This window comes from Acinetobacter sp. NIPH 542 (genome assembly GCF_000369825.1).
Taxonomy (GTDB): Bacteria; Pseudomonadota; Gammaproteobacteria; order Pseudomonadales; family Moraxellaceae; genus Acinetobacter; species Acinetobacter oleivorans.
The window spans coordinates 971,603-1,086,945 of record NZ_KB850206.1; the positions used below are offsets into that span (position 1 = coordinate 971,603).

Genomic DNA, 115,343 nt, shown 5'->3' on the forward strand with positions numbered 1-115,343 from the left:
TTGAATACCGCCTATTGCAAAAGTAGAGCGGAGGATAGGGCTCCATTTCCGTTGATAGCCAATAACGGCACTATCAAATTCACCTAAATTAATATCCTGAGTCGTTGTGTCATAGGCATAAGCTGAGTTGCTATAAAGTAAATAGCGGCCATCTCCTTTAACATGATAGTAATTAGCAACCAAGCTATCTTGAGGCGTTAAATCATATTTACCACCAACGCCGACACCCCAACCAAATTTTTCTTCAGAAGTACTATCTTTTGGAGCTACGCGGTTTTCATGGGCAAGACCATGTAACTGTAATAGGCCTTTATTATCTGTAGTTTTGAAATCATATCGTGCTGTTAAAGCGGGAAAGCGGCTTCCACCAGCAGCATTCCCAGCTTTTTCAACATCACCGCCTTCCAAGGCAACTAATATTTTCTGTTGTGCATTAATTGGCTGAGTGTACCTAACCTGTACTGTACGTGTAGTACCTGTACCAATAGCGCCATTAAAATCTACTGTTTCTGGTGATGTATCAGTGTTTACAAAAGGTGAGGTGGTTTGACCAGCTAACCATTTTCCTAAAGACATATAGGCATGGCGAACACGGAAAGTACCATTACCATTATCGCCATTTCCACCCATGAAATCGGCTTCAATTTTGCCGGTTAAATCTCCGTACTGAGTAGGTCGAGTAATGTCTAGACCAATTCTTGAAGTTGCAGCAGATACATTTAGTGAGTCTTGTTTCGGATCATCTTTATTTAATGGGTAGTTAGCGCCATTTGAAATGCTGCCATTTGAACCTTTAAAGTCATAGGTTGCATCTGCGCGGACACTACCATAAAGCTTAACTTGGGTTTGCCCATCTGCCATCGCCATCCAACCCGGTTTTGATACAGGAGGTGTAGGTGTAGCTGGTGCTACGGGAATTGTTGCAGGAGCACTAACCGACAAAGCTGTTTTTTGTTGATCAGATAGTTTCTGGACGAGTTGTTTTAACTCCTTTACTTCATCACGTAAGGCGTTAACTTCAGCATCTGTAGCGGCATGCACAGGCATCGTCACGCTAATTGCGCCTAAAGAACTCATTGCTAGCACGAGTGTTTTGATCTTATTCACAGGAACTCCCCGACATGGATAAAAATTTTCCTGCAAATACATAACAATAATAATGCCAACTTTAAGAATTTAGAAAAATGGTAAAATATCTATAATTATCATAGTCCTATGTGTAAATAATGGGGCGAGTAATATCTTATATTGAAAAAAATAAATGAGAGCATGAAATTGACTTTCTAAAATGCGCCATATCCTCCATTATTTGCACGGTTAAAATGCACGTCTGCAATAAAATGTGTAAAAGAATTAAACGTTTTAGCTATTTTTAAACCTTTGTATTTTAAATACAGGTAAGTTGTATAGGGTATACTGTCCTCACTGTAAAATTCTGGCTGGAGATAACAATGGAGTTAGATCGTTTTGATAAACAAATTCTAGAAATTTTGTCTCATGAAGACTTAAATTTGAATGAACTTTCAGAACGGATCAATCTGTCAGTCAGTTCTGTGCATCGCCGGATTAAGCATCTGATTGAAGCCAACGTTATGGGGCAGCTCAAAAGGGAAATTAATTTTAGTAAACTTGGATTTACCTTACACATCTTATTGCAAGTTTCATTGAGTAAGCATGACACCGAAACATTTGATAAGTTTCTTTCTGAAATAGAAGCAATTCCAGAAGTGACCAATGCATTTCTTGTGACAGGGCAAAGTGCCGATTTTATTTTAGAACTTGTAGCACGCAACATGGATGACTACAGTGAAATTTTATTAAGACGTATTGGAAAAATTGACAATGTTGTTGCGCTGCATTCCAGCTTTGTGATTAAAAAATATAATGTTTTTAACTGCTATAACTTACTCAATAAACTATAAAAAAACGCACCAAATGGTGCGTTTTTTTAATTCAAATATTTGAATTAGGCATCAAGCTGAGCCAAAACCTCATCTGTGAACTCAACGTTTGTATAAACGTTTTGTACATCATCAAGATCTTCAAACATATCAATCATTTTAAGAATTTGTTTTGCTTGATCGACATCAGTAATTTCAGCTTTAGTTGATGGACTCATAACAACTTCTGCGTTGTCAGATTTTAAACCAGCAGCAGTTAGAGCATCTTGAACTTCACCAAAAGTTTCTGGTGAAGTGATTACCAAAATTTCATCTTCTGAAACTTCAATATCTTCAGCACCAGCTTCTAAAGCAATTTCCATGATTTTGTCTTCTAAAGAAACATCTTCAAAAGTAATTTCACCACGTTTAGTAAATAGATAAGCGACAGAACCCGCAGTTCCTAGGTTACCATTTGTTTTACTAAAACAGTGACGTACATCTGGTACTGTACGGTTTAAGTTATCTGTCATTGTCTCAACAAGAACAGCAACACCGCCAACACCATAACCTTCGTAAGTTACTTCTTTTAAATCATCATTATCTTCACCACCGGCACCACGTTGGATTGCACGGTTGATGGTGTCACGTGTCATATTAACTGAAAGTGCTTTTTCAACTACTGCACGCAAACGAGGGTTACTAGCAGCATCTCCACCACCAAGTTTGGCAGCAGTCACAATTTCACGAATATATTTAGTAAAAACTTTACCGCGACTTGCATCTTGTTTCGCTTTACGATGCTTAATATTGGCCCATTTAGAATGACCCGCCATGGACGTGAACTCCAAAAAAAGAAAATGCAAAAGTGCTGGAATATTAGCATAGGCTTGGTTTTGTTGAAAACTGTTGCCCTGCGTTTTGTTAGCTAATTGAATAAGAATAATAACCTTAAGGCCTAATGAGTGAGATCAGGCCGAATCAAATCCAATTTGATCTAGTTAATTTTGACATCTATGTCAAATTGCGCATATAGCTCTTTAATCGTTTCCAAATCTTTTTGTAAGTCTGTCGGGTAAATTTTACCTAGAATCCCGCCTTGTTTGCTTCGAGCATTGGCATACATGAGTACAATTGGAACATTAGCGGCTTTCGCAATATGCCAAAAACCTGTACGGATAGGTTTACGTTCTGAGCCATCTTTCGCACGAGTAGCTTCGGGAGCAATCACCAAGTTAAAAGTTTCATGAGTTTGAAATTGTTCAACCATTTGAGAAACAATATCTTTACTCGCTTTGCGGTCAACGGGAATGCCACCAAGTTTTTCTAAAACTGGCTTAAGGGGACCCTTAAAGAGTTCTTTCTTTATTAAAGTATGAATCTTAATGTCTAAAATTTGGAAGAGAGCAATAGAGAGCACTGCATCTAGATTTGAGGTATGTTCAAATCCAATAATAACTTGTTTTTTTTCAAAAATTTCGGGATCTACATTATAGGTCCAACCAGCAGCTTTAAAGATAGAGTTAGCTAGAAATTTTTTCATAGATCAGTGCAAGGTGATAAATTTGCAGGATTCTAATATGAGTTTGTAAAAAAGCCTAGAAAAATTATGAAAGCTAAAGTAGCCAATTAAAAATGAAGATTATCTAAGCTTGAAGATTTAAAAAGTTCTTTTTTATTTTTCTTTAAACATAATAAACTTAGATAATTTTAAAATTAAGAAACCTGTTGAGGTATTTCTTCATTAATTAAAAACTCAATATACTGCCAAATTTTTTCAGCATTAATTAGTTTTTTATCTGTTGTTCCATCAATAATCATCCCATCAATAATAGAAATAATAATATGAGTAAGGGGAGTAGGGTTTTCTATACCTAATTGAGTGAGCTGGTCTTGTAGTAAATGAGTTAACCACTTTGTATACTCATAAAATGGTTCACGAATTGAAGTATATTGTTTAGATACTTCAATAAATGCTTTTTTAAATAAGCAACCATTAAATGTTTCGCTATTGATCCATTCAATATACCAATTAAAAATAATATGAATTTTCTCAAGCGGGTTAGCATCTTGACGTAAATTTAATTGTTCATTAATTGAATTTTGAATATTTAAGTTTCTATGTTGCAAACACTCCATAATTAAATTTTCTTTTGAAGGAAAATATTTATAAAAGGTCATCTTTGCAACATTAGATTCAGCAATAATACGGTCAACACCAGTTGCATTGTAGCCAATCTGATTAAATAAATTTAAAGCAGTATTTATAATATCTTCTTTTTTTGACATTACTATTCCATATAGTTAGAACTAATTATAACTTAATCGAAAAAATTAAAATTTTAATATTAATGATCATAATAAAAAAAGGGATTGGATTCAAGTTGATATTGTGATAATGATAATCATTAACATAAGTTTTTTTTAATTTTCTATTTGATTTCGTACGATTTTAATTCTAATATGGATTGATAAGGGAACATATTTAAATATTAATTTAAGTCATTGTTTTTATAATAAAATATGTAAAAATCGATCAGGCTTCAATAAGTTTAATGAGAGTAGATATGCCTAAGAAATTTGAGAATTTTAATAATCCTAGAAAGAAAGCACTCTCAGGGATGAAGCAAAGCATTTCTACTGAACTATGGGAAAAAAATTCAGACTTTTTGACCCAATTAAGAGAAAAAATTGCTAAACATGCGGTGTCACATCATCCTGCAATTGATATTTTAAATAACGGAGAAATTAATAAAGAAAATTTAAAAAAAATACACTTAGAATACCGCCATGCAATTGTACAAACTTTTACTGATGCATTGCTCATGGCCCAATTTCAAACTAAACAACTAGAGCCAAGATTGCATGCCGGTGCGAAAATGTTTCCGCGCTTTCTTTTGAGCCTAAATATTTTTGATGAGTTTGGATTTCGTCCAGGTTTAGACAAAGATGGTTATTATCAGGGAAATCCTGAATATGCTCACTATCCTTTATTTGAAGACGTATTAAATGATTTTGGTATTACAGAACAAGATCGTCTGACTTATCAGCCGACTGAAATTGCAAATCAAGTTAGAGTGTTTTTAGAAAATGCTTATGATGACTATAAAGCTGTTTCAGCCTTATTAGCAGTCGCAGAAGAAGAGGTGATTCTTTATAGTCCACCGTTACGTAAAGCGACTAAAGCTGTAGGTTTAGAGGTAGAGGGTGGTGGTTATTATCATGTGCATGGTATTTCTGAAGATGAAAGTGCCGAAGCCGCAGATGATGATCATGAAGAAGACTTATGGTATGTCTTAATGCAAGCTTGTACAGAAGAAGATTATAACTATATCGAAAAGTTATGCTTAGAGTATTGTGATTTATGGGAAAAATTTTGGGACGCTCAATTAGAACATACAGAGCTTATGCGGAAGAGAATCTTAGCTTAATAGAAGAAATAGAAGTATTAAGTTTAGAAAAACGTATTTTAAAGCAGTTAAAATTTTAAGATAAAATAAAATTTACATTTTGATAATTAAATTTTGAATATTGTTTATAACGGTAAAACGAATTCTATTTAGATAAGCATTAAAAAACCCCATAAACTTTTTAGTTTATGAGGTTTGAATTTGGTGGGCCCACCGTGACTTGAACACGGGACCAACGGATTATGAGTCCGCTGCTCTAACCAACTGAGCTATAGGCCCTATAAGTCAGAAAAGCTTTAAATCTCAAGGCCTTTCAGTGCGTGCAATACTAATCAATTTTTTAATCAAACACAAGTCATTTTCTAAACTAGGCACATACTAGACCTAAAAAATATTGTGTTATTTTGGTTAAATATTACGAGCGAGAGTGATTCTAGCGTATGAGTAGCTCATGAGTAAAGTGAACTTAGTTATTTATCGATCAATTAGAACTTATGTCAGTCAGAAGTTTATAGTGATTGGGTTTTAGTTAATTATCAGTTCGAATAGTTAATTCTTTTAAAAACATCTTTTGTTTGAAGAGTAATCAAATTTCAGGTTGATTGAATATTGCTTGAAATGTGACCAAAATTGGTTTTTCAAAAAAGTTTACAAACATAATTTATACATTTATGTCTTACACAGAATTTATAAATATTTGTTCAATAACGACTATAGAATATTCTAAATAAACTTAATTTAAGAAATATTTATCTACGCTAAATATTTAGAAAACGTATAACTTTATAAAATCCTATTTATAGAATGATGTACTCTTATCATAGTCAATTCTATATCATTTTAATGAGAGGTTATTCTTTGCAGTCTAATAGTTACTGTAATAAATCTAGTGAAAGTGATTATTTTTTTGAGTAAGGTGAATCCAAAATTCTAATTAATTTTTAAAAAACTAGTAATACAAAGATAATATTTATGAAATTAATTTTGTTTAGCGCATAGGGAAAAATCCATAAGTTTTAACGAGGAAATACAAAAATAAGGGAGTAAAGTGAGCTTCCTTAAAATTAAGACCTTTATCTGATTTTTAAAAAATTAGAACTTTTTAGTGGGAGAATTGGAAATTTTTTAATTGAAATTTCTTTCTTTTTCTCATGTGTTTTCTATACAAAACTTAAAGTGTGACTACTTTCACGCTCGATACAAATGATTGTATTTTATTGAATTTATTCTTGACTAAAATGCTAGGTTTTAATAAAGTACAAATGTATTTTCCCAAAATAAAAAACTATTGCTTAGTCCTGAAATACAGTAAGAAGCCTGCTTTTTAAAGTAGGCTTCTTGCTTTTTGTAATATAGAGAAAATAGGAAAGAGCAATAATCTGAATTTTAAAAGTAAGTATATAATTAGAAATAAAACTATAAAAAGATCATGTGTGCTCAGAGAGCTACAGTATAAGAAATTATAAATTTTCTTGAATAATCTGAATGAGTTCTCGAGCTGCTTTAGATAAGGGGCGGTCTTGAAGCCAAATTAAGTAAATGGATAGAGGTAAATGATTTTTAGTATTTTTAAAATCTAAAAGAACTAAATGACCTTGTGAAATTTTTTCTTGTACTAACGATAACGGGAAGTTTCCCCAACCGAGTCCTGCTTCAACCATATTAATTGCTGTTTGTAAACTATTCGTTTTCCAGTACATAGCACCAATAATTGACCGAGAATCTGTCATTTCATGGTCGCTACTCGCCACTACAATTTGTCTAATATTGATTAACTCTTCAATAGAAAAATGCTTTGTTTTTTCTTGTAGAAGAGTATGACTAGACGAGATAGTAGCAACGACTGTTTCAGTCATTACTAATTGCAGATTCTCACGCATTTTTATATTGAGGTCTGAACCAGCTAAGCAAAGACTAATTTCTTCCCTATAAAGTAAATTAAGAATGTCATCTTGAGGTGCAGTAATAACCTCTATATTTAGTAAGGGGAATTTATCAGCTAACTTCTTTATTGAAAAAAATAATAGTTTTGTATTTACGTCTGAGACCACACCAATACGTAATTTACTCTCTAGTCCTAAAGAAAGTTCATGGGCATGAGTACTAAATAGCCTAAGTTGTTCAGAAATAATTCGTGCTTGAGGTTCCAAAGCTAATGCGGTAGGTGTAGGAATGACCTTGCGTGGAGTACGTTCAAATAAGGTGTAACCCAATTCTGCTTCTAGATTAGCAACTGCCATACTGACTGCTGAAGGTACTCGATTTAGTTTACGGGCGGCCGCAGAGAAAGATCCTGTATCGAGTACAGTAATAAAGAGTTCAATATTTTCGCTGTTAAAATTCATTTTGATATCAGTAGAACTGAAAGCTATTAACTTTATATATGATTTTGACTGAAATTAAAATATAAAGAATTAATTAGAGTTTGCCTATTATGCAAGGTGTAAAGCGTCGAATTGTCTATGTTTCTTCTTATGAAGTCATCGGAATGATTATTTCATCAGTAGGTTTAGCGATTTTGGCAGGTGATAGTGTTGAACATACAGGACCACTCTCTGTCATGATTACGACCATCGCTGTAACTTGGAATTTTATCTACAATATTTTATATGAGAAGTGGGAGGCTAGACAGAGCAGTAATGTTCGTACAGTTAAGCGTAGAGTTGGACATGCTATTGGTTTCCAGCTTACCTTAGTCCTATTTTTGATTCCTCTTATTGCATGGTGGATGGATATTTCTCTGATTGCTGCTTTTTGGTTAGATGTGGCTTTTATTATCATTATTCCTATCTATACTTTTATATTTAATTGGAGCTTTGATAAGTTATTTGGATTGCCTGCTTCGGCACAAGCTAAAGCATTGCAAGAATAGTCACTAAATCAACTTAATAAGCTATCAAGGTGTGTGATTCTGATAGCTTATCTCTAGTTTAATTATTTGATTTGATCAATGACTAACTGCTTTGAAAACTTAAGTTGAGCTTTCTTGGTGAAAATATAATAAATCACTGCTGTAGAAATCAGTCCTACCAGCCATGATAAGTCGATCCCTCCTAACATTGCAGCAATTTGTCCCGTATAAAATTTACTATCAATAAAGGGCAGTTGGATCAAAATACCGAGAAAGTAGCAGGTGATACCAATTCGATTCCAACGGCCATACTTGCCATTTGGATCATAGAGCGCATCTACATCACATTCTTCTTTAGAGATAAAGTAGTAATCAACCAGATTAATAGCACTCCATGGAATAAAGAAGGTAAGTAAAAACAAAATAAATGCTTTAAAAGCACTTAAAAAAGTATGTTCACCTATAATTGCAATAAATGTCGAAATCACAACCATAGCTAAGACAATGAGTAATCTTGTTATTTTTGAAATTTGATTTGTCGATTTGAAACTATTCCAAACTGTAGCAATGCACATAAAGCTACCGTAAGCATTTAAGGTTGTCAGAGTAACTTTGCCAAAAGCGATACTAAAATATAAAAAGGTCACGACGAGGGCAATTGGGTTCATACCCACAACATATTGAACTTCATTTCCGACAAAATTGCCGTTTGCGACTTGAGCAATCAAAACACCTAGGCTCATGGAAATTTGTGAACCCAATAGAGAACCTAAACCAACGGCCCAAAATACACGATATGAAGACGTTTTAGTTGGAAGATAACGGGAGTAGTCTGCAACATAGGGCCCAAAAGAAATTTGCCAAGAAGCAGAAAGTGAAACTGCTAATAAAAATGAAGACCAACTGAAATGACGTACTGCTAAGAGTTCAGATAAATCAGAAAGTGCTAAAATTTGAGTCAAAATAATCACAAAAGCGATCAAACCAATAATACTGGCTACTTTGCCTACCAAATGAATTAAACGATATCCAATTGTTGCAAATATAATGATTAAACATGCGTAAATTAAGATGCCAGTTGTATTGCTGACATGTGCTAGATGTGCAATTGCTTTACCAGCCAATACCTCTCCAGTTGCTGTAAAGCCAATATACATGAGGCAAACAAGTATGATTGGAATACAAGCACCATATACCCCAAATTGCACACGGCTTGAAATCATTTGAGGAAGGCCAAGTTTAGGACCTTGGGCAGCATGTAGTGCCATAACGGCAGCACCAAAACATTGTCCCACGAATAAACCAATAATAGACCAAAAAACATCCCCGCCTAATACAACTGCTAGCGCACCCGTCACAATGGCTGTAATTTGTAAATTAGCACCAAACCAGAGGGTAAATTGAGCAAACACTCCGCCATGTCTTTCATTTTCTGGAATAAAGTCAATACTTCGGTTTTCAATAAAACTACTATTTGGTTTCTCAGCCGATGAGTCCATTTCACTCTCCTTGTCCTTTAAGAGTCCACTCTATTTTTATTAATTCAATATTTGTACAAACAAATATAAACATGTATATACAAGTAATTTGAAAAATAATCAAACAGTTTTTGAGTCTGTAAAAGCTAAAAGTGGCTTAAATAATTCATAGATAAATAGAAAAAGTATTTGACGAATTTTATTTTTTAAAAAGTTAAATAATGGAAAAATAATATATGAAAAAGCCCTCTATAGAGGGCTCAACTTTATGCGTTTGCATCTAAAACGATTTGGAAATAAGTAGGAAGTTCAGAAAATTGCACAAGTTGGGTTTTATCTTCTTGCTTAAAATAATATTGATAATTTGGAGTTTCTAAATGGTTATCTAGATATTGTGTTGCATCAGTAAACTGTGCTTTTGCAATGGGCTTATCTTTCTTGCATTTAATAATAACAGGATTTACCGAATTTAATTTTACAGGAACACCATTTTCAAATTTAGCAGTTTCAATCAACAAAGAAATTTTGAAATCACCAAAATTTACACAAAAGTGGCCTCCATTTTCTGTCTTAACTTCTCGGTCAGAGAAAAGATCTTTAAATAAACTCTTCAGGGATTCTCGGTGTTTATCTAAAGCAAGTTGAAATTCATGATCTCGTTGCTCGATCTTTTCTTGTTCTTCTTGTAGCAATTTGGCTTGCTTTTCAATAGTTGTAAAATCCAGCTTCATTTTAATATCTCCTTTGGTTGTTTTAAAACTATATATGGCAATCTTTTATTAAGTTTTAAAGAAACATACAGTATTTGTTACAACGGAATAATTAAGATGAGCTTTTGTATAAAACTTCAAAAATGTAAAAAATATTTTCGAAAATATAGGAACTTAAAGAGATTGTCGGGAGGTGATTTTGTATTTTATATTTGAAAATGCTGCTACATATTAATAATAGAATTTTAATGTAGCAGCATATTTCTTATTTTGTACAATGTTTTGCCATAAGTGGAGTACTTTTAATTTTTAAAAAACCTCCGCTACTCATTACACCAAGCATCACTAAAGCGGTTCCTACTAACTGCCAGATATTAAGCGTCTGGCCAGCAAGCAGAGCAATGATCATACTGAACACTGGTACAAAGTTAAAAAATACCGAAGCGCGGCCAGCACCTAATTTTTGTATGCCATTAAACCAGAATAAATAAGCAATCATGGTAGAGCAGATAACAACATATCCCATGGCTAAATGTGCATTTACAGGTGCAGATGCAATGGCTGAAAGAGGATTTTCAAATATCATACTCAACAAACCAAGTGTTATTGCTCCGAACATCATAGAAAAAGTCGTTGTTTCTAGCGGAGTAGCATTTTTTACATAACGGCGAGACAGGACATTTGCGAAACAAAATCCAAATGCACCCAATAATATAAATAGATCTCCAATGTCTATTTTTAGGTGAAGTAAAGTTGTTATATGGCCTTGACTAATCACAAGTAATACGCCACTTAAGCCAAATAAAACGCCTAAAAATTTACTAGTGTTAAGTTTTTCACCATCTAACATGATTGTCATTAATAGGGTCATTAACGGTGTAGTTGCCATAATTAAAGCACCGTTCACGGCAGATGTCGTTTTTAAGCCATAAAAACAGCCTATGTTGAAACCTGCAATTCCAATTACCCCAATCACAAGGTAGATAACTAAATTCTGGCTTAAGGCTGCCCATCTTAGTTGGCCAGTTATTGAAAAGATCAGAAGTAAGCCTAGGCTTGCAATTGAAAACCGTTCAGATGCAGCAGATAGCGGAGGCATATGTTGAATGATATAAGACATTGCATTAAATGCTGATCCCCAAAAAAACATTGTTAAGACAACACCAGCATAGGCATAAGCCACCGTTCTGTTCATGGACAGGCTCCCATCAAGAAAGGTTTTATTCTGAGCAATTACATAAAGGTGTACAATTCCATATTAATACACTTCTAATGTGAAAATTTGCACAATGATTGATTGGGAAAATTTACATTACTTTTCAGTTTTTACAGAAGAAAAGTCACTGTCAGCGGCTGCCCGAAAATTGGGAGTAGATCATGCAACTGTATCTAGAAGAATTGCCCAGCTAGAACAAAACTTAAAACTTAAATTAGTTGATCGTAGACCACGTACTTACATCCTAACTCCTGATGGTGAACGTCTTGCGCAGGTGGTTGCTCGTATGATGGAAGAAACTTTTTCTATTGAACGTTTAACTCAGGCTGGTCAGCAAGAAGTGATGGGAAGTGTTTCTATCAGTATGCCTCCTTTAACTGCGGCACATCTCATCATGCCTCATCTGGGCAGATTTTACCGACATTATCCTCAATTAAAATTGCGTGTGCTCGGTGATGTTCATTATGTTTCTTTACAGCATAGTGAGGCTGATATTGCGGTAAGATTTGGTCGTCCTAAAGATGAAAATTTAGTAGCTCGTAAAGTAGGGGAAATACCCTTTGGAATATATGCTGGTCCAAATTATTTGGCCTCAACGGCTCCTGAAAATTATGAATGGATTAGTGTTGAAGTGGGGGGAGTACATGGTCAAAAACAGCAAAAACTAAAAGAAAGATTAAATTATAAAGAACCCATAATGGTGACCAACCATCCCGAGTTACAGTGGAGAGCTGCATGTGGAGAAGTGGGGTTAGCGGTCTTACCGGATTTTTTAGGCGCTCTTAGCAATTTAGTTAGATTACAAGATGATTATCCGATGAGTGCTGAAATTTGGTTAGTTACACATGAAGATTTACGGCATAGTCCAGCAATAAGAGTAGTAATGGATTTTCTTGTATCTTGTTTTGAGCCTTTTAAAGTTTAAGCTGTTAACTCTCGATTTATATAAAAAGCTGCTGGAGTTCGCAGCTTTTTTATTTTGATATATTTACGTCAAACTGACTTCTATTCCGTTGCGTAAATTAGATTGATCCTGAACAGAATTTAAATCAATTTTGGCATAGGATTTGGTGAGTATACGTCTAGCAGTAAAATTAATTGGTTTTTCTAACAACTTTGGTAATTTGATACCTAAAGGATTGGTTTCAGTTTGAGAGACTTCTGTCGTGACTCTAGTTCCCATAATATAGTCAAACCAAGGTTTAGTAACACACCAATTAGCATTTTGATTACTTGTCATGTGATGATCATAGTGCCAAGGAATACGTTTTTTTGCATATTCTGAATCTAAATGTGCTTTTGAATGTACACGCCAATAATTCCATAAACCATAATAGAGCCCAGCTGTAAAAAATGGAGCGACAGGCAAAAAAATTGTAGCAGCTCCAGCTAATCCAATTAATGCTGTCTTTTCATTATAAATTTCAGCATTTTTAAACATTGATTCAGCATAACCGTCATCTTGAAAACCATTTAAGCGAGCGCGCTTATGATGAGCGATGTGAGTGAAAAATGGGCTATTACGATACTGACTTGGATATTCGTGTAACCAGACTTTATGAAAGTACCATTCAAGACCATTAGCAACAAAAACACCTACAGGGAAACCAAGCATATTGGGAACTTCTTAATTACAATTTAAAATGATTGTAAAAGAAGAATGTTTTATCCCTTTGACTTAACAGGCAGTTAAATAAGTGTCATTAGAATCAATTTAACTATTTTGTTTACGCTGGCGATAAGCACTAGGAGTCTCACCAGTCCAACGTTTAAAAGCTCGCGTAAAAGCAGAGGGTTCAGAAAAACCAGTTAGATAAACTATTTGATCAATAGTTTCTTGTGTGTGAGCAAGTAAACGTCTGGCTAGTTTTTCCCGATGCTGATTTAAAATTTTCTCATAATTTATATTAATTGCTTGTAAATCTGCTCGAAGGGTACGAGGGTTACGATTTAATTGTTCAGCAATAAATTTTTGATCAAAATGCCCAGATTCCAGTAATCCATTGCTAAGCAAACGCTCAATAGCATAAACGAGTTGATGCTTTTCTAAAGTCATTAACTGTTGTTCTGCAAGCGTTTCATGAATTCTTAATAATTCTGGTTCAGCAGCTGGTGAAGCTTTATTTAAAAGTACGCTAGGAAAAATAATAGAACCTTCCATTTGCCCTAAAATCACGGAGCAATTCCATATTTCCTCATATATTTCTGCTGATGCACCTTCTTGATGGGGCAAGATAATTTGAGTAGGTCTGAACTCTTTATTTGTAATATATTTAAAAAAATTAAGAAAAATACCTATGGCACATTCAAGATAATGTCTTACGGGATGCTTAAAACCAGACAGTATTGCTTGATCTTCCTTAATTGTTAATTTTAGGTCAAATACATCTGTAAGTATGGCTTGATATCTTAGAGCCCGCTGTAAACCTTCTCCAAAAGTTGAGCTACTCAAAAATAGATATTCAATTACTAATCCCCTAAATGGTGGCATTTGACTACCTACATGCAAGCCAATATCAGGGTCTTCACTTATTTCTTCAGCCGCTGTCCAAAACCTTTGTTGAGTCGAATTATCTCTACGAATATTTTTATCGGGAGGCTGATTGGGTAAATTTACACTTGCAAAAATAGATGCTGCATCTAAGCCCATCTTTTGCATAGTCTGATAAGTCATCCACAAAAAAATTCCAGCATCTGAAGAACTTTTTGACATATTTTGATTACAACCATCCCTATAGACTCTATGGTGCATTCAATCATGATTTTACTATTGATGCTATATTCTAGAAATTCATAGTATTTTAATTATCGGGAAAGAAACCAGCATCTTCACGTGCTTGCTTTAAAGCTAAGATAAAGCAGATTAATAAAAGGAATCCTATGAAAAAAAGAAAAAAATCGATGTTACTAATCGCAAAACCTATACTTGTAGCGCCTAGACTTAGTAATAAGATACATAATATTTTCCAAAAAATGAGCATGTTACGTTCTGATAAAAAGTCTAAAGATATTATTTGCAATTGAAGGGGAATTCTAAATTTTTTTATGTTTTTTTTATTATAAATTATGTAATTCAGTAAAATTTTAATTTTTATGGTTTTGATATAAAATTATGAAAATAAATAGATTTTTGTTTTACTGGGCTTGATGAGTGAATTTTAATTTTTCTTAAAATTAAGTTTTTATTAATTAATAGAATGATAATTCTTTAGAAACACTATAAAATAGTGCTCATGAATTAAATTTATTTTTTTAATTTATTTAAAACAATATGTTATGTTGGCTATTAGAATCTTTGTTAAAAAAAAGACTTGATCTTTAAGCTATTTTTTGAAATTATAGTCATGCAAATTGTGATCTATTTCCCACAATTTGTATTTCAGGTTAAGTGGTTATCACTAATGCTCATTTGCTATTTTTGCTTATGAGCATTTTTTTATGTGATTTTTTAATAGAACTACAAAGTTTAAAAAAAAATAGCCTTTGTGTTCCCTTGGTAGCGTTAAGTTTCTTTGTTTTTAGTAATTTTATAGAGAATAGTTAATCATATTGAATCGTCACCGTCGCTGTGGCTTTAACCTCACCTGCGGTCACATTGGTGGCGGTCTGATAATAACGGGCAGTTAAAGGAATATCATATTCAACAGTTTGATTGGAACTCACGCTACCTATATTGAGTTTGGTTGCTTTTTGAATCGGCTTATTTGCTCCATTCATATTCCATAACAGTTCAACACCAACACCGTTAGCTTTTATTGAATTCGCAGCACTGTTATTAATTACCTGATTATTGGAGGTATCAGAATTATAATCAAAACTTAAGCTGATCGTATTGCTCGTAGCGATACCAGAATTGTTTTCGCCACCATTACATAAGATCGATAGATTAAAATTCTGGTCCCCTTGGGTTGAACCAATCGCTCTAAAGCCTGATTTCATCACGGTTGGAAGTTGAACTGGTGAATCTACACCATTTTGAATTTCACAAGATGAAGACGCAATAAGAATAGGGGCATTACTTAATACAGTAGTGGTTAAAAATGGGCGGTTCTGTTGCCCTGATACGTAATAGGTACTGTAACGGCCTGCAACTAGTGCACCAGAACCAGTTGTCATAGCTGTTTTAATAACTTCCATAACAAAATATCCTGGGGAAAGTGTATATGTTTGATTGGGGGTTAATGTACGTCTATAAGGATAATATCCTGAAAAATCTGAAGCATCGGCAGCTTCGCGATAAAGACGAATACCAATACCTGGAATATTAGTCGCATAAACATTATTGCCTATTGGGCTAATTGGATAATTTAAGGGGAGAGCTGCAATAATTTGATCACTCGCACGATTACAAGTTGCAGTCGAATTATTAGGTGATACTGTAAAAGTATTCTTTTGTAAGATCGTTCCTATTGGATCATTTGGTTTCACTACGATTTTACCTATCGTCATTGGAATATCGACGGTAGTAAATCCTTTACTTAAATTACAATTTGCATTTGTATGGCTATAAGCAAATAGACTTACTGCCAAAAATCCAATTTTTTTTAAAATATTATTCATTTACAGACTGCCTTTGTCATAATAATTGGTTGGTTGTTATGCTTTATTTGATCCGCTATATCGTATTCAATCTCGCATTTTTCAGTACTCGTATTTCCCCATTTCACATATAAACGATCATGGGTTAAGGGGGTTCGTAAATAAATGCGACTGCCTTGTGCGACAATGCCTATTACTTCGTTATTCTGGTTATATACCTGTGCGGCAAAAGGTAGATGTGAACCATCTAATGTTGTTGTATTAATAAAAAGTGCATAACCTTTTTTTGTTGAGAATTGGACTTTAGTGATTGAGCCTGCATAGGGCGCAATCCGTAAACTACTTTCAGCAAGTTCAATTTGGGTAGACATGCCTTGCGGGTCAAGACTAATGTCATTCATACGGTAAGGCGTAACATAGGGAATAACGGCATATCCGTTTTTGTTAATACTTAACCCAGGTGTATTACCGACTTGTGCTCCAGTAGCATCCGGCGCATAGACCAACACCATGGTTTGGGCTTGATCTGGCCCAAACAAAATTCCTTGAGAATGTGCAACAACATTACCACTGAAGCTAAGCATTTCTTGTTGGTATGAATTTGCATGACTGAATGAAGCACCAAGTGTTGTATAGTTGGTTTTATAGGTGCCATTAATATTTAGGTTAGTTTGATCATGGTCCTGATTGGAAATTGATGCGCCGTAGTTTAAGCGATTTCCTGTAAAGCCACTGAAGCTTAAAATCTGACTGTCATCACCAATAACACTATTAAAAGTCAGAGAATTTTTCTTAAAATCTAATGGAAAAGAGAAAGACGCAAGGTACTGGGTATCTTGTCCTGTGCGAGCGCCATCTTCTTCAATCTCGCTGCTCATTGCAGATAAACTATAAGTTAAATCTTTAAATTGATTGCTATAACCTAATTGGAACTGTTTATTGGTCTTGGGTTGATTCCAATAATTTATCCATGAACCGACTAAGTAAAAATTTCCCCATTGCTTTGGAAGCACCTGATTTAAAGTAATCTGAAATTCACTTTTTTGTTTGCCTATGGAAAAGCTATCAATATTTTGTTGTTGTAAATCTTGAATTAAAATTGCATCACGCAATTTGAGGTAGTTTTCAGTTGAATAGCGATAAGTCGCTAATGTTAAATTAGTATTTGTTGGGGAAAATAACTTACTGTAGCTTAAACGATAACTTTGCCCAGTCATTTTAGGTTGATGATCAAACTCAGTTTTTGACTGGGTTGCATCAAAAGAAATCGCTCCAATAGGTGTTGAAAAAGCTGTACCTAGTAATAATGAGAGATATTGTTGCGTTGCTTGAAGTGCGGTGTAAGTTGTGAGGTAATTATTAATTCCCCGTTGATATTTACCTTGTATTAGCCAAGGATTTAGACCTAAATTTGAATCTCGAAACTGTCCTAATGTGAAAGAGTATCGAGTCATTTGCGGGCGTAGCATTTCGACGACAGAAGCATAGGGAATAGCGAATTTCTGAATTACGCCATTAGATTCAATTACCAAAACTTGTAGCTCGCCCCCAAATCCTGTTGGGTAAAGATCATTAATTTCAAAGTTTCCGGGCGGTACTGTTGTTTGATAAATTAAGTTGCCTTGTTGCCTAACCTCGACTTTCGCATTGGTTTTTGCATAACCTCTCACTCTGGGAGCATAACCGAGCATACTGTTTGGAAGCATTCGGTCATCACTTGAAATATTTACGCCGCGATATGGTAAAGAATCGATAAAATCACTATTAGTAAAATAATCGCCTAAAGTCACAACACCATGAATTTTCGGAAATGCTTTTTGTATATATGTATTTGTTGAAGTATAAGAAGAATTATCAGATTGAAAATCAGTATGGTCTTGCCATTTCCATTGTCCATTATGGCGAAATTGCCAACTTGCTAAATTTGCTCCAAGATTAGTCCCCATAAAAGCATATGTACTTTCATGTTGTTCGTTAACTATTCGATAAGCAGTCGCGTTATATGTCAAAAAAGCTGCATTAATACCTCGATCCCAAAGATGTGGATCGATATAGCCCTGTGCATTTTTTTCTAATGTGACTTGGGGGATAGAGATATCAATTCTTAAACGAGAACTATCAAATAAATAAAAAGCATTATCTATCCAATGACCCAGTGCATCACAAGAAAGAGAGGATGTATGAGAATGTTGGCTAAGCACATCAGCTTTTACGCCATATTCTAGTAACATGGCTTCTGTAAAACAGGTTTCGGCATTTACGTTAGGAGAGCTGGCATTAAAGCGCATGCGTCGTTTACCCAACCATTGACCATTAATATAGACATCTAAGCTATATTCGCCAGCTAAAATGGGGTTTCCATATTTAAAACGACCAATATCAATTTTTTGCGCATTACCTACTAAAAAATTGCTATCAAACTCTGCTTTTGAGAAACCTGAAACATCAACATTATTTTGTGCATATGCTGCCAAAGGCATAAATAACGCAATACTTGAGGCCACATAACAAGTAAAAGGGCTTTTTAAACATATATAAGGTATAAACCATTTAGACATAGTTTTAGAGCCTATTCATGATAGGTATTTAGGTTTTTTTGAGTAATATATTAAGGTTAGAACTTTATTGAATGCTCAACTCTTCCACCGTAATCATTGATATATACAAAGCTCATATCTGCTACATTTTTATTTTTAAGTTTTATTTTATCTTCTGAAAAAGGGGCAACCATTAAACCTTGTTGTAACAAGTCTGCTTTATGGTTTTCAGTTCCTTGAAAAATGGAAGTGATAGTGAGGAAAAAGGGGGTTGGATTCTTCACTACTAGATATTGATCATTTATTTTCCATTGAACTTTTTCACTTAGCTGTTCAATATTTTCTTTTAGATCTATAGGACGATAAAAGAATTTAATTCGCGAACGAACAGCGAGCTGTAAAAAATTATTAGAAATTGGGGTACTTTGGTCTTGTTGAGTTTTGCCTTCGGGTTTAGGAGGTATATCTAAAACATTAAGCCAGAAAATTGACTCTTGTTGCTGACTTAATTGAGACGAATTAGGTAGAGCTGTAATTCTTAAAGTTTGGCCCTTAGTTGCTTCTACTCGTGAAATTGGAGGAGTAATAATGAAAGGCACATTTGCTTCATCGGGAGTTGATTTTGCATTTCCATCATCAATCCAAGCTTGAACAAGAGACGGAGCTGTGCCGTTATTGCTTAGTTGTAATGTGATCTCACGTGCATTTGAAGGATAAACGACACGAGTTCCATGCAAAACAATTTCAGTATGACCTGTGGTAGTCAGTGCTACCTGTAGGCAAACTAATCCCCAAAAAAACTTACGACCACGAAAAAGCATGAGCCATATTCTCAATAATGAATAATAAATAGGAGATAGCTTCTATTTAGAAATAGAAGCTTCAGTTTTAATTTTATTGATAAATAATTGTGTATTTTACTTGCGACGTTACCGTACCAGCAGTAGAAGCACCTGTAGCATAATATTCAGCATAATAGTTAAGGTCAGTATCACCACCTGCTGAAACATTTACCCATTGCGAGTTGGTCTGCGTGCTATTCGTGCTTGTAGCAAGTACTGGGATTACAGCATTATTACTGCCTAGCAACTGGATATTCACGTTTGTTGCCGCACCCGAGGTTGCTTGGTTTAATAAACGACCAGTATTAAAGTCAACGGTAGCGCCCGGTTCAAAATAAGTGGCTACTTTACCAGCAGAAGCACAGTTCGTTAAATTAATTTGAAATGGAGTACGACCAGCCACATCACCTGCATTTTTTAAAGTTTGAGATGAAACTGTAGGTAGATTAATTGTTAGGTTTTTATCTCCAGTATCAATAGTACAAGTATTATCTGTAACAAGACCATTAATAGTAATTGTGCCATCTGCTGCTTGTGCATTTGTTATATTTAAGAGAGAAACCGCTGCTATAAAAATAAACTTTTTCATAAAATCCCCGGAATAGCCTTTTAAAATAAAATCCATTACTTTTCAGCAAGTTTATTCTGCTTAAGTAAGGCGAAGGAAATATATCACTTTTCAACCAAAAAACAAGAAGAACATTATATTTATATATATTTTGATCAATTGTTTTTATAAATAAATTTTTTTGAAATATATTTTTTATCAGTTGGTAAAATACTTTATGATTCATTTTTAAAATAAAATTAAAAAACTCGTAATATTTAAGTATTTGTATTTTATTAAATTAATCCAAATTTAAAATATTCCTGAGAGTAAATATTTATTTTATTTATATAACTATATGTTTTTAATAATAAATTTATTTTTTAATTTATCTTGTGAATAAATTTATTTTTTAAGAATTTTTTAAGATTCAATTCCTACTGTTTTAGTTGTAATTCAATAAAAGATAATCTGGAGTTCCGTTCCATGAATAGTATGAAGTATAGCTATAAACCAAATTACTTTTTCTTTGCTCATAAACTAGTTTTGTTTTTAAAGGATTATCTGATTAAGCACCCAACGGAGCAGCAGACAACGTTTAACCTACAGACGATTTATGACATCTTTAGTCATGATCTTGCTTCAAGTACAACTAATCTTGAGGGTATCTTAAATATTGCAGATGAATACGTCTTTGAAACAGAAGATGGTTTACTTCCATTGATTAGTAAGCACTCTGTTAATCTCAAGAATCATGTACTTTCTTTGGAATTCTCACCACAAGCTTTGACAAGCTTATTGTCAGGTCGCTCTTTAGTGAATCCTAAAGCAGCTTAGATTTTCTTTTAAGGTAGAGTGAACTCATATAAAATTCATAAAATTTATTTTTAAGAGTTATTTATGAGTAAAGACTTTAAGGCCTTAACTTATATTGCGGATGATAAGATAGCAGATACAGTGACTTGGCTCTTACACCATCAAGATGTTTTCGATTCTTTTAATTTTGATGTATTGAGCCAGGAATTGTCTGTAACGCATGCAGCAGGAAAAGACATTATTCGAGTAGGGACATTTCTTAATGCCACTTACGGAATTTTAGTTACTTCTGTTTAAATAAAAAAGCCCTGAAAATCAGGGCTTTTTTATTTTACTGCACTAAGTTATGCACTCATTGCATTTACTGATAAGTCAGCAACCGTAGGTTTTGGTTTTTCTGCGGTTAAGCCAAGTTTATTAAACAACGCTTGGTCTTTACCTTCACCAGCATTTGGTGTGGTGAGTAATTTATCACCAGAGAATAGTGAGTTTGCACCCGCCATAAATGCTAATGCTTGATCTGAATCACTTAATGACTCACGACCAGCAGATAAACGAATATAGCTATGCGGCATAATAATGCGTGCAACAGCAATAGTGCGGATCCACTCAATTACATCAAGCTTTTCAACATCTGCTAAAGGTGTTCCTTCAATTGGAACAAGCATGTTAATTGGCACTGATTCAGGATGAATTGGCAAGGTAGCTAGTTCATGCAATAAACCAACACGGTCATCACGGCTTTCACCTAGACCTACAATACCGCCACTACAAACTTTCATACCAGCTTGGCGAACATAATCTAGGGTATTTAAACGATCATCAAAAGTACGTGTGCTAATGATGTGAGAGTAGTACTCACGAGATGTATCTAGGTTGTGATTGTAATAATCTAAACCAGCAACTTGTAGACGCTCTGCTTGAGATTGGTTAAGCATGCCTAAAGTCATGCATGTTTCTAAACCTAACGCTTTTACTTCACGTACCATTTCTAAAACATAAGGCATATCGCGCTCATGTGGGTTACGCCAAGCAGCACCCATACAAAAACGAGACGAACCTGAATCTTTTGCAGCTTTTGCTTCGCTAATCACTTTTTCTACAGCGATACGTTTTTCTGCTTCTAATTTTGATTCGTAATGTGCGGATTGTGAGCAGTATTTGCAATCTTCAGGACATTTACCCGTTTTAATAGATAAAAGGGTACTGACCTGAATCGAATTGGCAGTGAAGTGCTCACGATGTACTTGCTGAGCCTTGAAAACTAAATCCAAAAAAGGTTGTTCATATAAAGCTTGGATTTCTTCACGATTCCAATCATTACGTAGAGTCATTGTCATATCCATGATGATGGCATTAATTCACTACACATAATCATACAGAATTCGTATTAAAGCTATAGGGCAAAAAACATCATTTTTTTAATTTGATAGCTGAAGTTGATTAAGTTGCTGTTCAATTGCCCAATCAATATGCACATTGACGATTTCGTCATGTAAATTTTTGCCTTTGTGTAGCTGATCTACAATTTCTTTTGAATAAGGAGCATTTCCTAATCCGATAGCAATATTACGTTTAAATGATTGATAGCCTGTCCTACGGATAGGGCTACCTTCTGTATTGGCTAAAAAAGTGGCTTCATCCCACTGCCAGATATCTAGTAGACTAATATTGTCTAATCCATTTCTAGGATTGAAATCGCTAATGGACGCAGTTTTGGCAAAACTATTCCATGGACAAATTAATTGGCAGTCGTCACAACCAAAAATTCGATTACCAATCCCTGCACGTAATTCTTCAGCAATAATTCCTTTGTATTCGATAGTTAAGTAAGCAATACATCGTCTTGCATCTAGCATATAAGGCTCGACAATCGCTTGCGTCGGGCAAATATCAATACAAGCGCTACAAGAACCACAATGTGCTGTTGCAGGTTCGTCGAAAGGTAAGTCGAGTGACGTAAAGAGCTCACCTAATACAAAAAAAGAACCCGACTTTTTATGAATGAGCAAAGTATGCTTACCTGTCCAACCCATTCCTGCACTTTCAGCTAATGATTTCTCAAAAATAGGAGCGGAATCTGCAAAAGGGCGAGATTCAAAATCGCCGACTTTCTCACGAATTCGTGTTGCTAAAGTTTTCAATCTGCCACGCATGACTTTATGGTAATCACGGCCACGTGCATAACGGGCGATAATCGCAGAGTTGGGTTCGAAAGGTACATATCGAGGTTTTGGAGATTCCACAAGATAGTTCATACGAACACAAATAATACTTTTTGTGCCCGGAACTAATAATGTAGGGTCGGCTCGTTTTTCTAGATTTTCTTCTAAATAGGTCATGTCTGCATGATAACCACGTTCTAGATATTCTAAAAAACGTGGCATTTGCTCTTGAGCATCTGGTTTTGCAATGACACAATCAGCAAAACCCAAGTCTAAGGCTTGAGCTTTGATCCATGCTTTTAATTCATGAGGATCAAGTTGTTGTACTGCAATGCGTGATGTGTCGGAAGATGTCATAAACCAAAATGCAAGAGGATAATAATATGCAAGCGGTAGTTTATCATAGCGATGATATTCGAGCATGGGAGCAGCGTTGGTTTGCTGCACAAAACTCCTCATTAGGTTTAATGCAGCAAGCAGCTTGGTCAATCGCTCAGGAGTTCATCGAGCTTTTTAAAGATCGTAGCATTAATAATATTGCTGTTTGGTGCGGGCAAGGCAATAACGCAGGTGATGGCTACTTCATAGCAGGTTATCTAAAACAAGCTGGATTTCACGTTGAAATATTTGCAGCTCAATTGGGTGAATCAACTGATTTACATTGTGCAGCGCAATTTGCTATAGAAAAGAAAGTTCAAATTCATTCAGATTTTGATATTAAAAGAACATTCGATTGCCATATTGATGCTCTATTTGGCATAGGCTTAAATCGTGAATTAAATACTAATTGGCAACAAGCTATTCAACAATTTAATGAACAATCTGGTTTAAAAGTTTCGATTGATATACCGAGTGGCTTACATGCAAATACAGGCTGTGCTTTACCTTTTGCAATACGAGCTGATCATACCTTTACTGTTTTAGGTCTTAAAGCTGGATTATTTACAGGTCAAGGTAAAGAATATGTGGGGCAAGTCCATTTAGTTAATTTAATTCCAATAGATGAAGACCTGAAACCATTAGCTTATTTGACATCTACAAATATTAAGTTTCCTAAACGTTTGGCTTTTGGTCATAAAGGAAGCTATGGTCATGTCTTAGTGGTTGGTGGACATGAGCAAATGGGTGGCGCTGTCATTATGGCTGCTGAGGCTGCTTTTCATGCAGGTGCAGGTAAAGTGACCGTGATTTGTCATCAAAAGCATCATCAAGCTATTTTGTCGCGGTCACCTAATATTATGCTCCGTGATATTAATGCTTTAGATGAAGAAAATATTAGAGAGATTTTATCTCAAGTTGATGCAGTATGTTTTGGAATGGGATTAGGGCGAGATGATTGGGCACAGCAAATTTATCAGCAATGGTTTACTTTGTTAAATCAGAGTACACACCTAGAAACTGTTTTAGATGCGGATGCTTTATGGTTTCTTACGAAGCAGCCGGAAAAATTGGGTGCACATGTTTATGCGACGCCTCATCCGGGAGAAGCTGCTACCTTACTTGGTTTCTCTACAGCGCAAATTGAAAATGACCGAATTGCTGCAATTTATGCTTTGCAACATAAATATGCGGGTCAGTGGGTACTTAAAGGAGCAGGTAGCTTAATTTTAGAGGATAACTTGTATATTTGTACCGAAGGTAATGCCGGTATGGGAACTGGTGGGATGGGTGATGTATTAGCTGGAATGATTGCAAGTCTAAAAGCCCAGTTCCATAAGGCAATTGCATTACATGAGATTGTTACCCTTCATGCTCAGGCAGGTGATGAACTTGCAAAACAAGGTATGCGTGGTTTACAGGCTTATCAAATGAATGAAGCAATTACTCAAGTAGTGAACTAAGAAAGTTTTAACGTCTACGACTGCTAGAGCGGCTTCGTCCACGCGCCATACCACCTAAGGCATTAAGGACAGAAAGTTTACTCATACTTCCCGATGCATGAGCATGGCAAATAGCGGCAGCAAGAGCATCAGCTGCATCGGATTGAGGTTTAATCGTCAAGTTAAGTAACCGCATGACCATCATTTGTACTTGTTCTTTGTCTGCTGCACCATAACCAACGACAGACTGTTTAATTTGACGGGCAGTATATTCTGCAACTTGTAAATCTAAATTAACTAATGCGGCTATGGCAGCACCACGAGCTTGTCCCAGTTTTAAAGCAGAGTCTGGGTTTTGAGCCATAAAGACCTGCTCAACCGCAGCTTCAGTTGGACCATGAAATTTCACAATTCGCTCAACGCCAGCAAAAATGCGTTTTAAGCGTTCTGGCATTTCTTGAGTTTCAGTTCGGATTGTACCAGCATCAACAAAACGTAGTTTACTACCATCTTTTTCAATGATTCCATAACCTGTTAAGCGTGAGCCTGGGTCAATACCAATAATCAATGCCATGTGAAGACTTAAATAAATAGTTCAGTGGGTATTGTTACATAGCCAAAACGGTTATGCATGAGTAATTTAAAGAATGCTGTGATGAATGGTTACTTTTCGGTTTTTATTGAACCAAATTATATTTTCTAAAATCATTTGATGTAATTCTATTTTAATGGAATACTTATCTATAATTTTGGAATTAAAGTCTGTCGGCAGATGGAAGATATTAATATACGCATTGCGCAGCAAGTCCGTGAATTGCGTTTAGCCCGTGGATATACCTTAGATATTCTTGCAACTCGATGTCAGGTAAGTCGTTCTGCAATTTCGTTAATTGAACGAGGTGAGGCGAGTCCTACAGCTGTTGTCCTTGAAAAGCTGGCAAATGGTTTAGGTGTGCCTTTGACTCAGCTATTTGATGTCCCACAAAACAATCAATCACCTCAACCCCTAATTCGGCGTACTCAACAATCAGAATGGAAAGATCCCGAAACAGGTTATATTCGCCGTCAGATTTCACCACCAAATTGGAAATCTCCATTTCAAATCGTTGAAATCGAATTCCCACCTCAGTCACGAATTACGTATGAAATTAGTGAAACCTCCAAGGTGGTACAACAGCAACTCTGGGTAGTTGAAGGAGAAATTGATATTCAATTAGGTGATTCTTCTTATGCTTTAAGCACAGGGGATTGCTTGGCAATGCAACTCAACCAGCCCGTCATATACAGCAATAATTCATCTCAAGTCGCTCGCTATATTTTAGTCGTCTCTAATCAACTTGTTTCTGCCGTTAAGGAATCTTTATGACTTATTCCCTCAATTCTAATTTTCGTTTAATTGATTGTAATGAAACAGAATATTCTGGGGCCATATTAGATATTCTGAATGAGGCAATTATCAATTCAACCGCTCTATATGACTATTTACCGCGCTCTGAAGAATCGATGAAAAACTGGTTTTCAGTGAAACGAGAAAATGGTTTTCCAGTGATTGGTATTATTGATGAAACAAACAAGTTATTAGGTTTTGCGAGCTGGGGAACTTTCAGGGCTTTTCCTGCCTATAAATATACTGTTGAACATAGTATTTATATTCATCATGAGCATCGTGGTTGTGGGCTAAGCAAAATTTTAATGCAAGAGTTGATTAAGCGTGCTCAAGAGGCTGAGCTACATGTATTGATAGGCTGTATTGATGCGACCAATCAGGCAAGCATTGGTTTACATAAAAAAATGGGCTTTATCCATGCAGGTACTTTTAAACAAGTCGGGTTTAAGTTTGGACAATGGTTGGATGCTGCTTTTTATCAGTTAAATTTAAATACACCACAGCAGCCAGTTGATGGGTAAATCATAAAGCTCAATCTCAAGTTTAAGAAAATAGCCCAGTTTATGATGAAATAAAAACAGGGCTATAGAACCTAAATTATAAAACACCGAGTTGTTCTAATCCTTTATAAGCAATTTCTTTTCGAATAGAACTAGGAATTCCTTTTTTCATTTCTAAATTGAGTGAGAATGCCACAATTTCTCCTTGCGGTTGAACGACCCAGCCAGTTAACCAGCCAACTTGTGGTTCAACATCCCATCCCCAACCACTTTTAGCATAAATTTTACGTCCATTTTTTTCTTCTATGAACACCATTGATTGGACTTGTTCTTGTACATTTTTACTAAATGGAAGAGTTTTATTAGCTAATTCATAAGCAAATTGGGTTTCTTGCTCAGGAGTAATTTTAAGTGGGCCGACAAGCCAAAAATTATCTACTTTTGAACCAATGTCTGCATTACCGAAACCAATACGTTTTACCTCTTTAGACATAAGATCAAGTCCAATTCTTCGCGCTAGTTCTTGATAAACTGGAATAGCAGAAGCTTTCATTGCATCGCCTAAAGTCATGTCCTTTTCCCAATCAGGAAATAAACGCTTTTGCCCGTCCCATTTAAATACTTCAGTTGTCGTTGCTTTATGATGTTCAAGTCCAATTAAAGCATTTAGCATTTTAAAGGTAGAGGCGGGAACATATTCTGTTGATGCTCTTTTAATATCATTGCCATAAATTTCTTCGGTCTGCCCACGCTTAATCACTAAAACTCCCGTGGTCTGTGCCTGATCAAACAGAGATTTAATTTCTTCTGAATTTTTATTGGCAGAAATAGAATGTATTTGATGTTGTTTTACCGTGTTAGAAGAGCAGGCAGATAAAAAAAGAGTAGCTATTGCAACGACAAGGACTTTTTTATACATAGTTCTGACTAAGTTTAATTTGTGAAGTGTTATTAATTAATTTAACTTGAATAGAACTGACTTTAGATAGGTAAAATGTAAGCTCTTTAGGGAAGTTTACATGTCTGTGGAACTTTTAAAGTTCTCTATATGTATAGCGGAAATAAAGGAATACTCATAACTTTGCTAAGTAAATAAGACCTTCATTGACTAAATACGTCCTTTTCCGAAGAGTTTTTCGCTCAAATAAAGTAAAAAATTTAAAATCTGATTGAAGTGGCACTTGATAAACCTGATACAGCACTCATTAATAAGAAAGCATGTTTGTTTTTATCGAGTTAAAATCAAATGTACTCCAGTATTGCAGACTCTTATTGATCCGATGGTATTGTTAATTTTTAGAAATTAGACAAAACAATCAGAGTTAAGAGAAATGCTTAATCCTTATATGAAACTTAGATAGGGTTAGGTCAAATAAAACTGCAATGAATTTTCTTTTTGAGATAGATAAAGTTTTACATGAATTTACTTCTTATTGTAGTTCTGGGCGCGATTGTTGAAATTGCCGTATGGATTGGCGTAGCACAGTTCATCAGTGGATGGTACGTGTTCTTTTGGTTCATTATTGCTTTTTTTATTGGTTTGGGGCTTATTCGCAGAAGTACTGCTGGTATTATGCCTCAATTACAGCAAATGCAGATGACAGGCCAGCTAGGTAGTGACCCAACTGTAACTAAAAAACTTGCTTACGCTTTTGCAGGTTTCTTATTAATGTTGCCAGGTCTTGTATCTGATGTTTTGGCTGTATTAATTTTGATTCCTGGTGTTCAAACCGCATTCCGTAACATAGCGATGAGAACTCTTGCAAAACGCCAACAAGCCATGATGAATAAAATGATGGGTGGTATGGGCGGTAATGCTTCGGGACAAAATCCATTTGCTGATTTAATGCGCCAAATGCAAGATATGCAGAATCAGCAAGGTGGTGGTCAAGGCCAATACCATGATTCAAACGTCATTGATGGCGAAGCGCGAGATGTTACGCCAAACCACAAAACAATTGAGCATAAAAATAAAGATTAATAAGTGATTATGTTATGAAAAAGCTTAAACCTCATGGGTTTAAGCTTTTTTTATTTCTAAAATTATTATTGATTCTGAGAAACCGAAGTAGATGAATCACTATCGTCTATTTCTAATTTAGTTTCTTCTTGTGGTTTTGGCTGTGGTTGATATTTATTTGAAGATAGAGCGGTTTGCTTGTTTTCAGATTGTTGATAACCTCGACTTCGGTTTGCTCTTTCGCGAAAGCCACCTTTATTAATCAGCTGTGTATGAGACATGCATTTGCCTAAAATGTGAGATTATTCGCTTATTTTAGCAAATTTGGCAAAATATCAAAATAAGAAAAATAGTGCCAAAAAAATAATATTTAACTTATCCATCTGTATTTTAATAATATTTTTTAATTGACTCAATTGTTCATTCAGATTGAATTATCTTTTCATTTCACATAGGATAAATATAAAGGATGTATAAATTAAAAATGCAGCAAACCTATTAAAAAAACAACGGTTGAAATGAGGGAAGGAGGGTTACCTATGCTATATCAATACCATTGTGCGTGTTGCGACAAAGTTGTGGCATCAACTGATAAATCATGTCCATATTGTGGTTCGCAACATATTCGAAGCCCGTATGGTTTGTGGATGTTTTGTGTGATGGCTTGTCTAGCGGTTGTCGTTGTATTTAAAGTTGTCCATATTTATGTCCAGAATCATCAAGATACTCCGACGCAGTCAACATTACTTGATGTATTAAATCAGGATGATAAAACCACAAGACAATAAATTTTGATCAGAGCTACAAATGATATGGCATCAAGGATGGTTGCTAGAAGAATAAACCCTACATATTATGAAATTTGAACTGTAAAAAAAGCCCGCTCATTGGCGGGCTTTTTTATGACTTTATATTAAAGGCCAGCAGCATCTTTAAGAGCTTCAACTTTATCAGTTTTTTCCCATGTAAATGCAGTATCTGATCCTTCGCGACCAAAGTGGCCATAAGCCGCAGTTTGTTTATACATTGGCTGAATAAGATCCAGCATACGAGTAATACCAAACGGTCTTAAATCGAAATGATCACGTACAAGTTGAATAATCAACTCATCAGAAACTTTTGCTGTACCAAATGTATTAATTGAAATTGAAGTAGGTTCTGCTACACCAATTGCGTAACTCACCTGAATTTCACATTTATCAGCAAGACCAGCTGCTACAATATTTTTTGCAACATAACGGCCTGCATATGCAGCAGAACGGTCAACTTTAGATGGATCTTTACCAGAGAAAGCGCCACCGCCGTGACGAGCCATACCACCGTATGTATCAACAATAATTTTACGACCTGTTAAGCCACAATCGCCTACAGGGCCGCCAATAACGAACATACCTGTTGGATTAATGTGGAATTTAGTCGCAGCGTGGAACATTTCCGCAGGAATGATCGGCTTGATAATTTCTTCAATAACAGCTTCTTTAAGCTGGCTTTGAGTAATTTCAGGATCATGTTGAGTAGACAAAACAACTGCATCTAGACGTACAGGCTTGCCATTTTCATATGCAAAAGTAACTTGGCTTTTTGCATCTGGGCGTAACCATGGAAGTGTGCCTGAGCGACGAAGTTCAGCCTGACGTTCCATTAAACGGTGAGCATAAGAAATCGGAGCAGGCATTAAAACATCTGTTTCACGGCTTGCATAACCGAACATTAAACCTTGGTCACCGGCACCTTGGTCTTCAGGTTTTTGGCGATCTACACCTTGTGCAATCTCTGGTGATTGTTTACCAATCATATTGATTACAGCACATGTTGATCCATCAAAGCCAAGATCAGAGTGGTGGTATCCAATACCGTTAACAGTATTACGAACAACAGCTTCAACATCAATATTAGCAGTCGTTGTTACTTCACCAGCAAGTACAACAGCGCCTGTTTTTACCAGTGTTTCACATGCAACACGTGCGTATGGGTCTTCTTTTAAGATTGCATCCAAAATAGCGTCGCTAATTTGGTCGGCCATTTTATCGGGATGACCTTCGCTTACAGATTCCGAGGTAAAAACAGCGTACTCGCGCATGAAAGTCCTATCTTGGTTATTTCAAAAGACATAATATGTTACATCGACTTGAGCTTAAGGACCAGTTCATACTGACCAAAAAGCATGAATTTGTTTCATTTATACTGTGTTTTAATTGATAAGTGTATTAGTAAAATTGATATAAAGAATGTTTATTTAAAGTATTGGTATTTTAATAACAAGTTATTAGAGTACTTTTTAGACATATGAATTAACAAAAAGATTATGTCTTCTAAGTGGGATTTTAAAGAAAAGAAACATGATCGACCTAGATAGAAATTTCAAAATATTTTATCTATATATCAAAGTCTAATAGAAGTGCCTGTTCGTATAGGGGAGCAGTATTTAAGAAAATGAGTACTGTTTTGTATAACTTAAAGGTCCAAATGATTTTTGTGTAACCAAGAAACGGTTAAAAATAAAGAAATATACTATGTTGGGGTTTACCCTCAGCCTTTTTTTTAAGACAATATAGCGGCATTGAATTGTTATTCATCTTCTTCTTTTCATCAATCTATTAAAATTGGATTCTGATCTTATGACGACCCCTTTAAACGAACGTCGTATTGCAAATGCAATTCGTGTATTGGCAATGGATGCTGTGCAACAGGCAAACTCAGGGCATCCTGGTGCTCCAATGGGGATGGCAGATATTGCTGACGTCGTCTGGCGCGAGTTTTTAAATCACAACCCAACTAACCCACAATGGGCAAACCGCGACCGTTTCGTTTTATCAAACGGCCATGGTTCAATGTTGCAATATGCTTTGCTTCATTTAACAGGTTATGATCTTTCAATTGAAGATTTAAAACAGTTCCGTCAATTACATTCAAAAACTCCTGGTCACCCTGAATATGGTTATGCACCAGGTATCGAAACTACGACTGGTCCTTTAGGCCAAGGTATTGCAAACGCTGTTGGTTTTGCATTGGCAGAAAAGACTTTAGCTGCTCAGTTCAATAAAGATGATTTAAAAGTAGTTGATCACTTTACTTATTGTTTCTTGGGCGATGGCTGTTTAATGGAAGGTATTTCTCACGAAGTATGTTCTTTAGCAGGTACTTTACAGCTTGGTAAATTGATTGCTTATTATGATGACAATGGCATTTCAATTGATGGTGAAGTAGAAGGCTGGTTCAGCGATGATACAGAAGAGCGTTTTAAAGCCTATGGTTGGCAAGTTCTTCGTGTTGATGGGCATGATGCTGATGCGATTCGTCAAGCAACGATCGAAGCAAAAGCTGAGACTCAAAAACCAACAATCATTATGTGTAAAACGATTATTGGTTTAGGTTCACCAAATAAGCAAGGTAAAGAAGATTGTCACGGTGCGCCATTAGGTAAAGATGAGATTACTTTAACTCGTGAAGCATTAGGCTGGAAAGAAGAAGCATTCGTTATTCCTGCTGATGTATATGCTGCATGGGACGCGAAAGCAAAAGGTACTGAATCTGAAGCAGCTTGGGATGCAGTATTTGCAAAGTATCAAGCAAAATATCCAACTGAAGCAGCTGAGTTACTTCGTCGTATTAGCGGTGATTTACCAGCTGAATTTGCAGCACAAGCAGATGCATTCATTCGTGAAACAAATGCGAAAGGCGAAACTATCGCAACACGTAAAGCGAGCCAGAACACACTACAAGCATTTGGTCCTTTATTGCCTGAATTACTAGGTGGTTCTGCTGACTTAGCTGGTTCTAACTTAACGCTTTGGAAAGGTTGCCAAGGCATTCAAGAAAACCCAGCTGGTAACTACGTATATTATGGCGTACGTGAGTTCGGTATGACTGCAATTGCGAATGGCGTTGCATTGCATGGTGGTTTTGTTCCTTACGTTGCAACATTCTTAATGTTTATGGAATATGCGCGTAATGCAGTACGTATGTCTGCATTGATGAAACAACGTGTAATTCATGTTTATACACATGACTCAATTGGTCTAGGTGAAGATGGTCCAACTCACCAACCAATCGAACAAATTGCTTCTTTACGTGGTACACCGAACCTAAATACATGGCGTCCTGCTGATACTGTAGAAACTGCTACTGCGTGGAAATCTGCTTTAGAGCGTAAAGATGGCCCTACAGCACTTATTTTCTCTCGTCAAAACTTACCATTCCAAGCACGTTCTGAAGAACAAATTCAAAATGTTGCAAAAGGTGGTTACGTTCTTGCTCAAGAAAAAGGCGAATTGAAAGCAATCATTATTGCCACTGGTTCTGAAATTTCTTTAGCAATGGAAGCTTATGCTCAACTTGATGGTGTGCGTGTAGTTTCTATGCCATGTGCAGAAGAGTTTATGAAACAAGACGCTGCATATCGTGAAGCTGTATTACCAGCTCATATCCGTGCACGTGTTGCAGTTGAAGCAGCTCATGTTGACTACTGGTGGAAGTTTGTTGGTCTTGATGGCAAAGTAATTGGTATGACTACTTATGGTGAGTCTGCACCAGCAAAAGATTTGTTCCAATTCTTTGGTATTACAACTGAAGCTGTTGTTGCAGCGGTAAAAGAATTAACTGCTTAAATATTAATAAAGTAGTGTAAAAAAGCGCTCCTCATGGAGCGCTTTTTTTATATTTGAAAATTAAATGCTAAGTTCGGTTTGAATATTAATTTGAGACGTCAGTAATTTATGGATAGGGCAGTTCTCGGCAACTTTTAATAAGCGCTTGTGTTGGTCTTCCGTGAATTCACCTTTGAGTGTGATTTTGCGTTCAATATTATTTTGGCCTTTTTCTGGTTCACCATTTGGGTTTAATGCTAAGTCCACTTGAACATGATCAATCTTAATACCTTTAAGATTCGCATACATCTCTAATGTGATGGTAGTGCAAGCACCTAAAGCAGACAGTAAGATTTGAACTGGGTTTGGTGCAGTATCTTGCCCACCTTTGTCTGTAGGTTCATCAGCAAACCATTGGTGACCTGAAGGATCGGTAAGAGTTACTCGATATGGAGTGGAAGTACTTTGTGCTTGAGCAGTGTTAGCCATGTTTTACCTTATTATTAATCAAAAATCGAAGTAAAAACGAATTAATTTAAGAGTGCAGACACGGTACGATAGTACCTATACTTTATAATATTGTTTTTAAATAATAACTGTAACGCTTTTATTGTTGCATGGATGAAACATATCGTTTTATAAAGAATAGTGAATTAAATTACTTGATGTATACACTAACGACTATATCAATAAAGGATACGAAAAATGCATCTTAAAACATTAAGCTTCGGTTTGGCAGTAGCATTAGCTAGTTCAGTTACTTTAGCTGCACCAGTCGACTACAAAATTGATCCAACACATACAGCTACTGTTTTCTCGTGGAATCACTTTGGTTTCTCTACTCCAAGCGCTAACTTCTCGGATATCCAAGGTGTAATTAAAGTTGATAATGCTAAACCAGCAAACTCATCTGTTAATGTGACTATCCCTTTAAGCAGTGTAAATACAAACGTTCCTGCTTTGGATAAAGAGTTCCAAGAAGAAGCTTGGTTTAATGCAGCTAAATATCCAAACATTACTTTTAAAAGTACTAAAGTTGAAACCAAAGACAAAAAGCACTTTAAAATTACTGGTGACTTAACTGTTAAAGGTGTAACGAAGCCTGTTGTACTTGATGCTGTTTTAAATAAGCAAGGCGAACACCCAATGGCAAAAGTTCCAGCGATTGGTTTCAATGCTACAACTTCATTCAAACGCTCTGACTTTGGTCTAGGTAACTACGTTCCAAACGTGGGTGATAAAATCACTGTAAACATTACGACTGAAGCAACTGTTGCTAATGCAGCTAAAAAATAAGCTATAAGTTTTCTCAAAAGCCCTCATCTTTGAGGGCTTTTTTATTTAAATAGATTCTTTTTTATCTGGATCTATAAATACTAAAGGGACTGAAGGATCAATATTCCTTTTTTCAGATTTTTCTCTGAGAAATTGGTAAGTAGGGACCTTCATTTTTGCCTGATCACGCAATTTCTTTTTAATATAAAGAACAAGAGCAAAACATGTTGTTGCAACAGTGAGCATCATACCATTCATATAGCTCATGATTGAACTTACATAACCGATGGTCGTTAATCGGTGCATCATACGTTCAACTTGAGTACTACTTTCAATTCCGGTAATGGCCCAGCTACATAAATGTTCGCAGTTGTTAATAATGAGATGATAGTGGTTTTCATGCATGCGTGAACGCATCCGACGCACGACTGCTTTTCCTTTATAGCGTGGCGTGTCATAAGAGCGAACGTGAATTTTTTTGCCATGCGAGAATGCATCTATTGAGGTGATCTCAATCGGACGTTTTTTGATGAAATGCGCTAAGCCAGAATAATGGATAACTCGACCTCTCCCAGCATATATACCATGATGGCTATAGCCGAGATGCTTTACGATGAGATGAGCCCCTAGAGGGTAGCGTTTATTCGATTGCTGCATGCTTACGCTGATCCAATAAAGTGTAAATGGCTTTTATTGAAAAGCTGCCAACTATTATAACCAATATCAGCAATGTAAGTGTATTGATTACGTCGAATGAATGAGTTTGGCTCATACCCAATCTATTTGTCTTTATTGTATATAATTTAAAGATTTCATATGAAGGAAAAATGTCATGCTTGGTGGTACTAAATGAAATGGTTGGTGTGGTGCTTAACGATATATGGTCTTTTGATTCAGTCTGTCTATGCTATAGAACATCAGCAAGTTAAAACAGCGGAAGGCGACCAATATGATGTGATTGCAATTAGCAATTTAAAACAGTTGCGTTTGTTTCTTAAGAATTCTAATAATCAACAATATTACAAAAGCTTTAATAATATTCAAAAAAATTTAAAGCAATGTGAGCGTCTTTCTTTTGCAATGAATGCAGGAATGTTTCATCGCGGATTTTCTCCAGTAGGGCTGTATGTTGAACAAGCTAAAGTAATTCAGCCATTAAATGAAAATAAAGGATTGGGAAATTTCTTTTTACAGCCGAATGGTGTACTAGGTTGGAATAAAAAACAGGCCTTGATTTTAACAACGCAGCAATATAGTCGACGCGATTTCAACGTTGAGTATGCGACACAATCTGGACCGATGTTAGTTATTGATGGGAAGATCAGCTCGCTTTTTTTACCAGACTCTCAGTCGAATAAAATTCGTAATGGTGTTGGTATTCGAAATAATAAGCTCTACTTTGTAATATCGAAAAATAGCGTGAGTTTCTACAGGTTTGCTCAATTCTTTCAAAGAAATCTTAAGGCAGAGCAGGCTTTATATCTTGATGGTTCAATTTCTAGTTTATATATTCAAAAAAACAAGCGTAATGATCAATTATTTGAAATGGGGCCAATAGTGGGTTGGGTTGAACAAACAGATTGCCGAATAAAGTGAAATATAAAAAAGCCAGTACAAGACTGGCTTTTTTATTAGTGAATAGATGGTTTTTGAGTGAGTTCATTTAACTCTTTTCGGCTATAACCACGGGAAATAAGAACTTTTTTTATTCCCTTAATGACATCTTCATCTGTTGCTAGTGCAAGAGCACTTAGAAGTTGTTCATTTGTTTTACATGAGCAGTCATTTTCAACACAAGCAGTTTGGTTTTTATGCTCGTTATGCTGTTGATCTGCTAAGAACAGCTTTTGCCAAAAACTCATAGAGCCTTCATATACAACCTAACATAGCTCGAAATATAGCCAATTTAAAATAAAATACAAGTCTCTATAAGTGATAAATCCACCAATTGAACTCAAGAATTTTCGATAGGAATGCTTGAGTTAAACGAAATTATGACGAATAGATGACTTGATATTTTTTGAAAATTTAAATACTTAACTAATAAAATGTTAAAAAATAAGGAGGTACAAAACCTCCTTATTTAAAACTTTACAATGAAAGATTTTGTTTAAATCTTCTCAAGTAATACACCTGACTCAACATGATGCGTATAAGGGAATTGATCGAACAATGCAAACTTAGTAATACGGTGAGTTAAACCTAATATTTTTAAGTTTTCATACAATGTATCTGGGTTGCATGAAATATAAATAATACGTTCAAAGCCCTGTAATAATTTCAAAGTTTCATCATCAATTCCTGCACGCGGTGGATCTACAAATACGGTATCAAAATCATAGCTCTGAATATCAATATTTGCTTCTTGTAGACGGCGGAATTCGCGCTCACCTTGATAAGCTTGAGTGAACTCTTCAGCTGAAAGACGGGCTACTTGAATATTATCAATCTGATTTTGTTCGATGTTCCATTGAGCAGCATAAACAGAGGATTTTGCAAGTTCTGTTGCCAAAACGCGTTCAAACTTTAAAGAAAGCGGAAGAGTAAAGTTACCATTACCACAGTACAGCTCTAATAAGTGTTTTTTCGATCCTTCAGCTGCATCGCATGCCCATTGCAGCATTTTTTTGCAAACCTGTGCATTTGGCTGAGTAAAGCTACTTTCAATTTGTTTGTATTTAAATGAACGGTTTAAAAGTTCAAATTCTTCAACGACGAAATCATCGCCAATAATAATTTTCTGGCCACGGCTGCGGCCCATAATTTTAATGTCTAATTTTTCAGCAAGTGCTTTAGCTGCCTGTTCCCATTCTTGATCTAGTTTACGGTGGTAAATTAAGGTAACTAACATTTCTCCGCTAAGTGTAGCGAGGAAATCAGCTTCGAATATACGGTTAGAAAGCTTGGGTTCCGCTTTAAGTTCTTCCAAAAGTTTTGGCATTAAATCATTAATGCTTTGGTCCGCAATAGGAAACTCATCAATGCGCACAACTGTTTTTTGCTTGTTATCATCGTTACGTTCAAACATGGCATAGAACATGTCATTTTCTGTATGCCAGATACGAAACTCAGCACGCATACGGAAATGTTGTTCAGGGGACTCAAACACTTCTAATGTAGGTGGAGTAAATTCAGAAAATTGTGCAGTAATGCGGTCAATTTTAGTTTGAAGTTGTTGATGATAAGAAGAGGTCATAGACAAAGAAAATTTAGACAGAATCAAATAGTGAATGGTATCAAAAAAAACGGGGTTACAGGAGCCAATTTTAGCTAGATATCAATAAGCAAGACTAACGTTAAAATTAAGGATGTTTCACAACGCGATTAATAAAATCTGCTTTTATTGTCCTATATTGATCATGGTCTAAATGGCTACATTCTAATTTTAGTTGGTTATATTCGTTGACTAGAGCTGGAGAATCCATAAGCTTATTTCTAAATGTTAAGAAAAATGTGAATACTGAATCGGTTACCACAATTTGAAATGCCACATCATCGTTGTTGAGTGATTCGAGCATACAAAGCTCCTCTGTCCTTAGTGTATTTTGCTTCTCTATAAAATTAAGTGTTTTTAACTGCGTTATGGCGAATTCAAAATGTTCAGGTTTAACTTCAATGTAAATATCTAGATCACCTTTTGAAATAGCATTCGGTATTGCAGATGAGCCAATGTGCTCAATTTGGGCAAATGGTAGAAGTGAGGAAATATCTTTTTTATATGAATTAAAAAGTTGAACGCATCTTTGTTGATATTGTTCTGGTTCTAAAAAGACCATTATTAGAATCTCGATTTGATAAAATTTATATATTAAAGAATAGATTACTTTATTAAATAAAAAAGCCCAAATACTGAGATTTGGGCTTTTTTAGAAAAATTATCGATTAATCAGTCATTGTCATTAAGCTTGCGTTACCACCAGCTGCAGCTGTATTCACACTAATCGCACGTTCAATCACTAAACGTTCAAGTGGAATATTCTCATTTGGCTCAACGTGTGTAATACCAACAATTGCACCAGAACGTTTAGCAACTTCTTGCTGTAATGAGAAGATTTCTTCACGGTTACCATGGAGTAAAACTGCATCAAAATCATCTGATGTAATATTTTTAACCGTAGTAATTGCTGCAAGCACATCTTTTGGCAAAGTTTGTTTGTATTTTGCCAATAATGGACTATTAGGCATTACTGCTGCTTGGCTACCCACTGCAAAAATTGCGAGCAACTGATGCAATTGATTTTGTTCAGTGTCTGCAATTGAAAGCACACGATGGCGCGGCAAAATAATATATTGGTTACTTTCCCCAGTAGGGCCTTGTAACTCATAGAATTTACCCACACCAAATGGTTCAATCTCACGATTTGCTTGTGGTAAATGCTGTTTCGCCCAATTTTGTAAGCTCTGATAAACCTCACGGTTAAAGCCTTCAAAAGCAGTTTGCTCATTCTTCATGGCAAATGGTGCTGCCAGTACTTTGTTTGAACAGTGCTGCATTAAGCGGTACATATATAGCGGACCACCAGCTTTCGGGCCTGTACCAGATAGACCTTCACCACCGAATGGTTGCACACCAACAACTGCACCAACAATATTACGGTTGATATAGAGGTTACCAACTTCAGCATGCTGAATGACGGTTTGGATGGTTTCATCAATACGGGTATGTAGACCCATTGTTAAACCATAACCTTTGGCATTAATACGTGAGATGAGTTGTTCTAGTTCACCATACTTATAGGTAATGATGTGTAAAACTGGACCAAAGACTTCACGTTGCAAATCATCAAGATTAGGTAACTCAATTGCTGTTGGTACAACAAAAGTTCCTTTATCTAATTCATTCTGGCTTGTTGCACCGAACATCAACTGATGTACAGGGTAGCCTTTAGATTTCATTTTTTGGATGTGCTGGTCAATCGTCTGCTTTGCTTCATCATCAATAACAGGACCAATGTCAGTTTTTAAAATTGCAGGGTTACCTACGATCAACTGTTGCATTGCACCTTTAAGCATTTTAATAACGCTTGCAGCACTGTCTTCTTGCACACATAAAATACGTAAAGCAGAGCAACGCTGACCCGCGCTATCAAAAGCAGAACTTACAACATCAAGCACAACTTGTTCAGTTAATGCTGATGAATCCACAATCATGGCGTTTTGACCGCCAGTCTCTGCAATGAGAGGAATAGATTGACCATTATCAGATAAACGTTTCGCAACAGTTTTCTGTAAAATTTTGGCAACTTCAGTCGAGCCAGTAAACATGATGCCATTGATACGACTATCTTGGCTAAGCTGAGCCCCAACTGTTTCACCACGACCAGGAAGTAACTGTACAGCACCATGTGGAATACCAGCTTCCCATAAAATCTGAACGGCTTGAGCTGCGATTAATGGCGTTTGTTCAGCAGGTTTAGCAATAACACAGTTACCACTCACTAATGCGGCAGCAATTTGACCAGAGAAAATTGCAAGAGGGAAGTTCCATGGGCTAATACAAAGTACTGTACCTAAAGGTTCAATCGCTGTATTCGCAGGAAGATTCTCAACTTGAGTTGCGTAGTAACGTAAGAAATCTACAGCTTCACGAACTTCTGCAATTGCATTGGCATAAGTTTTACCACTTTCACGGCAAAGCAAAACCATCAATTCTTGAATGCGGCTTTCCATGAGGTCTGCTGCACGTTTTAAGTATTGAGCACGTTGTTCTTTAGGTGTATTTGACCATTCAGATTGAGCTTGTTCAGCTGCATTAAGTGCAATTTCGACATGCTTAAGATCAGCTTCTTGCACATGCCCAACAATTTCATCATTTTGTGCTGGGTTTGTAATTGCAACAGAATGACCTTGCTCTAATGAATCGTTATTTGCCAATAATGGATGACTTTGCCAAATACGATTACGTAGTTGTTGAGCTGTGCTATCTAAAGCTTCAAGTGGAGCATCATTTGCTAAATCATAGCCTTTAGAGTTTTTACGGAGTGATCCGTAGATATCTAAAGGTAATGGAATTGATGGATGTTTTAAACCAACTGAACCTTCAAGTTTAGCTGCATGACGAATGTCGTAAATTGGAGACTGGATAAGATCTTCAACTTTAAGTGTTTTGTCTGCAATACGATTAACGAATGAAGTATTCGCGCCATTTTCGAGTAAACGACGAACTAAATAAGCTAACAAAGTTTCGTGGTTACCAACAGGAGCATAAATACGGCATGGTACGCCTAATTTATTTTGCTCACGTGGACCAACAACTTGTTCATAAAGCGGTTCGCCCATACCATGTAAGCATTGGAATTCATATTGACCAGCATAATATTTGCTTGGATCAGCTAAATGATAGATCGTTGCCAATGTTTGAGCATTATGAGTTGCAAATTGCGGATAGATAAACTCAGGTGCTGCAAGTAATTTTTTAGCACACGCGATATAAGATAAATCCGTATGTACTTTACGAGTAAAGACAGGGTAGTCATCCATACCTTCGATTTGTGCTTTCTTAATTTCGCTATCCCAATATGCACCTTTCACAAGACGGATCATGAGGCGCTTTTGGCTGCGTTTAGCAAGGTCAATAATATAATCAACTACGAAGAAACAGCGTTTTTGATAAGCCTGAATAACGAAGCCAATGCCTTTCCAGTTTGCAAGTTCTGGCTCGAAACAAAGACGTTCAAGTAACTCAAGTGAAATTTCTAAGCGTTCTGATTCTTCTGCATCAATATTTAAACCAATATTGTAATTTTTAGCTAAAAGAGCGAGTTCAAATACTTTGCCGTAGAGTTCTTGATGAACACGTTCAATTTGCGCACGTTGATAGCGAGGGTGTAAAGCAGAAAGCTTGATTGAAATACCCGGGCCAGCATAAACGCCTTTACCATTCGATGCTTTACCAATTGCATGAATGGCTTGCGTATAATCGTTAAAGTAACGTTCAGCATCATGTTCGGTTAATGCTGCTTCACCCAACATGTCGTACGAATAGCGAAAACCTTTGTCTTCGAGTACTTTCGCATGGTCTACAGCTTCTTCAATGGTTTCACCAGTTACAAACTGCTCACCCATCATACGCATTGCAACGTCAACAGCTTTACGAATAATGCCACGTCCACTACGTGCTAAAAGACCAGTAAGTACACTTGAAAGACTGGTTTGCTTTGGAGTTTCCATAAGCTTACCAGTTAACATGAGGCCCCATGCTGCAGCATTTACAAACATTAAGCTGCTTTGGCCAACGTGTTCTTTCCAGTTACCTTGATTGATCTTATCTCGAATAAGTAAATCACGTGTTGCAGAATCTGGAATACGAAGCAAAGCTTCAGCAAGACACATGAGTGCCACGCCTTCTTGTGAAGAAAGAGAGAATTCTTGTAATAACCCTTGAACAATACCTGCTTTACCCGAAGAGGTCTTACGTTCACGTAAATTATTAGCAAGATTAAAAGCAAGGTCATAAATTTTATGATCTAAATCATCAGATACCGCAGCAGCTTGTAATAGCTCTTCTACAGCTTCTGGTTCAGCACGTCGCCAAGCTGTATTGATGCGTTGTTCAAACTCACTTTTATCGTTGAATTCGGTGATATAGCCTTGGTGAGATTTATCCATTTGATGAAAAGTATCCATTGTGTTCATATCTGTTTCCGCCAACCGACTCTCGTACAAAGATCTTGAGTAGAGAGGTTTAGATAATTTATCATTACAGAAGAAACACCGAATAACTCACTATATTTAGCCCATTTTTTAGAGGAAAATTCAGATGAATGGCCCAATATTAAGCCTTGATCGCACTGATTTAAAAATTTTGGATATTCTTCAAACAGATGGGCGTATTTCTAACAGTAAATTAGCCGAACTTGTGAATTTATCTCCAACTGCTGTGATGGCCCGAGTTCAAAAGCTGACGAAAGATGATTTCATTTTGGGTTATGAAGCGAAATTAAATCCAGTCAAATTAAATGCAAATTTTTTGGTGTTTGTTGAAGTGTTACTAGATAAAACCACACCTAATGTTTTAGATGAGTTTATTGATGCTGTGGTTCACTATCCGGAAATTGTTGAATGTCATATGGTGAGTGGAGGGTTTGATTTTTTAATTAAATTACGAAGTGGCAGTATGGAAGAATTTAGACGTATTGCGGGGCAGGTGCTATGGCAGTTACCGGGCGTGAAAGAAACTCGGAGTTATCCAGTAATGCAGGTAGTCAAAGATACTTCAAAAATTAAAATTAAAACCAAAAATAAATAAAGGGGCTAAAGCCCCTTTATTTATTTCAATGATTTATACGCTTTCTTTGTAGAGTTTATCTGCTTCTTCAAAGCGTCCAGTTACAGTCGTATTTGGCGCTTTAGTTAAAAGACTCACTACAATGATGCTGATAAATGCAAGGATAAAGCCAGGAATGATTTCGTAAACACCTGTGCTTGCGAAAAGATTTTTCCAACCAATAACCACAACTGCACCAACGATCATACCAGCTAATGCACCTTGTAAATTCATACGTTTCCAGAACAATGACAAGATGATAAGCGGACCAAACGCTGCGCCGAAACCAGCCCATGCATAAGCAACAAGACCAAGAACCTTGCTATCAGGGTTGCCTGCAAGAATAATTGCAAGAACAGCAATAACAAGAACCATGACACGGCCAACCCATACAAGTTCTTTTTGAGATGCATTTTTACGAAGGAAACCTTTGTATAAATCTTCAGTTAAAGCACTTGAACATACTAAAAGTTGACAGCTTAGCGTACTCATAACAGCAGCTAAAATTGCAGCCAAAATGATACCCACAATCCATGGATTGAATAAAATTTTAGTCAATTCCATAAATACAGTTTCAGGGTTTTTGCTTACAACTGCTGCTAATTCAGGATGTTGCTCGAAATAAGCAATACCGAAGAAACCAGCACCGACAGCACCACCTAAACACAAGATCATCCAAGTCATACCAATACGACGAGCAGCAGGAATAGATTTTACTGAGTCAGCTGCCATGAAACGTACAAGGATGTGTGGTTGACCAAAGTAACCAAGACCCCAAGCCATGGAGGATAAAACTGCTACCACACCAAAATCTGAGATGAGATTAAATGCATGCGGGCGTGCAGTTTCAATGAGGGTAACAAAATGAGTTGTGTCCCCGATCGCAAGGTAAGTCACGATTGGTGTTAAAATCAGGGCAAAAATCATCAATCCAGCTTGGAATGTATCAGTCCAGCTAATTGCTAAGAATCCACCGATACAAACATAACTGATGGTTGCAATAGCACTGAGCCAAATAGCTGTGTTGTAAGACATGCCGAATAGATTTTCAAATAAACGGGCACCCGCTACCATGCCTGAAGCACAGTAAATAGCGAAGAAAACCAAGATGATAACGGCAGAGAAAATACGAAGTACTTTTTTCTGGTCATCAAAACGGCTTGTAAAATAATCTGGCAAAGTTAATGCATTGTTTTGAATTTCAGTATGAACGCGTAATCGACCAGCAACCAGTAGCCAGTTAAGCCAAGCACCGATAATAAGACCAATTGCAATCCACGCTTCAGATAAACCAGAAAGATAAATTGCTCCTGGTAAACCCATGAGTAGCCAACCACTCATGTCTGATGCGCCTGCGGATAACGCAGTAACGAAACTGCCTAAACTACGACCACCGAGAATATAATCTGAGAAGTCGCTTGTAGCACGGTAGGCAAATAAGCCAATAAGTACCATTGCTACGATGTACACCATAAACATGATGAGGGTGGGATCAAAATAACTCATGATGGATGTGTGTCCTTATATCCATAATCCGTGATTGTAACCTAATCCAGGTCGCTGTTTTCTTGTACGGCATTCAAGAGGTTGAGATTCAACCACAAAAGATTTTTTTTGCTCTGTTATTTTTATATTATACTTTTGTATCTTTGTGTAATTTGAAATAAGTGATTTTTTTAAGAGGAAAATTATAATATTAATCATTAACTTATAATTTTTTAATATTTATTTTTTTAAGATTTTGTGGAAAATAAAAATATTTTTAAAAAAATAACTCTAAATTTAGTTACAACGGACTTTGGGGATAAAGTTTTATTGAGCAAAATTAGAACAATGTTAAAAAATTTTATCTAAAAAATAGTAATTTTTATTCAAATTAAATTTATTTAGTTCTTAAAAATAGCAATTAATTGGTTAAATTCTCAAAAAGTTCATGCATTCCTTGAGTCGCTGACATCTTTAATAATTCGTATTGTTGAGGAACACGTCCATGATCTGCTTTGGGATCTATATAGTAAGCTTTACATTGAGCTGCAATTTCATGCACTAAACCCGCAACCGGATAAACGCTTAATGTAGAGCCGATTACAATAAAAATATCTGCACTTTGCACGACTGTAATGGCTTCTTCATAAGCAGGTACAGCTTCACCAAACCAAACAACATGTGGGCGAAGGGGATAACCATCTGGACACAGGTCATGTTCTAAATCTAATTTCCAACCGTTAATGTCATAAAACTGAGTTGTAAATTGTGCATTTGGGCCAGAACTTTTTGCTAAACGAATGTTTCCATGCAAATGTAAAACTTTGGTACTTCCGGCACGTTCATGTAAATCATCAATGTTTTGAGTAATAACCTGAACGTCAAAATAGTCTTGTAACTTTGCAATATATTGATGAGCTGAATTGGGTTGAGATTCTAAAATATTTTTACGTCGTTCATTGTAAAAGCGTTGAACTAGAGCAGGGTTCTTTTGCCATGCTTCAGGTGTGGCAACTTGTTGGATGTCGTAATTTTCCCATAGACCATTACTGTCACGAAAAGTGCTAATTCCACTTTCGGCACTCATGCCAGCGCCAGAGAATACAACAAGCTTTGTCATAGAGGTCACCGATTCGTAAAACTGAATTTGAATAGATAAAGAAAAAACCAGTTTAAGACTAAACTGGTTTTTATTAAATATGAAAAGCTTTAGCTATCTTTTATAAGCCAGCTTCATATTCTGCATTTGTTAAAAGTTTTTCAACATCTGCAATGTTGTCTGGTTTGATTTTATAAATCCAACCTTTACCATATGGATCGTCATTTACAAAATCAGGATCATCTTCAAGGTCAGTATTTACTTCTACTACAGTGCCTGAAACAGGAGCATGGATATCAGAAGCAGTTTTTACTGATTCAACCACACCAGCTTGTTCGCCAGCAGTAACTTTACTCCCAACTTCTGGAGTTTCAACGTAAACCAAATCGCCAAGTTCATCTTGTGCATGATCGGTAATCCCTGTAATAACAAGATCACCCTCAATCTTTACCCACTCATGTGTACGTGCATACTTCAGTTCCGAAGGATGATTCATGGTAACTCCTTAAGCTTGTGTCCAATAGTTTTAAAAATTATAAGTATGGGTCTTTACGCCAGTTGCTCGGACTGCGGCCGCTCCAGCGTTTAAAAGCACGGCTAAAATTTGCAACGTCCGAATAGCCAAGTTCATCAGCAATTTGTTCAAGACTATAATCTGTACGTGAAAGTAAAGATGTTGCATGTCGATAACGTACTTCATCAACTAGCGTTGAAAATGATGTTCCTTCCGCTGCTAATTGACGTTTGAGTGTTCGATCAGACATATGTAGACATTCAGCTACATTTTCGATGCTTAAATAATGTTGTTCAGAATTACTTAAAATATCACGAACTCGCATTGCTAAACGACGGCGTTCACCTAAAGCCGATAGTTCAGCTTCGCACTGATTAATAGCAACTTGACTTGCGATAGGGTCAGCATTAACCAATTTAATTCCTAAATATTTTTTATCAAAACTTGAAATTAAATGGGGTTGGTTAAAGCGAATTGTGCTGCTTAGCTTATTTCTATATTTGTCAAAACCTTCTGGTTCTGGGAAATCTAAATCTACATCACCAGCTAAATCTTCAATACCAGTAATCGCTTTAGCCATGCTCATGATACCAATGGTTAAACCTAAAACGATTTCTGTACGTAAAGGTTCAAGTTCAATATCACACTGTAATTGTAAGGTTGCTTTAGGCCCAAAAGTTGAGAAATATAATTGTAAAAAGGGTAAGCGTAGCTGAATAAAGCGAGCTGCAAGAGCAATTGCTTCTGTAATATCTTTGGCTGTCATAATTGCATAGCCAATGAAGCCATGAATTGAAATACGCATTTGAGTACCAAGATGGTAACCCAATGTAGTTTCGCCAGTTAAATTAAGAGCGTGTTTTACTAGTTCATTTGCTACTGGTGTAGAAATACGATAGTCAGGGTCAGCCAGTTGCTCGCTGGTAAGATGAAATGGAGCAAATAATGTTTCGTCGTTGTATCCCCAACGTGAAACAACATCTAATAGCAATAAGCCATAGACACCCGGAATACCCTGATCTTGACGAGCTGAGGTAATTTTCATATGCGTTCCATTGCTCTCATCAATTTTTCACATGCATTTCTTACACATCTTGTCATGAAATATAATCTGAGTTTATAAAAACTGTTAGACAATCATATCAACCATTTTTAAACATTTTTTTTAAAGACAACAATTTTTGTTGTTGAAATAAGTAAAACATCCCCGTGTTGATTTAAGGCTTGCGTAACGTAACTAACAATACCACGATCTAATTTTGTTTTGGATGGTGTGATAGCTGAAATTTCAGCTTCAACATGGATTCTGTCACCAGGTCGGGTGGGGCGTGGCCACCGTAGACTAGATTCGGAACCTATGAGGCCGCCATGAATTGGCATGCATTCTGTCCATAAACGCATAGTGATGGCTGACGTATGCCAACCACTGGCAGCAATCCCCTGAAAAATAGGGTCATGCTTAGCTTGCTCTTCATCTGTGTGAAATGTTTGAGGGTCATAGGAGTTTGCAAATTTTTTGATTTCATCTAAGGTGATTTCATATTCACGGCTAATGAAACGATCACCAATTTTCAAATCTTCTAAATAAAGCATTAATCTTGACCCTGTAAAACTTTTTGTTCAAACAGGAAGCCGCCTGTTTGGCGTTTCCATAATTGTGCATATATTCCATTTTGAGCAATTAACTCTTCGTGTGTTCCTTGCTCAGCAATTCGACCTTCATCAAGAACAATTAAACGGTCCATTTGTGCAATAGTAGATAATCGGTGTGCAATTGCAATAACCGTTTTATCAACCATAAGGTCATTTAAACTAGATTGAATCGCTGCTTCAACTTCTGAATCTAGTGCACTGGTTGCTTCATCTAAAATGAGAATAGGAGCATCTTTTAAGAATACACGTGCGATAGCAATACGTTGTCTTTGACCGCCAGAAAGTTTTACACCACGTTCACCGACTTGGGCGTGATATCCATTACGACCTTTTAAATCAACCAATTGAGGTATAAATTCGGCTGCTTTGGCTTTATTTACAGCATTCTCCATCTCGGCATCAGATGCATCTGGACGGCCATATTTAATATTTTCAGCCACTGAGCGATGTAATAAAGACGTATCTTGGGTTACTAAGGCAATATTTGCTCTAAGACTATCTTGAGTCACATTTTCAATATTTTGCCCATCAATTAAAATTTCACCGTCTTTAAGATGATAAAAATGTAAAAGCAGTTGGATTAGAGTGGATTTACCTGCACCTGAACGCCCAACAATACCAATCTTTTCGCCTGCTTTAATATGTAAATTGAAGTGATCAATTACATTTTTATTGTTATAAGCAAAACTCACATCTTTGAATACAATCTCACCTTTGGCAACTTCAAGAGTTTTTGCATCTGCTTTGTCTTGAATATTGATTTTTTTACCTAATGTTTGCATACCATCTTGAATGGTTCCAACATTTTCAAATAACGCGGACATATGCCACATCATAAATTCAGCCATACTATTCAGCTTTAAAATCATGGCAGTAGTCGCTGCAATTACACCTAATGCAGCTAAACCTTGAGTCCATAGCCAAACTGAAGTGCCAATAACGCCAATAAATAAAACAGCTGATAGCATGTTGATACTTATTTCAAAAAGAGTGCCTAAACGCATCTGAGCATAGACTGTTGTCATAAACTCTTTCATGGATGCTTTGGCGTATTGGCTCTCACGTCCCGCGTGAGCAAACAATTTAACAGTTTGAATATTGGTGTAAGCATCGGTAATACGGCCAGTCATCACTGCTCTGGCATCAGCTTGTTGCTGTGAAACTTTACTTAAACGAGGAATAAAGAACCATGCACTTAAGAGAAATAAAGTTAACCAAACTAAAAGTGGTATTAACAAAATAGGGGAAATAGCCCCAAGGACAATGCTAACCGTAATAAAGTAAATAGCGACATAAGCCAACATGTCGCCCAAAATAATCCAGAATTCACGGATTGCCAGAGCCGTTTGCATAACTTTTGCGGAAAGCCTTCCAGCAAAGTCGTTATGGAAAAAATCTAAGCTTTGTTTCAATAAAAGATTATGGAACCGCCAACGCAAACGCATTGGAAAAGTACTATATAAAATCTGGTGTTTAATAATAGATTGAATATTTACAAAAAAGATATTGGCAAATAAAACACCGATTAAAAGCAATAGATCAGTTGCATGTTGACTTAAAAAACTTTCAGGATGACTTTTACTTAACCAATCTACGAGTTGTCCAATCTTTGAAAAAAGTAAGGCTTCAAAGCTTGCAGCACCTGCTGTAAACAGAATAAGTAATAATAAGTAAGGGCGTAAGCCTTCCGTCGCTTGCCAAATAAATGGAAAAAAACGAGTTGGTAAAGGTTCATCCAGACCTTTTGTTGGGTAGGGATCTACAAGTTTTTCAAACCACTTCAGCATGAATTACTACCTTTAAGACAAAAGCCACTTAATTAAGTCTTTGCAATTAAATTTACAAGAAAGTCAGTCAGATCAATATCACTTAGTTTTCGATCTTTTGAGTATGTGTAAATACACAGAACTGATTACGTTGTACGTCATTCATTAGTACATGACGTAAAATTTGGATACCTGAAGAAATCTTCAAGAATGTCGCGAGGACTTAAAAAATTATGATTTATTATATCGGGATTAATAGATGAAGTGGTGAAGGAATTTATTCTTTAAGTATTTTTTCTTAATATTTTGAACATTTGTTAAATTAATATTTTTAACCCAAATCAAAAAAGGCCCTTAGATTTGCATCATAAAGGCCCTTGTATGCATTACCACATCAAATCATCAGGAATAACATACGCTGCATAAGGATCTTCTTCATCAGTGGCTTGTTCATTTTTCTCAGCATTATTCATTAAAATGAAACCTTGCATTTTTTGATCGATTTTCTCAGCTAAAGCTTTTGGCAAATAAGCGTATTGATCTTGATCTTTAGCAATCACTAAGCTACCGCTAACAAGTGCATTATACACTTGCTGAGAAATGTATACCTTCTTGATCTTACCCTCATCAATAAATTGATAAACACTATCACCATCAGTATTTGAAATTTTATGATGTTTAATCATTTGAATGATTGATGCTTTGAGGGCTTTTTCCTCAAGTTGTTGTTGTTTTTCTAAGTTTAAAGCCTGATCTTTAGCTAACTTTTCTTGTTGAGCTTTTTCAATATTCGCTTTGATTGCTGGTTCATCACTTTGACCGATACGTTGCTCGTGGTGAGCTTGTTTTGTTAGTTTTTTTGCTTTTTTATTATCCACTAACCCAGCTTTTAGTAGCTGTGCTTGTAAGGCATTTTTAACCATGACTTAATCCTTATGTGAAGTTGAAGGGCTATAGAGATAAACTACCCAGTAAGAAATACTTAAGACTAAGCTTAAAGTTGCTGGCAATAAAAATGCTTGTAACTTTAAATACGGATGTACGAGCGCTGCGAGAATCCCACCAAGCAGGAAACCTGTAAAAATAAGTAAGTGTAAAACAATACGTCGGTTTTCTACTGGTAAGCCTCTGGCTTTATATCCAAGTGCTAAACCAATATCTGTTAAAACACCAGATAGATGGGTAGTTCGAATAATGGTTCCTTTATAATGGCTTACCATTGCATTTTGTAAGCCCATCGCTGTACAAGCCCATAATAATCCATAGCGTGGAAAATAAGGAAGTAATAGCCAACAAAGAAAAATGAATAAGGCAACAAGACTCAAAGGTAGCCCATAGCGACGACCTAATCGAAAATGGCTGCTGCCTAAAATAAAACCACTATAAAATGAACCGCAAACATAACAAATAATTACCAGAAGCAAGAAAATGATATGTTCTGGCTGCCACTCTACCAAACTCATAGCTAGCATACTAACGTTGCCAGTCATATGTGAAATAGATTGATGCAAAAGGGTAATTAACCCTAATACATTAATCATTCCGGCATTGAGTGCCAGTAAAAAGGCTCCAAGTTGGAACCAGTTTGGTAGACGTTGAAATGGCATGTGTTTAAGAAGCTTGTTTAGAGCGAATATCTACAGCTGCGGTAAATAAAACATCCGTAGAAGAGTTAAGCGCTGTTTCTGTAGAGTCTTGCAATACACTAATAATCATACCAATAGCCACGACTTGCATAGCAATTTCAGTTGAAATGCCAAATAGACTACACGCTACTGGAATTAGAAGTAAAGAACCACCAGCTACACCAGAAGCACCACATGCTGAAACTGTAGCAACAACTGATAAAATAAGCATTGTTGCAAAATCAACATGAATTCCAAGCGTATGTACAGTTGCTAGCGTAAGTACAGTAATTGTTACTGCTGCACCCGCCATATTAATTGTCGCACCTAATGGAATGGACACACTTGCTGTAGATGGATTAACACCTAAGCGTTCTGCTAAATCTAAGTTAACTGGAATGTTGGCTGCTGAACTTCGTGTGAAAAAAGCAGTAATCCCACTTTCTTTAAGACACTTAAACACAAGAGGGTACGGATTCCCGCGTATGGTAAGTGCAACAAGAATTGGATTGATAACTAAAGCAACAAAGAACATCGTTCCCAATAGTACTATTAATAATTGCGCATAGCTTTCAAGGGTCGCGAGGCCAGCATCAGCAAAAGTTACTGCAACCAAACCGAAAATACCAACAGGTGCAAAAGCAATTACTTTATGAATAATAGCACTGACAGCATGAGCAACATCTTGCATTACTTCTTTGGTGGTTTCTGAGCTATGGCGCATAGCCAAACCTAAGCCAATTGCCCAAGCTAAAATACCGATAAAGTTTGCTTCACTGATTGCTTGAACAGGGTTCGCAATAAAGCTCAAAAGCAGATTTTTTAAAATATCGGCTAAACTTCCTGGGGCTTGCAAATCATTGTGCGAAACAGTGTTAAGGAACAAAGTGCTAGGAAAAGAAAGACTAACAATCACAGCTGTGAAAGCTGCAAGCAACATACCGACTACATATAAAATCAAGATTGGACGTAAATTTGCACTATGACCCACTTGGAAGTTGGCGATAGAGGAAAGTACCAATACAAAAACTAAAATAGGGGCAACCGATTTTAAGGCTTTAATAAAAAGCTCACCAAATAAACTTAAATAAGGCGTAACGTTTGGAAATAATAATGCAACGCCAATACCTAAAATAATGGCGATAATAATCTTAGTGACTAAGCTTAATCGAGAAAAGAATGCAAGCATATAAAGGCCTTATTAACCTAATCATGGCTAAAGGTTGAACAAGCGGAGTATTTTATACTTAAGTTAAGTGAATCTTAAGCTTTTTTATGCTAACTAGAATTTTTTATAGTGATTGGTAATATTAAGTTATTGTTTTAATTTTGTTTATTATTTGAATTTAACTTTTTTCATTAATTATTTTGCTTGTTAATTGTGCGTCAAGAAAAGAACTATATCAAATAACTATCAAGTACCACGTGAATTGCGTAGAAATGAATTGATAAAGGGGATAAGCGAGACTTTGGAAAAGCTACGCGAATTTTCAAAACTCTGTGCTTGGACTAACCTATAAGCTTTCAAGCTGAAAAATCGCATATTTCAGGAAATTACTAATATTATTATAAATTTATAGTTTAAAGATATTATTTACTTGCACAGTACAGTTGGTGAAGCGTATTTAAAATTGAATGCATATTGTCGTCCTTAATAGAATAAAAAATTTGCTTACCATCACGACGAGTTGATACAACGTCACTTTTACGTAGCATCATAAGTTGTTGTGAAAGAGTGGGCTGTGTAATTTGGGTCTTCTCTTCAATTTGTGAGACATTTAGCTCTTCGTAAGCTAAGTGACATAAAATTAATAAACGATCTGTATTCGCCAAAGATTTGAGAATTCCAACGACTGAATCAGCCGCATTTTTCATTTCTTCAATTTGGAGTCCATCTTTCATACTTTATACCTATATCAATATAGCGGGCATAGTATAGATTGATCTTGCACAAATGAATGTAGCAAAACTAATCAATCCAATTGTTTTTGTTGAAAAGCAATATAAGGGGAACTGATAAATAAGTAGTATTTTTAATTAAAAACAGTTGTTTGTAGTTCTTTTGTGTCTAAAGTGTTGCATTGTGTTATAAGTTTAATTGTTAAGTATAAGTGAATTGAAGCTACTATGAAATAACTGCTATTTCACTCTGATAAATAGTTAAATCTAATTTATCTTTAAATGAATCATAAAAAATGATTGAGTTTTTATTTTTTAAATATATAATCTGTTTTGTACAGACAGGTCTGTATATTTTGGTTCGGTAGGGTCGAAAAAAACGTCTAATTTTGAACCAAAATGACTTTCAGACGCAGCGTGATAGATAAGAAGAACATTAATATAAGAAGAAGAACATCACGCTTTATTTTTAAGCGGCTCTTTCAAAGTCGATTAACTTTTCAACTCGATTCCAATAATCATAAATTTTTATTGAACCATGTTCTACTTGAGCTTGAATGGTCATACCTTCCAATATATTAACGAGTAGTAAAGATAAAGGACCTGGTTCTTTTACATCATATTGATTAAGAAGATTTTGCATAAGTTGAGTCAACCAAGCTTTATACAACGTAGCAGGTTGGTGTGTTGACGGGTACTGTTTTAAAACCTCTTCCAAAGCTTTTTGAAACATACAGCCATTAAAATCTTCACTATTAAACCAGTCGGAATACCATAAGAATACTGCTTTAATTCTCGCAAGAGGGTCTAACTCATCATGTTGTGATAAGGCAGAAGTCAGAGAGTTTTGTAAAAGCGTATTCCGTAGAAGTAAGCATTCTTCAATTAATTTTTCTTTTGATGGAAAATGCTTATAGAAAGTCATTTTTGCAACGCCAGATTCATTAATGATGCGATCTACCCCTATAGAATTATAGCTATACGAGTTAAAAAGTCTTAATGCGGTGTTAATAATGTCATCTTTTTTCGACATATTTTTTTAGCCTCTCACAAATGAATTGCTATTCGCTTGAACTGTGATCTGTATTAATGAGAATCTGGATCTTTAATTTTACAAGGTATTGTTTGTTATTGATAGAAAAAAGATATTATTTTTTTAACGGTATCGTTTAAATTTTAAGGAAAAAGTAAGTAAGAGGTATGCTATTTCTCTAATAATAAGGTTTTCTATTTTTAATTTTGATTTCAAAATTTCTTACGCTTAATAACTTTGATTACACGCTATTTAAGGATTTGCAGGTAAATTTAATGGGCAATAATCGAGTTTATTTTGAGGTAGGTTGTTAATTTAAAAAGTAGACTTTTCCACGTTCATGAAAAAGTCTACTTTTATTAAGACGTTTACTCAGCAGGAGGTAAAAGCATCAGAATAGATTCATTTAACAAGTGAGCAACGTTTTCTAGCGTTTCATCATTATTAAATTGGCTATCGAAAGCTAGACTTTCTCCATTAGCGATTGCTTTTAATTTTTGCTCAAAGGACTCAGCTATAAATAGGGCTTCACCATTTCCCCAAAAGTTTAGGGTTCCGTTTTTTTCTGTATAGAGTAGTCGAGAGGCAGGCTCTAAAAGAACTTCGTAACCTTCGTGTAAAATTTCCTTCAGGTCATCGGCTTCGATTTCATCAGCCTCTGGAATATTATCCGGATATTTAGGTTCACTCATATAAGACATAATAGCGGCATCAAGTGCTGCCGAATCTTGTAGTTGAGCTAATACTAAGTCTTTTAGGTGGCTAAGTTCAGAGGCATTAATTTCACCAATTTGACTCATCTGTTTGCGTGCGATGTCGACAACAGGATTTTGCAATAAACTATTAGCTGAAAATTGATCACTAATACGTTCCATCATCCCTGCAACGTTTGGCATACGAAAGCCAAATGAGAACGTTAGGCAATCATCTTCAGCAACGCCATAATGTGCCATTCCAGGTGGAACATATAGCAAATCGCCAGGTGCCAAAATTTCATCAAATTGCACATCTATTTCTGGCAAGAGTTTTAATGGTTGATTGGGTACAAAGGTAGTATTTGCATCGCACATTTGTCCTAACTGCCAGCGACGATGTCCATGACCTTGAACTAGAAACACATCATAAAAATCAAAATGTTTTCCGACTGAACCACCTTTAGGAGCGTAAGAGACCATAATGTCATCGCGGCGCCATTGAGGAATAAATGGAAATTTTTTCCAAAGTTCAGACAGATCAAATGAATAGTGATCTACCGCCTGTACTAAAAGCGTCCATAGTTTTGGTAGCTTTTGAAAATCACCCTTGGTTAAAGGTGAAGACTTGACGTGCCATTCATTTGGATTTTTATCTTTTTGGCGAATGAGTCTGGCACTCGCATGTTCTTCCAAAGCAAGTTCTTGCACATCTTGGGGTTCTAAAAGACCAACAATCTCTGGCAATCCGTTACGTACCAGTAAAGGTTTTTTTTGCCAATATTCTGCTAAAAATTGTTCGGCAGTAATACCGCCTAAAACTGCTAAAGGTTCTGTCATGGAAATAACCTATTTATAAAAACATCTAAAATTAAGGAATTTGTAGACCAAGCTGCCTTAAAATATGGCAAAGTTGAATCATAGGTAAACCCATAAGTGTGGTCTGATCTAGGCCTGTCATTTTCTCGAATAAACTAATTCCTAAACTTTCACACTTAAAGCTACCAGCACAATGGAGTGGTTGATCTAATGCAATATATCGTTCAATTTCAGCTTGAGTTAGAGTTCGAAATTTAACTTGATAATGTTCAACAAGCGTTTGCTCAAAATTCCCATCAAGCCATTGCACACTGAGTGCCGTACTAAAGAAGACAGTTCGACCTGAGTTTTCTGCTAACTGTATTTTGGCATTTTCAGTGGTCATTGGTTTACCAATAAAGTCGTTAGGGGCATGTTCTCGCCATGCGACTTGATCGGAACCAATAATAATTGCATGTGGGTTTTGTGCAGCAACCACTTGAGCTTTTGTGAAAGCTAGCCTTTTCGCAAGTTCATCGGCATGGGTTTCATTGCGAGGGCTCTCATCAATATCAGGACTCACACAGATATAGTTAATCCCTAAGCGATCCATTAAGGCTTTGCGCGTTTGACTACTTGATGCCAAAATAATTTGTGGTTGAACCATTACACTGCAAATTCCATTAAAACATCTAAAGGCACATAGCTTAAAACAGCTTGGTGACATGCATGTATTTTGATAGGAGGTGCTTGACCTGCTTGATATGCTTCAACCCAACGGGTTACACAGATACACCAGAAATCACCGGGTTTTAGGCCAGGGAAATCCACTTCTGGTAATGGGGTAATAAGATCATTACCTATTTTTTGTGAAAAATTTAAGAAATCAGAGGTCATTTGCGCACATACGGTATGCTGACCAAGGTCTGTTACTGCCGTGTGGCAGAAGCCATTTCTAAAATAGCCAGTAATAGGGTCGAAACAACAGCTTGCTAAAGGTTCCCCTAAAACATTTAAACGATTGATTTGTGGATCTGGATGAATAGACATAATGGATGAAATATCAAATGACTATCTCTATCATAATCAAAACTCAGGCTTTCTACAGCTTTTATGCAAAAAAACTAACCTTTTTTGATGTAATCATTTAAAATTGGCGCGTTTTTAAAATCATAAAGAGAGCTTTACATGAATTTTCAGCGTATGACTGACCTTAACTTAACAGGTAAACGCGTCCTTATTCGTGAAGATTTAAACGTTCCTGTCAAAAATGGTGTGATTACTAGTGATGCTCGTTTACGTGCAGCATTACCAACTATCAAGGGTGCTTTAGAAAAAGGCGCAGCAGTGATGGTATTTTCACATCTAGGTCGTCCTGTTGAGGGTGAACCAAAGCCGGAACAATCACTTGCACCAGTCGCTGCTTATTTAACAGAAGTATTGGGTCAAGAAGTTAAATTGTTAACAGATTACCTAGATGGCGTAGAAGTTGAAGCTGGTCAAGTTGTATTGCTTGAGAATGTACGATTTAACCATGGCGAAAAGAAAAATAATCCAGAGCTTGCACAAAAATATGCTGCATTATGCGATGTATTTGTAATGGATGCATTTGGTACTGCTCACCGTGCTGAAGCGTCTACTGAAGGTGTAGCTCGTTTTGCTCCTGTAGCGGCAGCTGGCCCTTTATTGGCAGCTGAGTTAGATGCACTAGGCCGTGCAATGCAAACTCCTGAAAAACCAATGGTTGCAATTGTTGCAGGTTCTAAAGTTTCAACTAAACTTGATGTTTTAAACTCACTTTCTAGTATTTGTGATCAACTTATTGTTGGTGGGGGTATTGCAAATACATTCTTGGCAGCTGCTGGTTTCAATGTTGGTAAGTCACTATACGAAGCTGACTTGGTTGAAACTGCAAAACAAATTGCAGCTAAAGTAAGTGTTCCACTTCCTACAGATGTGGTAGTTGCGGATGCTTCACAAATTAATTTTGAAGATTTCTTGGGTTCTTTAGCAGCAGCGCAAGCAGTTGTGAAGAAAGTAGAAGATGTAACATCAAACGACATGATTTTAGATGTTGGCCCAGAAACAGCTAAAGTATTTGCAAATATTTTAACAACGTCAAAAACGATTCTTTGGAATGGTCCTGTAGGCGTATTTGAAGTTGATCAGTTTGGTGAAGGTACGAAAGCGCTTTCGCTTGCTGTTGCTGAATCTGCTGGTTTCTCTATTGCTGGTGGTGGAGATACTTTAGCTGCGATTGATAAATATAACGTTGCTGATCAAATTGGTTATATTTCTACAGGTGGTGGTGCATTCCTTGAGTTTGTTGAAGGAAAGACTTTGCCAGCAGTTGCAGTTTTACTTGAGCGTGCTTAATACTGTTATCTAAAAACAAGAAGGGATTGGGTTACCAGTCCCTTTTTTCATGGATAGGTCATTAAACTGTCATATATCTGCAATAAAATAGCGAGCATTAAATCACCAACTGTGGACAATAGTGATGAATTTAAAGCTTACATTTGCTGCTGTGTTAATTGTACCGATGATGTTGACTGCTTGTGCTAAGAAAGATGAAGCAACTCAGGCTGGACAAGAATCGGCAGCTTCTACTGCTGTTTCTGAAAAAGTAACGCCTGAGCAACAAGCAGCAATTGATGCGATTGATAAGCCAGTTTTAAATGAAAAGAATACTGATGTGGGTGAAGGTAGTGCATCAAGTGAGGCTGCTGCTTCAGAAACACATTAATTTGTTGTTTTTTGTTAAAAAATCCCTGCATTTGCGGGGATTTTTTTTGAAATACTGTGATTTGTTGCTGAATTGAAATAAATGAAAGGGTAGAATAACCCGCACTACCTGGGAGGATATTATGGCACTCATTTCAATGCGCCAGCTCTTGGATCACGCTGCTGAACATAACTACGGCGTACCAGCATTTAACGTAAATAACTTAGAACAAATGCGCGCAATCATGCTTGCCGCGGATGCAACCAATTCACCTGTAATTGTTCAAGCATCAGCTGGAGCTCGCAAATATGCAGGCGCTCCATTCTTACGCCATCTTATTTTGGCTGCAATTGAAGAATGGCCACATATTCCAGTGGTAATGCACCAAGATCATGGTACAAGCCCTGATATCTGTCAGCGTTCAATTCAGCTTGGCTTTAGCTCGGTAATGATGGACGGTTCATTAGGTGTAGATGGTAAAACACCTACATCTTACGAATACAACGTTGATGTAACTCGTAATGTTGTTGCTTTAGCACACGCATGTGGTGTTTCTGTCGAAGGTGAGATTGGCTGCCTAGGTAGCCTTGAAACTGGTATGGCTGGTGAAGAAGATGGTGTTGGCGCAGAAGGTGTGCTAGACCACTCACAACTTTTAACTTCTGTTGAAGAAGCGACTCAGTTCGTTGCTGATACAAATGTTGATGCACTGGCAATTGCAGTTGGTACTTCACACGGTGCGTATAAATTTACGCGTCCACCTACAGGCGATATCTTGGCAATTGACCGCATTAAGGAAATTCATGCGGCATTACCAAATACTCACCTTGTAATGCATGGTTCGAGTTCTGTTCCGCAAGAATGGTTAAAGGTAATCAATGAGTTTGGCGGTAATATTGGCGAAACTTATGGCGTACCTGTCGAGCAGCTTGTAGAAGCAATCAAACACGGTGTACGTAAAATCAACATTGATACTGATTTACGTTTAGCTTCAACTGGTGCGATTCGTCAATTTTTGGCAGAGAATCCATCTGAGTTTGATCCACGCAAATACTTTGCTAAAACAGTTGATACAATGAAGCAAATTTGTATCGATCGTTATGAAGCATTTGGTACAGCTGGAAATGCTGACAAGATTCGTCCAATTTCTTTAGAGAAAATGGTTGATCGTTATAAATAATTCCCGTTAGGGTTTAATTTAAAAAAACCGGTTATTTATAACCGGTTTTTTTATTAAGTGAATTTTATTCATAAAAAAAACCTGCGATGAATGCAGGTTTTAATGAAGACAAAAGACTTACTTTTGTAAGTTCTTTTTGTCTAGACTTGGATCTTTAATTTCTACATAAGCATTCGCACGCACTTCACGCAACCAGCTGTCGATTTCAGTATTAAATTGACGTTCACCTAAAATTTGACGTGCCATACGCTCTTGATATTCATGAGTCATATCTTTTTCACGTTTTTCAGTTACTTGTAAAATGTGCCAGCCAAATTGAGTTTGGAATGGTTCGCTGATTTCACCTACAGGAATTTCCTGCATTTTTTTGTCAAATTCAGGCACCATCATGCCTGGAGTTACCCAACCTAAGCTACCGCCATCACGCGCTGAACCTGTATCATTTGAATAGGTCGCTGCAATAGTTGCAAAATCATCGCCAGCTTTTAAGCGCTTATAGATGTTGTCAATAATTTGCTTGGCATTATCAAGGCTAACCACTTCAGACGGTTGAATAAGAATATGGCGAGTTTGATATTGAGGTACTAAAGCTTTTTGCTCATTTTGTTTACGTTCAATAAGCTTTAAAACATGTACACCATCACGTACTGAAATTAAGTCGGTTGTTTGACCTTCTTGTAATGGGGTAATACGGGCTGCAAGCTCGGCAGGAATATCTGAAAGTGGGCGGAATCCCATGTCAGCCCCATCCACTTTTGCATTTGCAGTTGAAAGCTTTTTCAATGCGTTTATATCATTACTTTGTGCAAGCTTCGAACGTACTTCTTGAGCTACAGATTGAACTTCCTGCGGATTATCACCAGTAATACGCATATGAATTACGTGTGCTTGGTTGCCTAAAGCAGCTTGTCCCTGAGGTGATTTCAAGAAGTTTTCTACGTCTTGGTCACTAATTTTAATACGGGACATGACTTGTTGTTGGCGCAAACGGCTAATCGCTAAATCCTCAGCGATTCGGCCACGTAAACTTTCATAAGTTCCTGGTGCCATAGCATCCAACTTTTGCTGGAAAGCTTCTAAACTTTTACTTCCAGATTGACTTGCTACTTTTAAGACTGCTTCATTTAAGCTTTTTTCATCAGGTTTGATGCCATATTTTTTAACTTGTTCAAGTTGTGCCTCACGCAAGATGAGTTGATCTAACACCTGAAATTGTAAATATTGCTGAGGTGGAACCTCTTTTTTTTGTGCTTGTAGTTCGTGAACGGCTTCAGCCATTCCTTGTTGAAGATCACTTTTTAAAATTACGCTATTGTCCACAATTGCCACAACTTCATCAGCGGGTTGGGCAAAACTATGCATTGATGAAGAGATTAGGGCAGCAAGGGTAGTTGCTTTAAAAAACTGTTTAAGATGCTTTGTCTTCATTAACGTTGTGTCCAAGATTGATTAATTTTGTTAAAACCTAAAACGCGATTTTCAAGTAAAGACGCGAGTTTATTGTTTAAACCACCTAAACCTTTTAGCGTAATTTCGGCCATAATGGCACGTTTTTCACTAACATCTGGAGATTTTGGATCATCTAGATCGTTATAGTATGAGCGACCATAGACAGAAATGCCCCAGCAACATGACTCATAGTTAACCCCTAGTAATATCTCGCGGGCAACATCATTGTCCATGTCATATTGTACGTGGCCCATAATACGCCAATTATCTTTAACTGGTTGTATAAACGATGCAACAACCTGATCGTAAGTATCTTGACGTCCTGCAATGTCTTTACGGTAGAAATAGCCTAAGTTATATAGGTTTCCTTTATCTCCAGTATAATAAACTTGGAAATCACGCTGAGCATTGTCACCATTAGACATCCATGCTGAGTTGGCAGCAATGGTGAAGTTTTGGTTTAACTGGCTTGTTAAACTTACAACTGGACCAGTGTTACTTTCAGTATCAATCTCATCTTGTTGCTTTAATGTCACACGACGATCTTCAAAATAATAACTTTGACCAACACTTGCACGTAAACGCTCTAAGCCGACTGTGTCAAAAAGGCTATAGCTTACGCCAAGTGATAGAAAGTTGTTGTCTTCAAGACGGTCATGTCCGTAGAAGCGGTAAGGGTTAAATAATTGATCGTAACTTACTGATGCTGAAGTTGAGTCAAAATTTGGATAGTTGTCTTGGTTTTTGTATGGAGCATATGCATAAAACGCACGAGGGGTAAGTGTTTGTAGGTACTTGCCCTCACGTTCAAAATTCAGTCCAGTATCCAATGTGAATTGAGGTACAACGACTGATTTATTTTCAGAACCGCCATCCAGACCTTGAGATGCGATACTGTCTTTATCGTAGAATGTTTGAATAGAACGTACTGAAACTTCAGGGATTACAAATGCAGCTGGTGTGCGGTAGTTGTAGCGTGTCGCAAACTGGTTGTAGATACGTGTACCGCTACTTTCCTGAGCAGAATCATCATTAATTGATTTCTTGAAGTATGCAGTATCGTTATTAAATTCGTATTGTAAACCTAATGGATTACCTGTGACATAATTCAATAAGAATTGTGGCAAGCGCGCATAAGGCTTATCAACATCTGCAATGTCAGGGTCAAGTGTCTGGAAATCTTCGACTTTAAGCTGAGCTTTTAAACCCGGAATCCCGTGTTGATAGTTAAGTTCCCATGCTCTACGTAAGTTTAAGTCTGTTTTAGAGTTAGGACTGCTATCTAAATCTGAGAAATAGTCTTTATCTGAAGCGTAGTTGTATTCTAGATTGGTCGACCATTGATCGTTGATATTCCAGTTATGTAAGAAATGGAAATCTTTACGATCTTTATCATCATATTCTTTATCAGATGGCAACATGCCACCCCACATCTCGCCCGCACCAAAGCCATCGGTTAAATATCTAAAGTCACCTTTTAACATTGCACCGCGATCTGCTAAATATCGTGGAGTAAGTGTCAGATCATAGTTAGGAGCAAGGTTTAAATAAACCGGAACAGAAAGCTCAACACCACCATCGTTTGAGAAACCAAACTGTGGATTAAGAATACCTGTAGTTCGGCGATCATCAATTGGGAAGTTAAAGTAGGGAATTGCTAGAACTGGAACATCTTTAACATATAGTTTTGTTCCATGGGTTGTACCACGTCCAGTTTCCTGATTTAACTCAATTTTATTTGCTTGAATTTTCCAACCAGGTTTTTGACCCGGTGGACAAGTCGAGTAGGTGGCATCGTTAAGAACCATCACATTTGGTGATGTTCTTTCGATTTTCCCTGCATGACCATGAGCATGTTGCTGTTCAGAAATATAAAAACTATTTTCTAAATTACCAGTCTGGTTTTTTAGGTTGTAATTAATTTCGTCACTCTGTGAAAGCAACCCACCTTGAGCGAGTTGTACTCGGCCTTGTGCGTGTGCAAAGGTTTGGGTCTTATCAATCGTAACCTTGTCAGCACGAACTGTGCGTCCTTCCTGATCAATAACGACATCGCCTTCTAAAACCGAGTCGCCGGCAGGATTATAATGTCCATAATTAGCCGTAACGACAGAAGTCGTCTTATCGGCATCTACGGCTTTGGTCTGTGGGTTAATCGGTGTAACCCAAGTACCTTGGCAAAATGCCGAGCTTAAATATTTATTGTCACGAAGCTGGGCCTCAGGTGCAGATTTATCAACATAGTACTGTTGAAAGAATTCTTGACCCGGGTAGGCTTCTTTGATGCTCGCTTTAAGTTGATTATTGTCTATATTGGAGACAACATCAGCTGACTCAGCATAACTTGATTGTATGGAGCCACATAAGAGCGTAAAAATAGCTGTCGCTAAAGGATTAAATTTAAACTGATGCTTCATTGTCTCATTAACCAAGTATGCTAATTCACAATTAATTATTGTCGCATCATAGAGAAAAAGTTTATAAGTGGCTACACTTAACCCTTCAAAAATCTCAGCTTGTTTTAGATTTTATTGCAAATGAATACACAACGTGAACAATTGATATATACATGGCTTACATCTGTTCTTAAAAATGATCAATTTAAGATCGCTTTTTTAGCAGGTGATGCAAGCTTCCGACGTTATGCGCGTATCCAGTTACAAAATAAAACGTATATGCTCATGGATGCCCCTCCAGAAAAAGAAGACTGTGTTCCGTTTGTGACCATTGACGAATTTTTTGCAGGCCATGGTGTACGCGTACCTCAGATCGTCGCGAAAGATTTGGCTCAAGGTTTTCTGTTATTGGAAGATTTTGGTGATGTGCTATTGTCTACATTATTAAATGATGAAACAGTCGATAAATACTATGAACAAAGTTTTAAACAACTTATTCAATTGCAATCTATTGATGGGACTAACCAGTTTCCAGCTTATTCCTACGAAAAATTAATGTCGGAAATGCTGTTGCTTACAGACTGGATGTTGCCATCGCTTGCTATCCAGCCAACTGCTGAGCAGAAAAAAACGATTGATGATGCATTTGATTTCTTGGCTCGTGCCGCAGTAGCCCAACCGCAAGTTATTGTACATCGAGATTTTCACAGTCGTAATCTGATGAAAATTGAAAATGAACTAGAGCTTGGAGTAATCGACTTCCAAGATGCTGTTATTGGTGCTGATACATATGATTTAATTTCGATTACTCGTGATGCATATGTTCAATGGAATGCTGAGCATGTTTATCAATGGTTTAGAACCTTTTATGACTTATTGCCTGAGTCTGCCAAGCAGAACCGCAGTTTTGAGCAATTTAAGCGTGATGCAGATTTAATGGCTATTCAGCGCCATATTAAAATTCTTGGCATTTTTGTTCGTTTGTTTGAGCGTGATGGTAAGTCTGGATACTTAAAAGACTTGCCGCGAGTCATGTGGTATTTACTCGAAGAAAGTTGTGGTTACGCTGAACTTGAAGAATTTATGGTATTTATAAATAACACAGTGATGCCTAAATTTATCGAGAAATATGGTAGCTATGAGGTGGCAGCATAATGAAAGCAATGATTCTTGCTGCTGGCTTGGGTAATCGTATGCGTCCACTTACGCTATATACACCAAAGCCTCTGCTTGAGGTAGGCGGTAAGCCGCTAATTGTGTGGCATATTGAAAAGCTTAAGAAAATTGGTGTGACCGAAATTGTCATCAATTCTGCATGGTTGGCCGATAAACTCATCGGTAGCTTAGGCGATGGCTCTCAATTTGGTGTAGATATCCGTTGGACACGAGAGGATGAGGGGCTAGAAACAGCGGGTGGAATTATTAATGCTTTGCCACTGCTTGGAACAGATCCGTTTATTCTGGTGAATGGAGATGTATGGACCACAATGGATTTTGAAGCCCTACGTCATATTAAGTTAAATGATGATTTAGCTCATCTTGTATTGGTTGATAACCCTAAACAGCACCCTGAAGGCGACTTTACATTATTCGATGGACGCGCTTTTACATTCGATCAAGATGTGACAGGTGAGAATCTCACTTTTAGTGGTGTGTCTGTTATCCATCCTAAGCTTTTTGATGGATTGGAACCTGGTAAACGTCCTTTAGCTCCACTGTTGAAGCAAGCCATGCACAATCAAAAAATATCTGGTGAAAAGCTTAAAGGTGCATGGGTCGATGTGGGAACGCCTGAGCGTTTATTGGAGCTAGATTTGCAAATTCGTGAAGGCTTCTACGATTAAGTGTGTAATCCCTAATCGTTAACTAGTGTTCCACGATGCATAAATGGGTATACTTTGTTTTAAATTTTACTTAGATGTTATCTGTTTATGCATCCGTTTTTTCAAGAGTTACAACAGGGTAGTCAAAAATTAGGTTTATCGCTTAGCGATGAAGCTTTGGCATTATTGTTAAAGTATCAAGATGCTTTGGTACTTTGGAACAAAGCATATAATCTGACAGCAATTCGTGATCCGAAAGAAATGTTAGTGAAGCATTTGTTGGATAGTCTAAGTATTTTAAATGACTTACCTGAAGGTAGACTACTTGATGTGGGTACAGGTGGTGGTATGCCTGGCATGATTATTGCTCTTTGTCAGCCACAACGCCAATGTGTTCTTTTAGATTCTAATGGTAAAAAAATTCGTTTTTTGAAGCAATTTATTGCTGATCTTAAATTGAGTAACGTTGTGGCAGTGCAAACACGTGTTGAGAATCAAGATACAATTGATGAGCTTGGCCAGTTTGACGTCATAACAAGTCGAGCTTTTGCTTCTTTAACGGACTTTGTAGATGCAGCTCAGCCATATCTTCATCAGAGCAGTATAATCGCAGCGATGAAAGGTGTAGTGCCAGTTGAGGAAATTGAGCAGCTCAAGCAGAACTTTTCATGTAAAGTGATTGAACTGCGCGTACCAAGACTTGATGAACAACGTCATTTACTTTTACTTCAACGTATCTAAATAAAAAGTATTAAGGTTACCATGGCTCAAATTATTGCGATTGCAAACCAAAAGGGTGGTGTTGGTAAAACAACGACTGCAGTAAATCTTGCAGCGTCTCTAGCTGTATTAAAAAAACGTGTATTACTTGTAGATATGGACTCACAAGGTAATGCTACGATGGGGTCTGGTATTCAAAAGAACGATCTTTTGTATTCAATTACAGATGTTCTTCTTGGCGAAGTTCCAATTGAAACAGCCATTCAAAAAGCAGAAGTTGGATATAAAGTTCTAGGCTCTAATCGTGAGCTTTCAGGTGTAGAGCTCGCTATCGCAGAGCAGGAAGGTCGTGAATTCATTCTAAAGAACGCTTTGAATGAAATCAGAAACTCATTTGACTATATCATTGTGGATTGTGCTCCAAGCTTGAGTTTGATTACTGTTAATGCTTTGGCGGCTGTAGATAGTGTAATTATTCCAATGCAATGCGAATATTATGCGCTAGAGGGTTTGGCTGATTTAACTCAGACTATTGATCGTATTCAAAAAGCACTCAATCCTGATTTAGAAATTATTGGTGTATTACGTACGATGTACGATGCACGAAATGCTTTAACACGTGATGTGTCTGCAGAACTAGAGCAATATTTTGGCAAGAAACTTTATGATACTGTTGTTCCACGAAATGTTCGCTTAGCAGAAGCACCAGCACACGGGTTGCCTGTTATCTATTTCGAAAAAAGTTCTAAAGGTGCAGTTGCATACTTAAATCTTGCAGCTGAGATGTTAAAGAGAAGTAAAGTGAAGAAAGGAAGTAAAGTATGAGCATCAAAAAACGCGGGTTGGCTAAAGGACGTGGTTTAGATGCATTACTTGGTTCAATTCAAAAAGAAAAACTACAACTGGAAGCACAGGCATTAGACCACGGACAGTTAAAGCAAATTGATGTGAATTTACTGAAACGTGGTGAATATCAACCACGTCGTTTTATTCATGAGCATGATTTACAAGAGTTAGCATCTTCTATTGAAAAACATGGCGTGATGCAGCCTATTGTAATCCGTCCAGTTGATGATGAAACACATCCATATGAAATCATTGCGGGTGAGCGTCGTTGGCGTGCAGCTCAACTTGCAGGCTTAACTGAAATTCCTGCAATTGTTCGTGACTTAAATGATCAGGTTGCAATTGCATTAGCGTTAATCGAAAACATTCAGCGTCAAGATTTAAATCCAATTGATCAAGCAATAGCTCTACAGCGCTTTCATGATGAATTTGGTTTGAGTCATCAGGAAATCGCTGACACAGTTGGTAAAGCACGTACTACTGTCAGTAATCTACTGCGCTTATTGAGTTTAGCTGATGATATTAAAGATTTTATGCAGCAAGGGCAGCTTGATATGGGGCATGCTCGAGCAATTTTGACATTGAAAGGTAAAGATCAATTAGAAGTTGCTAAAATTGTAATCGAGAAAGGATTGTCCGTTCGTCAAACAGAGCAATTGGTGCGTGATAGAAGTGAGCCTAAACAGGAAAAGGAAAAAGCGCCTGTAGCACCAGATATTGAGCAATTGACACAAAAATTATCAGAGCGTTTTGGCGCTAATGTAAAAATTGATCATAACCAAAAAGGTAAGGGTAAACTTGTTATTCATTATCATACCTTGGATGAGTTAGATGGCATTTTAAATATTTGCTTGCCAGAATAATTTGCAGTTGGGTCATGTATTTCTAATTTTATATTCTTGGGGAAGAACATATGTGGGAACTTGTGAGAGCGGGTGGCTGGTTGATGCTGCCTTTAATTCTATGCTCAATTTTAACTGTTGCGATCAGTATTGAACGTTTTGTTCGGTTAAGACGTTCACAAGTTCTACCCGAAGCATTAAGCGGTAAGTGCTCTTTAAGAGCTGAAGATATAGTGGAAAGTTTAGAACAAAATGTAGAAGTGCAAAATAGTGCATTGGGACACATTTTAAAAGCAGGCTTTGAGCATCGCGAACATGGTGAGCAATTTGCTCGCGCGCAAATGGAAGTTGCAGCTTCTCAAGAAATTTCCTATTTAGAAAAAAATATTAATTTCTTGGGCACTTTAAGTGCTGTAGCGCCGTTACTCGGATTGCTTGGCACTGTGGTGGGAATTATTGAGTCATTTCTTGTGATTGATTTTGGATCGGCTGGTAGTCCAAGTTTAATGATCCCTGGTATCTCTAAAGCATTAATTACCACGGCTGTTGGAATGTTAATTGCAATTCCTGCTCTAATTGCTTATCGCTATTTCCAAAGAGTAGTACAAGATTATATTGCTGAATTAGAACAGCAATCGACCTTGTTTCATGCTTCATTGTTCTATAAGCGTTCTTCGTCTGTAGCTGAACACCGCCGTGTTGGTTAAGAGGTGGACGCCAAATGAAGTTTAAACGTTCTCAAGTTGAAGACATTCATATCAATTTAACGCCTATGATTGACTGTTTGTTGTTCATTTTGGTTTTTTTATTGCTGTCGACCACTTTTAATCAGCCAAGTCGCATCAATTTAACATTACCAGATGCACAAGGTGTTCCACCAAAACAGTACGATCATAAAATTGAAGTCGTGGTAGACTCTGCTGGTCATTATGCTGTGAATGGTCAAGCGCTTTCATCTAAAGAGGTTGCTGATCTGAGTACTGCAATTAAGCAAGTTGCTCAAGAGCACCGTGACTTTATGTTCATCATTGCTGCGGATGCCAAAGCATCTCATCAGGATGTAATTCGCGTTATGGATGTGGCAGGACAACTCGGTTTTGTTAACATCAATATTAGTACCAAAGTTCCTTCTAGAGGTTTTTCTGAGTGAATCAAGATTTTAAGGTTTATACGCGTCTCTTAGCCTATTTAAAACCTTATTGGGGCGTGGCCTTATTAGTACTTATCGGGTTCGGTATTAACTCAGCAACAGAAGTTTCCGTTGCTAAATTGATTAAATTTATTATTGATGCAATCCAAAACAGCAGTAGAGCAGATTTGGATTGGTTCCCGTTATTAATTATTTTATTAGTATTCTTCCGCGGCTTAGGCCTATTTATGGGCGGCTACTATACTGCTGTGATTTCCCGTAGTTTAGTTTTTAGTATTCGTCAGGAAGTTTACGCCAAACTTTTAAGACTCCCAGCACAATATTACTTAGATAACTCATCTGGCCATATTACTGCCAAAATTATGTATAACGTTGAACAGCTAACAGCTGCTTCTTCAGAATCATTAAGAACCATTGTTAGGGATGGGATGATTACTATTGGACTATTAGGCTATCTGTTCTATACCAATTGGCGTCTTACCTTATGCGTTTTTGTGTTTTTACCAGTAATTGGTGTATTGGTACGTAAAGCTTCGAAACGTATGCGAAAGCTTTCGTTACAAGTTCAAGATACGATGGGTGATGTGAACCATGTTGTCCAAGAAAGTATTAATGGTAATGCTGTAGTAAAAACTTTTGCTGGTGAAGAATCTGAACAAAAACGTTTCTATAAGTCATCGGAAGAGAACTTAAAACGTGGTTTAAAAATGGTGATTGTGCAAAACCTGAATAGCCCAGTTGTTCAGGTAGTAATGGCTTGTGCTATGGCCCTTATTGTATGGTTAGCTTTACGTCCTCAGATTTTAGGTAATACTAGTGCTGGTGAATTTGTTGCTTATCTTACCGCAGCTGGCCTATTAGCAAAACCAGTTAAAAGCTTGACTGATGTTAATGAAAAGTTACAACGTGGCTTAGCAGCAGCTCATTCTGTTTTTGAATTACTAGATTTACCTGAAGAGCAAAATAACGGTCAATTGAAACCTAAATTAAATGGGGCAATCCGTTTTGATCATGTGACATTAAATTATGCTGATGGCGTAGCAGCTATTAAAGATTTTTCTTTAGATATTCTCCCGGGTCAAACAGTGGCATTGGTTGGTCGTTCAGGAGCTGGTAAAAGTTCATTAGTGAATATGTTGGTACGTTTTCAAGAAGTATCGAGTGGACAAATTTATTTAGATGATTTGCCAATTAATGATATTGAACTTTCTTGTCTGCGCACACAAATTGCAATGGTAAATCAACAGGTTATTTTGTTTAACCGTACTGTTCGTGAAAATATCGCATATGGTCAGTTGGAAGGTGCATCAGATGAAAAAATCTATGCAGCGGCAAAAGCAGCCTATGCACATGACTTCATTATGAATTTGCCAAACGGTTATGACACTGTTTTAGGCGCACAAGGTTTAAATCTGTCTGGTGGTCAGCGTCAACGAATTGCAATTGCTCGAGCAATCTTAAAGAATGCTCCAATTCTAATTTTAGATGAAGCTACAAGTGCTCTCGATAATGAATCTGAACATTTTATTCAGCAAGCATTTGATGAAGCGATGCAAGACCGTACAACGATCGTTATTGCACACCGTTTATCAACAATTGAAAATGCTGACAGTATTGTAGTGATGGATCAAGGGCGAATCGTTGAGCAAGGTACTCATAAAGAGCTTCTTGAGAAACATGGTGCTTATTATCAATTACATCAGCGTAATTTTGAGGATAACTAAGCATGTCATTGGCCCAGCTGATCCAGAATGCATGGAATAAGCAATCAAGTTGGTTGATTGCTTTACGTCCATTATCTTGTTTGTATCGTGCTGGATTTCTATTAAATCGTAATTTTTATACTGCGGGTTTAAAGAAAGTTTATAAGGCACCTGTACCTGTCATGGTGATTGGTAATATTACTGTGGGTGGAAGTGGCAAAACCCCATTATTAATACAACTGGTGAATTATCTACAACAGCATAATGTCAAAGTTGGGGTCATTAGCCGCGGGTATGGTGGTATAGGTCCTTTTCCAATGTTGGTTACTTCAGGTGCTCAAGCAACTCAGGTTGGAGATGAGCCTGCATTAATTGTTCAATCGACAAGTGTACCAATGGCAGTGGGGCCTAATAGGCAGGCTGCAATAGAACTTTTATTAGCATCAACATCAGTAGATTTAATTATTAGTGATGATGGTTTGCAGCATTGGGCACTGGGACGACAAATCGAGTGGATTGTACTCGATCAAAATCGAGGCTTAGGAAATCAAAAACTATTACCTGAAGGATATTTGAGAGAGCCAGTTGAGCGTTTAGAAACTGGAACAGTAATTGAACATGCATATAAACCAACTACAGAGTTAAATATGCATCTTGAGACTGGACAGCCATATTTACTCAATTCTTCATCAACAGTCGAACACAGTTTTAATCCTCAAAGTAATTATCATGCTGTAGTGGGTATTGGCTTTCCACAGCGTTTTTATCAAACACTTAAAGATTTAGGCCTGAAACAATTTCAAGAACATGCGTTTCGTGACCATCATGATTACTCAATCGATGATTTAATTTTTAATGATGAACTGCCACTTATTACAACTGAAAAAGATGCAGTTAAATTATTACCATTGCTTGAAAAATATCCAGAATTTAAACAGCCTATTTGGGTTGTTCCTGTTAAAGCTATCCTGTCTGTAGAGTGTTATCAGGTTTTAAAGCAGCAACTGCAACAACTTGATATCCAATTATCTTAGGAAGAAAAAATGAAACACATCGTCATTCCAGCACGCTTTTCAAGTTCGCGTTTGCCAGGTAAACCATTGTTGCTTATTCATGACCGTCCTATGATTTTACGTGTAGTCGATCAAGCCAAAAAAGTTGAAGGTTTTGATGATCTATGTGTGGCAACAGATGATGAACGTATTGCTGAGATTTGCCGTGCAGATGGTGTAGATGTTGTTCTTACAAGTCCTGATCATCCATCAGGAACAGACCGATTAAGTGAAGTTGCGCGTATTAAAGGTTGGGATGCTAATGACATTATTGTAAATGTTCAGGGAGATGAACCTTTATTGCCAGCCCAACTTGTTAAGCAAGTTGCAAAACTTTTGGTTGATAAACCAAATTGTTCAATGTCGACGTTGTGCGAGCCTATTCATACCTTAGATGAGTTTCAGCGCGATAGCATTGTAAAAGTAGTCATGTCTAAACAAAATGAAGCTTTATATTTTAGCCGAGCAACTATTCCTTATGATCGGGATGGGGCTAAAGATAATGAACCGACTTTACATACACAAGCATTTCGTCATTTAGGTTTATATGCGTATCGAGTGAGCTTATTGCAAGAATATGTGACCTGGGATATGGGTAAGCTTGAAAAATTAGAAAGTCTTGAACAATTACGTGTTTTAGAAAATGGACATCGTATTGCGATTGCTGTTGCTCAAGCAAATTTACCACCCGGTGTGGATACTCAAGCTGATCTTGATCGCTTAAATAATATGCCAGTCGAATCTTTTGAATAAGCGTTAATTTTTAATGAATCCGAATGTAACTTCAAAGGTTTATCCTTGGCAGAAAACAACATGGGATACCTTAACAACAAGGTTTCCCAATATTGGACATGGCCTGTTATTTTATGGCAAGGAAGGCTGTGGGAAACATGCATTTGCTAAGCATTTCTTGGCTTGGGTGCTTTGTCTAAATAAGCAGCCTCATGGTGCTTGTGGTGAGTGTAGCAGCTGCCAATGGTTAAAATCGGATACTCATCCCAATTATGTGCATATCACAACAGATGAAGAAAATAAAAAGCAAAATGCAAAAATAAAAATCGAAAAGATTCGAGATTTGCTGCCTTTTGTGCAACAAACAGGAGAGGGTTGGCGTGTTATTCTTATTGAACCTGCTGAAGCTCTAAACTTGGCATCTTCAAATGCGCTATTAAAAACCTTGGAAGAACCAGGTGAGCGTGTTGTTTTAATTTTATTGGCCGATCACTACCTTAAATTACCAGCCACTATTCGTAGCCGATTGCAGCACTTTGCTTTAGATCGCATTTCATATGAGCAGGCTACTTCATATTTGAATGAGCATTTATCTGAAATTGCAGAAGTACAACCTGATTTATTGCTTGGTCTATCTAATGATATGCCTTTACAAGCTATAGAAATTGCAAAAAGTGATTGGTTTACTAAACGACAGATTTTCTTAAATGACTGGCTAAAAATTGTAGCTCAAAAAAATATGCCTTTATTTTTCTCAGGAAAATGGCAAAAAGAATTAAGTTTTAGTGATTTTATCGTACTTTTTGAGTACTTGTTGGGAGATTTAATTTGTGTCAAGCTAAATCAACCGCAGAAAAATACAGATTTAGATTTTGATCAATTAAGTCCATATTACGATTTAGAAAGCTTATTCAATATTTATAGTGAACTACAACAAGCAAAAAAGCTGGTTGAGCAAAATGTACAAAGTCAACTTATTATAGATCAATTGTTTATAACGTTAATGAATGTTTAAGGGGAAGATTATGCAGCCGCAAATGGGGGGGATTATTCAGGTAAATATTCCTGATAGAGCTACTTTACAAGCAAGCTATATGGGATATGTGCAAGGTGGAGGCTTATTTGTACCATCAAAACAAAAAGTAAAAATGGGACAAGAAATTTTCATTTTAGCTACTTTGCCTGAGCAGTCTCAAAAAATTCCTCTTACGGGTAAGGTGATTTGGATATCGCACAAGCAGAGTGGATTTAAACCTCAAGGTTTTGCTATTCAATTAAGTGGAGATAAGGGAATTTACTATAAAGCTGAGGCAGAAAGAGTTTTGGCTGGTAGTATGTCTCTAGATCGTCCAAGTTATACCATGTAATCAAATAGGATAGAAAAGTGTTTGTTGATACGCATTGCCATTTAACGATGTTAGATTTAACGCCTTATAACGGCGATCTGGACCTTGCGCTTGCAGCAGCGCGAGCAGAAGGTGTGTCTAAATTTATGGCAATATCCGTTGATCTTGATGACCACATTGCACTAGCAGAGATTGCAAAGAGACATGAAGACGTTGGTTATACAGTAGGTGTTCATCCTTGCGAAGATGCCGATACAATGGCTCGTGCCACGACCGAGTACTTGATTGAATTGGCTCAGTCGAAAAAAGTATGGGCTCTGGGTGAAACTGGACTGGACTACTATCACAGTACAGATTTTGTTGAAGAGCAAAAGGCATGTTTCGCAAGACATATTCAAGCTTCGAAAACTGTAAAAAAACCAGTTGTCGTTCATACGCGTTCAGCAAAGCATGATACGGTAGATATTATTCGTGCTGAAAACTCCACCCATGGAATTTTGCATTGTTTTACCGAAGACTGGGAAACAGCAAAGGCTGTTTTGGATTGTGGTTATTACATTTCTTTTTCAGGTATTGTGTCATTTAAAAATGCACAAGACTTGCGTGATGTAGCTAAACAAGTGCCATTAGATCGGCTTTTAATTGAAACAGATAGCCCTTATTTAGCACCTGTTCCATACCGTGGAAAAACAAATGAACCAAAATATGTACCTTATGTAGCCAAAGCGCTCAGCGATGTATATGATAAATCGGTTGAGGAAATTGCAATGATCACCTCACAAAATTTTGAGAACTTGCTAAAAGCGATTTAAATTATAGAAACTATATAAGAGAGTAATTGCGTGAAGATGGATCGTCAGGCTCAGTTCCGAGCAAGAGAAGTATTAATATTTCAGGTTGCGGAGCAATTATTGCTAGAAAATGGCGAAGCTGGAATGACACTTGATGTCTTGGCTGCTGAGCTTGATTTGGCAAAAGGAACTTTGTACAAACACTTTCAAAGTAAAGATGAATTGTACATGCTGTTGATTATTCGTAATGAACGTATGTTACTCGAAATGGTTCAAGATACTGAAAAGGCCTTTCCAGAACATTTGGCCTTTTTTATGCTGCATCATTTACACCATCCTGAACGGACAGTTTTATTTCATCAAATTGAGGAAAAACTTTCGATTACAGCTCAAGGTGTGCATCACCTTTTTAATGAGCTTTATCAAGTGCGTAAACAACGATTACGAATTATCATTCGCATGACAGATCACTATTTAGAATCGATTCAAAGCAATATGACAACTCGAGATTATCTGGCTTCTATTTGGTCGTTAACTCATGGTGCAGCAGCTATTCTCAACTCAAGTTTTTACCAACGCTATTTAGGTTCACGGGACACTTTAAGAGTGGCTTATATTGATCAGGCATTAGCCTTACCTAAACAAACTGTTGAACAATATGCTTAATAGGTCGATATGAAATCTCAATCACCGCCTAAATCACAAAAAGGTTTTACCCTCATTGAAGTGATGGTGGTGATTGTTATTATGACGATTATGACCTCTCTTGTTGTACTTAATATAGGTGGGGTTGACCAAAAGAAAGCGATGCAAGCAAGAGAGTTATTTTTGCTTGATGCACATAAAATTGGTAAAGAGTCACTTGATCAGTCTCGTGTTTTAGCTCTATCTACTATGAGTGAAACTGACGTTTCTCCATTTTCTTATGAGCTGTATGAATACCACGATCAGAGTAAATTACAGGTCCAAGATTTAAAAAACCGTTGGCAGAAATACCCAGAATTTACTACGCGCCAATTGCCTAAACATGTATCGTTTACAGTACAACCTCTAGATGGTCAAACCTATTCAAAAGCTACAAATACAGATTTAATTGGTGGGCAGGCTCCGCAGTTAATCTGGTTTGGAAATGGTGAAGCTAAAACAGTTAAAATACAGTTTTACTTTGAACAAAAACCAATTGGTTCAGAAATACAGATTGATCATTTGGGTAAAATAAATGAAATCTAAAGGCTTTACTCTATTAGAGGTAATGGTAGCTTTAGCAATTTTTGCGGTAGCTGCCGTCGCGTTAACTAAAGTGGCTATGCAATATACCCAATCTACCTCAAATGCAATTCTTAGAACAAAAGCTCAGTTTGTGGCTATGAATGAAGTTGCCTTAATGGAGATAAATCAAGAATGGCTTCAAGGTACTCAAAGTAAGCAAGTTACTTCTCAAGGTGAAACCTGGCAGATTGATAAATCTGCTGAATCTACAGTCAGCCCGAATGTTCAGAAAGTAGATTTGCAAATTAGCTTATATGATTCTGATAAAGGGAAAGTTCAAAATGGTATTACCCACTTGGTATTTTTTAATTATCCAATGAAAGCAAAATAATGATAAAAAATAAATATCTTTGCTCAAGAAGTTCAGCTTCTCGTCTTGCCGCACGATCGGAGCAGATGATGAGAGGTTACTTCGAGCAAAGCTCTTCGTCTTGCGCTCAGACAAAGCGTTGCTTTAAAGACTCCCACACTCGAAACACAGTTTCTCGTCTTACGGCACGATCGAGCAGTGCTCGATTAACTCGTGCCTCAGGATTTACTTTAGTTGAGCTTTTAGTCGCAATTGCAATTTTTGCTGTTCTATCTTTGTTGGGTTGGAAGATCTTTGATTATTTATTAAAAGTCCGTGATCGTAATGCACAACACGAAGTACAGTTATTCGAATTACAAGATGCTTATCAACAAATTTTACGTGATACGTTGCAAATTATACCTTTATCAGCTAATCAAGGCGGGCAACTACGTCCAGCCTTAGAACTTGATAATCAAGTTCTTCACTTTAGTAAGGCTGGTGTTACGGACCCCTTAAAGCAAGGGTTATCACCTTTTGAGCGTATCGAATATCGATATGATCCTGAACAAAAAAAGCTTTATCGTCTTAAGTATAGTAATTTGAATACTTCAAACAGAGAGCAGCCATTATCAAGTACGCTGTTAAGCCAAGTTGAACAATTTCAAATTATGGTACTCACGCCTCAAGAAGTGACAAAGTGGCCAGAAATTAATATTGATCCCACAAAACCTGAAGAATTTAGAAAGTTGCCGAAAGGAATAAAAATACAACTCACAGTTGCTGGTGTAAGTTATGAGTGGATTTATAGCTTAAATCAAGGTGATTTATCGCTCTCCAATAAAGGAGTGGGATAGTGTTGCATTATAAAAAAAGCCAGCAAGGCGTTGCTTTGCTCACTATTCTAATTATGGTTGCTTTGGCTACAATTTTGGCTGCCTCTATTGCAAAGCATCAAACCAATACGATGGAAAATACTGGCTATTTGATGCGTCAAAATCAGTCATTACTCTATGCAAAAAGTGCAGAGGCTTTTTTTTCTGAATTATTAATTCAAGATGCAAACAATGCTGGTGGCGTTGATCATTTAAAAGAAACATGGGCACAGCCGATGCCACCTTTTCCAATAGAAGATGGATCAGTATCAGGACGTTTATTGGATGAGTCAGGCAAATTTAACCTAAACAATTTGACGACGAATGAAGGTAAGGTAAACGAAGCTGCTAAAAATTGGTTTGAGCGATTACTTGTACGTGTAGGCTTGCCAGCAGAATTAAGTCAAGCAGTCATCGATTGGCAAGATCCAGATGACGAACCATCTGGGCCTATGGGTGCTGAAAGCAGTTATTATGAAGGTCTTGATCCTAGCTATTTAGCTTCAAATGCTAAATTTCATCGTATTGAAGAGCTAAAATTAGTAAGAGGGTTTGACGGTAAGAAATATGATTTAATTGCTCCCTATATTTCTGCATTACCTGAAAATACAAAAGTAAATATTAATACAGCCTCGCCATTAGTTTTGGCGAGTATTGATCCAAAATTAGATTTAGGGGCGGTAGAAAAAGAGCTTCAGATGCGCCAACAAAATTTAAAATTCTTTCAAAATGTTGATGAATTATGGCAATTGAATGCTTTTTCAACAGTCGACACTCAAAAGAGAACTGAAGTGAATAGCTTGTTAGATGTAAAGTCGAGTTTTTTTCAAGCACAAATTGAGGTCGTGCTAAATAATCGGAAAAGACAATTTACAAGTGCACTAATGCGTAATGATAAGCAGGTTTATGTTTATTCTAGAAATATGTCACCATTTAACTGATTGAAAAATTTTAGTTTATTTGTTTTTATCATGTTGTTAAAAAGTCATATTTAGAAACTTCTCTAATGACAAAATAAAATGAAGATAAATTTTCTATATATTTATCTTCAATATTTCTTCACAAGTCTTATCATACTTTTCGCTAATTGTTTCTAATTGAAAAGTGGTGCGAAGTTTTCGTCTTTTGCTTTATAATAATGTTCCTAGAAGGAATGATCGATTTGGCACATGTTAATTCGTAAGTTATTTAAGTTTGAAAATGCACATGTTGTACGAAACTGTACATCGGATCGTTGTAAGCGATCAATTCATGGACATAGTTATAAAGTCGAATTATTGCTTAAAGCTTCGAAATTAGATCATGGACAAATGGTTTATGATTTTGGGCTTCTAAAAGGGGTAATAAAAGACCTTATTGACAGCTTTGATCATGCAATCTGTTTTTGGGAAAAAGATGATTCTCAATACATTGATGCTTGTCAGACTTTTAGTGCTCGTTGGATTTCTTTACCTGTTTCGCCTTCGGCTGAACAGTTTTCACGTATTTTCTTTTATCTAGCTCAGCAAGTTTTACAATCAACCATCACTCAAAATGGGGAAGGTGATGTTGAGGTTTATTCAGTTATTGTTCATGAGACTGATACTGGATATGCACAAAGCTTTATTGAAGATATTCAAAATGAACAAATGGGGATTTTAAGTCTCGATGGAATTGTTTTTTCAGAACAAATTCAGATAGAGTGGGCAAATCCTCAAATGTATGAAGACTTGAAAAATGGGATTAAATTTAATAATCCTCAAGTTGATTTACAAGTCGAAGTATAAGTCGAGTTACTTACAGTATTTGTAGAATTGAAAATTGATCTAGGATGACATTAATGCAATTAACTGAGCAACAGCAAGATAAACTCAGTAAAGTTCAATTAGAAGAAAGCTGGAAAATATCTTTAGCGCCTTTTTTGTTAAGTCCTCAAATGGATAATTTGCGTGATTTCTTATTTCAAGAGAAGCAAGCACAAAAAATAATATATCCGCCGAGTAAACAAATCTTTAGTGCTCTAAATACGACACCATTGGCTGATGTGAAGGTCGTTATTCTTGGACAAGATCCATATCATGGACCAAACCAAGCAAATGGATTAAGTTTCTCCGTTCAAAAAGGTATTGCATTACCACCATCTTTACGTAATATTTTTCATGAATTACATACAGATTTGGGTATTCCAGCTCCTCGTCATGGCGACTTAACGAAATGGGCTACGCAAGGCGTACTTTTACTGAACAGTGTGCTTACTGTTGAAGCTGGACAGCCAACCTCACATCAAAAGCAAGGTTGGGAAGCATTTACTGATGAAGTCATTGATGTCCTGAATGAGCAAAGAGAACATATAGTATTTATTTTGTGGGGTGCTTATGCACAGCGCAAAGGACAACGTATAAATAGAGATAAACACTTGGTTTTAACCGCTGCACATCCATCGCCCCTTGCTGCAAACAGAGGTGGTTTTTTTGGATGTAAAGTGTTCTCAAAAACAAATCAATATTTGAAACAACATGGCATTGAGCCCATAGACTGGCAATTGGACGCATGATGAACTCTCCCAATCTAAATAACTATCACCCGGACTTGGTGGTCGAAGAAGCAAAAAACGGCTGGCGTATAGTACGTTTGAATCGTCCTAAATCATTGCATGCTTTAGATGAATCAATCGTAACGGCATTATTACGAGTATTTGAAGATTTCCGTGATGATGAGAGCGTTAAAGCAATTTGGTTAGATTCAACTACACCAAAAGCTTTTTGTGCAGGTGGTGATGTTAGAAAATTACGTCAACTTGTTATAAATCAAGAAGTAGACACGGCGAATAAGTTTTTCCAGCAAGAATATGCTTTGGATTTACTCTTACATAATTATGCTAAGCCTGTAGTTGTTTGGGGCGAAGGCTATGTTATGGGTGGGGGGTTGGGCCTGTTTATGGCAGCTCCATTCCGTCTAGTAACTCCATATTCTCGTTTGGCAATGCCTGAGATTAATATTGGTTTATATCCAGATGTAGGGGCGAGCCGCTTCTTAGCAGATCGTGGTCCAATAGGCTTGTTTACTGGTTTAACTGGTTCAATCATGACAGCCGCTGGAGCATATAGCATTGGTTGGGCAACACATATTTGTGAAGCACAGCGTGATAATGTTTTGCAAAAAGTTTTAAATATTAATTGGGCTCATTATCCTGCTGGGGATTTCCGCGCAATTGATGATACTTTAAATAGTTTGCATCGTCCGGTTGCGGCAGGTCCATTACAAAACTCACTTGATGTGATTCATAGCGTTTGCCGCGGTTTTAATTTTGAACAAGATTATCAAGCTATTGTGAGCTTGCGTGATGCGAGCAGTGATTGGTTACGCCAAGCGAGTGAGAACTTACAGAAAGGATCTCCTAGTACTGCGGCAATCACTTGGTTGCTGTGGCAATGGGGTAAACAGATACATTCTTGGGATGAGGTATTTGATCTTGAAGCTCAGATCTCTGAGTGGAAAATTCGTCATCCTGACTTTGTTGAAGGGGTTCGTGCACGGTTGGTTGATAAAGATTTATCACCAGAATGGAAACCATGTGAAGACTTAAGCTTAAGAGGCATATTGGTTGATTGTCCGCCAGTGACTTCAATAGATAGCTGGAATGCGTTACTTAGACAACACGGTGTGATCACCTAAATACATGACTGAATTTAGTGATGAATATTGGATGCAGCTTGCTTACGAGCAAGCTGAATTAGCTGCACAACAGGGTGAAATTCCTGTCGGTGCGATTGTAGTAAGCCAAAATCGAGTGATTGGATCTGGCTATAATGCTCCAATTAGTTTGTTAGACCCAACTGCACATGCAGAAATTCAAGCTATACGTGCAGCATGCTTATCATTAAATAATTATCGATTACCTGACGATGCGACTTTATATGTCACTCTTGAGCCATGCACAATGTGTGTAGGTGCATTAGTACATGCAAGAATCAAACATGTGGTTTTTGGTACAACAGAACCTAAAGCAGGTTCATTGGTAAGTGCTCGTCAGTTACTACAAGATGGTTATTACAATCATCGATTTACCTTTCAACAAGGTTGTTTACAAGAGAAATGTGCCCAACAACTCAGTCATTTTTTTAAACAAAGACGCGAGCAAAAGAAACAAGAAAAACAACAGAAAACGTCCTTAAATGATTAAAAAGTAACACGAGCTTATGGCAAACTAACGCGATTTTATTGCCATATTTTTTGATAAGGAATATTCAATGCGTAATGTAATTACCGTAAAAAAAGAATTTAATGCTCCTCTTAGGGACGTGTTTAATCTGCTTTCTAAACATGCAACTTACAATACTGCTTTTGCACCATTGCAAGTTGTACGTGTGAAAGACTCAGCAGATTCTAAAAGACCTGATGGTTTAGGTTCAGTTCGTCGTATGGGGTTTGGCCCAATCAAGCCAATCAAAGAAGAAATTACCTTGCTTGAAGAAAATAAAAGCATTGAATATAAATTAATAGACAATCCTTTGATTAAACACCATTTAGGTCGAATCGAGTTTTCTGAAATCACCCCATACATAACTTTAGTTACATATCGCATCGAGTTAACGGCAAAAGCTCCAGTGGTAAGTAAATTAATCCTTGCACAGCTAAAACTAGCCATTACACTAGGCTTTTCGAGATTAGCTAAAGCAGTTGCTTCTTAGTGAGAGTTCAATGACAGTTCAAATTATTACTATTGATGGTCCGAGTGGTTCGGGTAAAGGGACATTGGCGGCAAAACTTGCAGCATATTATCAATATCATTTACTCGATTCTGGTGCCTTATATCGTTTATTGGGGTTGTCATTACATAAACACGATTTATTAGAGAAATTAGACAGTCAGCTCGACGAATGTATTCAATATGCACGTCAATTGGATATTAAATTTGAAACTTCCGCAGCGGGCATTCTAGTTTTTCTAGATGGTGAGGATGTATCTCAAATAATTCGTACAGAACGTGTGGGTGAATATGCATCGAAAGTTGCAGCAATTCCTGAACTTAGACAGGCATTATTTGAGAGACAAAGAGCTTTTGCACAAAAACCTGGCTTAGTTGCAGATGGCCGTGATATGGCTACAGCTATTTTTCCAGAAGCAAATGCAAAAATTTATCTGACTGCTTCGGCTGAGTCGCGTGCTGAGCGAAGAGTAAAACAGTTGCAGGGCATGGGCCTAGATGCTAAAATAAACGACATTTTAGCTAATATACAGGCGCGTGACAAAAGAGATATGGAGCGAGAAGTTGCTCCGCTCAAGCCAGCCAAAGACGCTTATATCATTGATAGTTCGGAATTAACGATCGATCAGGTATTTAAGTTGATGGTTGATTATGTCGATAGCCGTACCATTTAGCAAATAGAATTATCAGTTGACGCATAGCTTGATCAGTCTATAAAGACTATGTTGATACTTAACTAAACCGGCCTTGTCTGATCCAAGACCGCTGAATTTATCAGGTATATCATGACCGAATCTTTTGCAGCCCTCTTTGAAGAAAGTGAATTAAACCTCAACGTTGAAAAGGGTGCAGTCATCCAAGGTGTTGTTGTAAACATCGATAGCGACTGGGTAACTGTTGACACTGGCCTAAAGTCTGAAGGCATTGTTGACCGTGCTGAATTTTTAAATGAACAACGTGAACTTGAAGTTCAGGTTGGTGATACTGTTGACGTAGTTGTTGAAGCTCTTGACAACGGTATGGGTCAAACAGTTTTATCACGTGAAAAAGCTAAGCGTGCTGAAACTTGGACTAAACTTGAAAAAATCTTTGAAGATGGCGAAATCGTTACTGGTGTTATCTCTGGTAAAGTTAAAGGCGGTTTCACTGTTGACATCGGTCCTGTTCGTGCATTCTTACCAGGTTCATTAGTTGACACTCGTCCTATCCGTGACACTACTCACCTTGAAGGTAAAGAGTTAGAGTTTAAAGTAATCAAACTTGATGCTAAACGTAATAACGTTGTTGTATCTCGTCGTGCTGTTATGGAAGCTGAATCTTCTGCTGACCGTGAAGCATTACTTGCTCAACTTGAAGAAGGTCAAACAGTTACAGGTACAATCAAAAACCTTACTGATTACGGCGCATTCGTTGATCTTGGCGGTATTGACGGTCTTCTCCATATCACAGATATGGCTTGGAAACGTATCAAACACCCTTCAGAAGTTGTTGAAGTTGGTCAAGAAGTTACTGTTAAAGTACTTAAATTCGACCGTGAGCGTAACCGCGTATCTTTAGGCCTTAAGCAATTAGGCGAAGATCCATGGTTAGCGATCATGAGCCGTTACCCTAAAGGTTCTATCGTTAAAGCTCGTGTAACTAACTTAACTGACTACGGTTGTTTCGCTGAAATCGCTGAAGGCGTTGAAGGTTTAGTTCACGTTTCTGAAATGGACCACACTAACAAAAACATCCACCCATCTAAAGTTGTTCAGATTGGTGATGAAGTTGATGTTATGGTTCTTGAAGTTGACGAAGAACGTCGTCGTATCAGCCTTGGTATCAAACAAACTCGTGCTAACCCATGGGAAGAGTTTGCTAAAGCTCATGAGAAAGGCGAAAAAGTATCTGGTACTATCAAGTCTATCACTGACTTTGGTATCTTCATTGGCTTGAACGGCGGTATCGACGGTTTAGTACACTTGTCTGATATTTCTTGGAATGAGCAAGGTGAAGAAGCTATTCGTCGTTACAAGAAAGGTGACACTGTTGAAGCTGTTATCTTGTCTGTAGACGCTGAAGGTAACCGTATCAGCCTTGGTATCAAGCAATTGAACAGCGATCCGTTCAATGATTTCTTAGCTGCTAACGAACGCGGTGCTTTAGTTAAAGGTACTGTAACTGCAGTTGATGCTCGTGGCGCAACTGTTAAGTTGGCTGACGAAGTAGAAGCTACTCTTAAAGCTTCTGAAATCAACCGTGACCGCGTTGAAGATGCAACTAAATTCTTAGAAGTTGGTCAAGAAGTTGAAGCGAAAATCATCAACGTTGATCGTAAATCTCGCTCTATCAACTTGTCTGTTAAAGCAAAAGACGAAGCTGAAGAGAAAGAAGCAGTTGCTAGCTTGCGTACAGCAACAACAAATCAAGAAAATGGTCCTAAGACTATTGGTGATTTGATTAAAGCACAAATGAAGTAATAGGTTAACAAAGTACAGTTTCATGTAACGGAATTGTACTTTTTATACAAATTACTGTAAACGGTAGCCTAGTATTCAACATACTGCGCTACCGTTTTGTATTTAAACAGGTTATTATCAGACGACATAGAGTAGCAATAAATAACGAGGTCGTAGATGACTACTGAAGCTCTTAATAAGTCTGATTTGATTGAACGCATTGCGCTGAAAAACCCACACTTAGCTGAACCTTTGGTGGAAGAGGCGGTTAAAATTATGATTGATCAAATGATAGAGGCCCTATCAACTGATAATCGAATTGAAATCCGTGGTTTCGGTAGCTTTGCTTTACACCACCGTGATCCAAGAGTTGGTCGTAATCCTAAAACTGGAAGATCAGTAGAAGTGGCAGCTAAAGCTGTTCCACATTTCAAACCCGGTAAAGCACTGCGTGATGCAGTCAACGAATCCGGGAAATAAATAAAAATTTATAAGCGGGGTGCCTATGCGTTATATTTTAATTGCATTGCTTATTGTTGTATTTGGCTATTCTTTAGCACTTGTTTTGCAGAATCCAACAGAACTTTCTGTTGATTTGTTATTTACCCAAGTTCCAGCTATGCGTTTAGGCTTATTACTGCTACTCACATTGGTGCTTGGAACTGTGGTTGGTCTTTTATTAGGTGTGCAGGTTTTCAGAGTATTTCAAAAAGGTTGGGAAATTAAACGCCTGCGTAAAGATATTGACCATTTAAGAAAAGAACAAATCCAAAGTGCTCAATTAGCAGCAGCAGAAGCCGCTGCGAATGTAAGACATGAAAAAACCGTTGTAGATATTTATCCGCAAGATAAAAACTCTACTCCGCTATAATCCCCGTACTACTCTTTATTAATGAGTAAAGAGTAGTATTTTCCTCAATTTATTAGCCTGTTCTCCTTTGTATTTTTCTAAAAATAAGTCCCCATAACATTATTGTCTCTAAATTTGAAAGCCTTCCTTATACATTCCTTTATTACTTGATGACTTGTCTATTATAATGATGCTGATTTTATATGATGGAAGAAAGTCTCTTGAGTATCATTGTTGCGTTAGATGCAAAAAGCCAATATGACGCTTTAAAAATTGTTGAACAACTTGATCCTACTTTATGTCGTGTAAAAGTGGGTAAAGAGCTTTTTACTCATGAAGGCCCATCTGTTGTAAAAAAACTTCAAGAACAAAACTTTGAAGTTTTTCTTGATCTTAAATTTCATGATATTCCAAATACTACTGCTCAGGCTGTTTGTGCAGCAGCTGATTTAGGCGTGTGGATGGTCAACGTCCATGCTTCAGGTGGTCGTAAAATGATGGAAACTTGTGTAGAACGCTTAAAAGCAGGTAACTATCAAACTCAACTAATTGCGGTTACTGTGTTAACTTCAATGGGCCGTGAAGATTTAAAAGATATTGGTCTAGATGTTGAGCCAGTAGAGCATGTAAAACGCTTAGCTAAACTGACTAAAGAAAGTGGATTAGATGGTGTGGTTTGTTCTGCACAAGAAGCTAAAATTCTACGTGAATTGATTGGACAAGACTTCTCTTTAGTAACACCTGGTATTCGCCCAGAAGGTTCAAATGCGGACGACCAAAAACGTATTGTGACTCCGAAGCAGGCTATGCTTGATGGTTCTACACACTTGGTTATTGGTCGACCAATTACTAAAGCAGAAAATCCAACAGAAATGTTGAAGTCTATTCTTACTTCAATTGCTTAAAAATTTAGGAATAAGCTAATTAATAGCGGAGCGAGTAGGCTTAATAATAAGCCGCTCATCATGGCATGTGGTACATAATGTGTACCACATGACTGTTTTACCATGGCTAAGGTAACATCCATTGACGTTGCGCCAGCACTTGAGATAGCAGGGCGTGGAAAACGCCATCCCATTGTATACATTAAAAATATAGCCACAATTTCTCTAAATAAATCAGTTAATAATGCAATACCACCTAGTTCTGCTGAGTGTAATTGCGTAAATAAGATCCCTGACATTGAATACCAGCCATAACCTTGTGCTAATGCTAACGTCTCATTCAGTGCAAAATGCTTGCTAAGCAAAAAGTAGTTAAAGAAGCCCGCTATACATGAGCCGATAAATGCAGCCAAAGGTACAATTAAAATCTTCCAGCTTAACCACGTACGGTTGAAATGAGTGAAGGCAAGTTCAATACCAATTAAGAAAATAAATAGTAATAATAAATACCAACTATTAAAGGCCATATGTGAATTGAATTGAGTGGCAATAGCTCCTAATAGAACACCGACGCCTAAAGCAAGAAAGGCCTTTGCAATATTTTTTAAAGCATTTACAAAAAGTTGAAGTGAAATTTTGCCTTTGACACTTTGTTTATCAAAAATTGTATAAGCCAATAAACAGGTAAAGAAAGAACCAAAAGATGTTGTAAGTGCAATAATAATAGCGGGTGGAAGTATGGCAGAAGGATTCTCAATTTGATCAAGTGCTAGTGTTAATTCTAAAGCTACACTTGCTAAGAGAATATAAGAAAAATAGGGCAGTATTTTAAAAATAAACTTTTGGATATTTAAAGATAGTTTGGGTGCTAGAAAATAGCCGGAAGCGAGCGCTAAAAAAATTTGAATGATGAGATAAAAAGATTGCATATAATAATAGGTGGATTGTTTTAACCCACCTATTATGTATTGAACATTTTAAGCTGCATAGCTCTGTGAGCTTTTATTTAAGAGTAAATAATCTTTAGGATTAACCTTGCGCGTTTCTAACCAGTACTTCCATGTATAGGTAGGCCATAGTGAAAAGTTTTTTCCGTCGGCAGATTGATACCAGCTACTACAACCTCCAGCTTGCCACACAGTTCCTTTAAGCTGATTTTGAACCCGTTCGTTAAAAGTATCTTGAACTTCTGGTTTAATCTCAACTGCTTTTTGCCCAGACTTTTCTACAAGTTGGATGAGTTGTAAAATGTAATTTACTTGAGATTCAATCATAAAAATAATCGAATTATGACCTAATACTGTATTAGGGCCGACTAATTGGAATAAATTAGGAAAGTTTTTAGTCATAATACCGTAATAACTTTCTGCACCATTTTTCCACGCCTGTTTTAACTCAACTTGATTGCGTCCAATACAAGTGAAATGTTTCAAGTAAATACGTGGATCAGTAATAAAACCAGTACCATAAATTAAACAATCAATAGGTCGTTCTTTACCATCTTTAGTGACAATACTATTTTCTTTAATTTCTTGAATACTATCCGTTACTAGCTCAACATTTTTACGGTTAAATGTAGGGAAATATTTATTTGAAATAAGAATACGTTTACATCCCATCACAAAGTCAGGTGTAAGTTTCTTGGCTACTTCTTTGTCTTTCACTTGGAAGCGTATGAAAGCTTCTGCCAACTTTTGACCATATTTCATAATTTGGGGTTGAACAATGGGTACAACGCGTGACTCATTACTCCAATAAAGACGACTACGATGAATTTGACGATAAAGATTGGAAGATTTGAATAATGTTTTACTCAAACGAGAGTATTTCCGTTCATCTCGTGGTATTACCCAAGCTGCCGTTCTTTGGAATACATAGAGCTGTTTAACATCTCCAGCTATTTCTGGAATATATTGAATCGCGCTACCACCAGTACCAATAGATGCGACTGCTTTACCATTTAGGTTATAGTCATGTTCCCACTGTGATGAATGAAAAACTTTCCCTTTGAATTTTTCGATGCCTTGAATATGGGGGATTTGTGGGATGTGTAGGGGGCCTGATGCAAAAACAACAAATTGAGCTTCAATCGAAGGCTGATTTTTAAAATCAAGAGTCCACACATGACGCATTTCATCATATTGGACATGAGTTACATCGTGGTTGAACTTACAGTAATTTTTAATCTTATATTTTTCTGTAATATCTTGAATATATTCAAATATCTCAGGTCCCTCAGCGTAACGTTTCGACCAGTCTGTTTTAGGGGCAAACGAGAGAGAATACATATGAGATTGAACATCGCATGCTGCACCAGGGTAACGGTTTTCGCGCCAGGTTCCACCTACATCGTCTGATTTTTCTAAAATAACAAAGTCTTGCTGTTGGTTTTGCAGTAAGCGAATTGCCATTGCTAGGCCACCAAATCCAGCACCAATAATAGCGATTTTAGTTTTTTGAATAGCATTTTGCTTTGTGTTTAGCATTGGAAACCCTGCATAAGCTGAAAAGAGGATTGCAGGCAAGACTAACGTTTTTTGATCAGTTTAAACATGATTGTATCGACGTGAAAATTGATAGATTCGGCAATTAATTTTCTTTCTTCTTTATAGTAAAACATTTGAGTCTAGGGAAATTGATAGAAGAATGAAACGGTCGATACTTGGTTTAATGTATTTAATTCAAGGAATGCGCAATGCGGGCATTGATGTCGACTCACGTTTGGCTGGTATAGGAATTAAAGTTGATGCTTTAGATCCGAGCTCCACAATTCATGATCGCCTAGAATGGGATATACAACAAATTATTAGTGAAAATGTTGAGCCTGAAAAGGGTCTATTCATTGGACAGCATTATGCTTTGGCCGGTTACGGGCCACTACTTATGTTGCTTGTAACAAGTAATGATGTTCAAACTGCATTAAGTAAAGGGATAAAATATCAAAGACTTACTCATTTGTTTGGTGCTTTAGGGCTTTATGAAACGGATGAGCGCACCATCTTAAATTATTTGCCTGTTGATTTGAAAACCCAAGTGGGACAGTTACGGGCACAATGTGAAGTTTCAGGAACTTATAAATTTATTCAAGATATTTATATGATGATGGGATTAGAAATGCCCGCTATGCGTATAGAACTTCCATTTGAAAAACCAACGGATTCAGAGACCTTATCTCGCTATTTTGCATACTATGGCGATGATGTGCACTTTAATGGTAAATATGCAGCATTTAGCCTAAGCAAGGATGTACTTGAAATCAAAATTCCTTCTGCAGACATCATTACACATCGTATTTATGAATCAAAATGTATTACAGAAATAACAAGATTAAATCAACAAGATCACCAAACTCCACATATCATACAATGTGTGCAAGATTATCTTGAGTTGCAACAAGGAATTATCCCGAGCATGGCGGAAACAGCTTTTGCATTGAAAATGCCTGAAAGGACATTAAGGCATCAATTGCAACAGTTAAATACGAGTTATAAGCAAATTCGTGAACAAATTATCAAGAATAAGGCATTAAAGCTTATGGAATATAGAGAATACTCAATAGAAGTTATTGCCGACTTACTCGGTTATTCTGAACCAGCGGCATTTAATCATGCATTTAAACGATGGTTTGGACAGAGTCCTCGACAATATGGCAAAGAGTCATCGTCGTAATTCTTGATGCTAAAAGCTAATGTGGTTGAACAAAATGTTCGCTATACTCCTATCAGTTAAAATTGAAATAAAACGATATGTTAAATTTAAAATCTTCTCATAGTACTGCATTCTCACCTTCTTCCCCAGCAGAACGCTATGCTGAGGCTTTAGCTTCAGGCCAGTTTATGGCAGATGAAGCGCAAGCACAGGCAGTGCAAGAATTAGACCGTGTATGGAAAGAACTTTTAAACCGTTATAAAGCCTCTAAAAAAGCTTTCCGTCGTTTTCGCCGCCAAACCTCACCTAAAGGTGTCTATATGTGGGGTGGAGTAGGCCGTGGAAAAACTTGGCTTATGGATCAATTTTATGAGTCAGTGCCATTTCGTCGTAAAACACGTATGCATTTTCATCATTTTATGCAACATGTCCATAAAGAATTAAACAAGCTTTCTGGTCAACGTAATCCACTTGAAATTGTGGCTGACCAAATTTATAAAGATGCAGTGGTTATTTGTTTTGATGAGTTCTTTGTATCAAACGTAACTGATGCAATGATCTTGAGTGATTTATTCCAAAAATTGTTTGTTCGTGGCGTGACATTGATTGCTACATCAAACATTGCACCAGACGGTTTATATAAAAACGGTATTCATCGTGACCGTTTCTTGCCAACAATTGAAATGGTTAAAAAGAATTGTACTGTTTTAAACGTAGATGCAGGTGTGGATTATCGTTTACGTGTCTTAAAACAAGCTCAATTATTTAAATCTCCATTAAGTAATGAAGTCCAAAGCTGGATGGCGGAACGTTTTAGCGCTTTAACTCACACACAAGCTCATTCTCAAGAGCCGATTGTGATTAATAATCGTGTGGTCGAGACTCTAGGTCATACAGAAGATGTGTTGTGGTGTGAGTTTTCTGAACTTTGCTTTAAACCACGCAGCCCAGCAGATTTTATTGAAATTGCAAATATCTATAATACGGTTCTGGTAAGTAATGTTCCGCATTTAACAGATTTCTTGTCTGAAGGTACACGTCGTTTTATCTACTTAGTCGATGAGTTTTATGATCGTGGAGTAAAGTTACTTTTAACTTCGCAGGATAGTATTATTGATATTTATCAAGGTGAAAAATTAGCCTTTGAGATTGAGCGTACTCGTTCGCGTTTATTGGAAATGCAATCGGATGAATATTTGCATTCTGAACATCGCCATATTGATGAAACTAAAAACGCATAAAAAATAGATATGAAAAGCGCTCTTTATAGGGCGCTTTTTTTTACAACAAAAATAGATAAATTTAGTTAAATAGTGCTTTTTCATGCTGCAAAGTTTGATATAACTAAATACGCTTTAGAAAAATAAGATAGTGGAATTTTTTGTCTGTTAACAAAAAGTCTAGTTTCAGTATCTTTAAATATTGAATAAATTGTTGGGAATCCTAGTTAGAATTTAAATATTTCCTATATAGAAAAATTTATCTTTGTCAATAGTTTTACAAGGGAAAATGCTTACTATTTAGGAATGTGATATTAGTATTCAGCTTAATTTAAATCGGTATACTAGGATTCTCTTGGTATAAAAAGTAGCAACTTCAGGAAAGACAATGACTGCACGTATTCAAAAAGGCAAGTTAGCGATTGCTAAAGAACTTTACGATTTTATCGAAAATGAAGCTTTACCAGGTTCTGGTTTAGATAGTGAAACTTACTGGAAGAACTTTGAGCAAGTTGTTGTCGATCTTAGCCCAAAAAATAAAGCATTATTGGCTAAGCGTGATGAATTACAAGCAAAAATTGATGAATGGCACCGTAACAATAAATTTGAATTAGGTGCTTATAAGGCGTTCTTAACTGAAATTGGTTATTTATTGCCAGAAGTTGAAGATTTTCAAATTACAACTGAAAACGTTGATGAAGAAATCGCATTATTGGCAGGGCCGCAGTTAGTTGTACCTGTACGTAATGCTCGTTATAGCTTAAACGCAGCAAATGCTCGTTGGGGCTCTTTATATGATGCACTTTACGGCTTCGATGTAATTGCTGAAGAAGGTGGAGCTGAAAAAGGTAAAGGATATAACCCTGTACGTGGTGCAAAAGTAATTGAGTTCGCTAAAAATTTCTTAAATGAAGTTTTCCCACTTGCGCAAGGTTCACATGCAGATGCGACAAAGTATGCGATTGAGCAAAATAAACTTGTTGTGACTTTGAAAGATGGTTCAAAAACAGGTTTAGCTCATGAAGCTCAGTTTGTTGGTTTCAACGGTGAAGAAGCGAACCCTACAGAAGTTGTTCTTTTAAGTAATGGCCTTCATGTCATTATCGAAATTGATACATCTAGCCCAATTGGTCAAACTGATTTAGCGGGTGTTAAAGACTTAACATTCGAAGCGGCTGTAACTACTATCCAGGATTTAGAAGATTCTGTTGCGGCAGTAGATGCTGAAGAAAAAGTTGAAGGTTACCGTAACTGGTTAGGTTTAATGAAAGGTACGCTTCAAGAATCTATCGAGAAAAATGGTAAAACGATTGTTCGTGATTTAAATAAAGATCGCGAAATTAAAAACTTAATTGGTGGTACAACGAAACTTCATGGTCGTTCACTTATGTTACTTCGTAATGTAGGCCATTTAATGACTAACCCAGCGATTTTAGTAGATGGTGAAGAGATTTTCGAAGGTATTATGGATGCCTTGGTAACACCATTGTTGTCAGTTGCGGACATTCGTAGTGAAAACGAAAACAAGAACTCTCGTAAAGGTTCTATGTATATTGTTAAGCCAAAAATGCATGGTCCAGAAGAAGTTGCGTTTGCTGTAGAGTTATTTGAACGTGCTGAACAAGCGATTGGCTTACCGCCTAAATCGTTAAAAATCGGTATTATGGATGAAGAGCGCCGTACATCTGTAAACTTGAAAAACTGTATTGCTGCTGCAAAAGACCGCACAATCTTTATTAATACTGGTTTCATGGACCGTACTGGTGATGAAATTCATACTTCAATGGAAGCTGCACCAGTTGTTCGTAAAGAAGCCGTAAAAACACAAAAATGGATTGCTGCTTACGAAAACCGTAACGTTGCAATTGGTTTGAAGACTGGTTTACAAGGTAAAGCACAAATTGGTAAAGGCATGTGGCCAAAACCAGATAGCATGAAAGATATGTTGGCAACCAAAGCTGCACATCCAAATGCGGGTGCTTCATGTGCTTGGGTTCCATCTCCGGCAGGTGCAGTACTTCATGCGATGCATTACCATCAAGTGAATGTTAAAGCACGTCAAGATCAGTTGAAAGCTGAAGAAATGTTGTCATTAGATGACTTGTTGACTCCTCCGTTTGCACCAGAAACAAACTGGTCAGCAGAAGAAATCAACAATGAGCTTGAAAATAACTGCCAAGGTATTTTAGGTTACGTTGTTCGTTGGGTTGACTTAGGCGTGGGTTGTTCGAAAGTTCCTGACATTAACAATGTGGGCTTAATGGAAGACCGTGCAACATTACGTATTTCTTCTCAACACGTTGCAAACTGGTTACGTCACGGTATTGTGACTCGTGAACAAGTTGAAGAAGTGCTTAAACGCATGGCAAAAATTGTTGATGAGCAAAATGCGAATGACCCATTGTATAAACCAATGGCTGCTAACTTTGAAACTAACATTGCTTTCCAAGCCGCTTCTGACCTCATCTTTAAAGGTTGTGAACAGCCTTCAGGTTATACTGAGCCGTTACTTCATGCTGCTCGTTTAAAGTTAAAAGGTTATACAGGTGACTAATTTTAACCTGTCATAAAAAAAGCCTCTTCGGAGGCTTTTTTTGTTCTCGGTATATTTTTTGCTTAAACTAAGAAAATGTATCTCTAAAGGATTTTTGAATTTGATTAATTTGAAAAGTCTAGATCGTGAGAATTGGCTTCTATGCGCAAAATTATCATTAGATGAATCTCAAAAAGACTATGTTGCACCAAATGTTTATTCTATTGCTGAGTCTAAAGTGGAAGAACATTACTGTCCAAGAGTGATCTGTTTCAATAATGACGTCATTGGGTTCTTAATGTATTGCGTCGAAATTGATCCACCTGATGAGACATTATTCTGGTTATTTCGTTTTATGATTGATAAAAATAATCAAGCTAAAGGTTATGGTACCGAAGCATTGCAAATTGCAATTGATGAAATATTTACAAAAGGAGCTAAACGAATTCGAACTATGTATAAATCATCTAATCATTGTGCTGGAAAACTTTATAAAAAATTGGGTTTTATAGAAACTGGAGAATATGATGAATGTGGAGATATTATTTTAGAGTTGAATATTTCCCTTCAAAAAAAAACGCTAACTGAAAATTCCAGTTAGCGTATGAAGTAATAGAATAGATTTAAAAGCAATATTAGTTACTGCTTACAATTCCAATTTTGGTGACACCTAAACGCTGTGCTGTAGCCATGACCATCGCTACATTTTTATATTCAGCCATTTGATCTGGTTTAAGTTTGATCTGGTCTTGATCTTTTTTGGCAACCACACTTTGAAATAAAGTCTCTAGTGCGGTGCGGTCTGAAACCTGCTGGTTATTCCAAAACACTTTACCTGTTGCGTCAATTCTTACATCAATCACTTCAGGTGGCTTTTCATTTGTTGGAGGCGGTGTGCCGTTTGGCAAATTAATATTAATCGCATTGTTTGGTGCAGGGATGGTAATAATGAACATAATAATAAGTACTAACATGACATCAATAAGAGGCGTCATGTTAACTTCTAACATCACATCGTCATCATTATTTGAACCGACATTCATACCCATAAAATTCTCCTTAAAATAATTACTGGGAGGCTGGAGGGGTAGTAACAAATGCAATTTTGCCAATACCAGCTTGTTTGGTCGTGCTAATGACCTGATCTATCGCCTCAAAATGAGTAAGCTGGTCTCCACGAATATGAACTTCTGGCTGAGGCCTTTTTTGCGCAACTGCTTGAAGCTTTGATAGCAATATTTCTTTATTAGGCACATAACTTTCATTCCAGAAAATATCTCCTTTCTTGTTCACAGAAAGTTGAATATTTTCAGGTGTGGTGGCATATGGCGTATTTTTTTCTTCTGGTAGTTTCACTGGAACCGTATGTGTAACTACCGGAATCGTAATTAGAAAAATAATAAGTAAAACCAACATGACATCAACCAGAGGCGTCGTATTAATTGCACCAATCATTTCATCGTCATCTTCAGAACCAACACTCATACCCATAACGTTTGCTCCTCGTTATTTAATGCTGCGGTTAACCGAATTATTGGTACTAATTTCTCCGCTTAATAAAACTGCGTGTAAATCTGAACCAAATGAACGAACATTTTCCATAACGGCTTTATTACGGCGAGTTAGCCAGTTGTAACCAAGTACAGCGGGTACTGCGACTGCAAGACCAATAGCTGTCATAATTAAAGCTTCACCGACAGGACCAGCAACTTTATCAATAGATGCCTGACCTGAAATTCCGATGGCAGTTAATGCGTGATAAATTCCCCAAACCGTACCAAAAAGACCAACAAAGGGTGCCGTTGATCCAACGGTTGCTAAGAAAGCTAAACCACCACCTAAATGATTTTGTATTTTTTCAATTGCACGTTGAATTGATATGCTCACCCATGTATTAAAATCGATTCGCTCAAGTAAAGAGCCGCCGTGCGATTTAGTTGAGTTAATGCCTTTTTCAGCAATAAAGCGATATGCGCTACTTTGTTCTAAATTATCAGCTGCATTATCTAATGAAGTTGCTTCCCAAAAACTTTTCTCTGCCTCTTTGCCTTGTCGTTTTACTTTAGCTTGTTGTAAGAATTTTGAAATAATGATGTACCACGTGCCAATAGACATCAGTACTAATATAAATAAGGTAGATTTAGCGACTAAGTCTCCTTCACGCCAAAGCGCTTCTAGACCATAAGGGTTTTTAACAGTTTCGCTTGTTGCTGGTTTCGGTGGTGGAGTTGGAGTATTTGCATTTGAAGTAGCTTCAGCGGTTGCTGTTGCCACAGGAGTATTACTCGTTTCTTCTGCAAAAACCGAGTTTAATGGAAGTAATGAGCAAGCTGCGATTAAACTTGCAGAAGCGAAACGTACTAGCGGTTGAGTTGATTTTTTCATCATATTATCTCCAATATTTTTTAATTTCTGACTAATTCAATTGTTTATTCAATTACGAATGGATATTCAATTTCATACCAGTCTTGCTGAGGCACACCATCTTTCATTGCTGGTTTGAATGTACATAAGCTGTAAGCTTTAGTTGCTGCTTTATCTAAGGTTTTGCTGCCACTTGATTTTTTTACTTTGGCATCAATGACTTTGCCTGAAGTATCAACCAAAACACGTATACGCACCGTACCTTGTTCTTCATTCATCAGTGCTTCACGAGGATATTCCGGTTTTTCACAGCCAGCAGAACCTTCCGAAACACCGCGAGTTACGCCAGCTGGTTTAGGAGCTGGGGCAGCTGCCACTGGAGCTGGTGCGGCAACAGGGCTTGGTGATGGGGTGCTAGGTGCAGCAGGAGCTGGAGTAGCAACTTTAGTTGGTTGAGCTACTGGTGTCGTTTTTTGTACCGGTGTCGCTACTTTCTCTACTTGTTTAGGCGGCTCAGGAACTTTGGCAACTTTTTCTACCATTTTAGGTGGCTCAGGTGGTTTTTCCTTAGGTTTTGGCTCCTCCGGTTTAGGTGGAGGAGGTGGTTTAATGTCTTGAATAATTTGTAATTCCACAGGTTTTTCTGCTGGTTTTTGAATATTGTTTGCTAAACCTGACATCAGAATATAGGCAACAATAAGATGCAGAAAAAGTACTGCGGCAATACCAATAAGGCGCTTTGCAGATTTATTTTCTATGTCTGTAAAAGTCATGCCCATAGTTACTCCTGAAACTTGAGACAAACAATTCTTAAATTAATGTTTGACTAAGGGTGAGTATTTGTTCTGCAAACACGATGTTTAAGTCATGTTTGCAGAACAACCATTTAGAACTTATATGTACCTCGTACAAAGTACGTACGCCCTAAAGGATCTGCGTAACGTGGGTCATATCCCATTTGAAAGTTATCAATTACATTAGAAGCAGGAGGGTCTTCATCAAAAATATTTTTAATACCAGCGGTCACTTCTAGATTTTTAAAGCCTTTATAAGTGCCTGAAATATTGTATGTTGTATAGTCGCTGACTCTATGGTTTTGGTCGTTAGAGTTTTGATCTTGGTACCCACGAGAGAAGTTTTGTTGCAGATTTAAAGCCCAGTTTTCATAATTCCAATTTAGGTTTGCGGTATGTTTCCAACGCAGAATAATAGATTGATAGTCTAAGCCGCTATATGACCCAGCAACACCTATCCATTCTCCATCTGGCTCGGCTTGGTATTTGTAGTCTGTTATATATGTACCATCAATGTTGAAACCGAATCGACCTGTAGCAGTCATTGGAGAAACCCAACTTAAGCCGACGTCGAAACCAGAAGTTTTAATTCCACCTAAATTTTGTTGTGTTGTAATAATATAATCTAATGAGCCATCAGGATTACGTACAAATTTGTCTGCATATTTCACAGGGTCATTAAAAATAGCAGTTTCCGAAAGTGTAGCAATTTGCTTGTCGACTTCGATATTGAAGTAATCAAGAGTGAAGGCTAAATTTTTAATTGGTTCAAATACTAAACCTGCAGTAAAAGACTTTGACTCTTCTGGATCTAGAGTTTTATTACCTCCATTTTGTCTATCAAATTGCATCTTACAATCACGTTCTTTTTGCCCTCCTGGTTGTACAACTCCACCAGGGCAAAGCAGTGGATCATTATATGATGCACCTGTATTGGTTATCGAATTTGCGCCATTAACTTCCCAAAGTGTTGGTGCTCTGAAACCTGTACTATAAGTTGTACGGAACATTAACTGTTTAATAGGTTCCCAACGAAGTGCAAATTTTGGATTAAAAGTATCACCAAAATCGTTGTAGTCATCATAACGAGCGGCAATTTGAGCTTCTAAAGTTTTAAGAAGTGGGATATGAAATTCAGTAAATACCGATTTAATATTACGATCGCCAGTATTTACTGGTTCATCAGGATCGACACCTGTACTAGGTGCTACTCGGGCAACATCAGTAACGACTTTTGAAGTCCAATCTTCATAACGATAGCTTGCTCCAACTGCAAAACCAACATCTCCAGCTGGTAATTTAAATATAGGTCGGCTTGCAGTGAAATCAACCGTAGTTGTATCTAGGTTGGCTTTTAAATATTTACCTTCAACTCCTAACTCATTCCATACATTAGCATCTTCAGGGTTTTGTGGTCCGAATGGGTTTAAAATACCATTATTTAAAGCTTCTTGTGTTTTATCAAAGTTTAAATAGCCACTTACGATAGCATCCGATGCACTACTATGTGCATAGGTAACGCCTGAATTAATGTCCCAACCATGAGTTTCACCCTCAATACCAGCAAACAATCTATGTGATTGGTTAATACTGTTACTTATACGATTACCCGATTGTGAACGCAGATATAAAGGGATAGTTCCCTTCGCGCCTGCTAAAGCTGGAGTTATGCCGTTTCCTGGATAATATTTACTATTAGAGTCAAGCGTCAGATCAAAAAATACATCTGGTGCAACTGAAGTAGTGACTTCACTTCTTGCATATAAATATTCTGCAATCGCGTTAAAATTATCATTTAGTTTAAATGTAGCTCGGCCCATAGCTGAGATGTCTTCTGTTTTTGGAACAATTCCAATCACAGCTTGACTGTTATATCGACAAGTTCCATCATCGACACTATTAAGAGGGTTATTACCACAACCAGTGGATGCGTAAGGGTTACCTAAACCTGGGACATTGGCAGGGAATGAACCACTACTGGTTCTATTGACACCTAATTCGGGTAATATGCCTCCACGCCGACTAACTTTACGGTCTTTGGCCATGACATCATCGCCTTTGCGATAGTCCACCACACCAAAAACGTTATAGCCATTTTCGTCTAAATCACCGAAGCCACCAAAGATGCTGTAGTCTTGCTGCTCACCGCCTTTTTGTTCTGGTTTTTGATAACCAGCGGTCAGATTAAGTCCGGTAAATTGCTTTTTGGTAATAAAGTTAATTACCCCGCCAATTGCATCTGTTCCATAAATGGAAGAGGCACCATCTCTTAGAACCTCAATGCGGTCTAACATTGCGAGTGGGATAATATTTAAGTTTGTGACGCCACTGTCATATGCATTTGCAGCTAATCGACGACCATTAAGTAAAACAAGTGTTTTATTGGCACCTAAGGCTCTCAAGTTTGCCGCTGAACCAGCTGTTTTACTTGCACCCACGTTACTGGCAGTAACAAAATTAGATTGGTTTGCACTAATTTTGGCTAAAGCTTCTTCAGTTGTAGTTACCCCTTGTTTTAAAATTTCATCCACTTTTACGATAGTAATTGGTGAAGCACTTTGAGCTGCAACTCCCTTGATTGAAGAGCCTGTCACAGCAACTTTTACAACTTTGACGGGTTTATCATCATTGCTTGATTGTTCTGTTTCTGCTGCTTGTGCCATGGTAAGACACATCATGCTTAAACTAAGGGTACTTAATTTAAGAATTGTTTTGCCAATCTTGGGGGTTACCTGAGATCGAACATTGTATTTTTTTTTCATCGTGGATTTGATCCCTTTTTGTTGTAGTTAGCGATATTGCTGGAAAGTTTTTAAGCAAAGCAAGTGCCAACTATATATTTTTCTTTTTTTAGTTTATGCAAAATATTGATATATATTGATTTTATTATGTTTGTGGTGAGGATTTAGTGTTTTATCTTCACCTAAAAAATTTTCCATTTGGTAAGTTTTTATACAGTGGCCAAAAGTTCCAAAATTATTTGTACAAAAAGTAATCATTATTGGATTGTTCATGTATCGATTCGTATCTTTTGTATCTTTTTAGAACTTTTTTAAATGTAATTGTATAATGTAACATTTCTTTTGTTTTTTTATTTTTTAATATAAATTAGCATCTTATGTTGATATTTCTTGTTTGGTCTATAAAAAAATTATGAACTAGAATGAAACATTCATGACTTTTAATTGTGCATTATAGGCTAATAATGGATAAGTTATATAAATATAATATTTGGCAAAAACTTACTTTTATTTATATAGTCCCAGAAGTTTTAAGTGCCTAATTAAAATGTAAATTTTAAATATTTCTATATGAATTATTCTTGATCATAAAATATGGCATGAAATTCGCTTTATATTAGATAGTTACAGCTTTCTAATTTCATTATGATGTTTTCCATTCGATCAAATAAAAGATTGAATAGAAAGGTTAATAATTTACAAAGAAGAAAGTAGTCCATTGAGAAAGAACTTTTCTTATTCGGATTTAGATGTTACTCAAAAGGATAATATCTTTAAAAAATTAATTAAGTAGGTAGGAACTTGAAATTAAAAATTTTTAAGCTCGCAATTCTAAGTCTGGCTATTACATCAGTTTCTTGTGCTTTCGCCCAAACGCCTGCGCAACCAAACAAAATATTACACGTTGCCTATGAAGCCCCAGATGATGGTTTTGACATGGTTAAAACCACCAATTTTTATAGTGCCAGTATCGCGGAAACCATATTTGAGCCTTTACTCAAATATGATTATTTAGCTCGTCCAGTACAGTTAGTTCCATATACGGCTGAAAGCCTGCCTAAGGTTGAACAAGACGGTAAAGTTTATACATTTAAAATTAGGCCCGGTATTTATTTTACCAATGATCCTGCTTTTAAAGGTAAACGCCGTGAGCTAGTAGCTGAAGACTACGTCTATACAATTAAACGCATTTTAGATCCTGAAAATAGGGCACCTTCAGTTTCTTTTATTGAGGGTAAATTATTAGGTGCAGATGCAGTTGTAGCTCAAGCAAAGAAAACGGGAAAGTTTAATTATGCTACTCCAATTACTGGGGTTAAAGCACTTGATCGATATACTTTACAATTTACTTTGACTCGCCAAGATTTTAATTTTCCTTATATTCTTGCCTATATTACCTTTGGTGGCGTTGCAAAAGAGGTTGTTGACTATTACGGTGACCGTATCGGTATGCATCCAGTTGGTACCGGACCGTACATGCTAAGTAAATATGTACCGAGAAGTAAGGTCGAATTAGTTGCCAATCCTGATTATCGAGGTTTTGTCTGGAATTTTAAGTCAACAGGCACGCCGTGGGATAACCAGCTTATTAAAGAAATGAGCGGTAAGAAAATGCCCCAAATTGGTAAGGTTGTAGTCAGTATTATTGAGGAACAACAGTCACGATGGTTAGCTTTTCAGTCTGGTCAATTAGATTTTGACAGACTTACAGCAGATGCTGTTCCTCAAGCTTTAGATGGAAATCAACTTAAGACTTCTTTTCAGAAAAGGGGAATTAAGCATTTTCCAAATAAAGAACCTGAAATGACCTATACGATGATGAACATGCGTGATCCGGTCATTGGTGGTTTTAGCCCAGAAAAGATTGCACTTCGTAGAGCAATTACGTTGGCATATAATCAAAAAGAAAGTATAAGACAGGCTTACAAAGGCCAAGCTGTTAGAGCAGAAATGTTCATACCTGAAGGTGTAAATGGATATAACCCCAAGTACAGAAGTAGCGTAGGATATAATCCATTATTGGCAAATAAATTACTTGATTATTATGGTTATAAAAAAGGGGCTGATGGCTATCGAAACTTGCCAAACGGAAAACCTTTGGTTTTAAAAATTAATAATGAAAATAGTTCAGCATCGGTTATTCACTCCGAACTCTGGAAAAAAAATTTAGACGCGATTGGTATTCGCGCAGAATTCAAAGTGAGTAATTTTGCAGATAACTTAAAGGCTGCAACTCAATGTAAATATATGATTTGGAGCGGCGCATGGATTGCTGACTATCCTGAAGGAGACAATTTTGCACAATTACTGTATGGACCAAATGCTGGTCAGGGAAACCATGCTTGTTACCAGTCTAAAACATATGATGCCCTTTATAATCAAGCCACTCATTTACCACCCCAACAACGTCTACCATATTATGAAAAGCTTAACCGCCAGATTGAAGCTGATAATCCCTGGATTATTCATGTAACGCGAATTCGTAATTGGTTGATACGGCCACAAGTTCAGGGTTTTAAACCTCATCCAATAATGAACACAAACTGGCAATATCTTGATATTACCCCTGATAAAAAATAATTTTAGATAAAGATAAATATGACTGAAAATTTAATAAAACAGCTCAAGCATTGTGGTGTCAGTTTTTTACTTGCTAGCATGGCATTAACTGGTTCTACAGCTCTATGTGCTAAAAGCCCAGCCGATCCCAATAAAGTTCTACGTTACGTATTCCCGACAGCAGAAACAGGTTTCGACCCAGCTTATATTCATGATCTATATTCAGCACATGTAACCACTTCAATATTTGAAACTTTATATACCTATGACTACTTAGCAAGGCCAGCAAAACTTGTTCCGAAAATAGCCACAGCCATGCCAGAAGTCAGTCCCGATGGTCTGACTTATACCATTCACATAAAAAAGGGTATTTATTTTACACAGGACCCTGTTTTCAAAGGTAAACCACGAGAATTAACAGCCAATGATTATGCGTACTCTTTTAAGCGGTTATTGGACCCGAATTTACGTTCTCCAAATAGCTGGTTGCTAGAGAACAAAATTGAAGGTATGGATGTATTAATAAATGCAGCCAATAAAACTGGAAAATTTAACTATGACGAAAAAGTTATTGGTTTACAAACACCAGATAAATACACCTTGGTGATTCGTTTAGTTAAGCCAGATTATAACTTTCCTTTGTTACTGGCACATGACCCTACAGGTGCGGTGGCACGTGAAGTCATCGAAAAATATAAAGATAAAGCAGGTTATGTAATGGGCCATCCTGTAGGGACCGGACCTTATGTACTCAGTAAATGGGTACCAGCATCACGTATTGTTTTAAAAGCGAATCATGATTTCCGTGGTTTTACTTGGAACTTTAGTGCAAGTAGCCCTGAGGATGAGGCAATTGTAAAACGCCTTAAAGGTAAAAAAATGCCTCAAATAGGCACAATTGATATTCAGGTTATGGAAGAAAATCAATCGCGATGGCTGGCATTTCAGCGTGGTGAAATTGATATATTTCAGCTTGAAGGTCAACTGGTCGCAAAAGCAATTAAAGACGGTAAATTAAGACCTGAACTTGCTAAAGAAGGTGTGCAGCTATCTCGTATTGTTGATCCTGAAATTAGCTATATCTATTGGAACCTTAAAAATCCGGTGGTAGGCGGAATGAGTAAAGAAAAGATTGCTTTACGCCGTGCAATAGCAATGTCTCGTTCAATAGATCAAGAAATTAAATTAGTAAGAAATGATGATGCTCAGCGTTTAGATTTTCCAGTTCCACCAGGGGTAGTGGGTAACGATCCACAGTATAGAACCAGTACGCCATATTCCGTGAAAGCAGCAAATTTACTATTAGATCGATATCACTATAAAAAAGATGCCTCAGGTTGGCGTACACAGCCAAATGGTAAGCCTCTCGTCATTGAATATATGGCGCGTAATGACAGTATCGGGCAGCAAAGTGCTGAACTTTGGAAAAAGAACTTTGATAGTTTAAATATTCACATGGTCTTTAAACCTATGCTTTTTGCTGACCTTATTCGAGCGCAAAAACAATGTGAAGGTATGTTTGGTTCTTCTGCATGGATCGCCGATTATCCAGATGGGGATAATTTTATGCAGAATTTTTATGGACCCAATACGCATATGACGAACTGGTCTTGTGGTTCGACACCAGAGTTTGATCAGTTATATCGTCAGACACAACAAATGCAAGCAGGTCCTGAGAGAGACGCGCTTTATCGAAAAATGACACGTTTATTAGAAGTGTATATGCCTGTTCAGGTCTCTTATGCACGCTACCGAAATATGCTGGCTCAACCACAAATCATTGGATATAAAAAGCATCCAATTTTACATGCTGAGTGGATGTATTTTGATATCGATACACATACTAAATCTAATCATTAAATGAAAAAAATTGGAGATATGATGAAAAATAATGCATTGAAAATGACAACTTTATGTATGTTAACCATAGGTATAAGTCAGTTTGCAACGGCAGAGACAACACGTCCTACTTTGCCATTACTTAAAGCACAACAACTCCCAGCATGGTGTGATGCTAATTTAAAAAAGATTCAACAACAGATTACAATTTTTGAAAAAACGCCTGTGAAAGATAATGTAGCAGCGGCACCTATATTGGCAAAATGGGATAAAATTTTTGCGCATTTTGAAGATTTCTCAGGTCCGATAAGTCTATATAGTAACGTAGACCCAGATGCAAAATTACGTAAGGCAGCTGAAGACTGTGAAATCAAAATTAATCAGTTTCACACTGATATATTTCAGAACCCGAAGCTATATAACTTAATTAAAAATACACAAGCAACAGACCCAATTGACCAAAAATACCGCCAAGATATTCTAGATCAGTTTGAAGACACAGGTGTTCAACTTGAACCAGTAAAGCGTGCACGAATGAAGGCCATTCTGGATGAGTTGACCAAACTCGAACAAGAATATGCCCGTAATGTCCGTGATAATCCGGAGAAACTTGAGTTTACTCCTGAAGAAATGAAAGGCTTACCTCAAAGTTATATTTCAGCATTAAAGAAAAATGCTAAAGGCAATTATTTATTAGGGTTTGAATATCCTGAATATCGTCCATTTATGGAGTTGGCAGATAATGATGATGCTCGGAAAAGATATCAAATTGCCTTTACTCGACGTGGTACTGAGCAAAATTTAAAACTACTTAAACAGGCAATAGATTTGCGTTATGAGCTTGCTCAGTTATTTGGAAAAGCAAGTTATGCAGATTGGGTTTTAAAAGACCGTATGGCTAAAACGCCTGAGGCTGTAAATCAATTTTTAGCAGAAGTCCAAAAAACAGTAGCGCCACTTGAACGTAAAGAAGTAGAAGAACTCCGTGAATTTAAAGCACAAACCTTAAAAACGCCTTTAGAGAAAACTGAGATCACACGTTGGAGTGAAGCTTACTGGAGCGAAAAACTTCGTAAGAATAAATATCAGATTGATCAGGAAAAACTTCGTGATTATTTCCCAACTTTAGCTGCTCAAAAATGGTTGTTTGCCATTTCATCTGACCTTTACGGTATTGATTTTAAACCTGTCAAAGTTAAAGCATGGCAGGATGAAGTTGAATATTACGATGTAGTTGACAAAAAAACAGGAAAGCTTCTTGGCGGCTTATATATGGATAAATTTCCTCGAGAAGGGAAATATGGCCATGCCGCCGTTTGGGGAGTATACGGTGGCAGCACTTTAACCAATCGATTACCAGTTTCAGCATTAGTCACCAATTTTAATCGTAAAGGTTTAAACAGTGATGAGCTAGAAACTTTTGTTCATGAGTTTGGTCATGCTTTACATGGCATTTTATCCAATACACGTTATGCCAGTCAGTCTGGAACCTCTGTAGAGCGTGATTTCGTAGAGGCGCCATCTCAAATGTATGAAGAGTGGGCACGCCGTAAAGAGACTTTATCGAAAGTGGCCGATTATTGTGATCCAGCATGTCCACGTGTTGATGACGAACTAATTGCCCGTTTAAAAGCAGTACATAACTATGGTCGTGGCTTGCGTTATGCGCGTCAGACTCTTTATGCACAATATGACATGTCACTGCACACTGCTGATGCCTTAAAAGTAAAACCTTTAGAAAATTGGCAAAAAATGGAAGCTGCTACAGCCTTAGGTTATGTACCAACAACAGAATTTCCTGGGCAGTTTGGGCATTTGATGGGTGGTTATCAAGCAGGTTATTACGGCTATATGTGGTCTGAGGTTTTAGCTTTAGACATGCTTTCTGCCTATGGGGACAACCTTAATAACCCACAAGTGGGACAACGTTACCGCCAAACAATTCTGTCGCAAGGTAGTCAAAAGCCGGCTGCTGAATTAGTTAAAGATTTCCTTGGCCGTGAACCTGATAACAAAGCGTTCTTTAATGAAATTACCGGACAACGGGTTAAATAAGGAATTATCACTATGCTGGCATATGTTATTCGGCGTTTATGGCAGATGATTCCAACCATGTTGGGGGTAGTCTTACTTATTTTTATTCTTTTTAACTGGGTAGGTGGCGATCCTGCTTATATTTTAGCGGGCAAGATGTCTAATCCTGAGCAGATTGAAAACATTCGTAAGCAGCTAGGTGTCGATCAGCCTTATTACGTTCAGCTCTGGATTTTTATTAAGCAGATTCTCACTTTTGACTATGGGGCGAGTTGGAGTACTGGCGAACCTGTTTCTCAAATTATTTTAACCCGATTAGGACCATCGCTCACGCTTTTAATTCCACTGACTATTTTACAGACGGTTATTTCAATTATTTTGGCATTGGCTGTTGCAGCTGTACGTGGTTCTCTAACCGACCGTATGGTCATGATGTTATGTACCATCGGTATGTCGATCAGCATCTTAGTTTACATTATCGTTTTTCAATATGTTCTGGCTTATCAGCTAAGTTGGTTTCCTGTACAAGGCTGGAGCGATAGCTTTACTGATAATTTATTTAAGTTTGCCTTACTGCCGATTTTAATCATGCTGGTGGTGAGTATTGCACCGACTTTACGTTTATATCGTAGCTTTGTGCTTGATGAAATTAATCAGGACTATGTTCGAACAGCACGTGCTAAGGGTGTAGGTGAAAGCCGAATCTTAGGTGTACATGTACTGCGGAACGCTTCAATTCCTATTATTACCGATGTGATGTCAACTTTACCTGCATTGCTCATAGGTGCATTTTTAATTGAACGTTTTTTTGGTATTCCCGGGATTGGTCGAGAGGTGATTATTGCAGTTGAGCGGAGTGATTTTCCTGTAATTAAGGCAATTACAGTTTACATCGCAGCTGCAACCATGATTTTTAACCTGATTGCCGATTTGGTCTACAAAGTGGTTGATCCACGTGTACAGTTGAAGTAGGTGGGCTATGCTGAGCGTTTTATCAAAAAGAAAACAACAAACAAAAGCCGAAGCTCATTCATCTGGCCTGTGGAAACTTGCCATGCGTCGTCTTCGGGCCGACAAGATCGCAATGTCATCGCTAGTGATTGTATTGCTTTATTTTATTATCTTGGTTCTATCAATGACGGGTGTGATTGCATCCGACTGGAATAAAGAGGTTGCAGTAAGTTATGCACCACCTACATTTATAGGCGCAGATAAGACAACAGGTACAGGGCAAAATGCAGCAGCGATTGAAGAGGAGTTACCAGAAAATCCAGTCGACCCTTTAAAAGATGTAATTCATCAACTCAAGGCTGAAATTAAACAAGAAAAGAGTGCGGGAAGTGCAATTGATTATTATGGTGTAGTTGATCCTTTAGCTGAGGATATGAAAGCAATTGATCAGCAACTGGGAGGACATTTACTTGATCAGCAAAGTGAACTTAAAAGCACACTTATATTTGGAGCTGACAAATGGGGACAAGACGTCCTTAAAAAGACTATTAAAGGTGCTGAAACATCAATTATTGTTGGGGTGATATCCGCTTTACTTGCGGTAGGCATCGGTACACTTTTAGGCGCAATTTCTGGATATTTTGGTGGTTGGGTTGATGACATTCTCAACTGGTTTTATAACATTTTTACTTCAATCCCATATTTATTATTAGTGCTTGCTATTGCTGCCGTACTTCAACAAAAAGGCATTTTATCCATTGTTCTGATTTTAGGTTTAACGGGCTGGACGGGTGTTTATCGTTTAATTCGTGCCGAATATATGAAACATACTGCACGTGAGTATGTTCTTGCTGCTAAAGCAATTGGCGTTGGACACTTCCGTCGTATGTTCATTCATATTTTCCCTAATGTCAGCCATATCGCTTTGGTCCAAATGTCAATTTTGGTGGTGTCTTTCATTAAATCTGAGGTCATCTTGAGTTTCTTAGGTTTTGGTGTGCCAGTAGGCGTAGTGTCTTGGGGGAGCATGTTAAATGAAGCACAAAGTGAACTTCTTTTAGGTAAGTGGTGGCAGCTTGTCGCAGCCTCTGTCGCGATGGCTGTTTTGGTAACGGCATTTTCAATGTTTACTGATGCACTCCGTGATGCATTAGATCCAAAACTAAAATAAGAGGAAATCCTAATGTCAGAACATGAAAATAAGAGTGCGCCGTTGCTTCATGTTAAAAATTTACGAGTAAGTTTTAAAGGTGAAGATAAACAATATATTGAAACCGTGAAAGGAATTAGCTTTGATATTCCTGAAAATACAACGGTTGCTTTAGTAGGTGAGTCGGGTAGCGGAAAATCGGTTACTTCTTTGGCAACTATGGGATTACTGCCTGTAGGTCAGAGTAAAATTGATGAGCAAAGTAAAATTATATTTGAAGGTAAAGATTTGCTCAGCTTATCTCGTACAGAGATGCGTAAAATTTGTGGTAAAGATATTGCCATGATTTTTCAGGAGCCGATGTCATCATTAAATCCTGTTTTTACGGTTGGTAACCAAATTGCAGAAGTGTTGTGTTTGCATATGGGATTGAGCCGTAAACAGGCCCGACAACGCGTTTTAGAGTTGCTTAAAGAAGTCGGTATTCCTTCACCTGAAACTAAAATTGATGCCTATCCAAATCAACTTTCGGGTGGTCAACAACAACGTGTCATGATTGCTATGGCGATTGCGTGTGAGCCTAAACTGCTCATTGCCGATGAGCCGACTACGGCACTTGATGTCACGATCCAAAAACAGATTATTGATTTACTTGAGTCATTGCGTAAACGCCGTCAAATGTCGATGCTTTTTATTACTCACGATTTAGCGTTGGTTGGTGAAATTGCAGATAAAGTCATTGTGATGCGTCATGGTGAGATTAGAGAGCAAGGCGCTGCTGAAGAAGTTCTTGAACAGCCTAAAGATGTATATACGAGAGCTTTGCTCTATTGCCGCCCGCAAATGTCACAACGACCTTATCGTTTACCAGTGACGAGCGATTTTATGCGTCAAGAAGACAACATATTGGTCGAACAAAGTTTTGATGCTTCAGAAATTCCCGAGCGCAAACGTGGCTTAAATGGTGATGAGCAAATCATTTTAGAAGTAAAAGACCTGAAAAAAAGCTTTTATAGCCGTAAAGGTCTATTTGGCAAAGAAGAGTTTCAGGCAGTTAAAGGAGTTTCTTTTAAACTCGCTAAAGGAAAAACCTTGGGTTTAGTTGGTGAGTCAGGTTCAGGTAAAACGACTGTTGGACTATTACTCATGCGCTTACATCAGGCATCTGGTGGACAGGCTTTCATCGAAGGTAAAGATATTCTTTCATTAACTGAAAAAGAGTTTGCTAAATATCAACGAAAGATTCAGATCATTTTTCAAAACCCCTATGCCTCACTTAATCCACGTTTTACCATTGGGCAGATATTATTAGAGCCTATGCAAATTCATGGTATTGGTAAAGATGATGCTGAGCGTAAACAAATCGCACTTGGTTTACTTGATAGAGTGAATTTACCTGAACAAGCTTACTATCGATATCCGCATGAGTTTTCAGGTGGGCAACGCCAACGTATTGCAATTGCACGTTGTTTAACGCTAAAGCCTGAAATTTTGATTTGTGATGAATCAGTTTCGGCGCTCGATGTTTCAGTCCAAGCGCAGGTACTTAACTTATTACAAGATTTACAAGATGAGTTTGGGCTGAGTTATATCTTTATTTCACATGATTTATCTGTTGTGAAATATATCTCTGATCAGGTGATGGTCATGAATCATGGGGAAGTTGTGGAAATTGCCAATTCAGATGAGCTCTATGCACATCCTCAACATGATTACACTAAACGTCTATTGCAGGCGATTCCTCAAGGGATTCAACACATTTCATAAGCGTAAAGTTATGTCGTTAAGGGCACTTTCGAGTGCCTTTTTATTTGGTTTATAGGCTAAATGCTTATAAAATAACAGAAGTAAATATAGAGTATTTTATTCTTGCTATGTGTGCCAACTTTAAACCTTTAACTCTTGCTCAATTACAGCAACTTCAGTTGCCTGTGGTTGGCTTTAGCTATGCCGAAGAAGTTTATCCTGCAGGAACAATGCCACTATTATTCAAATCACCACAAGGTTTTGAATGGCGTGAAGTTATGTTCGGCTTGGTTCCAAAGTGGGCTGAAGATACCAACATAGCGAAACATACTTACAATGCCCGTCATGAAACGATTTTCCAAAAACCGAGTTTTCAAGAGGCTGCTCTTAAATGTAAGTTCGGTGTAATTCCAGTGACCGAGTTTTATGAAAGTAAATATATAAATGATAAGCCGGAACGATGGGGTGTACGCCGTAAAGATGGGCAAGCTTTTTTCATTGCAGCGATTTATGAAATTTGCAAAATTAATGAGACGGTTATTCGTTCTGCAAGCATGTTAACTATGGATGCCATCGACCATCCCATGATGAAAGACTTTCACGAACCAGGCGATGTCAAAAGATCAGTGATTGTGATTCCACATGACCGACTAGAAGAGTGGTTAAGTTTAGAATCACCTGATATTTCCAGCTTTATCGAAGGCTTTCCGGTTGAAGAATTTGAATGCTCTCATGTGCCAAAAGAAAAAGTGATAAAACCGACACCACAGCTAAGCATGTTTGACTAATCTATCTAAAATAAGATGAGGTTATTGATATCAACTCTGAATCAATAACCTATATTATTTATTCAATATTTTTACTTAATGTTTGTACTTCAGAATCCTGAGCTAGATAACTCAATTCAATGGGTGAAATAACAAAAGTTGTATTATCTGAGGTCTGTTTAAATACAAAACCATATTCAAAAGACTGGCTACTTTTGTTTGGTAACCAGAATAGATAAGGACATCCTGTATAACTACCATCCCAACCCATTTCTCTTGCTAAAGCTAAAGCTGTATCTGATTTTGCAATGATTTCTTTAAGAGATTCTTTATCTCTTGTTGAAACATCACCATCATCATCTGCAAATGTTTGTAGGAACTCATTTAAGGGAGTAAGTTCTTCCCAGTTACGTTCTATTGTCGAGAAATGATATCCATATAGCATCATGTGCGCTTTCTTCCATCTTGTTATTGTGTGATTGAACATAACAAGAAATAAATGAAAAGGAAATGGATGAATCTGATTTAAGTTGTTTATTTTTCATAACTTATAGATTGTTTTTTGTACACAATAATAGTTTTTTTAACCTCATCATTATTCATATTAACTATATAGTGTGCATACAAAGTCTCGTTCATCTAATCATTAAGATAAATTACTTTTTTAGTAAATCAAACTGTTGGCGAATATTGAATTGTTCATAATTCACCTATAATAGAAATGAAACTATGTAGAGCATATTTATGTTTATAACAACTACACGCCCACAAGATACTTTGATTAATCAGCTTCTTCCAATCTTGGAACAAGCGAACCAGATTCTATTACAAGAATATCAAAATTATTCTGCGGGTTATGAGTTTACTATTCATGAAAAACAAGATGATTCACCTGTAACTCAAGCAGATTTAAAAGTGAATCTTTTCTTATTAAAGCACTTGGCAGAAATTACCCCAGACTTGCCTGTTTTGTCAGAAGAAAGCGATTATAGTGCTCGCCATGACTGGTCTACGTGTTGGATGTTAGATCCTCTTGATGGAACTAAAGAGTTTATTCATGAGCGTGATGAATTTACGATAAACCTAAGCTTGATTAAGGGTAAAGAGACAATCTTTTCAGTTATTGCGGTGCCATGTGAACAAGTCGTGTATTTAGGATATCTGCAAGATTTACCTTTTAAATATAGTTTTAGTCAAAAGCAGTGGTATCAATATCAGATAACTTCGCCTTCATCAGATGCACCTATACAAATAGGACTTAGTCATGGCAGTAAAAATCCGAAATATCAAAGATTTATTCAGCCTATCGAAAAAGAACATAACATTATTAGAAGAGAAGCAGGAAGTGCCTATAAATTTTGCATGATGCTGGAAGGTGAAATAGATATTTACCCGCGATTCCATCCAACTTCTGAATGGGATACAAGTTCTGGTCAAGGGTTGTTGGAAAGTATAGGTGGTGGTTTACTTACACTTGATGGAAAACCTTTTGAATATAACCAGAGACACACGGTTTTAAATAAGGGCTTTATCGCATTTCGTGATCAGGAAAGCAAAAAAATAGCATTTGAAGCATTAGCCCAATCAGGTGTTATAGATTGAGAGTTATGCCAGACATGTTATAGTGGCAAAGTATTGAAAAAAGATGACAAGATAACAATGGCACTCGATTTATTGCCTAAAAGTATGTTTGAAGCAATTGATTTATTGCCCGATGCTTCAACTCCCGTGACTTTATTTACGCGCCATTCTTTAAGAGAACTTGTGGATGGGCAGGGTTTAGCAGGATATGACCTCCAACTTACTCCTCAAGGGCGTGAGCTTGCGCAGGCATGGGGTAATTATTTAATTAAAAATACAGATCGTGTTATCCAGCATTGTATTTCAAGTCCAATACAACGTTGTGTCGATACGGCTGCGCTCATGATTGAAGGGGCTGATGATGTAAGTCCCGAATCTAATACGCATACTATTGAAATTATTGAGCAAGGACTATTGGTTGAACCCGGTAGCTTTGTACTAGATATACAGCAAGCAGCCCCTTATTTTAAAAAACAAGGTGCTTTGGGTTTTATTAATAGTTTTGTTAATAATGCATTACCTGGCATGAAACACCCCATTACTGGTGTTCTAGACGTGCTAGAGCTTATTTACCGTACTCATCCCAAAACTCAAGGTGGACTTAGTTTAGCTGTCAGTCATGACACTATTATTGCTGCGATTGTTGCGGTAATTTCTGGTGAAAATAAAATTAAGAAAGAAGATTGGCCTGAAATGATGGAAGGTTTATTTGTATGGTTTGAAGGCGAAGAGTTTCCAAATTGCAAATTAAAATGGATTTGGAGAGGTAAGGCCTATGAGCTGAATGTAGCCAAATTTAACACAAGGCTATAAGCTCAAAAACGATAGGTAATAAAAAAAGCCCAATAGGGCTTTTTTTACATGCTTCAATTAGTTAGCTAACGCTTTAACTTGAGCATTTAAACGGCTCTTATGACGAGCAGCTTTATTTTTGTGGATGATGCCTTTATCAGCCATACGGTCGATTACAGGAACAGCTTTTTTGTAAGCTTCTGTAGCAACAGCATGATCACCACCAGCAATTGCACTTAAAGTACGTTTGATGTATGTACGAACCATAGAACGCAAGCTTGCGTTGTGTTTACGTGCAGTAACGTTTTGACGCGCACGTTTTTTAGCTTGAGCAGAGTTTGCCACTCTTGCACTCCTTGAAAATAAGTTGGTCTGGGCGGGCTGTGGTCAATCCAGTAAACTGGTGCAACCATCACCAGCCCGTAAACAAGTGCCATATTGTGATGAATAGACACCGTGAAGTCAAGCCTTGAGAGCATTTTAAGCGGTTTTAGGGGCTGCTAAAACCGTAAGAAAAGGTTAAATTTGATACAAACTTAAAGAGGGTTGGATAAAAAATGACTATAAGTACGAAAAAAGCAATTGTGATAGGTGCTACAGGACTTGTGGGTTTAGCTCTTGTTGAACAGCTTGAGCAAACACCAGAATTTGAAGCGATTACTGTTGTGGTAAGAAAAGAATCACAACTACTTAATACATATAAAAAAGTTAATCAGCTGGTTATAGAAGATTTCTTAATGTTGAATGATGAAGATGTGAATGGTCATACTCATGCATTTAGCTGTTTGGGAACAACATTAAAAAATGCAGGCTCAAAACAGGCCTTTTACGTTGTGGATTATGAAATCAATGCTCATTTGGCAGATTTGGTACAAGATAAACATATTCATTTATTGTTAGTGAGCGCACTTGGTGCAAATGCCAATTCACCGATTTTTTATAATAAAGTGAAAGGACAACTAGAAGATTATATTGAAAGTCTACAACTCGAGAAATTATCTATCTTTAGACCATCTTTACTTATTGGTAAACGCAGTGACGTACGGTTTATAGAAGATTTAGGGCAAAGTCTATTTAAATTTATTGAGAATAAATTACAAAAACCATTCAAATATAAACCTGTAACTGCGGAGCAATTGGCTCATACGATGGTCGTAGCGGCGCTAACGCAAATTGAAGCCTTTAAACGATATGATAATCTGAGCATACAGAAAACTCGATAAGGGAGAATAAAAGTGTCGACAGTGCCATTTGTAACATGTGATTTATTAGATGATAACCCTGAAAAAGATTTACAGGTTGTAATTCCTTCAATGGATGGAAAGTTCTTTCAAAGCTATGGTGCACGTAAAACTTTTGGGGGGCAGGTTGTAACAGTAAAGTGCTTTGAAGATAACTCACGTGTAAAAGAGTTATTGGCAACAGATGGTACAGATAAAGTATTAGTTGTGGATGGTGGCGCATCTATGCGCTGTGCACTTATGGGTGATTTGATTGCTGAGTCAGCAGTTAAGAATAACTGGAATGGTGTCGTGATTTACGGTTGTGTACGAGATGTAGATGCGCTTGCAACTTTGGATTTAGGCGTACATGCATTGGCTGCAATTCCGCAAAAAAGTAATCGTAAAGGCATTGGTGAAGTAGATATTAATTTGTATTTTGGTGGTGTCACAATTCAATCAGGTGATTTTATCTATGCTGATAATAATGGAATTGTGATTGCAAAAGAAAAATTAGTCTAATTCTCTAATATAAAGGAACGCATGATGGTGATTCATCAAATTAAAGTACTTCAAGCAGTTGCATCTGCAATTGCTGAAGGTGGTAGGGGCGTAACAGGCACTGCTTTTCCTCAGCAACCTGTAAAAGCTTTGAAACTATATGAATTTGAAGGTTCACCATTTTGCCGCCGCGTTCGTGAAGTGATTACACTTTTGAATCTGGATGTCGAAATTTATCCATGTCCTAAAGGTGGAACAAAGTATCGTTCAGTTGTAAAAGAAAAAGGCGGGAAATTACAATTTCCTTTTTTAATTGATGAAAATACTGGTGATGAGCTATATGAATCACAAGATATTATTCATCATTTATTTAAACACTACGGTAAGACTGGAAAGACACCTCAGAAATTTTCGAGTTACCCGAACATGCCGTATGTGGCATTTGCAGGGACCATATTAAATGGTGCTCGTGGAGTTTGGATAAATAAAAAAATTGTTGATAGAGCTGCGCCTGAGCAAAAACTTGAGTTATGGAGTTTTGAGGCAAGTCCTTATTCAAGAGTCGTAAGAGGTTTGCTCTGTGAACTTGAGCTTCCATATATTTTGCATAATGTGGCAAAAGAAAGATGGCAAGATCAGGGTCCAGCTATTCTTCGTTTAAAACCGGGTAAATATGTACCTTTAAAAGGTGGAAAAAGAGAAAAAATATTGCCTGTCATGCAAGGTAAAATGCAGGTCCCTTATTTGGTAGATCCAAATACTGGAGTGAAGATGTTTGAGTCTGCTCAAATCGTAAAATATTTAAAGAAGCAGTATGGGCGTTAATTAATATCTATTTTAGTAAGAGTTTAAGGCGCTTTACTTAAACTCTTTACAACCTCAGATTTCATTACAAGATGTATGAAAAGAAAATGAGTATGCTAAATTAATAAGGTTAATTACCTAAAAGGCATATTTTATGGAATGTATGAGAATTCAGCCTGTAACGAGCGCTCCTGGTGAAAATGCATTATTTATTGTATTGGGACTGGCTCAAGGTGATTCTGTAATAGAAAAAGTAAAAGATTTTGCTGCTAATTTTTCAGCACTAACCAGAAGTCTATCTAACCGTTATCCAGAAAGTAAATTTAATGCTACGTTGGGTTTTAGTTCAAACGCATGGGATATTTTATTCCCAGAGCAAGCGAAGCCTCAAGAGTTACAACCATTTCAAGAAATTAGAGGCCCGAAATATACGGCTGTCTCAACTCCAGGTGATTTATTTTTTCATATTCGTGCCGATCGCCAGGCTTTATGTTACGAGCTGGGCAATATAATTAATCAACAGCTTGGTAAAGTAACGTATCCAATTGATGAAGTTCATGGTTTTCGTTATTTTGACGGACGTGCAATTATTGGCTTTGTTGATGGAACTGAGAACCCTGAACCCGTTATTGCAGCGCAGTGGGCGTTAGTGGGGAATGAAGATCCTGATTTTATCGGGGGAAGTTATGCTTTTATTCAAAAA

115 protein-coding genes and 1 tRNA gene (2 of these 116 running past the window's edge) are annotated in these 115,343 nt (G+C 37.0%); 63 read left to right on the plus strand and 53 right to left on the minus strand.

All coding sequences use genetic code 11. The annotated features are described in order from the left end of the window. Window positions 1-1,107, minus strand: the 5' portion of a protein-coding gene (locus F886_RS10090) for a DcaP family trimeric outer membrane transporter (protein WP_005304547.1). Its footprint begins 207 nt before the window's first position; 1,107 of the gene's 1,314 nt are visible here — the first part of the coding sequence; its start codon is at window positions 1,105-1,107; its stop codon lies beyond the left edge, outside the window. Window positions 1,108-1,451: 344 nt separating this feature from the next. Between F886_RS10090 and F886_RS10095 the strand changes: the two genes are divergently transcribed. Beyond that, window positions 1,452-1,922 (plus strand): Lrp/AsnC family transcriptional regulator, encoded by a 471-nt coding sequence (locus F886_RS10095; RefSeq protein ID WP_004642558.1) that lies wholly within the window; start codon window positions 1,452-1,454, stop codon window positions 1,920-1,922. A gap of 44 nt (window positions 1,923-1,966) precedes the next feature. Here F886_RS10095 and F886_RS10100 read toward each other — a convergent pair whose 3' ends face one another. From F886_RS10100 to F886_RS10110, 3 genes are all read right to left on the minus strand, one after another. Then, window positions 1,967-2,716: a YebC/PmpR family DNA-binding transcriptional regulator gene (locus F886_RS10100; RefSeq protein WP_005304550.1), complete on the minus strand. Its 750-nt coding sequence runs from the start codon at window positions 2,714-2,716 to the stop codon at window positions 1,967-1,969. A 161-nt stretch (window positions 2,717-2,877) separates the two neighbouring features. Further along, complete coding sequence (locus tag F886_RS10105) at window positions 2,878-3,423, minus strand: 1-acyl-sn-glycerol-3-phosphate acyltransferase (RefSeq protein ID WP_005304553.1); 546 nt, start codon at window positions 3,421-3,423, stop codon at window positions 2,878-2,880. A gap of 173 nt (window positions 3,424-3,596) precedes the next feature. Beyond that, window positions 3,597-4,169: a TetR/AcrR family transcriptional regulator gene (locus tag F886_RS10110; protein WP_005304556.1), complete on the minus strand. Its 573-nt coding sequence runs from the start codon at window positions 4,167-4,169 to the stop codon at window positions 3,597-3,599. A 278-nt stretch (window positions 4,170-4,447) separates the two neighbouring features. On the opposite strand from F886_RS10110, the gene F886_RS10115 reads away from it, so the two are divergent. Further along, window positions 4,448-5,311 (plus strand): iron-containing redox enzyme family protein, encoded by an 864-nt coding sequence (locus tag F886_RS10115; RefSeq protein WP_005304558.1) that lies wholly within the window; start codon window positions 4,448-4,450, stop codon window positions 5,309-5,311. Window positions 5,312-5,492: 181 nt separating this feature from the next. Here the strand turns inward: F886_RS10115 and F886_RS10120 are convergent. Both F886_RS10120 and F886_RS10125 read right to left on the minus strand, forming a co-directional pair. Beyond that, window positions 5,493-5,569 (minus strand) — tRNA-Ile (locus tag F886_RS10120). 1,181 nt (window positions 5,570-6,750) lie between these two features. Next, entirely contained in the window at window positions 6,751-7,635 is an 885-nt protein-coding gene (locus F886_RS10125; RefSeq protein WP_005304566.1) for a LysR family transcriptional regulator, read from the minus strand. 89 nt (window positions 7,636-7,724) lie between these two features. Here F886_RS10125 and F886_RS10130 point away from each other — a divergent pair, with 89 nt between their 5' ends. After that, window positions 7,725-8,162 (plus strand): PACE efflux transporter, encoded by a 438-nt coding sequence (locus F886_RS10130; RefSeq protein ID WP_005304570.1) that lies wholly within the window; start codon window positions 7,725-7,727, stop codon window positions 8,160-8,162. A gap of 62 nt (window positions 8,163-8,224) precedes the next feature. On the opposite strand, the gene F886_RS10135 is transcribed toward F886_RS10130, so the two are convergent. The 3 genes from F886_RS10135 to F886_RS10145 all read right to left on the minus strand — a co-directional run bounded on the left by F886_RS10135 (window position 8,225) and on the right by F886_RS10145 (window position 11,524). Continuing rightward, a complete protein-coding gene (locus F886_RS10135) occupies window positions 8,225-9,640 on the minus strand; it encodes a purine-cytosine permease family protein (protein WP_005304571.1) in 1,416 nt (471 codons plus the stop codon). 245 nt (window positions 9,641-9,885) lie between these two features. Beyond that, window positions 9,886-10,350, minus strand: coding sequence for a hypothetical protein (locus F886_RS10140; protein ID WP_005304574.1), 465 nt, complete (start codon window positions 10,348-10,350; stop codon window positions 9,886-9,888). Window positions 10,351-10,594: 244 nt separating this feature from the next. Next, complete coding sequence (locus F886_RS10145; RefSeq protein ID WP_005304577.1) at window positions 10,595-11,524, minus strand: DMT family transporter; 930 nt, start codon at window positions 11,522-11,524, stop codon at window positions 10,595-10,597. A 94-nt stretch (window positions 11,525-11,618) separates the two neighbouring features. Between F886_RS10145 and F886_RS10150 the strand changes: the two genes are divergently transcribed. Beyond that, window positions 11,619-12,470, plus strand: coding sequence for a LysR family transcriptional regulator (locus F886_RS10150; protein WP_005304579.1), 852 nt, complete (start codon window positions 11,619-11,621; stop codon window positions 12,468-12,470). A gap of 63 nt (window positions 12,471-12,533) precedes the next feature. Here F886_RS10150 and F886_RS10155 read toward each other — a convergent pair whose 3' ends face one another. The 7 genes from F886_RS10155 to F886_RS10180 all read right to left on the minus strand — a co-directional run bounded on the left by F886_RS10155 (window position 12,534) and on the right by F886_RS10180 (window position 20,088). Beyond that, complete coding sequence (locus tag F886_RS10155; protein ID WP_005304584.1) at window positions 12,534-13,160, minus strand: sterol desaturase family protein; 627 nt, start codon at window positions 13,158-13,160, stop codon at window positions 12,534-12,536. A 99-nt stretch (window positions 13,161-13,259) separates the two neighbouring features. Further along, on the minus strand, window positions 13,260-14,258 hold the full coding sequence (locus F886_RS10160; protein WP_034591070.1) for an AraC family transcriptional regulator: 999 nt from the start codon (window positions 14,256-14,258) through the stop codon (window positions 13,260-13,262). Between the two features lie 88 nt (window positions 14,259-14,346). Then, the gene (locus tag F886_RS19840; protein WP_035331443.1) at window positions 14,347-14,526 is read right to left on the minus strand and encodes a hypothetical protein; all 180 of its coding nucleotides are present in this window, start codon (window positions 14,524-14,526) and stop codon (window positions 14,347-14,349) included. Between the two features lie 559 nt (window positions 14,527-15,085). After that, window positions 15,086-16,105, minus strand: coding sequence for a fimbrial protein (locus F886_RS10165; RefSeq protein WP_005304590.1), 1,020 nt, complete (start codon window positions 16,103-16,105; stop codon window positions 15,086-15,088). After that, window positions 16,102-18,558, minus strand: coding sequence for a fimbria/pilus outer membrane usher protein (locus F886_RS10170; protein WP_081402242.1), 2,457 nt, complete (start codon window positions 18,556-18,558; stop codon window positions 16,102-16,104). Before F886_RS10170 ends, F886_RS10165 begins: the two co-directional genes overlap by 4 nt. A 140-nt stretch (window positions 18,559-18,698) precedes the next feature. After that, window positions 18,699-19,442 carry a fimbrial biogenesis chaperone gene (locus F886_RS10175; RefSeq protein ID WP_005304599.1) on the minus strand — a complete coding sequence of 248 codons (744 nt, stop codon included), beginning with the start codon at window positions 19,440-19,442 and terminating at the stop codon, window positions 18,699-18,701. 73 nt (window positions 19,443-19,515) lie between these two features. Next, window positions 19,516-20,088: a fimbrial protein gene (locus tag F886_RS10180; protein WP_005304602.1), complete on the minus strand. Its 573-nt coding sequence runs from the start codon at window positions 20,086-20,088 to the stop codon at window positions 19,516-19,518. Between the two features lie 408 nt (window positions 20,089-20,496). Between F886_RS10180 and F886_RS10185 the strand changes: the two genes are divergently transcribed. Together F886_RS10185 and F886_RS10190 are read left to right on the plus strand one after the other, a co-directional pair. Next, window positions 20,497-20,847 (plus strand): hypothetical protein, encoded by a 351-nt coding sequence (locus F886_RS10185; RefSeq protein WP_004792817.1) that lies wholly within the window; start codon window positions 20,497-20,499, stop codon window positions 20,845-20,847. 63 nt (window positions 20,848-20,910) lie between these two features. Next, window positions 20,911-21,123 carry a hypothetical protein gene (locus tag F886_RS10190; RefSeq protein ID WP_005304605.1) on the plus strand — a complete coding sequence of 71 codons (213 nt, stop codon included), beginning with the start codon at window positions 20,911-20,913 and terminating at the stop codon, window positions 21,121-21,123. Between the two features lie 47 nt (window positions 21,124-21,170). Here the strand turns inward: F886_RS10190 and bioB are convergent, their stop codons facing one another. Beyond that, window positions 21,171-22,160 carry a biotin synthase BioB gene (gene bioB / locus F886_RS10195; protein ID WP_004792815.1) on the minus strand — a complete coding sequence of 330 codons (990 nt, stop codon included), beginning with the start codon at window positions 22,158-22,160 and terminating at the stop codon, window positions 21,171-21,173. 87 nt (window positions 22,161-22,247) lie between these two features. Then, window positions 22,248-23,348 carry a tRNA epoxyqueuosine(34) reductase QueG gene (gene queG / locus F886_RS10200; protein ID WP_005304608.1) on the minus strand — a complete coding sequence of 367 codons (1,101 nt, stop codon included), beginning with the start codon at window positions 23,346-23,348 and terminating at the stop codon, window positions 22,248-22,250. Between the two features lie 26 nt (window positions 23,349-23,374). Here queG and F886_RS10205 point away from each other — a divergent pair, with 26 nt between their 5' ends. Beyond that, window positions 23,375-24,832, plus strand: a complete 1,458-nt coding sequence (locus F886_RS10205; protein ID WP_005304612.1) for a bifunctional ADP-dependent NAD(P)H-hydrate dehydratase/NAD(P)H-hydrate epimerase — start codon at window positions 23,375-23,377, stop codon at window positions 24,830-24,832. 7 nt (window positions 24,833-24,839) lie between these two features. Here F886_RS10205 and ruvC read toward each other — a convergent pair whose 3' ends face one another. Next, window positions 24,840-25,385 carry a crossover junction endodeoxyribonuclease RuvC gene (gene ruvC, locus F886_RS10210; protein ID WP_002121356.1) on the minus strand — a complete coding sequence of 182 codons (546 nt, stop codon included), beginning with the start codon at window positions 25,383-25,385 and terminating at the stop codon, window positions 24,840-24,842. A gap of 198 nt (window positions 25,386-25,583) precedes the next feature. Between ruvC and F886_RS10215 the strand changes: the two genes are divergently transcribed. Together F886_RS10215 and F886_RS10220 are read left to right on the plus strand one after the other, a co-directional pair. Next, window positions 25,584-26,177 carry a helix-turn-helix domain-containing protein gene (locus F886_RS10215; protein WP_005304615.1) on the plus strand — a complete coding sequence of 198 codons (594 nt, stop codon included), beginning with the start codon at window positions 25,584-25,586 and terminating at the stop codon, window positions 26,175-26,177. Then, window positions 26,174-26,719: a GNAT family N-acetyltransferase gene (locus F886_RS10220; RefSeq protein ID WP_005304616.1), complete on the plus strand. Its 546-nt coding sequence runs from the start codon at window positions 26,174-26,176 to the stop codon at window positions 26,717-26,719. Before F886_RS10215 ends, F886_RS10220 begins: the two co-directional genes overlap by 4 nt. A 76-nt stretch (window positions 26,720-26,795) precedes the next feature. Here the strand turns inward: F886_RS10220 and F886_RS10225 are convergent, their stop codons facing one another. After that, a complete protein-coding gene (locus tag F886_RS10225; RefSeq protein ID WP_005304617.1) occupies window positions 26,796-27,617 on the minus strand; it encodes an OXA-213 family carbapenem-hydrolyzing class D beta-lactamase OXA-304 in 822 nt (273 codons plus the stop codon). Window positions 27,618-28,115: 498 nt separating this feature from the next. On the opposite strand from F886_RS10225, the gene F886_RS10230 reads away from it, so the two are divergent. After that, window positions 28,116-28,679, plus strand: a complete 564-nt coding sequence (locus F886_RS10230) for an FxsA family protein (protein ID WP_005304618.1) — start codon at window positions 28,116-28,118, stop codon at window positions 28,677-28,679. 65 nt (window positions 28,680-28,744) lie between these two features. Here F886_RS10230 and F886_RS10235 read toward each other — a convergent pair whose 3' ends face one another. Beyond that, complete coding sequence (locus tag F886_RS10235) at window positions 28,745-28,939, minus strand: hypothetical protein (RefSeq protein WP_005304619.1); 195 nt, start codon at window positions 28,937-28,939, stop codon at window positions 28,745-28,747. Between the two features lie 258 nt (window positions 28,940-29,197). Between F886_RS10235 and F886_RS20435 the strand changes: the two genes are divergently transcribed. Continuing rightward, window positions 29,198-29,446 carry a hypothetical protein gene (locus F886_RS20435; protein ID WP_005304620.1) on the plus strand — a complete coding sequence of 83 codons (249 nt, stop codon included), beginning with the start codon at window positions 29,198-29,200 and terminating at the stop codon, window positions 29,444-29,446. 125 nt (window positions 29,447-29,571) lie between these two features. On the opposite strand, the gene metK is transcribed toward F886_RS20435, so the two are convergent. Further along, window positions 29,572-30,738: a methionine adenosyltransferase gene (gene metK / locus F886_RS10245; RefSeq protein ID WP_004792802.1), complete on the minus strand. Its 1,167-nt coding sequence runs from the start codon at window positions 30,736-30,738 to the stop codon at window positions 29,572-29,574. Between the two features lie 538 nt (window positions 30,739-31,276). Here metK and tkt point away from each other — a divergent pair. Continuing rightward, window positions 31,277-33,265, plus strand: coding sequence for a transketolase (gene tkt, locus F886_RS10250; protein ID WP_005304621.1), 1,989 nt, complete (start codon window positions 31,277-31,279; stop codon window positions 33,263-33,265). A gap of 60 nt (window positions 33,266-33,325) precedes the next feature. Here the strand turns inward: tkt and F886_RS10255 are convergent, their stop codons facing one another. After that, window positions 33,326-33,733, minus strand: a complete 408-nt coding sequence (locus F886_RS10255) for an OsmC family protein (RefSeq protein WP_005304635.1) — start codon at window positions 33,731-33,733, stop codon at window positions 33,326-33,328. Between the two features lie 216 nt (window positions 33,734-33,949). Between F886_RS10255 and F886_RS10260 the strand changes: the two genes are divergently transcribed. Continuing rightward, window positions 33,950-34,540, plus strand: a complete 591-nt coding sequence (locus F886_RS10260) for a YceI family protein (protein ID WP_005304638.1) — start codon at window positions 33,950-33,952, stop codon at window positions 34,538-34,540. Between the two features lie 45 nt (window positions 34,541-34,585). On the opposite strand, the gene F886_RS10265 is transcribed toward F886_RS10260, so the two are convergent. Further along, entirely contained in the window at window positions 34,586-35,176 is a 591-nt protein-coding gene (locus F886_RS10265) for a lecithin retinol acyltransferase family protein (protein WP_005304641.1), read from the minus strand. Between the two features lie 192 nt (window positions 35,177-35,368). Here F886_RS10265 and F886_RS10270 point away from each other — a divergent pair, with 192 nt between their 5' ends. Then, complete coding sequence (locus tag F886_RS10270; protein ID WP_005304644.1) at window positions 35,369-36,115, plus strand: phosphodiester glycosidase family protein; 747 nt, start codon at window positions 35,369-35,371, stop codon at window positions 36,113-36,115. A 35-nt stretch (window positions 36,116-36,150) separates the two neighbouring features. Here F886_RS10270 and F886_RS10275 read toward each other — a convergent pair whose 3' ends face one another. The 4 genes from F886_RS10275 to putA all read right to left on the minus strand — a co-directional run bounded on the left by F886_RS10275 (window position 36,151) and on the right by putA (window position 42,154). Then, a complete protein-coding gene (locus F886_RS10275) occupies window positions 36,151-36,381 on the minus strand; it encodes a hypothetical protein (protein ID WP_003651412.1) in 231 nt (76 codons plus the stop codon). Between the two features lie 248 nt (window positions 36,382-36,629). Next, window positions 36,630-37,715: a tRNA (uridine(54)-C5)-methyltransferase TrmA gene (gene trmA, locus F886_RS10280; RefSeq protein ID WP_005304648.1), complete on the minus strand. Its 1,086-nt coding sequence runs from the start codon at window positions 37,713-37,715 to the stop codon at window positions 36,630-36,632. Window positions 37,716-37,821: 106 nt separating this feature from the next. Next, on the minus strand, window positions 37,822-38,295 hold the full coding sequence (locus tag F886_RS10285) for a GrpB family protein (RefSeq protein ID WP_005304650.1): 474 nt from the start codon (window positions 38,293-38,295) through the stop codon (window positions 37,822-37,824). A gap of 106 nt (window positions 38,296-38,401) precedes the next feature. Next, window positions 38,402-42,154: a trifunctional transcriptional regulator/proline dehydrogenase/L-glutamate gamma-semialdehyde dehydrogenase gene (putA, locus tag F886_RS10290; RefSeq protein ID WP_005304652.1), complete on the minus strand. Its 3,753-nt coding sequence runs from the start codon at window positions 42,152-42,154 to the stop codon at window positions 38,402-38,404. Between the two features lie 124 nt (window positions 42,155-42,278). On the opposite strand from putA, the gene F886_RS10295 reads away from it, so the two are divergent. Then, window positions 42,279-42,767, plus strand: a complete 489-nt coding sequence (locus tag F886_RS10295) for an Lrp/AsnC ligand binding domain-containing protein (RefSeq protein ID WP_005304655.1) — start codon at window positions 42,279-42,281, stop codon at window positions 42,765-42,767. Between the two features lie 33 nt (window positions 42,768-42,800). Here the strand turns inward: F886_RS10295 and putP are convergent, their stop codons facing one another. The 14 genes from putP to F886_RS10365 form a co-directional block, all read right to left on the minus strand. Next, complete coding sequence (gene putP, locus F886_RS10300) at window positions 42,801-44,291, minus strand: sodium/proline symporter PutP (RefSeq protein ID WP_005304658.1); 1,491 nt, start codon at window positions 44,289-44,291, stop codon at window positions 42,801-42,803. A 400-nt stretch (window positions 44,292-44,691) separates the two neighbouring features. After that, on the minus strand, window positions 44,692-45,399 hold the full coding sequence (locus F886_RS10305; protein WP_081402151.1) for an SIR2 family NAD-dependent protein deacylase: 708 nt from the start codon (window positions 45,397-45,399) through the stop codon (window positions 44,692-44,694). 91 nt (window positions 45,400-45,490) lie between these two features. Beyond that, window positions 45,491-45,865 (minus strand): glycine cleavage system protein GcvH, encoded by a 375-nt coding sequence (gcvH, locus tag F886_RS10310; protein ID WP_005069578.1) that lies wholly within the window; start codon window positions 45,863-45,865, stop codon window positions 45,491-45,493. 37 nt (window positions 45,866-45,902) lie between these two features. Continuing rightward, window positions 45,903-46,928, minus strand: coding sequence for an AraC family transcriptional regulator (locus F886_RS10315; RefSeq protein ID WP_004792780.1), 1,026 nt, complete (start codon window positions 46,926-46,928; stop codon window positions 45,903-45,905). 107 nt (window positions 46,929-47,035) lie between these two features. Next, complete coding sequence (locus F886_RS10320) at window positions 47,036-47,476, minus strand: MaoC family dehydratase (protein ID WP_004792778.1); 441 nt, start codon at window positions 47,474-47,476, stop codon at window positions 47,036-47,038. Continuing rightward, window positions 47,476-49,323, minus strand: a complete 1,848-nt coding sequence (locus F886_RS10325; protein ID WP_005304664.1) for an ABC transporter ATP-binding protein — start codon at window positions 49,321-49,323, stop codon at window positions 47,476-47,478. The genes F886_RS10320 and F886_RS10325 overlap by 1 nt, the downstream gene beginning before the upstream one ends. 365 nt (window positions 49,324-49,688) lie before the next feature. Then, window positions 49,689-50,225 carry a DUF2058 domain-containing protein gene (locus F886_RS10330; protein WP_005304667.1) on the minus strand — a complete coding sequence of 179 codons (537 nt, stop codon included), beginning with the start codon at window positions 50,223-50,225 and terminating at the stop codon, window positions 49,689-49,691. A gap of 3 nt (window positions 50,226-50,228) precedes the next feature. Then, window positions 50,229-50,909, minus strand: a complete 681-nt coding sequence (locus F886_RS10335; RefSeq protein ID WP_005304668.1) for a YoaK family protein — start codon at window positions 50,907-50,909, stop codon at window positions 50,229-50,231. 4 nt (window positions 50,910-50,913) lie between these two features. After that, the gene (gene sstT / locus F886_RS10340) at window positions 50,914-52,116 is read right to left on the minus strand and encodes a serine/threonine transporter SstT (protein WP_005304669.1); all 1,203 of its coding nucleotides are present in this window, start codon (window positions 52,114-52,116) and stop codon (window positions 50,914-50,916) included. Window positions 52,117-52,517: 401 nt separating this feature from the next. Beyond that, a complete protein-coding gene (locus F886_RS10345; RefSeq protein ID WP_002121379.1) occupies window positions 52,518-52,829 on the minus strand; it encodes an ArsR/SmtB family transcription factor in 312 nt (103 codons plus the stop codon). Between the two features lie 466 nt (window positions 52,830-53,295). Continuing rightward, complete coding sequence (locus F886_RS10350; protein WP_004792769.1) at window positions 53,296-53,859, minus strand: TetR/AcrR family transcriptional regulator; 564 nt, start codon at window positions 53,857-53,859, stop codon at window positions 53,296-53,298. A gap of 368 nt (window positions 53,860-54,227) precedes the next feature. Continuing rightward, complete coding sequence (locus tag F886_RS10355) at window positions 54,228-55,391, minus strand: ribosomal protein uL16 3-hydroxylase (RefSeq protein ID WP_005304670.1); 1,164 nt, start codon at window positions 55,389-55,391, stop codon at window positions 54,228-54,230. Window positions 55,392-55,422: 31 nt separating this feature from the next. Beyond that, the gene (locus F886_RS10360; RefSeq protein ID WP_005304672.1) at window positions 55,423-56,016 is read right to left on the minus strand and encodes a Maf family protein; all 594 of its coding nucleotides are present in this window, start codon (window positions 56,014-56,016) and stop codon (window positions 55,423-55,425) included. Then, a complete protein-coding gene (locus tag F886_RS10365; RefSeq protein WP_003651438.1) occupies window positions 56,016-56,399 on the minus strand; it encodes a DUF2237 family protein in 384 nt (127 codons plus the stop codon). The genes F886_RS10360 and F886_RS10365 overlap by 1 nt, the downstream gene beginning before the upstream one ends. Before the next feature lie 138 nt (window positions 56,400-56,537). On the opposite strand from F886_RS10365, the gene F886_RS10370 reads away from it, so the two are divergent. The 3 genes from F886_RS10370 (at window position 56,538) to fba (ending at window position 59,254) form a co-directional block, all read left to right on the plus strand. Beyond that, the gene (locus F886_RS10370) at window positions 56,538-57,725 is read left to right on the plus strand and encodes a phosphoglycerate kinase (protein ID WP_005304675.1); all 1,188 of its coding nucleotides are present in this window, start codon (window positions 56,538-56,540) and stop codon (window positions 57,723-57,725) included. 124 nt (window positions 57,726-57,849) lie between these two features. Beyond that, on the plus strand, window positions 57,850-58,095 hold the full coding sequence (locus tag F886_RS10375) for a hypothetical protein (RefSeq protein ID WP_005304676.1): 246 nt from the start codon (window positions 57,850-57,852) through the stop codon (window positions 58,093-58,095). 121 nt (window positions 58,096-58,216) lie between these two features. Then, entirely contained in the window at window positions 58,217-59,254 is a 1,038-nt protein-coding gene (gene fba, locus F886_RS10380) for a class II fructose-bisphosphate aldolase (protein ID WP_005304678.1), read from the plus strand. Window positions 59,255-59,371: 117 nt separating this feature from the next. On the opposite strand, the gene F886_RS10385 is transcribed toward fba, so the two are convergent. Together F886_RS10385 and F886_RS10390 are read right to left on the minus strand one after the other, a co-directional pair. Then, window positions 59,372-60,682, minus strand: coding sequence for a peptidylprolyl isomerase (locus F886_RS10385; RefSeq protein ID WP_005304680.1), 1,311 nt, complete (start codon window positions 60,680-60,682; stop codon window positions 59,372-59,374). Then, window positions 60,682-63,120, minus strand: a complete 2,439-nt coding sequence (locus tag F886_RS10390; RefSeq protein ID WP_005304682.1) for an LPS-assembly protein LptD — start codon at window positions 63,118-63,120, stop codon at window positions 60,682-60,684. The genes F886_RS10385 and F886_RS10390 overlap by 1 nt, the downstream gene beginning before the upstream one ends. A gap of 120 nt (window positions 63,121-63,240) precedes the next feature. Here F886_RS10390 and F886_RS10395 point away from each other — a divergent pair, with 120 nt between their 5' ends. The 28 genes from F886_RS10395 to pyrF all read left to right on the plus strand — a co-directional run bounded on the left by F886_RS10395 (window position 63,241) and on the right by pyrF (window position 85,417). Beyond that, complete coding sequence (locus F886_RS10395; RefSeq protein ID WP_005304685.1) at window positions 63,241-64,254, plus strand: aminoglycoside phosphotransferase family protein; 1,014 nt, start codon at window positions 63,241-63,243, stop codon at window positions 64,252-64,254. After that, window positions 64,254-64,943 (plus strand): N-acetylmuramate alpha-1-phosphate uridylyltransferase MurU, encoded by a 690-nt coding sequence (murU, locus tag F886_RS10400; protein WP_005304688.1) that lies wholly within the window; start codon window positions 64,254-64,256, stop codon window positions 64,941-64,943. The genes F886_RS10395 and murU overlap by 1 nt, the downstream gene beginning before the upstream one ends. A gap of 87 nt (window positions 64,944-65,030) precedes the next feature. After that, window positions 65,031-65,663: a 16S rRNA (guanine(527)-N(7))-methyltransferase RsmG gene (rsmG, locus tag F886_RS10405; RefSeq protein ID WP_005304691.1), complete on the plus strand. Its 633-nt coding sequence runs from the start codon at window positions 65,031-65,033 to the stop codon at window positions 65,661-65,663. A gap of 21 nt (window positions 65,664-65,684) precedes the next feature. Beyond that, window positions 65,685-66,467 (plus strand): ParA family protein, encoded by a 783-nt coding sequence (locus F886_RS10410; protein WP_003651453.1) that lies wholly within the window; start codon window positions 65,685-65,687, stop codon window positions 66,465-66,467. Next, on the plus strand, window positions 66,464-67,351 hold the full coding sequence (locus tag F886_RS10415; RefSeq protein WP_005304694.1) for a ParB/RepB/Spo0J family partition protein: 888 nt from the start codon (window positions 66,464-66,466) through the stop codon (window positions 67,349-67,351). The genes F886_RS10410 and F886_RS10415 overlap by 4 nt, the downstream gene beginning before the upstream one ends. A gap of 50 nt (window positions 67,352-67,401) precedes the next feature. Then, entirely contained in the window at window positions 67,402-68,037 is a 636-nt protein-coding gene (locus F886_RS10420) for a MotA/TolQ/ExbB proton channel family protein (protein ID WP_005304696.1), read from the plus strand. Between the two features lie 14 nt (window positions 68,038-68,051). Further along, window positions 68,052-68,480, plus strand: a complete 429-nt coding sequence (locus tag F886_RS10425) for an ExbD/TolR family protein (protein ID WP_004642621.1) — start codon at window positions 68,052-68,054, stop codon at window positions 68,478-68,480. Next, window positions 68,477-70,204 carry a lipid A export permease/ATP-binding protein MsbA gene (gene msbA / locus F886_RS10430; RefSeq protein ID WP_005304699.1) on the plus strand — a complete coding sequence of 576 codons (1,728 nt, stop codon included), beginning with the start codon at window positions 68,477-68,479 and terminating at the stop codon, window positions 70,202-70,204. The genes F886_RS10425 and msbA overlap by 4 nt, the downstream gene beginning before the upstream one ends. A gap of 2 nt (window positions 70,205-70,206) precedes the next feature. Continuing rightward, window positions 70,207-71,217, plus strand: a complete 1,011-nt coding sequence (gene lpxK, locus F886_RS10435) for a tetraacyldisaccharide 4'-kinase (protein ID WP_005304702.1) — start codon at window positions 70,207-70,209, stop codon at window positions 71,215-71,217. Between the two features lie 9 nt (window positions 71,218-71,226). Next, window positions 71,227-71,988 carry a 3-deoxy-manno-octulosonate cytidylyltransferase gene (kdsB, locus tag F886_RS10440; RefSeq protein WP_005304705.1) on the plus strand — a complete coding sequence of 254 codons (762 nt, stop codon included), beginning with the start codon at window positions 71,227-71,229 and terminating at the stop codon, window positions 71,986-71,988. A gap of 13 nt (window positions 71,989-72,001) precedes the next feature. Then, entirely contained in the window at window positions 72,002-72,982 is a 981-nt protein-coding gene (locus tag F886_RS10445; protein WP_005304709.1) for a DNA polymerase III, delta' subunit, read from the plus strand. Window positions 72,983-72,992: 10 nt separating this feature from the next. Next, the gene (locus F886_RS10450) at window positions 72,993-73,334 is read left to right on the plus strand and encodes a PilZ domain-containing protein (protein ID WP_003651467.1); all 342 of its coding nucleotides are present in this window, start codon (window positions 72,993-72,995) and stop codon (window positions 73,332-73,334) included. A gap of 17 nt (window positions 73,335-73,351) precedes the next feature. Further along, window positions 73,352-74,125 (plus strand): TatD family hydrolase, encoded by a 774-nt coding sequence (locus tag F886_RS10455; RefSeq protein ID WP_004792737.1) that lies wholly within the window; start codon window positions 73,352-73,354, stop codon window positions 74,123-74,125. Window positions 74,126-74,161: 36 nt separating this feature from the next. Next, a complete protein-coding gene (locus tag F886_RS10460) occupies window positions 74,162-74,770 on the plus strand; it encodes a TetR/AcrR family transcriptional regulator (protein ID WP_034591080.1) in 609 nt (202 codons plus the stop codon). A gap of 9 nt (window positions 74,771-74,779) precedes the next feature. Continuing rightward, the gene (locus tag F886_RS10465; RefSeq protein WP_005304714.1) at window positions 74,780-75,334 is read left to right on the plus strand and encodes a type II secretion system protein; all 555 of its coding nucleotides are present in this window, start codon (window positions 74,780-74,782) and stop codon (window positions 75,332-75,334) included. Then, window positions 75,324-75,704 carry a type II secretion system minor pseudopilin GspI gene (gene gspI, locus F886_RS10470; RefSeq protein ID WP_004792732.1) on the plus strand — a complete coding sequence of 127 codons (381 nt, stop codon included), beginning with the start codon at window positions 75,324-75,326 and terminating at the stop codon, window positions 75,702-75,704. Before F886_RS10465 ends, gspI begins: the two co-directional genes overlap by 11 nt. Continuing rightward, the gene (gspJ, locus tag F886_RS10475; RefSeq protein ID WP_034591082.1) at window positions 75,704-76,519 is read left to right on the plus strand and encodes a type II secretion system minor pseudopilin GspJ; all 816 of its coding nucleotides are present in this window, start codon (window positions 75,704-75,706) and stop codon (window positions 76,517-76,519) included. The genes gspI and gspJ overlap by 1 nt, the downstream gene beginning before the upstream one ends. Then, a complete protein-coding gene (gspK, locus tag F886_RS10480; protein ID WP_005304719.1) occupies window positions 76,519-77,478 on the plus strand; it encodes a type II secretion system minor pseudopilin GspK in 960 nt (319 codons plus the stop codon). Before gspJ ends, gspK begins: the two co-directional genes overlap by 1 nt. A gap of 228 nt (window positions 77,479-77,706) precedes the next feature. After that, on the plus strand, window positions 77,707-78,303 hold the full coding sequence (locus tag F886_RS10485) for a 6-pyruvoyl trahydropterin synthase family protein (RefSeq protein WP_004792725.1): 597 nt from the start codon (window positions 77,707-77,709) through the stop codon (window positions 78,301-78,303). Between the two features lie 53 nt (window positions 78,304-78,356). Beyond that, window positions 78,357-79,070: a uracil-DNA glycosylase gene (gene ung, locus F886_RS10490; RefSeq protein ID WP_005304723.1), complete on the plus strand. Its 714-nt coding sequence runs from the start codon at window positions 78,357-78,359 to the stop codon at window positions 79,068-79,070. Beyond that, entirely contained in the window at window positions 79,067-80,191 is a 1,125-nt protein-coding gene (locus F886_RS10495; RefSeq protein WP_081402152.1) for an enoyl-CoA hydratase/isomerase family protein, read from the plus strand. The genes ung and F886_RS10495 overlap by 4 nt, the downstream gene beginning before the upstream one ends. 4 nt (window positions 80,192-80,195) lie before the next feature. Continuing rightward, entirely contained in the window at window positions 80,196-80,699 is a 504-nt protein-coding gene (gene tadA / locus F886_RS10500) for a tRNA adenosine(34) deaminase TadA (protein WP_005304734.1), read from the plus strand. Between the two features lie 67 nt (window positions 80,700-80,766). Then, the gene (locus F886_RS10505) at window positions 80,767-81,207 is read left to right on the plus strand and encodes an SRPBCC family protein (RefSeq protein ID WP_005304736.1); all 441 of its coding nucleotides are present in this window, start codon (window positions 80,767-80,769) and stop codon (window positions 81,205-81,207) included. A 10-nt stretch (window positions 81,208-81,217) separates the two neighbouring features. Beyond that, window positions 81,218-81,898, plus strand: coding sequence for a (d)CMP kinase (cmk, locus tag F886_RS10510; protein ID WP_005304738.1), 681 nt, complete (start codon window positions 81,218-81,220; stop codon window positions 81,896-81,898). 111 nt (window positions 81,899-82,009) lie between these two features. Further along, window positions 82,010-83,683, plus strand: a complete 1,674-nt coding sequence (rpsA, locus tag F886_RS10515; protein ID WP_004792715.1) for a 30S ribosomal protein S1 — start codon at window positions 82,010-82,012, stop codon at window positions 83,681-83,683. A gap of 156 nt (window positions 83,684-83,839) precedes the next feature. Beyond that, a complete protein-coding gene (locus F886_RS10520) occupies window positions 83,840-84,142 on the plus strand; it encodes an integration host factor subunit beta (RefSeq protein ID WP_003651488.1) in 303 nt (100 codons plus the stop codon). Between the two features lie 25 nt (window positions 84,143-84,167). After that, window positions 84,168-84,533 (plus strand): lipopolysaccharide assembly protein LapA domain-containing protein, encoded by a 366-nt coding sequence (locus tag F886_RS10525; protein WP_002121360.1) that lies wholly within the window; start codon window positions 84,168-84,170, stop codon window positions 84,531-84,533. Window positions 84,534-84,718: 185 nt separating this feature from the next. Then, the gene (gene pyrF / locus F886_RS10530) at window positions 84,719-85,417 is read left to right on the plus strand and encodes an orotidine-5'-phosphate decarboxylase (RefSeq protein WP_034591309.1); all 699 of its coding nucleotides are present in this window, start codon (window positions 84,719-84,721) and stop codon (window positions 85,415-85,417) included. Here the strand turns inward: pyrF and F886_RS10535 are convergent. Both F886_RS10535 and F886_RS10540 read right to left on the minus strand, forming a co-directional pair. Beyond that, window positions 85,414-86,325, minus strand: a complete 912-nt coding sequence (locus F886_RS10535; protein ID WP_005304743.1) for a LysO family transporter — start codon at window positions 86,323-86,325, stop codon at window positions 85,414-85,416. The genes pyrF and F886_RS10535 overlap by 4 nt on opposite strands. Window positions 86,326-86,373: 48 nt before the next feature. After that, window positions 86,374-87,921: a flavin-containing monooxygenase gene (locus F886_RS10540; protein ID WP_081402153.1), complete on the minus strand. Its 1,548-nt coding sequence runs from the start codon at window positions 87,919-87,921 to the stop codon at window positions 86,374-86,376. A gap of 121 nt (window positions 87,922-88,042) precedes the next feature. On the opposite strand from F886_RS10540, the gene F886_RS10545 reads away from it, so the two are divergent. The 4 genes from F886_RS10545 to F886_RS10560 all read left to right on the plus strand — a co-directional run bounded on the left by F886_RS10545 (window position 88,043) and on the right by F886_RS10560 (window position 93,398). Beyond that, the gene (locus F886_RS10545; RefSeq protein WP_013198070.1) at window positions 88,043-89,065 is read left to right on the plus strand and encodes an AraC family transcriptional regulator; all 1,023 of its coding nucleotides are present in this window, start codon (window positions 88,043-88,045) and stop codon (window positions 89,063-89,065) included. 77 nt (window positions 89,066-89,142) lie between these two features. After that, window positions 89,143-90,285 (plus strand): cell division protein ZapE, encoded by a 1,143-nt coding sequence (gene zapE / locus F886_RS10550; protein WP_005304748.1) that lies wholly within the window; start codon window positions 89,143-89,145, stop codon window positions 90,283-90,285. Window positions 90,286-90,652: 367 nt separating this feature from the next. After that, window positions 90,653-92,818, plus strand: a complete 2,166-nt coding sequence (locus F886_RS10555; RefSeq protein ID WP_005304751.1) for a malate synthase G — start codon at window positions 90,653-90,655, stop codon at window positions 92,816-92,818. A 100-nt stretch (window positions 92,819-92,918) separates the two neighbouring features. After that, a complete protein-coding gene (locus F886_RS10560; protein WP_005304754.1) occupies window positions 92,919-93,398 on the plus strand; it encodes a GNAT family N-acetyltransferase in 480 nt (159 codons plus the stop codon). A 34-nt stretch (window positions 93,399-93,432) separates the two neighbouring features. Here F886_RS10560 and F886_RS10565 read toward each other — a convergent pair whose 3' ends face one another. From F886_RS10565 to F886_RS10585, 5 genes are all read right to left on the minus strand, one after another. After that, window positions 93,433-93,846 carry an ExbD/TolR family protein gene (locus tag F886_RS10565; RefSeq protein WP_005304757.1) on the minus strand — a complete coding sequence of 138 codons (414 nt, stop codon included), beginning with the start codon at window positions 93,844-93,846 and terminating at the stop codon, window positions 93,433-93,435. 19 nt (window positions 93,847-93,865) lie between these two features. Next, window positions 93,866-94,288, minus strand: coding sequence for an ExbD/TolR family protein (locus F886_RS10570; protein ID WP_004792697.1), 423 nt, complete (start codon window positions 94,286-94,288; stop codon window positions 93,866-93,868). Between the two features lie 15 nt (window positions 94,289-94,303). Continuing rightward, a complete protein-coding gene (locus F886_RS10575; protein WP_005304760.1) occupies window positions 94,304-95,185 on the minus strand; it encodes a MotA/TolQ/ExbB proton channel family protein in 882 nt (293 codons plus the stop codon). Window positions 95,186-95,226: 41 nt separating this feature from the next. Then, window positions 95,227-95,940 (minus strand): energy transducer TonB, encoded by a 714-nt coding sequence (locus F886_RS10580; RefSeq protein ID WP_005304763.1) that lies wholly within the window; start codon window positions 95,938-95,940, stop codon window positions 95,227-95,229. Between the two features lie 107 nt (window positions 95,941-96,047). Beyond that, complete coding sequence (locus F886_RS10585) at window positions 96,048-98,717, minus strand: TonB-dependent receptor (protein WP_005304765.1); 2,670 nt, start codon at window positions 98,715-98,717, stop codon at window positions 96,048-96,050. A gap of 780 nt (window positions 98,718-99,497) precedes the next feature. On the opposite strand from F886_RS10585, the gene F886_RS10590 reads away from it, so the two are divergent. From F886_RS10590 to F886_RS10620, 7 genes are all read left to right on the plus strand, one after another. Continuing rightward, window positions 99,498-101,276, plus strand: coding sequence for an ABC transporter substrate-binding protein (locus F886_RS10590; RefSeq protein WP_005304768.1), 1,779 nt, complete (start codon window positions 99,498-99,500; stop codon window positions 101,274-101,276). An 18-nt stretch (window positions 101,277-101,294) separates the two neighbouring features. Next, window positions 101,295-103,115 carry an ABC transporter substrate-binding protein gene (locus F886_RS10595; RefSeq protein ID WP_005304771.1) on the plus strand — a complete coding sequence of 607 codons (1,821 nt, stop codon included), beginning with the start codon at window positions 101,295-101,297 and terminating at the stop codon, window positions 103,113-103,115. After that, window positions 103,116-105,149 (plus strand): M3 family metallopeptidase, encoded by a 2,034-nt coding sequence (locus F886_RS10600; protein ID WP_081402154.1) that lies wholly within the window; start codon window positions 103,116-103,118, stop codon window positions 105,147-105,149. Between the two features lie 12 nt (window positions 105,150-105,161). Beyond that, window positions 105,162-106,100: an ABC transporter permease gene (locus F886_RS10605; protein ID WP_005304778.1), complete on the plus strand. Its 939-nt coding sequence runs from the start codon at window positions 105,162-105,164 to the stop codon at window positions 106,098-106,100. Between the two features lie 7 nt (window positions 106,101-106,107). After that, window positions 106,108-107,250: an ABC transporter permease gene (locus tag F886_RS10610; protein WP_005304781.1), complete on the plus strand. Its 1,143-nt coding sequence runs from the start codon at window positions 106,108-106,110 to the stop codon at window positions 107,248-107,250. A gap of 12 nt (window positions 107,251-107,262) precedes the next feature. Continuing rightward, entirely contained in the window at window positions 107,263-108,996 is a 1,734-nt protein-coding gene (locus F886_RS10615) for an ABC transporter ATP-binding protein (protein WP_005304784.1), read from the plus strand. 107 nt (window positions 108,997-109,103) lie between these two features. After that, window positions 109,104-109,763 carry an SOS response-associated peptidase family protein gene (locus tag F886_RS10620; protein ID WP_034591087.1) on the plus strand — a complete coding sequence of 220 codons (660 nt, stop codon included), beginning with the start codon at window positions 109,104-109,106 and terminating at the stop codon, window positions 109,761-109,763. 58 nt (window positions 109,764-109,821) lie between these two features. Here the strand turns inward: F886_RS10620 and F886_RS10625 are convergent, their stop codons facing one another. Next, on the minus strand, window positions 109,822-110,190 hold the full coding sequence (locus tag F886_RS10625) for a hypothetical protein (RefSeq protein ID WP_004792677.1): 369 nt from the start codon (window positions 110,188-110,190) through the stop codon (window positions 109,822-109,824). 296 nt (window positions 110,191-110,486) lie between these two features. On the opposite strand from F886_RS10625, the gene F886_RS10630 reads away from it, so the two are divergent. Both F886_RS10630 and F886_RS10635 read left to right on the plus strand, forming a co-directional pair. Further along, window positions 110,487-111,344, plus strand: coding sequence for a 3'(2'),5'-bisphosphate nucleotidase CysQ family protein (locus tag F886_RS10630; protein ID WP_005304790.1), 858 nt, complete (start codon window positions 110,487-110,489; stop codon window positions 111,342-111,344). A gap of 57 nt (window positions 111,345-111,401) precedes the next feature. Next, a complete protein-coding gene (locus F886_RS10635; protein ID WP_005304792.1) occupies window positions 111,402-112,136 on the plus strand; it encodes a histidine phosphatase family protein in 735 nt (244 codons plus the stop codon). A 57-nt stretch (window positions 112,137-112,193) separates the two neighbouring features. On the opposite strand, the gene rpsT is transcribed toward F886_RS10635, so the two are convergent. Then, on the minus strand, window positions 112,194-112,460 hold the full coding sequence (gene rpsT / locus F886_RS10640; RefSeq protein WP_004792670.1) for a 30S ribosomal protein S20: 267 nt from the start codon (window positions 112,458-112,460) through the stop codon (window positions 112,194-112,196). Window positions 112,461-112,672: 212 nt separating this feature from the next. Between rpsT and F886_RS10645 the strand changes: the two genes are divergently transcribed. From F886_RS10645 to F886_RS10660, 4 genes are all read left to right on the plus strand, one after another. Beyond that, window positions 112,673-113,338, plus strand: a complete 666-nt coding sequence (locus F886_RS10645) for an NAD(P)H-binding protein (RefSeq protein ID WP_005304794.1) — start codon at window positions 112,673-112,675, stop codon at window positions 113,336-113,338. Between the two features lie 12 nt (window positions 113,339-113,350). Continuing rightward, window positions 113,351-113,857 carry a ribonuclease E activity regulator RraA gene (gene rraA / locus F886_RS10650; protein WP_005304796.1) on the plus strand — a complete coding sequence of 169 codons (507 nt, stop codon included), beginning with the start codon at window positions 113,351-113,353 and terminating at the stop codon, window positions 113,855-113,857. A 21-nt stretch (window positions 113,858-113,878) separates the two neighbouring features. Continuing rightward, the gene (locus F886_RS10655) at window positions 113,879-114,661 is read left to right on the plus strand and encodes a glutathione S-transferase N-terminal domain-containing protein (RefSeq protein ID WP_081402155.1); all 783 of its coding nucleotides are present in this window, start codon (window positions 113,879-113,881) and stop codon (window positions 114,659-114,661) included. Between the two features lie 142 nt (window positions 114,662-114,803). Further along, window positions 114,804-115,343: the 5' portion of a Dyp-type peroxidase gene (locus F886_RS10660; RefSeq protein WP_081402244.1), read on the plus strand. The gene runs 393 nt beyond the window's last position; 540 of the gene's 933 nt are visible here — the first part of the coding sequence; its start codon is at window positions 114,804-114,806; its stop codon lies beyond the right edge, outside the window.

Coding starts and splice junctions, on each gene's coding strand:
- F886_RS10095 (WP_004642558.1), top strand. CDS start 1,452: ATGGAGTTAGATCGTTTTGATAAACAAATTCTAGAAATTTTGTCTCAT.
- F886_RS10100 (WP_005304550.1), bottom strand. CDS start 2,716: ATGGCGGGTCATTCTAAATGGGCCAATATTAAGCATCGTAAAGCGAAA.
- F886_RS10105 (WP_005304553.1), bottom strand. CDS start 3,423: ATGAAAAAATTTCTAGCTAACTCTATCTTTAAAGCTGCTGGTTGGACC.
- F886_RS10110 (WP_005304556.1), bottom strand. CDS start 4,169: ATGTCAAAAAAAGAAGATATTATAAATACTGCTTTAAATTTATTTAAT.
- F886_RS10115 (WP_005304558.1), top strand. CDS start 4,448: ATGCCTAAGAAATTTGAGAATTTTAATAATCCTAGAAAGAAAGCACTC.
- F886_RS10125 (WP_005304566.1), bottom strand. CDS start 7,635: ATGAATTTTAACAGCGAAAATATTGAACTCTTTATTACTGTACTCGAT.
- F886_RS10130 (WP_005304570.1), top strand. CDS start 7,725: ATGCAAGGTGTAAAGCGTCGAATTGTCTATGTTTCTTCTTATGAAGTC.
- F886_RS10135 (WP_005304571.1), bottom strand. CDS start 9,640: ATGGACTCATCGGCTGAGAAACCAAATAGTAGTTTTATTGAAAACCGA.
- F886_RS10140 (WP_005304574.1), bottom strand. CDS start 10,350: ATGAAGCTGGATTTTACAACTATTGAAAAGCAAGCCAAATTGCTACAA.
- F886_RS10145 (WP_005304577.1), bottom strand. CDS start 11,524: ATGAACAGAACGGTGGCTTATGCCTATGCTGGTGTTGTCTTAACAATG.
- F886_RS10150 (WP_005304579.1), top strand. CDS start 11,619: ATGATTGATTGGGAAAATTTACATTACTTTTCAGTTTTTACAGAAGAA.
- F886_RS10155 (WP_005304584.1), bottom strand. CDS start 13,160: ATGCTTGGTTTCCCTGTAGGTGTTTTTGTTGCTAATGGTCTTGAATGG.
- F886_RS10160 (WP_034591070.1), bottom strand. CDS start 14,258: ATGTCAAAAAGTTCTTCAGATGCTGGAATTTTTTTGTGGATGACTTAT.
- F886_RS19840 (WP_035331443.1), bottom strand. CDS start 14,526: ATGCTCATTTTTTGGAAAATATTATGTATCTTATTACTAAGTCTAGGC.
- F886_RS10165 (WP_005304590.1), bottom strand. CDS start 16,105: ATGAATAATATTTTAAAAAAAATTGGATTTTTGGCAGTAAGTCTATTT.
- F886_RS10175 (WP_005304599.1), bottom strand. CDS start 19,442: ATGCTTTTTCGTGGTCGTAAGTTTTTTTGGGGATTAGTTTGCCTACAG.
- F886_RS10180 (WP_005304602.1), bottom strand. CDS start 20,088: ATGGATTTTATTTTAAAAGGCTATTCCGGGGATTTTATGAAAAAGTTT.
- F886_RS10185 (WP_004792817.1), top strand. CDS start 20,497: ATGAATAGTATGAAGTATAGCTATAAACCAAATTACTTTTTCTTTGCT.
- F886_RS10190 (WP_005304605.1), top strand. CDS start 20,911: ATGAGTAAAGACTTTAAGGCCTTAACTTATATTGCGGATGATAAGATA.
- bioB (WP_004792815.1), bottom strand. CDS start 22,160: ATGACTCTACGTAATGATTGGAATCGTGAAGAAATCCAAGCTTTATAT.
- queG (WP_005304608.1), bottom strand. CDS start 23,348: ATGACATCTTCCGACACATCACGCATTGCAGTACAACAACTTGATCCT.
- F886_RS10205 (WP_005304612.1), top strand. CDS start 23,375: ATGCAAGCGGTAGTTTATCATAGCGATGATATTCGAGCATGGGAGCAG.
- ruvC (WP_002121356.1), bottom strand. CDS start 25,385: ATGGCATTGATTATTGGTATTGACCCAGGCTCACGCTTAACAGGTTAT.
- F886_RS10215 (WP_005304615.1), top strand. CDS start 25,584: ATGGAAGATATTAATATACGCATTGCGCAGCAAGTCCGTGAATTGCGT.
- F886_RS10220 (WP_005304616.1), top strand. CDS start 26,174: ATGACTTATTCCCTCAATTCTAATTTTCGTTTAATTGATTGTAATGAA.
- F886_RS10225 (WP_005304617.1), bottom strand. CDS start 27,617: ATGTATAAAAAAGTCCTTGTCGTTGCAATAGCTACTCTTTTTTTATCT.
- F886_RS10230 (WP_005304618.1), top strand. CDS start 28,116: ATGAATTTACTTCTTATTGTAGTTCTGGGCGCGATTGTTGAAATTGCC.
- F886_RS10235 (WP_005304619.1), bottom strand. CDS start 28,939: ATGTCTCATACACAGCTGATTAATAAAGGTGGCTTTCGCGAAAGAGCA.
- F886_RS20435 (WP_005304620.1), top strand. CDS start 29,198: ATGCTATATCAATACCATTGTGCGTGTTGCGACAAAGTTGTGGCATCA.
- metK (WP_004792802.1), bottom strand. CDS start 30,738: ATGCGCGAGTACGCTGTTTTTACCTCGGAATCTGTAAGCGAAGGTCAT.
- tkt (WP_005304621.1), top strand. CDS start 31,277: ATGACGACCCCTTTAAACGAACGTCGTATTGCAAATGCAATTCGTGTA.
- F886_RS10255 (WP_005304635.1), bottom strand. CDS start 33,733: ATGGCTAACACTGCTCAAGCACAAAGTACTTCCACTCCATATCGAGTA.
- F886_RS10260 (WP_005304638.1), top strand. CDS start 33,950: ATGCATCTTAAAACATTAAGCTTCGGTTTGGCAGTAGCATTAGCTAGT.
- F886_RS10265 (WP_005304641.1), bottom strand. CDS start 35,176: ATGCAGCAATCGAATAAACGCTACCCTCTAGGGGCTCATCTCATCGTA.
- F886_RS10270 (WP_005304644.1), top strand. CDS start 35,369: ATGAAATGGTTGGTGTGGTGCTTAACGATATATGGTCTTTTGATTCAG.
- F886_RS10275 (WP_003651412.1), bottom strand. CDS start 36,381: ATGAGTTTTTGGCAAAAGCTGTTCTTAGCAGATCAACAGCATAACGAG.
- trmA (WP_005304648.1), bottom strand. CDS start 37,715: ATGACCTCTTCTTATCATCAACAACTTCAAACTAAAATTGACCGCATT.
- F886_RS10285 (WP_005304650.1), bottom strand. CDS start 38,295: ATGGTCTTTTTAGAACCAGAACAATATCAACAAAGATGCGTTCAACTT.
- putA (WP_005304652.1), bottom strand. CDS start 42,154: ATGAACACAATGGATACTTTTCATCAAATGGATAAATCTCACCAAGGC.
- F886_RS10295 (WP_005304655.1), top strand. CDS start 42,279: ATGAATGGCCCAATATTAAGCCTTGATCGCACTGATTTAAAAATTTTG.
- putP (WP_005304658.1), bottom strand. CDS start 44,291: ATGAGTTATTTTGATCCCACCCTCATCATGTTTATGGTGTACATCGTA.
- gcvH (WP_005069578.1), bottom strand. CDS start 45,865: ATGAATCATCCTTCGGAACTGAAGTATGCACGTACACATGAGTGGGTA.
- F886_RS10315 (WP_004792780.1), bottom strand. CDS start 46,928: ATGAAAATTACCTCAGCTCGTCAAGATCAGGGTATTCCGGGTGTCTAT.
- F886_RS10320 (WP_004792778.1), bottom strand. CDS start 47,476: ATGCTTTATTTAGAAGATTTGAAAATTGGTGATCGTTTCATTAGCCGT.
- F886_RS10325 (WP_005304664.1), bottom strand. CDS start 49,323: ATGCTGAAGTGGTTTGAAAAACTTGTAGATCCCTACCCAACAAAAGGT.
- F886_RS10330 (WP_005304667.1), bottom strand. CDS start 50,225: ATGGTTAAAAATGCCTTACAAGCACAGCTACTAAAAGCTGGGTTAGTG.
- F886_RS10335 (WP_005304668.1), bottom strand. CDS start 50,909: ATGCCATTTCAACGTCTACCAAACTGGTTCCAACTTGGAGCCTTTTTA.
- sstT (WP_005304669.1), bottom strand. CDS start 52,116: ATGCTTGCATTCTTTTCTCGATTAAGCTTAGTCACTAAGATTATTATC.
- F886_RS10345 (WP_002121379.1), bottom strand. CDS start 52,829: ATGAAAGATGGACTCCAAATTGAAGAAATGAAAAATGCGGCTGATTCA.
- F886_RS10350 (WP_004792769.1), bottom strand. CDS start 53,859: ATGTCGAAAAAAGATGACATTATTAACACCGCATTAAGACTTTTTAAC.
- F886_RS10355 (WP_005304670.1), bottom strand. CDS start 55,391: ATGACAGAACCTTTAGCAGTTTTAGGCGGTATTACTGCCGAACAATTT.
- F886_RS10360 (WP_005304672.1), bottom strand. CDS start 56,016: ATGGTTCAACCACAAATTATTTTGGCATCAAGTAGTCAAACGCGCAAA.
- F886_RS10365 (WP_003651438.1), bottom strand. CDS start 56,399: ATGTCTATTCATCCAGATCCACAAATCAATCGTTTAAATGTTTTAGGG.
- F886_RS10370 (WP_005304675.1), top strand. CDS start 56,538: ATGAATTTTCAGCGTATGACTGACCTTAACTTAACAGGTAAACGCGTC.
- F886_RS10375 (WP_005304676.1), top strand. CDS start 57,850: ATGAATTTAAAGCTTACATTTGCTGCTGTGTTAATTGTACCGATGATG.
- fba (WP_005304678.1), top strand. CDS start 58,217: ATGGCACTCATTTCAATGCGCCAGCTCTTGGATCACGCTGCTGAACAT.
- F886_RS10385 (WP_005304680.1), bottom strand. CDS start 60,682: ATGAAGACAAAGCATCTTAAACAGTTTTTTAAAGCAACTACCCTTGCT.
- F886_RS10390 (WP_005304682.1), bottom strand. CDS start 63,120: ATGAAGCATCAGTTTAAATTTAATCCTTTAGCGACAGCTATTTTTACG.
- F886_RS10395 (WP_005304685.1), top strand. CDS start 63,241: ATGAATACACAACGTGAACAATTGATATATACATGGCTTACATCTGTT.
- murU (WP_005304688.1), top strand. CDS start 64,254: ATGAAAGCAATGATTCTTGCTGCTGGCTTGGGTAATCGTATGCGTCCA.
- rsmG (WP_005304691.1), top strand. CDS start 65,031: ATGCATCCGTTTTTTCAAGAGTTACAACAGGGTAGTCAAAAATTAGGT.
- F886_RS10410 (WP_003651453.1), top strand. CDS start 65,685: ATGGCTCAAATTATTGCGATTGCAAACCAAAAGGGTGGTGTTGGTAAA.
- F886_RS10415 (WP_005304694.1), top strand. CDS start 66,464: ATGAGCATCAAAAAACGCGGGTTGGCTAAAGGACGTGGTTTAGATGCA.
- F886_RS10420 (WP_005304696.1), top strand. CDS start 67,402: ATGTGGGAACTTGTGAGAGCGGGTGGCTGGTTGATGCTGCCTTTAATT.
- F886_RS10425 (WP_004642621.1), top strand. CDS start 68,052: ATGAAGTTTAAACGTTCTCAAGTTGAAGACATTCATATCAATTTAACG.
- lpxK (WP_005304702.1), top strand. CDS start 70,207: ATGTCATTGGCCCAGCTGATCCAGAATGCATGGAATAAGCAATCAAGT.
- kdsB (WP_005304705.1), top strand. CDS start 71,227: ATGAAACACATCGTCATTCCAGCACGCTTTTCAAGTTCGCGTTTGCCA.
- F886_RS10445 (WP_005304709.1), top strand. CDS start 72,002: ATGAATCCGAATGTAACTTCAAAGGTTTATCCTTGGCAGAAAACAACA.
- F886_RS10450 (WP_003651467.1), top strand. CDS start 72,993: ATGCAGCCGCAAATGGGGGGGATTATTCAGGTAAATATTCCTGATAGA.
- F886_RS10460 (WP_034591080.1), top strand. CDS start 74,162: ATGGATCGTCAGGCTCAGTTCCGAGCAAGAGAAGTATTAATATTTCAG.
- F886_RS10465 (WP_005304714.1), top strand. CDS start 74,780: ATGAAATCTCAATCACCGCCTAAATCACAAAAAGGTTTTACCCTCATT.
- gspI (WP_004792732.1), top strand. CDS start 75,324: ATGAAATCTAAAGGCTTTACTCTATTAGAGGTAATGGTAGCTTTAGCA.
- gspJ (WP_034591082.1), top strand. CDS start 75,704: ATGATAAAAAATAAATATCTTTGCTCAAGAAGTTCAGCTTCTCGTCTT.
- F886_RS10485 (WP_004792725.1), top strand. CDS start 77,707: ATGTTAATTCGTAAGTTATTTAAGTTTGAAAATGCACATGTTGTACGA.
- ung (WP_005304723.1), top strand. CDS start 78,357: ATGCAATTAACTGAGCAACAGCAAGATAAACTCAGTAAAGTTCAATTA.
- F886_RS10495 (WP_081402152.1), top strand. CDS start 79,067: ATGATGAACTCTCCCAATCTAAATAACTATCACCCGGACTTGGTGGTC.
- tadA (WP_005304734.1), top strand. CDS start 80,196: ATGACTGAATTTAGTGATGAATATTGGATGCAGCTTGCTTACGAGCAA.
- F886_RS10505 (WP_005304736.1), top strand. CDS start 80,767: ATGCGTAATGTAATTACCGTAAAAAAAGAATTTAATGCTCCTCTTAGG.
- cmk (WP_005304738.1), top strand. CDS start 81,218: ATGACAGTTCAAATTATTACTATTGATGGTCCGAGTGGTTCGGGTAAA.
- rpsA (WP_004792715.1), top strand. CDS start 82,010: ATGACCGAATCTTTTGCAGCCCTCTTTGAAGAAAGTGAATTAAACCTC.
- F886_RS10520 (WP_003651488.1), top strand. CDS start 83,840: ATGACTACTGAAGCTCTTAATAAGTCTGATTTGATTGAACGCATTGCG.
- F886_RS10525 (WP_002121360.1), top strand. CDS start 84,168: ATGCGTTATATTTTAATTGCATTGCTTATTGTTGTATTTGGCTATTCT.
- pyrF (WP_034591309.1), top strand. CDS start 84,719: ATGGAAGAAAGTCTCTTGAGTATCATTGTTGCGTTAGATGCAAAAAGC.
- F886_RS10535 (WP_005304743.1), bottom strand. CDS start 86,325: ATGCAATCTTTTTATCTCATCATTCAAATTTTTTTAGCGCTCGCTTCC.
- F886_RS10545 (WP_013198070.1), top strand. CDS start 88,043: ATGAAACGGTCGATACTTGGTTTAATGTATTTAATTCAAGGAATGCGC.
- zapE (WP_005304748.1), top strand. CDS start 89,143: ATGTTAAATTTAAAATCTTCTCATAGTACTGCATTCTCACCTTCTTCC.
- F886_RS10555 (WP_005304751.1), top strand. CDS start 90,653: ATGACTGCACGTATTCAAAAAGGCAAGTTAGCGATTGCTAAAGAACTT.
- F886_RS10565 (WP_005304757.1), bottom strand. CDS start 93,846: ATGGGTATGAATGTCGGTTCAAATAATGATGACGATGTGATGTTAGAA.
- F886_RS10570 (WP_004792697.1), bottom strand. CDS start 94,288: ATGGGTATGAGTGTTGGTTCTGAAGATGACGATGAAATGATTGGTGCA.
- F886_RS10575 (WP_005304760.1), bottom strand. CDS start 95,185: ATGATGAAAAAATCAACTCAACCGCTAGTACGTTTCGCTTCTGCAAGT.
- F886_RS10580 (WP_005304763.1), bottom strand. CDS start 95,940: ATGGGCATGACTTTTACAGACATAGAAAATAAATCTGCAAAGCGCCTT.
- F886_RS10585 (WP_005304765.1), bottom strand. CDS start 98,717: ATGAAAAAAAAATACAATGTTCGATCTCAGGTAACCCCCAAGATTGGC.
- F886_RS10595 (WP_005304771.1), top strand. CDS start 101,295: ATGACTGAAAATTTAATAAAACAGCTCAAGCATTGTGGTGTCAGTTTT.
- F886_RS10600 (WP_081402154.1), top strand. CDS start 103,116: ATGAAAAAAATTGGAGATATGATGAAAAATAATGCATTGAAAATGACA.
- F886_RS10605 (WP_005304778.1), top strand. CDS start 105,162: ATGCTGGCATATGTTATTCGGCGTTTATGGCAGATGATTCCAACCATG.
- F886_RS10610 (WP_005304781.1), top strand. CDS start 106,108: ATGCTGAGCGTTTTATCAAAAAGAAAACAACAAACAAAAGCCGAAGCT.
- F886_RS10615 (WP_005304784.1), top strand. CDS start 107,263: ATGTCAGAACATGAAAATAAGAGTGCGCCGTTGCTTCATGTTAAAAAT.
- F886_RS10620 (WP_034591087.1), top strand. CDS start 109,104: ATGTGTGCCAACTTTAAACCTTTAACTCTTGCTCAATTACAGCAACTT.
- F886_RS10625 (WP_004792677.1), bottom strand. CDS start 110,190: ATGATGCTATATGGATATCATTTCTCGACAATAGAACGTAACTGGGAA.
- F886_RS10630 (WP_005304790.1), top strand. CDS start 110,487: ATGTTTATAACAACTACACGCCCACAAGATACTTTGATTAATCAGCTT.
- F886_RS10635 (WP_005304792.1), top strand. CDS start 111,402: ATGGCACTCGATTTATTGCCTAAAAGTATGTTTGAAGCAATTGATTTA.
- F886_RS10645 (WP_005304794.1), top strand. CDS start 112,673: ATGACTATAAGTACGAAAAAAGCAATTGTGATAGGTGCTACAGGACTT.
- F886_RS10655 (WP_081402155.1), top strand. CDS start 113,879: ATGATGGTGATTCATCAAATTAAAGTACTTCAAGCAGTTGCATCTGCA.